87 protein-coding genes, 1 pseudogene and 1 riboswitch (1 of these 89 running past the window's edge) are annotated in these 115,343 nt (G+C 72.0%); of the genes and pseudogenes, 45 read left to right on the forward strand and 43 right to left on the reverse strand.

Annotated features, from left to right (window positions below; translation table 11 throughout):
- Positions 1–94: 94 nt before the first annotated feature.
- From MXD95_RS15160 to MXD95_RS15170, 3 genes are all read right to left on the reverse strand, one after another.
- The gene (locus MXD95_RS15160; protein WP_250641270.1) at positions 95–1,753 is read right to left on the reverse strand and encodes an ABC transporter substrate-binding protein; all 1,659 of its coding nucleotides are present in this window, start codon (positions 1,751–1,753) and stop codon (positions 95–97) included.
- A gap of 1,089 nt (positions 1,754–2,842) precedes the next feature.
- Complete coding sequence (locus MXD95_RS15165) at positions 2,843–3,520, reverse strand: TetR/AcrR family transcriptional regulator (RefSeq protein WP_250641271.1); 678 nt, start codon at positions 3,518–3,520, stop codon at positions 2,843–2,845.
- 75 nt (positions 3,521–3,595) lie between these two features.
- The gene (locus MXD95_RS15170) at positions 3,596–4,234 is read right to left on the reverse strand and encodes a TetR/AcrR family transcriptional regulator (protein WP_250641272.1); all 639 of its coding nucleotides are present in this window, start codon (positions 4,232–4,234) and stop codon (positions 3,596–3,598) included.
- 99 nt (positions 4,235–4,333) lie between these two features.
- Between MXD95_RS15170 and MXD95_RS15175 the strand changes: the two genes are divergently transcribed.
- Complete coding sequence (locus MXD95_RS15175) at positions 4,334–5,821, forward strand: MFS transporter (protein ID WP_250641273.1); 1,488 nt, start codon at positions 4,334–4,336, stop codon at positions 5,819–5,821.
- A 38-nt stretch (positions 5,822–5,859) separates the two neighbouring features.
- Here MXD95_RS15175 and MXD95_RS15180 read toward each other — a convergent pair whose 3' ends face one another.
- Positions 5,860–6,777: an alpha/beta hydrolase gene (locus MXD95_RS15180; RefSeq protein ID WP_250641274.1), complete on the reverse strand. Its 918-nt coding sequence runs from the start codon at positions 6,775–6,777 to the stop codon at positions 5,860–5,862.
- 133 nt (positions 6,778–6,910) lie between these two features.
- Here MXD95_RS15180 and MXD95_RS15185 point away from each other — a divergent pair, with 133 nt between their 5' ends.
- The gene (locus tag MXD95_RS15185) at positions 6,911–7,117 is read left to right on the forward strand and encodes a BTAD domain-containing putative transcriptional regulator (protein ID WP_308301499.1); all 207 of its coding nucleotides are present in this window, start codon (positions 6,911–6,913) and stop codon (positions 7,115–7,117) included.
- Between the two features lie 54 nt (positions 7,118–7,171).
- On the opposite strand, the gene MXD95_RS15190 is transcribed toward MXD95_RS15185, so the two are convergent.
- Positions 7,172–8,164 carry an alpha/beta hydrolase gene (locus tag MXD95_RS15190; protein WP_250641276.1) on the reverse strand — a complete coding sequence of 331 codons (993 nt, stop codon included), beginning with the start codon at positions 8,162–8,164 and terminating at the stop codon, positions 7,172–7,174.
- A 659-nt stretch (positions 8,165–8,823) separates the two neighbouring features.
- Between MXD95_RS15190 and MXD95_RS15195 the strand changes: the two genes are divergently transcribed.
- Together MXD95_RS15195 and MXD95_RS15200 are read left to right on the forward strand one after the other, a co-directional pair.
- Positions 8,824–10,167, forward strand: a complete 1,344-nt coding sequence (locus MXD95_RS15195; protein WP_250641277.1) for an NtaA/DmoA family FMN-dependent monooxygenase — start codon at positions 8,824–8,826, stop codon at positions 10,165–10,167.
- A complete protein-coding gene (locus MXD95_RS15200; protein WP_250641278.1) occupies positions 10,167–11,339 on the forward strand; it encodes an LLM class flavin-dependent oxidoreductase in 1,173 nt (390 codons plus the stop codon). Before MXD95_RS15195 ends, MXD95_RS15200 begins: the two co-directional genes overlap by 1 nt.
- A gap of 191 nt (positions 11,340–11,530) precedes the next feature.
- Here the strand turns inward: MXD95_RS15200 and MXD95_RS15205 are convergent, their stop codons facing one another.
- Both MXD95_RS15205 and MXD95_RS15210 read right to left on the reverse strand, forming a co-directional pair.
- Positions 11,531–12,379 (reverse strand): hypothetical protein, encoded by an 849-nt coding sequence (locus MXD95_RS15205; protein ID WP_250641279.1) that lies wholly within the window; start codon positions 12,377–12,379, stop codon positions 11,531–11,533.
- A 361-nt stretch (positions 12,380–12,740) separates the two neighbouring features.
- The gene (locus MXD95_RS15210; protein WP_250641280.1) at positions 12,741–13,241 is read right to left on the reverse strand and encodes a hypothetical protein; all 501 of its coding nucleotides are present in this window, start codon (positions 13,239–13,241) and stop codon (positions 12,741–12,743) included.
- Positions 13,242–14,001: 760 nt separating this feature from the next.
- Here MXD95_RS15210 and MXD95_RS15215 point away from each other — a divergent pair.
- Positions 14,002–15,252, forward strand: coding sequence for an ABC transporter substrate-binding protein (locus MXD95_RS15215; protein ID WP_250641281.1), 1,251 nt, complete (start codon positions 14,002–14,004; stop codon positions 15,250–15,252).
- Positions 15,253–15,483: 231 nt separating this feature from the next.
- Here the strand turns inward: MXD95_RS15215 and MXD95_RS15220 are convergent, their stop codons facing one another.
- The 4 genes from MXD95_RS15220 to MXD95_RS29665 all read right to left on the reverse strand — a co-directional run bounded on the left by MXD95_RS15220 (position 15,484) and on the right by MXD95_RS29665 (position 18,250).
- The gene (locus MXD95_RS15220; protein WP_250641282.1) at positions 15,484–16,338 is read right to left on the reverse strand and encodes a glycosyltransferase; all 855 of its coding nucleotides are present in this window, start codon (positions 16,336–16,338) and stop codon (positions 15,484–15,486) included.
- A 118-nt stretch (positions 16,339–16,456) separates the two neighbouring features.
- Positions 16,457–16,945 (reverse strand): SRPBCC family protein, encoded by a 489-nt coding sequence (locus tag MXD95_RS15225; RefSeq protein ID WP_250641283.1) that lies wholly within the window; start codon positions 16,943–16,945, stop codon positions 16,457–16,459.
- Positions 16,946–17,137: 192 nt separating this feature from the next.
- On the reverse strand, positions 17,138–17,389 hold the full coding sequence (locus tag MXD95_RS15230; RefSeq protein ID WP_250641284.1) for a hypothetical protein: 252 nt from the start codon (positions 17,387–17,389) through the stop codon (positions 17,138–17,140).
- A 537-nt stretch (positions 17,390–17,926) separates the two neighbouring features.
- A complete protein-coding gene (locus tag MXD95_RS29665; protein ID WP_285223647.1) occupies positions 17,927–18,250 on the reverse strand; it encodes a cytochrome P450 in 324 nt (107 codons plus the stop codon).
- 377 nt (positions 18,251–18,627) lie between these two features.
- Between MXD95_RS29665 and MXD95_RS15240 the strand changes: the two genes are divergently transcribed.
- Positions 18,628–21,348: a HelD family protein gene (locus MXD95_RS15240; protein WP_374122039.1), complete on the forward strand. Its 2,721-nt coding sequence runs from the start codon at positions 18,628–18,630 to the stop codon at positions 21,346–21,348.
- 47 nt (positions 21,349–21,395) lie between these two features.
- On the opposite strand, the gene MXD95_RS15245 is transcribed toward MXD95_RS15240, so the two are convergent.
- The gene (locus tag MXD95_RS15245; RefSeq protein WP_518455748.1) at positions 21,396–24,200 is read right to left on the reverse strand and encodes a SulP family inorganic anion transporter; all 2,805 of its coding nucleotides are present in this window, start codon (positions 24,198–24,200) and stop codon (positions 21,396–21,398) included.
- Here MXD95_RS15245 and MXD95_RS15250 point away from each other — a divergent pair.
- Both MXD95_RS15250 and MXD95_RS15255 read left to right on the forward strand, forming a co-directional pair.
- Positions 24,178–24,462: a hypothetical protein gene (locus MXD95_RS15250; RefSeq protein WP_250641287.1), complete on the forward strand. Its 285-nt coding sequence runs from the start codon at positions 24,178–24,180 to the stop codon at positions 24,460–24,462. The two genes, MXD95_RS15245 and MXD95_RS15250, sit on opposite strands and share 23 nt — an antisense overlap.
- A gap of 583 nt (positions 24,463–25,045) precedes the next feature.
- Positions 25,046–26,953: a DUF2142 domain-containing protein gene (locus MXD95_RS15255; RefSeq protein WP_250641288.1), complete on the forward strand. Its 1,908-nt coding sequence runs from the start codon at positions 25,046–25,048 to the stop codon at positions 26,951–26,953.
- On the opposite strand, the gene MXD95_RS15260 is transcribed toward MXD95_RS15255, so the two are convergent.
- The 5 genes from MXD95_RS15260 to MXD95_RS15280 form a co-directional block, all read right to left on the reverse strand.
- Positions 26,874–27,590 carry a DUF1003 domain-containing protein gene (locus MXD95_RS15260; protein WP_250641289.1) on the reverse strand — a complete coding sequence of 239 codons (717 nt, stop codon included), beginning with the start codon at positions 27,588–27,590 and terminating at the stop codon, positions 26,874–26,876. The two genes, MXD95_RS15255 and MXD95_RS15260, sit on opposite strands and share 80 nt — an antisense overlap.
- Positions 27,591–27,690: 100 nt before the next feature.
- Entirely contained in the window at positions 27,691–28,458 is a 768-nt protein-coding gene (locus tag MXD95_RS15265) for an SDR family NAD(P)-dependent oxidoreductase (protein ID WP_250641290.1), read from the reverse strand.
- Between the two features lie 149 nt (positions 28,459–28,607).
- On the reverse strand, positions 28,608–28,841 hold the full coding sequence (locus MXD95_RS15270; protein WP_250641291.1) for a hypothetical protein: 234 nt from the start codon (positions 28,839–28,841) through the stop codon (positions 28,608–28,610).
- Between the two features lie 394 nt (positions 28,842–29,235).
- Positions 29,236–30,024, reverse strand: coding sequence for a class I SAM-dependent methyltransferase (locus MXD95_RS15275; protein ID WP_250641292.1), 789 nt, complete (start codon positions 30,022–30,024; stop codon positions 29,236–29,238).
- A 142-nt stretch (positions 30,025–30,166) separates the two neighbouring features.
- Positions 30,167–31,051, reverse strand: a complete 885-nt coding sequence (locus tag MXD95_RS15280) for a TIGR03621 family F420-dependent LLM class oxidoreductase (protein WP_250641293.1) — start codon at positions 31,049–31,051, stop codon at positions 30,167–30,169.
- Positions 31,052–31,296: 245 nt separating this feature from the next.
- On the opposite strand from MXD95_RS15280, the gene MXD95_RS15285 reads away from it, so the two are divergent.
- On the forward strand, positions 31,297–32,145 hold the full coding sequence (locus MXD95_RS15285) for a YdcF family protein (protein ID WP_250641294.1): 849 nt from the start codon (positions 31,297–31,299) through the stop codon (positions 32,143–32,145).
- A gap of 232 nt (positions 32,146–32,377) precedes the next feature.
- Complete coding sequence (gene hslR, locus MXD95_RS29670) at positions 32,378–33,112, forward strand: Hsp15 family ribosome-associated heat shock protein (protein WP_480024070.1); 735 nt, start codon at positions 32,378–32,380, stop codon at positions 33,110–33,112.
- Here hslR and MXD95_RS15295 read toward each other — a convergent pair.
- On the reverse strand, positions 33,029–33,745 hold the full coding sequence (locus MXD95_RS15295; protein ID WP_250641295.1) for a TetR/AcrR family transcriptional regulator: 717 nt from the start codon (positions 33,743–33,745) through the stop codon (positions 33,029–33,031). The genes hslR and MXD95_RS15295 overlap by 84 nt on opposite strands.
- Before the next feature lie 328 nt (positions 33,746–34,073).
- Between MXD95_RS15295 and MXD95_RS15300 the strand changes: the two genes are divergently transcribed.
- The 4 genes from MXD95_RS15300 (at position 34,074) to MXD95_RS15315 (ending at position 40,155) form a co-directional block, all read left to right on the forward strand.
- Positions 34,074–35,738 carry an MFS transporter gene (locus MXD95_RS15300; protein WP_250641296.1) on the forward strand — a complete coding sequence of 555 codons (1,665 nt, stop codon included), beginning with the start codon at positions 34,074–34,076 and terminating at the stop codon, positions 35,736–35,738.
- Positions 35,735–36,286, forward strand: coding sequence for a nucleoside/nucleotide kinase family protein (locus MXD95_RS15305; protein WP_250641297.1), 552 nt, complete (start codon positions 35,735–35,737; stop codon positions 36,284–36,286). The genes MXD95_RS15300 and MXD95_RS15305 overlap by 4 nt, the downstream gene beginning before the upstream one ends.
- A 266-nt stretch (positions 36,287–36,552) precedes the next feature.
- The gene (locus MXD95_RS15310; RefSeq protein WP_250641381.1) at positions 36,553–38,292 is read left to right on the forward strand and encodes a GAF domain-containing sensor histidine kinase; all 1,740 of its coding nucleotides are present in this window, start codon (positions 36,553–36,555) and stop codon (positions 38,290–38,292) included.
- 216 nt (positions 38,293–38,508) lie between these two features.
- Positions 38,509–40,155, forward strand: coding sequence for an LCP family protein (locus MXD95_RS15315; RefSeq protein WP_250641298.1), 1,647 nt, complete (start codon positions 38,509–38,511; stop codon positions 40,153–40,155).
- 94 nt (positions 40,156–40,249) lie between these two features.
- On the opposite strand, the gene MXD95_RS15320 is transcribed toward MXD95_RS15315, so the two are convergent.
- The gene (locus MXD95_RS15320) at positions 40,250–40,996 is read right to left on the reverse strand and encodes a hypothetical protein (protein WP_250641299.1); all 747 of its coding nucleotides are present in this window, start codon (positions 40,994–40,996) and stop codon (positions 40,250–40,252) included.
- An 862-nt stretch (positions 40,997–41,858) separates the two neighbouring features.
- Here MXD95_RS15320 and MXD95_RS15325 point away from each other — a divergent pair.
- Entirely contained in the window at positions 41,859–42,533 is a 675-nt protein-coding gene (locus MXD95_RS15325; protein WP_250641300.1) for an ester cyclase, read from the forward strand.
- A 94-nt stretch (positions 42,534–42,627) separates the two neighbouring features.
- Here MXD95_RS15325 and MXD95_RS15330 read toward each other — a convergent pair whose 3' ends face one another.
- Positions 42,628–43,059: a MerR family transcriptional regulator gene (locus MXD95_RS15330; RefSeq protein WP_250641301.1), complete on the reverse strand. Its 432-nt coding sequence runs from the start codon at positions 43,057–43,059 to the stop codon at positions 42,628–42,630.
- 374 nt (positions 43,060–43,433) lie between these two features.
- Complete coding sequence (locus tag MXD95_RS15335; RefSeq protein ID WP_250641302.1) at positions 43,434–45,302, reverse strand: MFS transporter; 1,869 nt, start codon at positions 45,300–45,302, stop codon at positions 43,434–43,436.
- Positions 45,303–45,600: 298 nt separating this feature from the next.
- Here MXD95_RS15335 and MXD95_RS15340 point away from each other — a divergent pair, with 298 nt between their 5' ends.
- From MXD95_RS15340 to MXD95_RS15385, 10 genes and pseudogenes are all read left to right on the forward strand, one after another.
- Complete coding sequence (locus MXD95_RS15340; RefSeq protein WP_250641303.1) at positions 45,601–46,698, forward strand: ABC transporter ATP-binding protein; 1,098 nt, start codon at positions 45,601–45,603, stop codon at positions 46,696–46,698.
- A complete protein-coding gene (locus MXD95_RS15345) occupies positions 46,695–47,507 on the forward strand; it encodes an ABC transporter permease (protein ID WP_250641304.1) in 813 nt (270 codons plus the stop codon). The genes MXD95_RS15340 and MXD95_RS15345 overlap by 4 nt, the downstream gene beginning before the upstream one ends.
- Complete coding sequence (locus MXD95_RS15350; RefSeq protein ID WP_250641305.1) at positions 47,504–49,009, forward strand: sensor histidine kinase; 1,506 nt, start codon at positions 47,504–47,506, stop codon at positions 49,007–49,009. Before MXD95_RS15345 ends, MXD95_RS15350 begins: the two co-directional genes overlap by 4 nt.
- On the forward strand, positions 49,006–49,611 hold the full coding sequence (locus MXD95_RS15355; protein ID WP_250641306.1) for a response regulator transcription factor: 606 nt from the start codon (positions 49,006–49,008) through the stop codon (positions 49,609–49,611). The genes MXD95_RS15350 and MXD95_RS15355 overlap by 4 nt, the downstream gene beginning before the upstream one ends.
- A 115-nt stretch (positions 49,612–49,726) precedes the next feature.
- Positions 49,727–50,389 carry a GOLPH3/VPS74 family protein gene (locus MXD95_RS15360; protein ID WP_250641307.1) on the forward strand — a complete coding sequence of 221 codons (663 nt, stop codon included), beginning with the start codon at positions 49,727–49,729 and terminating at the stop codon, positions 50,387–50,389.
- A gap of 120 nt (positions 50,390–50,509) precedes the next feature.
- The gene (locus MXD95_RS15365; RefSeq protein ID WP_250641308.1) at positions 50,510–51,010 is read left to right on the forward strand and encodes a DUF3311 domain-containing protein; all 501 of its coding nucleotides are present in this window, start codon (positions 50,510–50,512) and stop codon (positions 51,008–51,010) included.
- Positions 51,007–52,893, forward strand: a complete 1,887-nt coding sequence (gene mctP, locus MXD95_RS15370; protein WP_250641309.1) for a monocarboxylate uptake permease MctP — start codon at positions 51,007–51,009, stop codon at positions 52,891–52,893. The genes MXD95_RS15365 and mctP overlap by 4 nt, the downstream gene beginning before the upstream one ends.
- An 85-nt stretch (positions 52,894–52,978) precedes the next feature.
- A pseudogene (locus MXD95_RS15375) lies at positions 52,979–53,138 on the forward strand (IS5/IS1182 family transposase); the annotation flags it as partial.
- Positions 53,139–53,257: 119 nt separating this feature from the next.
- On the forward strand, positions 53,258–54,637 hold the full coding sequence (locus MXD95_RS15380; RefSeq protein WP_250641310.1) for a M20 metallopeptidase family protein: 1,380 nt from the start codon (positions 53,258–53,260) through the stop codon (positions 54,635–54,637).
- A gap of 149 nt (positions 54,638–54,786) precedes the next feature.
- Complete coding sequence (locus MXD95_RS15385; RefSeq protein ID WP_250641311.1) at positions 54,787–55,332, forward strand: NUDIX hydrolase; 546 nt, start codon at positions 54,787–54,789, stop codon at positions 55,330–55,332.
- Between the two features lie 16 nt (positions 55,333–55,348).
- Here the strand turns inward: MXD95_RS15385 and MXD95_RS15390 are convergent, their stop codons facing one another.
- Complete coding sequence (locus MXD95_RS15390; protein WP_250641312.1) at positions 55,349–56,209, reverse strand: NAD(P)H-binding protein; 861 nt, start codon at positions 56,207–56,209, stop codon at positions 55,349–55,351.
- 146 nt (positions 56,210–56,355) lie between these two features.
- On the opposite strand from MXD95_RS15390, the gene MXD95_RS15395 reads away from it, so the two are divergent.
- The 3 genes from MXD95_RS15395 to MXD95_RS15405 all read left to right on the forward strand — a co-directional run bounded on the left by MXD95_RS15395 (position 56,356) and on the right by MXD95_RS15405 (position 59,901).
- The gene (locus tag MXD95_RS15395; protein WP_374122036.1) at positions 56,356–57,117 is read left to right on the forward strand and encodes a GNAT family N-acetyltransferase; all 762 of its coding nucleotides are present in this window, start codon (positions 56,356–56,358) and stop codon (positions 57,115–57,117) included.
- Between the two features lie 237 nt (positions 57,118–57,354).
- The gene (locus MXD95_RS15400) at positions 57,355–57,849 is read left to right on the forward strand and encodes a pyridoxamine 5'-phosphate oxidase family protein (RefSeq protein ID WP_250641314.1); all 495 of its coding nucleotides are present in this window, start codon (positions 57,355–57,357) and stop codon (positions 57,847–57,849) included.
- Between the two features lie 1,584 nt (positions 57,850–59,433).
- Positions 59,434–59,901, forward strand: a complete 468-nt coding sequence (locus tag MXD95_RS15405) for a helix-turn-helix transcriptional regulator (protein WP_250641315.1) — start codon at positions 59,434–59,436, stop codon at positions 59,899–59,901.
- A gap of 255 nt (positions 59,902–60,156) precedes the next feature.
- Here the strand turns inward: MXD95_RS15405 and MXD95_RS15410 are convergent, their stop codons facing one another.
- The gene (locus MXD95_RS15410; RefSeq protein ID WP_250641316.1) at positions 60,157–61,548 is read right to left on the reverse strand and encodes an NtaA/DmoA family FMN-dependent monooxygenase; all 1,392 of its coding nucleotides are present in this window, start codon (positions 61,546–61,548) and stop codon (positions 60,157–60,159) included.
- A 1,176-nt stretch (positions 61,549–62,724) separates the two neighbouring features.
- Between MXD95_RS15410 and MXD95_RS15415 the strand changes: the two genes are divergently transcribed.
- Entirely contained in the window at positions 62,725–63,216 is a 492-nt protein-coding gene (locus MXD95_RS15415; RefSeq protein WP_250641382.1) for a beta-class carbonic anhydrase, read from the forward strand.
- A gap of 95 nt (positions 63,217–63,311) precedes the next feature.
- Complete coding sequence (locus MXD95_RS15420; RefSeq protein WP_250641317.1) at positions 63,312–64,001, forward strand: class I SAM-dependent methyltransferase; 690 nt, start codon at positions 63,312–63,314, stop codon at positions 63,999–64,001.
- A gap of 36 nt (positions 64,002–64,037) precedes the next feature.
- Here the strand turns inward: MXD95_RS15420 and MXD95_RS28965 are convergent, their stop codons facing one another.
- From MXD95_RS28965 to MXD95_RS15440, 4 genes are all read right to left on the reverse strand, one after another.
- Positions 64,038–65,072 (reverse strand): N-acetylmuramoyl-L-alanine amidase, encoded by a 1,035-nt coding sequence (locus MXD95_RS28965; protein ID WP_250641318.1) that lies wholly within the window; start codon positions 65,070–65,072, stop codon positions 64,038–64,040.
- 55 nt (positions 65,073–65,127) lie between these two features.
- On the reverse strand, positions 65,128–68,406 hold the full coding sequence (locus tag MXD95_RS15430) for an MMPL family transporter (protein WP_250641319.1): 3,279 nt from the start codon (positions 68,404–68,406) through the stop codon (positions 65,128–65,130).
- Positions 68,407–69,797: 1,391 nt separating this feature from the next.
- Positions 69,798–70,697 (reverse strand): LuxR C-terminal-related transcriptional regulator, encoded by a 900-nt coding sequence (locus tag MXD95_RS15435; RefSeq protein WP_250641320.1) that lies wholly within the window; start codon positions 70,695–70,697, stop codon positions 69,798–69,800.
- Between the two features lie 153 nt (positions 70,698–70,850).
- Positions 70,851–75,056, reverse strand: coding sequence for a TM0106 family RecB-like putative nuclease (locus MXD95_RS15440; protein ID WP_250641321.1), 4,206 nt, complete (start codon positions 75,054–75,056; stop codon positions 70,851–70,853).
- Between the two features lie 427 nt (positions 75,057–75,483).
- Between MXD95_RS15440 and MXD95_RS15445 the strand changes: the two genes are divergently transcribed.
- The 3 genes from MXD95_RS15445 (at position 75,484) to nhaA (ending at position 80,115) form a co-directional block, all read left to right on the forward strand.
- Positions 75,484–77,622: an acetate--CoA ligase family protein gene (locus MXD95_RS15445; protein WP_250641322.1), complete on the forward strand. Its 2,139-nt coding sequence runs from the start codon at positions 75,484–75,486 to the stop codon at positions 77,620–77,622.
- 169 nt (positions 77,623–77,791) lie between these two features.
- On the forward strand, positions 77,792–78,727 hold the full coding sequence (locus MXD95_RS15450; protein WP_250641323.1) for a prephenate dehydratase: 936 nt from the start codon (positions 77,792–77,794) through the stop codon (positions 78,725–78,727).
- Positions 78,724–80,115 (forward strand): Na+/H+ antiporter NhaA, encoded by a 1,392-nt coding sequence (gene nhaA / locus MXD95_RS15455; protein ID WP_250641324.1) that lies wholly within the window; start codon positions 78,724–78,726, stop codon positions 80,113–80,115. Before MXD95_RS15450 ends, nhaA begins: the two co-directional genes overlap by 4 nt.
- A gap of 82 nt (positions 80,116–80,197) precedes the next feature.
- Here nhaA and MXD95_RS15460 read toward each other — a convergent pair whose 3' ends face one another.
- Positions 80,198–81,103 (reverse strand): DsbA family protein, encoded by a 906-nt coding sequence (locus MXD95_RS15460; protein ID WP_250641325.1) that lies wholly within the window; start codon positions 81,101–81,103, stop codon positions 80,198–80,200.
- A 446-nt stretch (positions 81,104–81,549) separates the two neighbouring features.
- Here MXD95_RS15460 and MXD95_RS15465 point away from each other — a divergent pair, with 446 nt between their 5' ends.
- The gene (locus MXD95_RS15465) at positions 81,550–82,338 is read left to right on the forward strand and encodes a LamB/YcsF family protein (RefSeq protein ID WP_250641326.1); all 789 of its coding nucleotides are present in this window, start codon (positions 81,550–81,552) and stop codon (positions 82,336–82,338) included.
- Complete coding sequence (locus MXD95_RS15470; RefSeq protein ID WP_250641327.1) at positions 82,242–84,074, forward strand: 5-oxoprolinase subunit B/C family protein; 1,833 nt, start codon at positions 82,242–82,244, stop codon at positions 84,072–84,074. The genes MXD95_RS15465 and MXD95_RS15470 overlap by 97 nt, the downstream gene beginning before the upstream one ends.
- Positions 84,075–84,081: 7 nt before the next feature.
- Here the strand turns inward: MXD95_RS15470 and MXD95_RS15475 are convergent, their stop codons facing one another.
- Entirely contained in the window at positions 84,082–84,849 is a 768-nt protein-coding gene (locus tag MXD95_RS15475; protein ID WP_250641328.1) for a hypothetical protein, read from the reverse strand.
- A 398-nt stretch (positions 84,850–85,247) separates the two neighbouring features.
- Between MXD95_RS15475 and MXD95_RS15480 the strand changes: the two genes are divergently transcribed.
- Positions 85,248–86,063 (forward strand): FadR/GntR family transcriptional regulator, encoded by an 816-nt coding sequence (locus MXD95_RS15480; protein ID WP_250641329.1) that lies wholly within the window; start codon positions 85,248–85,250, stop codon positions 86,061–86,063.
- A gap of 79 nt (positions 86,064–86,142) precedes the next feature.
- On the opposite strand, the gene cbiE is transcribed toward MXD95_RS15480, so the two are convergent.
- Positions 86,143–87,642 (reverse strand): precorrin-6y C5,15-methyltransferase (decarboxylating) subunit CbiE, encoded by a 1,500-nt coding sequence (gene cbiE / locus MXD95_RS15485; protein WP_250641330.1) that lies wholly within the window; start codon positions 87,640–87,642, stop codon positions 86,143–86,145.
- A gap of 71 nt (positions 87,643–87,713) precedes the next feature.
- On the opposite strand from cbiE, the gene MXD95_RS15490 reads away from it, so the two are divergent.
- On the forward strand, positions 87,714–89,264 hold the full coding sequence (locus MXD95_RS15490; protein ID WP_250641331.1) for an acyl-CoA synthetase: 1,551 nt from the start codon (positions 87,714–87,716) through the stop codon (positions 89,262–89,264).
- Positions 89,265–89,268: 4 nt separating this feature from the next.
- On the opposite strand, the gene MXD95_RS15495 is transcribed toward MXD95_RS15490, so the two are convergent.
- From MXD95_RS15495 to MXD95_RS15525, 7 genes are all read right to left on the reverse strand, one after another.
- Positions 89,269–91,131 (reverse strand): ABC transporter ATP-binding protein, encoded by a 1,863-nt coding sequence (locus MXD95_RS15495; RefSeq protein WP_250641332.1) that lies wholly within the window; start codon positions 91,129–91,131, stop codon positions 89,269–89,271.
- Positions 91,131–91,610: a lasso peptide biosynthesis B2 protein gene (locus MXD95_RS15500; protein WP_250641333.1), complete on the reverse strand. Its 480-nt coding sequence runs from the start codon at positions 91,608–91,610 to the stop codon at positions 91,131–91,133. The genes MXD95_RS15495 and MXD95_RS15500 overlap by 1 nt, the downstream gene beginning before the upstream one ends.
- Positions 91,607–92,068, reverse strand: a complete 462-nt coding sequence (locus MXD95_RS15505; protein ID WP_250641334.1) for a lasso peptide biosynthesis PqqD family chaperone — start codon at positions 92,066–92,068, stop codon at positions 91,607–91,609. The genes MXD95_RS15500 and MXD95_RS15505 overlap by 4 nt, the downstream gene beginning before the upstream one ends.
- A gap of 122 nt (positions 92,069–92,190) precedes the next feature.
- On the reverse strand, positions 92,191–94,122 hold the full coding sequence (locus MXD95_RS15510; protein ID WP_250641335.1) for an asparagine synthase-related protein: 1,932 nt from the start codon (positions 94,120–94,122) through the stop codon (positions 92,191–92,193).
- A 17-nt stretch (positions 94,123–94,139) separates the two neighbouring features.
- Positions 94,140–94,346, reverse strand: a complete 207-nt coding sequence (locus MXD95_RS15515) for a lasso RiPP family leader peptide-containing protein (RefSeq protein WP_250641336.1) — start codon at positions 94,344–94,346, stop codon at positions 94,140–94,142.
- 63 nt (positions 94,347–94,409) lie between these two features.
- The gene (locus MXD95_RS15520) at positions 94,410–95,354 is read right to left on the reverse strand and encodes an AfsR/SARP family transcriptional regulator (RefSeq protein ID WP_250641337.1); all 945 of its coding nucleotides are present in this window, start codon (positions 95,352–95,354) and stop codon (positions 94,410–94,412) included.
- A gap of 267 nt (positions 95,355–95,621) precedes the next feature.
- Positions 95,622–96,398: a peptidoglycan-binding protein gene (locus tag MXD95_RS15525; protein WP_250641338.1), complete on the reverse strand. Its 777-nt coding sequence runs from the start codon at positions 96,396–96,398 to the stop codon at positions 95,622–95,624.
- Positions 96,399–97,006: 608 nt separating this feature from the next.
- A riboswitch (cyclic di-AMP (ydaO/yuaA leader) is annotated at positions 97,007–97,184 on the reverse strand.
- 356 nt (positions 97,185–97,540) lie between these two features.
- On the opposite strand from MXD95_RS15525, the gene MXD95_RS15530 reads away from it, so the two are divergent.
- Positions 97,541–97,747 (forward strand): putative quinol monooxygenase, encoded by a 207-nt coding sequence (locus MXD95_RS15530; RefSeq protein ID WP_250641339.1) that lies wholly within the window; start codon positions 97,541–97,543, stop codon positions 97,745–97,747.
- Positions 97,748–97,862: 115 nt separating this feature from the next.
- On the opposite strand, the gene MXD95_RS15535 is transcribed toward MXD95_RS15530, so the two are convergent.
- On the reverse strand, positions 97,863–98,219 hold the full coding sequence (locus MXD95_RS15535; protein ID WP_250641340.1) for a four-helix bundle copper-binding protein: 357 nt from the start codon (positions 98,217–98,219) through the stop codon (positions 97,863–97,865).
- A gap of 141 nt (positions 98,220–98,360) precedes the next feature.
- Positions 98,361–99,848 (reverse strand): amidohydrolase family protein, encoded by a 1,488-nt coding sequence (locus MXD95_RS15540; RefSeq protein WP_250641341.1) that lies wholly within the window; start codon positions 99,846–99,848, stop codon positions 98,361–98,363.
- Between the two features lie 499 nt (positions 99,849–100,347).
- Between MXD95_RS15540 and MXD95_RS15545 the strand changes: the two genes are divergently transcribed.
- Complete coding sequence (locus tag MXD95_RS15545) at positions 100,348–100,884, forward strand: DUF309 domain-containing protein (protein WP_250641342.1); 537 nt, start codon at positions 100,348–100,350, stop codon at positions 100,882–100,884.
- A gap of 134 nt (positions 100,885–101,018) precedes the next feature.
- The gene (locus tag MXD95_RS15550) at positions 101,019–102,212 is read left to right on the forward strand and encodes a thiolase family protein (protein ID WP_250641343.1); all 1,194 of its coding nucleotides are present in this window, start codon (positions 101,019–101,021) and stop codon (positions 102,210–102,212) included.
- 39 nt (positions 102,213–102,251) lie between these two features.
- On the opposite strand, the gene MXD95_RS15555 is transcribed toward MXD95_RS15550, so the two are convergent.
- Complete coding sequence (locus MXD95_RS15555) at positions 102,252–102,650, reverse strand: DUF4232 domain-containing protein (RefSeq protein WP_250641383.1); 399 nt, start codon at positions 102,648–102,650, stop codon at positions 102,252–102,254.
- Here MXD95_RS15555 and MXD95_RS15560 point away from each other — a divergent pair.
- The 4 genes from MXD95_RS15560 to MXD95_RS15575 all read left to right on the forward strand — a co-directional run bounded on the left by MXD95_RS15560 (position 102,637) and on the right by MXD95_RS15575 (position 109,110).
- On the forward strand, positions 102,637–103,092 hold the full coding sequence (locus MXD95_RS15560) for a hypothetical protein (protein WP_250641389.1): 456 nt from the start codon (positions 102,637–102,639) through the stop codon (positions 103,090–103,092). The two genes, MXD95_RS15555 and MXD95_RS15560, sit on opposite strands and share 14 nt — an antisense overlap.
- 535 nt (positions 103,093–103,627) lie before the next feature.
- Entirely contained in the window at positions 103,628–104,983 is a 1,356-nt protein-coding gene (locus MXD95_RS15565) for a hemolysin family protein (RefSeq protein ID WP_250641344.1), read from the forward strand.
- Positions 104,980–106,047 (forward strand): hemolysin family protein, encoded by a 1,068-nt coding sequence (locus tag MXD95_RS15570; protein WP_250641345.1) that lies wholly within the window; start codon positions 104,980–104,982, stop codon positions 106,045–106,047. The genes MXD95_RS15565 and MXD95_RS15570 overlap by 4 nt, the downstream gene beginning before the upstream one ends.
- 267 nt (positions 106,048–106,314) lie before the next feature.
- Positions 106,315–109,110 (forward strand): WD40 repeat domain-containing serine/threonine protein kinase, encoded by a 2,796-nt coding sequence (locus tag MXD95_RS15575; protein ID WP_250641346.1) that lies wholly within the window; start codon positions 106,315–106,317, stop codon positions 109,108–109,110.
- A 200-nt stretch (positions 109,111–109,310) separates the two neighbouring features.
- Here the strand turns inward: MXD95_RS15575 and MXD95_RS15580 are convergent, their stop codons facing one another.
- Positions 109,311–111,842: an Hsp70 family protein gene (locus tag MXD95_RS15580; protein WP_250641347.1), complete on the reverse strand. Its 2,532-nt coding sequence runs from the start codon at positions 111,840–111,842 to the stop codon at positions 109,311–109,313.
- A 228-nt stretch (positions 111,843–112,070) separates the two neighbouring features.
- Between MXD95_RS15580 and MXD95_RS15585 the strand changes: the two genes are divergently transcribed.
- The gene (locus MXD95_RS15585) at positions 112,071–113,681 is read left to right on the forward strand and encodes an AlkA N-terminal domain-containing protein (protein ID WP_285223648.1); all 1,611 of its coding nucleotides are present in this window, start codon (positions 112,071–112,073) and stop codon (positions 113,679–113,681) included.
- 370 nt (positions 113,682–114,051) lie between these two features.
- On the opposite strand, the gene meaB is transcribed toward MXD95_RS15585, so the two are convergent.
- Together meaB and scpA are read right to left on the reverse strand one after the other, a co-directional pair.
- A complete protein-coding gene (gene meaB / locus MXD95_RS15590) occupies positions 114,052–115,137 on the reverse strand; it encodes a methylmalonyl Co-A mutase-associated GTPase MeaB (RefSeq protein ID WP_250641348.1) in 1,086 nt (361 codons plus the stop codon).
- 148 nt (positions 115,138–115,285) lie between these two features.
- Positions 115,286–115,343, reverse strand: partial view of a methylmalonyl-CoA mutase gene (scpA, locus tag MXD95_RS15595; RefSeq protein WP_250641349.1) — the 3' end only. It continues 2,300 nt past the right edge of the window; only the last 58 of its 2,358 coding nucleotides appear in the window; its start codon lies off the right edge, out of view; it ends in the stop codon at positions 115,286–115,288.

Here is a 115,343-nt window from a genome sequence, read left to right on the forward strand (position 1 = left end):
ACGACGCGTGAGCCATCACACCTGGCGTTTACTCAACGTAGTTGATCGTAGCCGAAAGCTACCTTCGCGCAGCCCTGGGTAGCGGGGGCACGTTTCAGCCCACCCACACATCCGCCAGACGGGGCAGGTTGTCGGCGTCGAGCGCGAAGCCCGAAACCCGGCTCCGCAGGCCGTAGGTCCGCTTACCGACGAAGGTCGGCAGAATGTACGCCTCGGCGATGACCTTGCGTTGTACCTTGCCGTAGAGCACGTTCTGCTCGGCCGTGTTCTGGCTGCGCAGGGCCTGGTCGAGCCAGCCGTCGATCTCGGTGTCCCGGATGCGGGTGGTGTTCGCGCCGCCGTCGCCGGGAAGCTTGGACGAGTAGAACAGCGTACGAAGGATCGACGCATCGGTCGCGTTTGCCGCGCCCGCGCCGAGATCGTAATCTCCCGAGGCCAGCGTCGCGATGATCTGCGCCGTGGCCAGCGGGCGCAGTACCACTTCGAGGCCGATCTGCTTGAGGGCGTCCTTCAACGCCGTGTGGTAGTTCTTCTGCTCCTCGGTCGTGTACTCCGCGGCATAGGCCAGAGTGGCCCGCAGCCGCTGGCCGTCGCGGGTGCGGTAGCCGGCGGAGTCGGTCGCGGTGTAGCCCGCCTTCGCAAGCAGGCTCAGCGCCTTGTTCTGGTCGTATTTCCAGGTGTTCTCCACCGAGCGGTCGTAGCCAGGAGTGGAAGAGCTCAGTGCTGACCACCCGTTGCTGTACGCGCCCTGGAACAGCCCTTTGGTGATGGATCGGACGTCCACGCCGGACTGGACGGCGAGCCGTACGTTCCGGTCATTGAACGGGGCCCTGGAGGTGTTCAGCGCGTAGGTGAAGGGCGCACCGATCTGATCCCGGCTGACCAGCGTGATGCCGGGCTGGCCGCGCAGCTGGGCGAGCCGGGTGGCAGGTATCTGGTCGGCGACGTCGAGCTGCCCCGAGGTCAGCGCGCCGACCCTCGCGGCGTCGTCGGTCAGAAACTGTACCGTGTACCGATCAAGATAGGCGTCACCCTGGTCCCGCACGGACTTCGGTGCCCACCGGTAGCCCTTGCGACGGGTGAACACCGCCTGCTGTCCGGGTGTCAGCTGGGTGAAGACGAACGGGCCGGTGCTGACGAGTGCCCGGCCACCCGCCGCGATCTCCGAAGCCCGGGTCCGCAGCACCGTGGGCGAGTGAAAACCCAGGTACGGCGATGCCAGGCCGCTCAGCAGCGGCGAGTACGGGGAGCTCAGCCGGATGACCACGGTGTGCTCGTCCACCACATCGGTCCCTTGATAGGGGCCGAGCAGGGTCTTGGCATTGCGGGACTTCGTCGCCGGAGCGACCACGTGGTCGAGGTTCACCTTCACCGCTTCGGCGTTGAAAGGCGTCCCGTCGTGGAATGTGACGTCGTCGCGCAGGACGAACGTGTAACTGCGCCCGTCGGCCGAGATCTTCCACGACGTGGCCAGCCACGGCTCCACGGAGCCGTCCCGCTTCTGGTGGACCAGCGAGTCGTATACCGCGCGCAGGGTGAGCGCCGAGAGGGTCGAGACCGAGACATGCAGGTCCCAGCTGTCCGGCTCGGCCGTCGTGGCCAGGATGATGCTCCCCCCGCTGTGCGGCGTACCCGTGCCGCCGGCCGCCGGCGACGAGGAATCGTCGGCGCACGCCGCCAGCCCCGCTGTCCCCAGGCCGAGCACGGCCACGGAACTCGCGGACAGGGCGAGGAAGTTTCTGCGGGTAGGCATGCGGGAGCATTCCGTTCTGTGCGGTCGCGGGGGTCGGATTCAGGGATGAGCGGAGATGAATATCCGGTTCGGTACGGTTCGAGTTTCGGGCCGACCCGGAAGCGGGCCACCCGGGATTCGCCGAGTCGCCTCACGGGCGGTACCGGTAAGCCGTGGGAAACCCGTGGATGTCGGCGGCCCTGAGGCTTCGGGGCCGCCGATTTACTCTGCAGTTGCTCCCCGTCGATGCAGCCCTGGAACGGGTATCCATCTGGTGGAAGCGAAACCGGCGCGCCGGGCTGAGTAAAGGCGCTCGGGCGGGCACGGGAGCGGGAATCGCGGGCACACCGGACGCGGGGCAGGGCGTTTCCGGGGCCGGGTCCGTCGGGCCGTAAGGCACCCGACAGACGGCCAGAGCGTGGCTCGGCGCGGGCAGAGTAGTGACAGCACAGAGCGACAAGCCGTGGTGCGCGCCACTCAGCGAGCTACGCAGAAGGGCCCATGCGGACGTCGGCGGCCACATGTCGAGGAGATTCCAGCCCTGGTCGGGCAGGTGGAGAAGGGCTCTGTTGGAACTGCGGGCTCCCGGCACCACGGTGACACGCGGCAGCAGGAAAACTGTGAGCTCGGACTATCGGCGGAGGCGATGCCCGCCGCTGGTTCCCCAGCCCAGACCCGGAGCATGGCGTGGCGACGGAATCGCAGCAGTGGAGTCAGTAGCGGACGTCGACGCCACCCGAGGCCGCGGGACGAAGATCCTCTCCCGCAGGCCGTACGACCGTGGCCGCGCTCTGGAGCGACGCCCAAGGACCGGCGGGGTGGTTCAGAGCGAGCGAGCGGGACAAGCGGGACAGGAGGCACTCACCACGGTGCCGAAGTCGACGTGCCGACGACGGAAGAAATCGACCGCCGGCGAACGGGGGCTGTCGAGGATATGGCTGGACGAGCCATTGCCGTAGGACAAAATATCGTCACCCACCGTATTGCCCCCCCGCCTGCCGGTCTGTCGCAGATCGCAGCATACCGGCGTGGTACTCCGGTTTGCAACACGGTGCGGGCAGGGTTACGGCCCTGGTTGCGAGGGTGGAGCCGCCGTCGGGCTCACGCGCCTCACAGGGCGGCCTGCTGCCCAGCCCCCGCGGGCAGGAGTGAGTCGGCGACACTCAGGGACCCGACCGGGTCACGGTGCGTGCGGCCCAGTGGCGGGCTTGCCCGCAGGCCGTCGAACATGACGGCCAGGAGCACACGCACGTGCGCGTCCCGGTCGGGCGCCTGTTCTTTCACCCAGGACAGCGCGCCGATCAGTGAGATCAGCTCGTCCGGCCGGACGTCGGCGCGGACGTCTCCGGCGTGCTGCGCCCGGCGCAACAAGGACTCGGCCGCGAGGTCGACGGCCCGGCACGAGCTGCGCAGGGCGGAGTCCTCCTCCCCTGCGGCGAGCAGCGCCGCCGAGACGCCGTGATAGGCGGCGACATGGTCGACGAGATCCGTGAGCCAGTCGAACAGCGCCGTTGCCGCGGCCACCTCGGGCGCGCCGAGCAGCCGTTCGGCCTCGGCACACAACGCCTCGGTGCGGTCGTGCAGCAATGCCTCCAGCAGCGCGTCCCGATTCGGAAAGTGGCGGAAGAGCGTGCCCGTCCCGACGCCGGCCCGACGGGCCACCTCGTTGAGGGAGATGTCCCCCTCACCGCTGGCGAAAGCGTCGCGGGCCACCGCGAGGATGCGCTCCCGGTTGCGGCGGGCATGCGACCGCATCGGCCGTTGCGCGCCGTTCGCCTGGTCGACCATGCGATCCTCCCTGACCCCCGTCCGGGTGTAGCGACCCTCGCAACGAGCCTATGTACTTCCTTCGCTCGACACGACCTACTCGTGGCGGCCAGCCGGCTGCCCCGGGTGCGGGTCCAGTGACGCTGGCGGGGGTGCCTGGCGCAGGAGGGCATCCTCAAGCAGCGCGAGCAACCGGATGCTGCCGTCCCGCCCAGGCGGGGAGGTCTCGCGTACCCAGGCCGCCGCGCTGATCAGGTCGAAGAGCTCAACCGGGTCAAGATCGGCGCGCACCCGGCCGCCGGCCTGGGCCGCCCGGAGCAGGTCAGCGCCACATCGGAACATCGCCTCACAGGCATCGTGCAGGGCGTTCTCGTCATGTTTGCCGCGGATCACGACCTCGACCATGCCACGGTAGGTGCTGCAGTACTCGACCGCCCGCCGCAGCCAACCCAGCAGTGCCCGGTCAGGCGGGCCAAACTCGGCCGCCTGCTCGGCATACGTGACGAGCTTGGCAAGACCGTCCCTGGTCGCCGCCTCGATGAGCGCCTCCCGGCTCGGGAAGTGGCCGTACAACGTGCCGATCGCCACTCCCGCCCTGTTCGCGATGTCCTCCAGCGACGCCGCCGCGCCCCTGACCGCGAACACCTCCCGGGCCGCGGCCAGGACCGCATCGTAGTTCCGCTGGCCGTCGGCTCGCCGGGGCCGCGTGGCCAGACGACGCGCAGTACGTGTCATCGTCATCTCCTGATTGACATCCCGAGGCATCCTCATGTTACATACCGAGAACATGAGCGATCCTCGATTTACCCCCCGGCCCCCCGCGGAGGCAACCTCGTGAGTACGCACGCCAGCCCCGGCGCGGCCGGGAGCGAGACGGGCACCCCGAAAGCGTGGGGGCTCGTCCTGGCCGCGATCGTCGGCGCCGAGTACCTGCTCCAGCTCGACGGCACGATCATGAACGTGTCACTTCCCGCGATCCAGTCGCACTTCGACGTGAGCATCACGACCGGGTCCTGGATCCTCAACGGCTTCTATCTCGCCTTCGGGTCACTGCTGTTGGTCACCGGCCGCATCGGTGACATGTTCGGCTACCGGCGGGTCTTCATCGCCGGCATCGGCCTCGTCGTCGTAGCGTCACTGCTCGCCGGGCTCGCCCCGAACGTGGCCGTGCTGCTGGTCGGCCGAGTACTGCAGGGAGTCGGCGCCGCCATCGCCGGCCCGACCGCCCTGGCATTGCTCACCACCCTGTCCGACGGGGAGCGCCGGCAGCGGGCCTTCGCCCTCTACTCAACGATCACCGCGCTCGGCTCGGCCTCGGGCATGGTGCTCGGTGGCGCGCTGACCTCCGCCGGCAGCTGGCGATACAGCCTGCTGGTGAACGTCCCGATCGGCCTGGTCATCTTCGTCGTCGCGCTGCGGGTGCTCGGCGTGCGCGACGACGTGCGGACCGAGCGCTCCCTGGGCACCTCCAGCGCCGCCCTGGTGACCGCGGCCCTGACCGCCGCTGTCTACGGCCTGGTGCACGCGGCCGATGCCGGGTGGAGCGACACCTGGACGATCGTTCCCCTGGCGGCCGCCGCGATCCTGTTCGCAGTGCTGCCAGCCGTGGACTCCCGGTCGTCCGAGCCGCTGCTGCCCGGGCGCGTCTTCGCGCACCGCAACCGGCTGGGCGGCATCGTGAATCTCCTGCTGCTCGCCACCGTGCTGGGCAGTTTCCTGTTCTTCCTGTCCCAGTATCTGCACACCGCCCATCACCTCAGCCCGATCGAGACCGGCCTTGCCCTGGTTCCCTTCGCGGCGGCCATCCTGGTCAGCGCCCAGTTCATCACCAAGTACCTGGCAAAAGTCGATCTTCGGGTCCGTGGTGTCATCGGTCTCGTCCTGATCTTCATCGGGATGATCTGGCTGAGCCGCCTCGACGACAGCAGCAGCTACGCCACGGGCGTCCTGCCCCAGATCGTCATCATCGGGCTCGGGGTGGGGCTGTCCGTCGTCCCGTTCAACATCATCGTTCTGTCCAGTGCGGCGCCGGAGGACACGGGGATCACGGCCGGGATCGTACAGACCTCGATCAGCGTCGGCGGCCTCATCGGCATCGCCATCTTCCTGCTGCCCTTCACCCAGGATTCCGGGTCCACGACCGACGCCTTCTCCCGGGTGTTCACCTGGATCTCCGCCACCGCCGTGCTCGGCATCCTGACCTCGCTCGCGTTCTGGTTCGGCCCGCGCCGCAGGCCGGCCCCCGCGGCGGCGCCACCGGCCCAGCCGGACGGCAGCGACGAAGGCCTGCCGTCCGGCCGACCCCACAGCCTGCAGTCCTGACCCTGCCCACAGGCGCCGGCAGCCCGCGCCCGTGCGGGTCACGCGTCGAAGAGCGCTTCCCGCAGGCTGGCCAGGACGGTCTCGTCGATCCGTCGGCGCAGGCCCGGGGCAACCTGTCCGGCGAGGCCGTGCGCGACGCCGGGAAAGTGATGCAGCTCGACCGGCACGCCGTCGGCGGCCAGCCGGAAGGCGAACAACAGCGCCTCGTCCCGCACGGCGTCGCGCTCGCCCACCGCGACGAAGGTGGGTGGCAGGCCAACCAGCGAGGCGGCGCGGGCGGGGGCGGCCGTCCCCGGAACCTCTCCCGTCACGGCGGCCAGATAGCCGTCCCAGGACTCCCGCACCAGCACGGGGCTCAGCTCGGTGGGTCCCCAGTCCCGGCGCCGTGATTCGGTGTCGTCCCGGTCATCGAGTGACGGTGTCACCAGGTGCAGCAGCACCACCGGGGGGCCGCCATGATCACGGATCCACAGGCAGGCCCCGGCCGCCAGCGCGCCGCCGGCGCTGACCCCGGTGAGCGCGATACGGCCGGCATCGACGCCGAGCTCCGCCGGCCGCGCCGCCACCCAGCGCAGCACGGCGAGACAGTCCTGAAGCGCGGCCGGATAGGGGTACTCGGGAGCGAGCCGATAACCGACCGAGAACACGACCGCGCCGAGATCCGCCGCGAGCCGCGCCACCCACGGGTGCAGCATGTCGATGCTGCCGATGGCCCATCCCCCGCCGTGGAGGTACAGCACCGCGGGGAGCGGCTCGTCCTGCCCCCGCGGGCCATAGCGGCGGACCGGAACCCGAAGTCCGGAGTCCGGGTCGTATGCTTCGAGGTTGCGGACGTCCAGCTCCTCCGTGCTGGGAAGCGGCGCCGGGTCAGCCAGCGGCCGGCGGCTCTCCTCTCCCCGGGCGGCGAGCAGTTCGGCGATTGTTCCCTCGACCCGGTTCGCTGTGTCGCGCGTCATCGGTTTCCTCGGTCGGAACGGGTGAACGCGGTGCCCAGGCCCGAGTCGAGAAACCCTGGAGCGATTGCGTTGACCAGGATCTCATCGCCGGCCCATCCACCATCCAGTCCCTCGACGCCAACACGATCATCGTATCGAAGCGTCGCTACGACCATTTGGCCCCGCCCCCCTACACGAGGTGTTCTACCAGCAGCTTATGTTGGCGCTGCACCGCAGCGGCCGACGGGCGGCGGCTCTGGAGGTCTACAAGTCCGCCCGGCAGACCATCACGACCGAGCTCGGCCTGGAGCCCGGTCGGGCGGTCCGAGAGCTTCACCAGGCGATACTCGTCAGCGACTGACTCGTACTCGGCAGCGACCGACATTCGCCGCCAGTACCTGGTCGGATTGCGGGATCACGTGAGTCGCACCCGTGCGTCCACCTCGACGCGGAGCCCGCGGGCCAGCGCGCGCAACCGCTCCTCGGCCGCCCGCAGGGACACGGCCGACAAGGGAGCAAAGGTCTCCGCACCGTGGAAAGCTCCGGGATACGAGTGCAGCTCGACGCTGACTCCGGCGGCAAGAAGCCGCAGAGCGAACTGGATTCCCTCGTCCCGGGCCGGATCCAGTTCCATGGTGGCGAGGTAGGTGCTGGGCAGCCCGGCAAGGTCCGCCGACCTGGCCGGGGCCGCGAAGGGCGAGACGTCCGGGTCACCGGGGCGCTGATCTGGCGGCAGGTAGGCCGTCCAGGCCGCGAGCGCGCCGGCCCGGGTGAAGCCCGGGGTATCCACGAATCGGGTCATGGAACCACTCGTCAGCCTGTCGTCGAGGAGTGGGACGTCAAGCAGCTGAAATGCCAGCGGGATCCCTCCGTCGTCGCGCGCCCACAGTGCGCTGGCAGCTGCCAGCGCGGCGCCGGAACTCGCGCCGCCGATCGCGATCCGCCGGTCGTCCAGACCAAGGTGATCCGCGCGGTCGTACACGTGACGGAGTGCGGCGCAGCAGTCGTCGAACGGACCGGGAAAGGGAGTCGTGGGGGCGAGCCGGTACTCGACGTTCGCCACGGCGATGTCCAGGCGCGCCGCGATCTGTGCGCAGAACGGGTCGAGCGCCGCCGCGCTGCCGGCTCTGAACCCGCCCCCGTGTATCCAGACGAGGACCGGCAGTCTGGAAGGGCGCCGGCGCGGACGGAACAGCCGTACAGGAACCGGGAAATCCGCAGGGGCCATCAGGTCGACCGCGTCGACCGGCGGCAGCTCGTCCAGGGGCAGCCGCGCGGCGAGCTGCTCCTGGGCCTGTTCCCGGGTTCGGGCGAGGGCGTCAGGACGCCCGCTGCGCAGAACCTCGGCCACAGTGACAAGCTCCGGGTCGAGAGTAGACGGACGGTGACTGGCGGGAGTACTGACCATCCTCAGTCCACCAGCGCCGACAGGGCCGACGACGAGGCCGGGAGCGGTGGAGCCACATCCGGGCTGTGCCACCTGCGGACAAAGGGGAACCGGCCCACCAGAAAGGCATCCACCGGCCGATTCTGTCAGATCGTCGGCCATCTGACGGTCGGCCAGGGACGCAGCGGCGGTGCGGCTCTCGGCTCGCGCCGAGTACGGCTTCGCGCGGCCGGCTCCATTAGCTGAGCTCCAACGCCCGCGTCAGGACGGCGGGAACCGGCTCCCCTCGAGGTCACCTACCCTGTTGCAAACCGGAGCACCACGCCGTTATGCTGCGTCCACGGTTGACCGGTCAGCTGGCAAGCGCAGGACGTCCAGGGGCGTCCCGGGGGGTGGTGAGCCGGCCGCACATGGTGTCTGGACCCGGCCTTCGCCGCGGCCGTTCGTCGTTCCATCGAAACGGGCACCCGAGCCTACGTGGCCTCCGCCGTCCACAGCTGGCCGGGCAATCCGAGACGTGACGCCTCACCATCGCGGCCCGTACTCCCCTGTCCTGTCCGTGGGCCCTGTCCTGTCCGTGGGCGCCGTGTCGCGCGTGGGCGGAAACGCATGGCCCGCCGCGTCGGGATTCCCGGCCACCGACATTCCCTACGACCATCGAGATCCCAAGGAGCCACCTGGTGTCGTCATCGGATCTGCATGGGCGCGAGCTGCACCTGAGCGTGCATCCGGTGGCCGCCGGCCATCATCCGGGGGCCTGGCGATGGCCTGGAGCCGATCCGCTGGCGTTCGCCCGGATCGAGGGGTACCTCGAGGTCGCGAAGGTGGCCGAGCGCGGACGACTCGACTCGATCTTCCTCGCGGACGTCCCGGGACTGCACGCCGACATCGATGACTACCCGCTGCTCAACGGCCTCGAGCCGACGCTGATCCTCACCGCGATGGCCGTCGTCACCGAGCGGATCGGGCTGGTCGGAACCGCGTCGACCACGTTCAACGAGCCGTTCAACATCGCCCGCCGGTTCCGGGCCCTGGACCTGATCAGCCACGGCAGGGCCGGCTGGAACGCCGTCACCACCTCGGGCCCGCGCGTCTCGGGCAACTTCGTCGCCGACGAGCCGAGCGCCGAGCAGCGGTACGCGCGGGCCGAGGAGTTCGTCGCCGTGGTGCTCGACCTCTGGCGCAGCTGGGCGCCGGACGCCCTGACCGCCGACGTGGAGGCCGGCCGCTACGCCGACATGGGCCTGATCCGCCCCATCGATCACCACGGGGAGTTCTTCAGCGTACGGGGACCACTCAGCCTGCCCCCGTCCGAGCAGGGCTACCCGGTGATCTACCACGCCGGCGTGTCCGACGACGTGCGCACCCTCACCGCCCGGACCGGCGAGGCTATGTTCACCGCCGTGGTCGACCCCGACACGGCCCGCGCCGAGCTGGACATCGTCCGCACCCGGGCCGCCCGCTTCGGCCGCCCCCGAGACGCGGTGCGTTTCCTGCCCGGTCTCGTCACCTCGGTCGGCGGCACCGAACAGGAGGCGCTCGCCCGGCGTCAGCGCCTCGACGAGCTGGCCGGTCCGCAGAGCGCGCTGCGAGCCGTCGCCGCGCAGCTCGGCCTGCCCGCCGGCGCGCTCGACCTCGACCGCCCCGTCCCCGACGTCCTGCGCGGGAGCCTGGTCCACGTCCGCGGGCACGCCCGTCCCTACGCCCGCCTCGCCGCGCGGGGACACACCGTGCGGGACATCATCCGCCGCGGCGGCGGTGGCGGGCACATCGTCGCGGCGGGTGCCCCGGAACAGGTCGCCGACGTGATCGAGACCTGGTTCACCACCGGGTTGGTCGACGGGTTCACGCTCATGCCGGACGTCACCGTCGACGGGCTGCCCGCCTTCGTCGACCACGTGGTGCCGATCCTCACCCGGCGTGGAGTCTTCCGCTCGGAGTATCGAGGAACGACGCTGCGAGAGCACTATGGTCTCCCGATCCCGGACGTCGCCACCCGCCGGCCGCTGGCGCGGAGCCTCTGATGGTCGCGCTCTCCTTCGTCGACCAGGGTCCCACCTCCGCTGAGACCCCTGGAGCGCGGAGTCTGCGGCACTCGGTCGCGCTCGCCCAGCTCGCCGACGAACTCGGTTACACCCGTTACTGGGTCGCCGAGCACCACGGTGTGCGCAACATGACGATCGCCGCTCCGGAGATCCTCATCGCGCACATCGCCGAGCGGACGAGCCGGCTGCGGGTGGGCTCGGGCGGCATCATGCTGCCCAACCACTCCCCCCTGCACGTCGCCGAGCAGTTCCGCACCCTCGAGGCGTTGTACCCGGGACGGATCGACCTGGGGATCGGTCGCTCCACCGGGACGGGCGACGACCCCACCCGCGACGCGCTGCTGCGCACCCCCGACGGCCTGGACCGGTTCGACGAACACCTGCGCCAGCTGCTCGCCGTCGGCGGGCGGGGGGACCTGCCCGCCGACGACCCGTACCGCGGTCTCATCGCGTCACCGGCGGCCGTGCCACTGCCACCGGTCTTCCTGCTCGGCGCCAGTGTGCGCAGTGCGAGGCTCGCGGGTCAGGCGGGCCTCGGATACGGATTCCTCGGCGTCTACCAGGACCCGGCGGTCGCGATCGAGGCGCTGCGCGCCTACCGCGCGTCCTTCGTGCCCCGTGTCGGTGCGCTCCGTGTCGATGCCCCCGACGCCGACGTCCCCGGCGCTGACGTCCCCGGTGCCAAGGCGGACCGGCCGACGGCGATCCTCGCGGTGCGGGTCTGGGTCGGCGAGGACGACGAGCACGCCGCGGCACTCGCCGCCCCCGAGCGACTCGCCGTACTCGACTACCTCACCGGCAATCCAAGCCCCCTGGAGTCCGTCGAGCGGGCGCTCGCCCGCCGGCTCACCGACGCCCAGCTGGCCAAGCGGGAGACGCTCGACGCGCGCGGCGACGTCACCGGTGGCGTCGAGCGGGTGGCCGCCCGGCTCGCGGAGCTCGCCGACGCCAGCGGCGCCGACGAGATCATGGCGATCTCCAACATCCATGACCCCGAGGATCGCCGCGACTCGCTGCGGCGTCTGGCGCTGGCCGCCGGCCTGCGCCCGGCGCCCGCGGCCCCGATTCCGCATCCCGGGTCCGTTCCCGACCCCGCGGCGGTGCCGCGGGAGGCGGCGTCGGCGTCCGCGTCGCCTGACCGGTCCGCCTGAACTCCAGCGCCGCGCGGCAGGAATCGTGGTGTTCCTCGGTTCCCCTGCCGCGCGACTTCGAGCCAGAGCCGCTGAAACGGACCGGGATGCCACCCAGTCTGGCGATCTCGTCGTCCGGAGACGGCGTCCGGAGGTCGGGGTCACCTCCGCCATGCTCCAAGCGGCGCTGTCGGTCGGCGGGCCGCGCCGGATCAGGAGTAGCTGTGGATGGTGACGTTACTCAGGGTCGCGTCGCCGGCCTTTGCTGCCGCTTTGCAGATGTTCACCTGTACGACCCGGCTCGTGCCGTCAACGACGTTGAAGCAGTAGATGGATGCCGTCGCGTCGCCACCGCGGACGGTGACGTTGATCCCGCGGCGGGTCGACGTGGTGCCGTCCGCGTTGTGGGTGAGCACGTCGACGTTACGCAGGCTCCACGCCCCGCCGGTACCGCTACCGTCGCAGTCGTCCTCCTGCCGGTCGGGATCCGCGTTGACGTTGCGGCAGGCGGCACCCGCGGTGCCCCGCGCCGGCAGCGCGGCGGCGAGGTTGGCGATACGGCGACTGGTGGTGCTCCCGTCGGCGCGGTGACTGACCAGCGTGACGTTGTCGAGTCGCGGCTGCCCACCATGCCCGCTCGACGAGCACTCGTTGCGCTGGCGAGCGCCGGACGAGCCGGCAGGCCGGTGGCGAGCGCATGTGTCGGCGGCGGAGGCCGAGGTCCCGCCGCCGGCCAGCCTGGCCAGGGCGTCGTCGTCGCCGCCTCCACCGCTGCTGGGCAGGGTGATCTCGACGTCCCGCAGCGCCACGTCGCCGCCGGCCGCGTTCGCGTTGCACCGGCTGCGCTGGAGGGTGATGCGCCGCTGCGCGGCCAGGGCCTGGGCCTCGGCGACGTTGCCGCAGACCACGGCGCTGGTGGCCGTGCCGCCGACGATGTTGATATCCGCGTCCGCAGCGGAGCTGGGGACCGCTGTCGCTCCGGCGAACGCGACGCTCAGCAGCGGGGTGATGGCCGCGGCGGTCATCACCACACGCAGCCGAGTGAGCGCACTGGCGCCCATGTCGTTCCTCTCCGAGGCCGCCGCCGGCGGGGCCGCCACCGATGACGTCGTCGGGTCGTCAACGCCGACCGGATGCTCCGGCAGCGACGAACCCGTTCGTCCCCGGCCGGAAATCCGCCGACGCGGTCTCACCACGGTAGGTGTGAAAAGTCCGGAACTGCCCGCGGAGCGCGCTCCGTGCCCCCCCGGTCCGCCGGCAGGCATTCCGACTTCTCGAAACGGTAAGGTCGTGGTCTGCCGTTCTCGCGGATCACGGCATTTCAGATCCGAGAAATGAGACCACACACGGCGTCGGGCGGATGCGGGAACCAGTCACCCCACCCGCCCGAAGCCGAACTCGATTACTCAGTCAATCCGTTGCTCAGGTGTTCGTCTGCACGAGGGTCAGGTCGACGTTGTCCAGAGTGACGTTGCCACCGTTGGACGTCGCGCTGTTGCGGCAGGTGTTGGCCTGGGCCTCGGACGCGGTGCCCTGCACGTAGTTCACGCAGGCCGCGATGGCGGTCGAATCGCCCCCGCTGATGTTGACCGACGCGTTGTTGTACGACCGGCCAGGCCCGCCGTCGTTCTCCTGGTCGACGAACAGGCTGACGTTCTTCAGGTGGACAGTTCCACCGGAGGCATCCGCGACGTTGCGGCAGTAGTTCGACCGCGGCCGCACGTGGTTACGGGCCGACCCGCGGGCGTAGTTCAGGCAGCCCGTGAGGGACGCCCCGCTACCGCCCTGAATGTTGATCTTGGCGTCGTTGAACTGGGTCGCGGACCCCGCCGCGAACGCCGGCGTGGCACCCATGACCGCGAACGCGGCCGCGAAAGCAACAGCCGTTCCCCGCGCCGTGCGCCCAAAACCCGAGATATTCATGAAAGGATTCCCCTTCAGTCAAGTGCCGCTGACACATCGTCTCCACAGGGCAGCGACGCCATAATTTCCGAACACGTCGCCGGACAGGTTTCCTCGCAGTTCCCCCTGGCAGGCGTGGCCCAACGTAGCCAATGGAAAACGCGCCGTCAAAGCACCGGCCGCCCCGCGTGGCGTGCGGACACGCGACCACTCTGTCAGATACCTGACCGCGCCCCTCCGTGCAATGTGCAGCCCTTGCCACTAGCGCCGATCAAATCGAGTGCGCACAATGAGGCAACGAAGCCAGCCGGTCGATGCACCCGCTCTCCTTCCGACCCGGCCACCGACCCGGGCCGCCCGCCGGAACGGCGGTCCAGATGCGGCGATATCCTCGTATTTCTTTCCGCCGCCCGGCCGGCAGAACAATCCAGCGAATACGAATACTGCTTACCGAGAACCATCCCGTGGCCGGGGCGGACCGTGGTGGTGACCACGTGCCAGTCCGCGTGCGGACTGGCACGTGTGTCGGTCAACCGACACACGACCCGGCGCCGATGCCGACGCGGTTCATGGCCAGCCGCGTCCGGTGGGGCCGACCAGGTGCACGGGAACCGGGGCGCCCCGAGTCGTCCGCGCCCGCCACGCCCCGCACCCCACAGGGCCGAGCTCCTACCGCGCGAGGCCGGCAGAGCGGCCCGATTGTGGAAAATTCGTGCATATATTGTGACTCGACCGCAGTGGTCGGCGCTAAGTTGAGCTTCTCGGACGAGGGGGCTCTGCTGTGACAACCCGGGCGCTGTCGGCAGTTTCTGCTTTATTTTTATTCCTGTGCCTCGCTTCGCTCGCGGCCTGTCGTAGCGGCGCGGCAACATCGCAATCCGCTGCCTGCGCCAGCGCGCCTGGAGTCACGCCGAACGAGGTCAGAACGGGCTACATCTATCCGGAGACCGGGTCGCTGGCGGAGACCTTCGCCTCCGTGCGCGCCGGCCTGGATGCCCGGATCGATCTCGCGAACGCATCAGGCGGGGTGTTCGGACGTCAGATCAGATATGACTGGGAGGACGACCGGGGCCTACTGGACACCAACCGCGTCGTCAGCCAGCGTCTGGTGGAGAACCGCAACGACTTCGGCATCGTCGAGGTGTCCACGGCCGCGAGCGGCGGTGCCGCCTATCTGGCGAGCAAGGGCGTTCCGGTGGTCGGCATCGCGATCGAGTCCGTGTGGGCACAGTACCGGAACATGTTCTCGTTCTCCTACTCCCAGATCCCCACCAGCTCGGACGAGACCGTGACCACGCTCGGGCAGTACGCCAAGGCGCACGGCGGATCACGGGTCCTCGCCATCACCAATCCCGCCGGCCTCAGTCTCATGGACAGCATTGCCGGACAGGTGCGCGACAGCTACGAGTCCGCCGGGATCTCCGTGTACTCCGCGGCCGCGGACGAGGTGCCAAGCCAGGATCAGATCAACGGCATCATCCGTCAGATCGCCGCCAACCACACGGACATCCTCCAGATCATGGTGTCCACGCACGCCGCCGCGCCGATCGTCGCCGCGCTCCGGCAGCGGGGGGTCAACCCCGGGATCATCCTTGCCTCCGGCGAGGCACCCGACGCCCAGCTGATGGACCAGTACGGCTCGCTGCTGGCGGGCCTGACGATTTACAACGGGCCCACCTTGGACCTGAGCCAGCCGGCAGCCAAGACCTACCTCTCCGCCCTCGCGCGCTTCGCCCCCGAGCTGCAGGACACCAGCCAGTCCACCGCACTGACCGGCTACATCATCGGGGACATGCTGGTGCGCGGCCTACAGGCCGCCGGGCCATGCCCGACCCGGCAGAGCTTCATCAACGGCCTGCGCGCCGTCAGGAACTACACAGCCGGCGGCCTGACCGCGGAGATCAACTTTGACGCGGACTTCGGCAAGTCGCCCACCTGTTACACCTTCCTCTCGGTGAACGCCACCGGTACCGGCCTGACGACCACCGCGCGCGACTACTGTGGAAGCCGCGTCCCCAAGCGGGGGAACTGACCGGCTGCCGGATGTACCCGGGCCGCTCCCGCCCTGGTCACCCCAGGTCCATCGTCGCGGCGGATCAGGCCAGGCCGGAGGCCGTGCGGCGCGATTTCGGGCCGACGGCCCGCGGCGAGGAACCCGCGTCGGGCAGGGCCTCCTCATCCCGGATAACCCGATCGACGACCCCCTGCACCACGTCCACCGCATCGATCGCCCGCCTCGGACCTCACCGCATCGGTAGGCGGCTCAGCGCTTCGTGAGCAGGTGCGGGGGCGGAGGGCCGAAACGCCCGCGCAGGAAGTCAGCGAGACCCCGGACGCGTCCCCCGGGGTGCCAGTAGGGGCCGCGGTGGGTGGGTGCGACGGCGCCGACTCCAAGCTCCACCAGGGCGATGCAGAAGCGGATGAACGTGTGGTAGCGGCCTGAGTGCTCCCGAACGAGCAGGAGAGTGTTGCGCAGCTGGAGGTAGTCGATGGCCGCCGACGGCGAGCTGATGTGCGGGTTCTTCACCATCGCGCCGCGCACCAGGCCGCATTCCCAGCCGGCGTCGCGGGCGCGCAGCGCGAGGTCCGCCTCCTCGCAGTAGGCGAAGTAGCGCTCGTCGAAGATCCCGACCTGGTCCAGGCAGGCACGGTGGGCGAACATCAGCGTGCCGTGCGGGTGTCCGGCCGGCTCCCAGCCCTCGTCGACCCGGGCGGGGACGAGGATACCGCCGAGGTACGGGTCGACGACCGGTGTCGCGGCGTCCCCGAAGTCGGCGCACGCGAGCCCCGCCCGAGGCCGGTCCGCGAGCACGCTCAGCATGTGGCTCAGGCAGGTCGGTTCGGGCAGGGCGTCGTGCGGCGCGAGCACCACCCAGTCGCCGGCGTCGGCGTCGGCCAGGAACCGGCGGTAGCCGATGTTGGCGGCCGCGCCGAAGCCCAGGTTCGCTCCGGCGCGCACGACCGTGACGTCGACGGCCTCGACCGGCGGCACGCTCACGGATCCGTTGTCGACAATCGTGATCACGACGGGAACGTCCTGGGCCCGGAACGCGTCGATCGTGTCGACGAGTCGCTCGGGCTGGTCGCGGTGAACGAGGACGACCGAAAGAGGCTGCACGACCTCAGTGCTACCTCAACGGACCCCTGAGGAGCGCGGGAGCGGTGGTGATGCCGCCCATCTCATGCGTTCACCGTCGCCACCGCGTCCGCGCCCAGCACCAGCCGGGGCGCGGACGTCAGCGGGATGGGGAGGAGATCGGCTGTTCCACGGTGCGGGCAAGGATGCCGAGGGTCGCCCGCAGGCCGGCCTCCGGAATCACCGGGAAGATGCCCTTGCCGCGGTAGTCGTCGCCGATCTGGCTCCAGTCGTAGTACGAGGTGACGAGCGTGCCGGACTCGGCGGGCTCGAGCTGGTACCCGTACAGGTGGTTGATCGCCGGGGTGAAATTGCCGCCGATGGTCCACTCGATGAGGGCGTCCGGCTCGAACCTGGTGATCTCGACCGTGACGTCGTACTTTCCGAGCGGAAAGTCGTTGAGGGACTCCCGGTCCATATGGACCACGAAAGTGTCGCCAACCTGACCGACCGGCTTCCCCTCGGCGGACTGAAGCATTCCCGAGCTGTCGATCGCCACGTGCCCGGCAGGATCAGTCAGTACCGCAAACACCGCTGCGGGCGAGGCAGCGATCGTTCGCTGCACCTCGAACCGTTCGACTGTCGTCATGCCGGGCATCCTCCCATCCGAGGAAGCCCGAACGCCAACCCCGCGCGGCGGCGCGAAGGCGCCCCCGCACAGGGCCAGCGGGGCGGGACACGGGGCCCCGCGGGCCGACGCCGCCGCCCGCCCGGCGGCATCGCAGCGGGCTCGGCACAGCGGACCGGTCAGCCGGTCAGCCGGGACCGGCTCGCCTCCCGGTCAGCGGGAGACCGCGGCCCCGGTGACGGCGCGGGAGCGGCGCACGGCCGCCGTGCGCTGCACGGGAACGGAGACCGCCCCGTCCTGCGCACCCTGGGCGCGGAAGATGATCACGGTCATCTCCTGGCGGGCGGCGGGCGACAGGTCGGGGTTGTCGAGCAGCCTGACAAGCTCACGCTGCTCGGCACGCTCGGCGAGGTACGAGGCGAACGTCCTCCGCAGCGAGGAAACGGAATTGTGGTGGACGCGCATGAGAACTCCTTGAGTTTAAAACCGGGGAGGACGGGCCACTGTCATCTCCCACCATCATTGTGCCCCCGGAGCGAGCACTTCGGGGTGAACGGACAACGTGACGTGGACTGCAGTCCGCATCATTCGTCGACCTATATGAGCTGGCCCACAGTAATGGCGCTCACAATGCCGGCCCAGTCAGTAACCGGGGTCACAGTAGGTTCATCCGGAATTCGGATTCCGCGTAGCGGCGGTCACATTCACCCGTTAACCGGAGCGTCCACTGCCGTTCTACCCACTGCCTCACACTCCACGACCGCCCGATACCTGGCACCCGGGGCGCTCACCTCATCCGCAGGCAGACCCCTCGACCAGGGCCGCCCGGAGCCGGCCCGGGAAGCCTCGAGTGACGCCGGCCACCAGAACACGGGCGAAATCGGGACACTTCCCCCAGCTCGGCCAGCGGCATCCACGAAGAGACCGTCCGAGCTGGTTCCGGTCGCGCGGAAAACGGAATAACACGGCCCGCGCCACCTCGCTTCCGGGCCGATCTCACCGTCAGAACGTCACCGGAAGGGCGCGCAACCCGTACACCACCGTGTTCGTCCGGAACTCCACCGCGCCGAAGGGCACCGCGAGGGCAAGCCCGGGAAAGCGGCGCAGCAGTGCGGGCAGGCCGATGCGCAGCTCCAGGCGGGCCAGCGGAGCGCCGAGGCAGTGATGCCGCCCGAAGCCGAAGGCGACATGGCCCACGGCTCGGTCGCCACCAGATCCACCGGCCGACCCCGCCCGCTCGACGTCCCCCAGGGCCTGCTCGACGATCTCGGACACCCGGGCGGCAAGACGCCGCATCCGGGCGCCGGTGAACTCGGAGGTGAGCATCCGGCTTCACCACGGTTCGACCTCGACGCGTTCACCGGTGGAGGCGGAGTACGCACATCAGGGAAAGGGAGACCGGTGCTATTCGGCGGCACCACATCGTGCATCCGAACCCAAATACCAGACCGGATTCGAGTCCGCACGCGCCCGACGGCGAGGCTTCGAGCCAGGCCCGCGCCGATTAAGGCATACCGCAAAGGCAAGGCAGGGCGAATTCCGGACCGACATCACGTGATTTGCTCGAAGCACTTCGCGGCGCCAGCACACAGGCACCCGAGAAGACCCTGGAGTAGCCGACTATACTTCCCGGAAGGCAGGAACACAGAGGATTCAAGCGCCGTCACAATAGCAGCGGGGTGGCCGATTTGTCAATCGAGGACATGGATTCCGAGCAGGCGTACATCTCGGCTCTCTACGATCGACTTGACGATCTGCGCCGGCGTACTTCGGTCCGACTGCGTGGAGTGCTCGCGCGGTCGGAGAGCCTGCCGCGGGCCCGGTTCGAACGGGAGGTCGCCAGTGCGGACTGCGCCGCCACGCTGGCCCGGCTGCGGGCAGCCGAGATCGGACTCTGCTTCGGCCGGCTGGACTTCGACGGCGGCGAGCAGCGCTACGTCGGCCGGATGGGAATCTTCGACGAGGCCGACGACTACGCGCCCCTGCTGATCGACTGGCGCACTCCAGCCGCTCGGCCGTTCTACGCGGCGACCGGAGCCGAGCGGCTCGGGGTGCGGCGGCGGCGACACATCGCCACCCGCCAGCGCGAGGTCACCGGCCTGGAGGACGACATCTTCGAGATGGCGGACCCCCACGGCAGTGCGGCTCCCGACGGCGCGACCTCCGACGGCGCCGTGTCCGATGGCGCGGTGTCCGACAGCGCAGGCCTCGAAGGTGCCACCCCGCTCATCGGCGAGCCAGGGTTGTTCGCCACGCTCAATGCGGCCCGCACCGGCCGGATGAGCGACATCGTCGCGACCATCCAGACCGAGCAGGACCGGATTATTCGATCTGATCACCGCGGCGTCCTCGTCGTGCAGGGCAGCCCCGGTACGGGAAAGACCGCGGTGGCTCTGCACCGAGCGGCCTATCTGCTTTACACCCACCGCGAGCGGCTCGCCCGCAGCGGAGTTCTCGTTCTGGGGCCGCATCCGGCGTTCCTGCGCTATATCGAGAACGTGTTGCCGTCCCTCGGCGAGACCAGCGTTGTCAGCGCGACGGTCGACGCGCTCTACCCCGGGGTGACGGTGCGCCGTGTCGACGAGCCGGCGGTGAGTGAACTCAAGGGGCGGGCGGACCTTGCCGAGGTCATCGCCGCCGCCGTACGCCACCGCCAACGTCTGCCCCGCGCGAACACTCTGGAGATCCACACCGACGAGCGACTGCTCCTGCTGGAACGTTCCACCTGTGAACGCGCACGGTCGCTTGCCCGGGAATCCGGCGAGCTGCACAACGACGCCCGGCCCATCTTCGTCCGGGCGGTGATCGAGGCGCTGGCTCGTCAGGTCGCGGACGGGTACGCGGCCGAGACGATCACGGCACAGGTGCTGGAAGCCGACCCGGAGGCGCTCGACCTGCTCGCCCCGGCCGGTTCGGGTGGCTCGAGCCTGCTCGACGATGACGACGTCGCCCAGCTGCGTCGCGAGCTGCGCGCGGATCCCGCGGTGCAGGCCACCCTCGAGGAGCTGTGGCCGACGCTGACTCCCGAACTTCTCGTCGCCGAGCTGTACGCCGACCCCGGCACGCTCGCCGCGGTCGCGCCGCAGTTGTCCGCCGCCGAGCGGCACCTGTTGCACCGTCCGCTCACCGAGGACGACGCCGACGACGAGGACTGGCTGCGCGAGCTGCGGGCGGTGACCGACACGGCAACCGACACGGCAACCGACACAGCGACCAGCGCGCCGACCGACACCGCGTCGGCGCCCGCCGGGCCGGCGCTGGCCCCCACCGCACCCGACGGCCGCGACCTCGGCGACGAGGACGGACAGGCATCGCCGGGCGGCCCGGCGCGACCGCGACCGGTCGGCGGCTGGAGCGCGGCGGACATCCCGCTACTCGACGAGGCCGCGGAGCTCCTGGGCGATGACGATCAGGCCGCGAAGGCCGCGGCGCTGCGCGAACGGCTCGCCCGGGTCGCCTACGCCCAGGGCGTGCTCGACATTCTCTCCCGCGACATCGAGGACGACCCGGAAATCATGATGGCCGTCGACCTCATCGACGCCAGCCGGCTGGCCGAACGGCATGAGGACTCCGATCCCCGCACGATCGCGCAGCGCGCCTTGGCCGACCGGACCTGGGTATTCGGCCATGTCGTCGTCGACGAGGCGCAGGAACTGTCGGAGATGGCCTGGCGGATGGTGATGCGCCGGTGCCCGACCCGCTCGATGACCATCGTCGGTGACGTCGCGCAGACCGGCGACCCGGCCGGCACCACCTCGTGGGAGCGGGTCCTCGCCCCCTATCCGGCCGCCGGTTTGCCGGCGCGGTGGGAGACGCTGACGGTGAACTACCGCACGCCGGCGGAGATCATGGAGGTCGCCGCCGACGTGCTGGCGACGCTGTCCCCGCCCCAGCAGCCTCCCCGTTCGGTGCGCACGGTCGGGCACCGCCCATGGCGGCAGTGGGTCGACGGCCAGGATCTCGGCCCATGCTCAGCCCGGTTCGTCCTGACCGAGCTGGCACGGCTCGCCGCCGCGGGGAGGTCGGCCTACGGCGATCCCGCCTCGGCGAGGTCCAACGGAACCGCTTCGACGGGGCGAGGCGCCGAGCCGGCCTCAGCAGGCGGGGCCGGGCGGCTGGCCGTCCTCGTCCCTGCCTCCCGGATCGCCGAGGTGACGGCCGCGGTGCGGTCTGTCGTGCCCGACGCGGACGCCGGGCCCGGCGCGCTGCTGACGTCCTCGGTCGTGGTGCTCGAGGTTCGCCAGGCCAAAGGGCTGGAGTTCGACTCGGTCCTGCTGGTCGACCCGGACGCCGTGCTCGCCGAGTCGCCGCGCGGCGCACACGATCTGTACGTCGCGCTCACCCGGGCGACGGACCGCCTCGGGGTTCTGCACACCGGCGAGATCGCGCCGATGCTCGCCCGTCTCGCCCCCGCGCAGGGGTGACGAGACGGGCGAGAAACCTGGATCGGGGCCGGCCCAGCCGCGGCGGGCTATCCCAGGGCCGGCAGCCGCGGCGGTGTGGCTGGAGCCAGGGTCGCCGCCGGGTCGACGAAACCGCCAGTCGCCTCGTCCAGGATGGAGATCCGCGCCTCGGCGATGTCGAAGTACATGCCGACCAGGCGCAGCGCGCCCGCGTCGACGGCGCGGCGCACCGTCGGCTGCTCGCGCAGGTTCTCCAGCTGCTGGGCGACGTTCGCGCGGCCGAGCCGCTCGACGGGTGGCAGGTGCTCCGCACCGGGCGGCACGGCGCGGGTGAGCGACGCCGCGGCGTGGGCCAGCCAGCCGGCGAGCGCGGAGTCGCGTGGGCCGTTACCGGACCCGGCGAGCAGCGCCTTCATAGCGCCACAGGCCGAGTGCCCGCAGACGACGATCGCGGGCACCCGCAGCACCTCGACGGCGTAGTCCACCGCGGCGGTGACCGACAGTTCGCTGGAGAAGGGCACCCCGGGGAGGGGTTCGGCCGCGGCGCCGATGCCGACCCCGGCCGCCATGCCAAGGCCGCGGGCCATGCCCGTCCCGTGGCCGGCCGGCGAGCCGGCGAGCAGCGGGTTCATCCCACCGGACGCGGGCGACGCGCCGGGCGGTCGAGGCACGATGTTGCCGACGTTACGCACGGTGAACAGGTCGCCGGGACCGCTGCTGGTGAGGATGTTCGGCACGATCCGCGAGTCGGCGCAGGTCAGGAACAGGGCGCCCGGCTCCTGCCCGGCAGCGAGACCGTCGAAGGTGTCCCGCAGCAGGGGTGCGGCACGGCGGTGGAACTCCCGCACCCCAACCATGATCGTCCCGACATGGTCGAGGTCGGCCTGGGCCCGGGTCTGCGGCTGCGGTGCCGATGGGTGGGTCGGCACCGCCGAGGGCTCGGCCAGCGAACCCCCCGCTCCCCAGGCGAGGCCGGACGGCGAGGCAACTCCCGGCGTCCGGCCCGCCCACGACGCCGGACCGGTCGCCTCCTCCGACGCGTGGCCCGGTGACGACATCAGCTCCGGGAACGACAGCTGTTCCGGGTACGACGGCTGTTCCGGGGTCGACATGTGCTCCGGGGACGGCGTCTGATCCGGGGACGGCGTCTGATCCACGGGCGACGCATGGTCCGGGGACGGTTGGAAGGCGAGCGCGGAACCGGCATCCCGGACCCGCGGCCCGGCCGCCGCGGTGGTGGTGGTGGTGGTGGTGCCGTCCAGCGTCGGCGTGCCGTCCTGCCACTGCGACCAGGGGGCGAACCAGCGTGGCAGATGCGGAACGACCGTCCGGCGACGTTGCGACAGGTCGGTTCGGCGCAGCCAGACACGGCCGATCTCGTCGATGTCGACGGATCCTCCCGACGCCTCGTGGGCCGCGCACCAGCCCCGCAGATGGTCGTAGACGGCATGGTCGAGGTAGTCGACGATGAGCTCGATCGACACGGGTACGCCAGCGGGAATCCGCCCGAGCACGCGGGCCAGGCGGGGCAGCGCGAGGAAGCTCAGGGTCCCCTCTACCTCCACCTGCCACAGCTCGCCGTCGCGCTGCAGGTGCACGCTGGACCACAGCACCCGGCGCAGCACCAGCACGAGCGCGGTGAGCAGGCCCAAGCCCACCCCCTTGAGCAGGTCCAACCCGACGACGCCGGCCAGCGTCACGACGTAGACCGGCAGCTCACCGTGCCTGCGGACGTGGCGCAGGTGGGAGATGTCGACCAGGCGCAGCCCGACGACGACCAGCAGCCCGGCCAGCGCCGCCAGCGGGATCCACTCGACGGCGAAGCCGAGGAACAGCGCGAATCCGAGCATCCAGACGCCGTGCAGGATCGCCGAGGCGCGGGTACGCCCGCCGGAGGCGACGTTCGTCGAGCTACGCACGATGACGCCGGTGATGGGCAGGCCACCGATGATGCCGGACAGCAGGTTGGCCGAGCCCTGACCGATCAGCTCCCGGTCGAGGTCGAGCCGGGGGCCGCGCCAGCCGCGGGAGGTCGCGAGCTGCTCGACGGCGACCGCGGACAGCAGTGACTCCACGCTGGCCACGATCGCGACCGTCACCACGCCGAGGATGATCCCTGACCAGTCGCCGTCCGGCAGAGAGGGGAGCTCGACCGCGTCGAACAGCGAGGCGGGCAGCTCGACCCTGGGCACGTCGAAACCGGCGCCGGCCGCGAACGCGGTACCGGTGACGACGGCGACGAGATAGGCCGGGATACGGCGGATCACCGTGGGTATGGCCTCGGGCAGCCGCGGCCAGAGCAGGATCACGGCGATCGTCACCAGGCCGACCGTCGTCGCCCCGCTGTGCGGGTCGACGACCGCCCCCGGGATCGCCTTGATGTTGTCCCAGGCGTGGCTGTCGGCTGAACCGCCGAGCACCACATGGATCTGGCCGAGGACGATGGTCAGACCGATACCACCGAGCATGCCGTGCACGATGGCCGGCGACACCGCCAGGGAGGCGCGCGCGATCCGGCCCAGACCCAGCAGAATCTGCAGCAGGCCGGCCGCCGCGGTGATCAGACAGGTGACCCGCCAGCCATACGTGTTGACCAGGTTGGCCACGATGACGGTGAGGCCAGCGGCCGGGCCGCTGACCTGCAACGGGGCGCCACCCAGCGCGCCGGCGACGATACCGCCGATGACGGCGGCCAGCAGCCCCGCGGCCACGGGAGCGCCCGAGGCCACCGCGATGCCGAGCGAGAGCGGCAGGGCGACGACGAACACGACCAGCGATGCCTGCAGGTCGGGACGCCAGGACGCCCGCGGCGCGGCATCCGCGCCTGGCGGCGCGCCAGGACCGCTATCGATGCCGGTCGTGGAACTGGCGATGGCGCGGGAGGCCTGCGCGTCGCTGGCAGCGCCCGGGACGGCGCCGCCAGCCGGCGAGACGGCTCGGCCTGCTCGCCGACGCCGGCGCGAGCCCGGCGGTGAATGGCTGTGCCGGCTTGGGGCCGCGGGGGGCGAGGCCGACGACGAAGCCGACGCCGAGGCCGAGAACGAGGTGCTGCTTGACGACGACGGGGATGGGTCTCCTGACGGCGTCGCCGGTGGAATGGGTGGGCTCACGTCATCTCCTCGGGAACGGGGCTAGAGGAAGCGCCTGGTGGGGAGGCCTGAAACGGCAATGGTCCAGCGGCCACACCGCTGATCGTCACCAAGGCACCCGTTTCGTCCCCACCTGTCCGCTGCCTGCGGTGACGGATGTCGTACCCGGTTGAACGATCCGGGTCGCCTGAAAGTTTCGGTGCGTGAGGAATCGATCATCGCCGCGTGACCATTCGACCGCATCGGGCGTGTCCATCCCAGGATCTCAATGGCCCGCAATAACGGATAAAACCGACCATATGCGCCCCGGCCAAGGTCCCCTGAGCCGAGGGCCGCCCGGCCGTGGCCGCGCGATCCTCAACCCGTTTCGAGGTAGGCCCGGCAGGCGTGGGCCATGCCATGGACGATCTCTCCCCGACGACCTCTGATGATGGCCACGTCGGCCAGGAGCCACCGCCCGGCCAGGGCGCTCGGCGGGCGAAGGGGTCTGGAGCAGGCCGGCTGAACCGCCCTTCGCAGCCGATCCGCGACTGTTCGTCGCCGGACATTCACCGTATCCTCGCCAGGTGTCCTACTTTGGGTGGGCATCGTCCTTCCACGGGGGCTGGCCGGCAGTGGTACGGACCCTGGTGGTACGGACCCTGGTGATGGCCGGGTTCGCTCTGCTGCTCGCTGCCTGGGTGGGGACCAACGCTCCGGGGTTCGGGCCCGACGAGCCGGCGAACTTCATCAAGGAGGTGGGTGCCGGCACCGGTCAGTGGACGGGTGTCCCGGGCCGGCTGGCCCATCCGGCCTTCGGCAACCAGCCCGGAGCCCCCGAGCGCATCGCCTGGATCAACCGCGACAGCCGGGTGTTCCGCCTGCCGGCCGGGCTTGACCCCGGCGCCGCCCACTTCCCGTGCGACCTGTTCCGCAACGGGAAGTCCGTGCGCTGCCTCGACCGGCCGCATACCCGCCCCGCGGCCACGCGGGCGCTGAGTTATGTCGGCACCTACGAGCCGTACGTGTATGCCGTGCCCGGCGCGGCCATGGCGCGTACGCACACCGCGCTCGGCGCGCTCTACACCGGCCGGGCGGTGACCGCCGGGCTGGTCTCGGTGCTGCTGGCCCTCGCACTCGCCGCCGGATGGGACAGTCGCGCCGACGCCGTGTCCATGGCCGGCGTGCTGCTGGCGGCCTCACCGATGGTGCTGTTCCTCGGCTCGGTGCTCGGCACGAACGGCATAGAGATCGCCGGTGTGCTCGCCCTGTACGCGACGGTACTGCGGATGGGTCGACCGGGCCGGACGCCCGCCTGGACCTGGCCGGCGGCGGGCATCGTCGGCGCGCTGGTGGCACTCTCACGGCCCACCGGTCCGGCCTGGGTGCTCCTCGCCCCGGTCATCGGCTGGCTGCTCGCCGCGCGCCGAACCGACCAGCCGACCCACGCCGCCGACCACCCCGCCGCCCCGTTCCCGGCCGTCGCCTTCCCCGCTACGCACCCACCCGGCTCCGCGCCCGGCTCGCCGGACGACCACGGCACCAACCGTCGGCGCGTCTGGCGGATTCTGTGGCTGCTCCCGGCGGCGGGCGGCGTCACCGCCACCCTGTTGTGGGAGCGTGCCGTGCAGCCCCATCCGGGAATCCACCGCGCGGTGGTCGCCGAGGGACTGCGCCGGCTGGACGTCGACGCCCAGGCGTGGACCCGGCAGTGGGTGGGGGTGTTCGGCTGGGCGAGCCTGCCGATGCCGTCGTTCACCTACCGTCTGTGGTGGGCCGCGGTGGTCGTGCTCGTCGTGGTCGCGCTCGTGCTCGGCTCGGCGCGGACCCGGCTGGGGTTCGTCGTCGTGCTGCTCGGCGCCGCGTCCCTCGCCGTCGGGCTGGACGTGCTGGTGCTGCGCCAGACCCGCTTCCCGGTCTACGGTCGCTATCTGCTGCCACTGGCCGTGCTGGTGCCGCTGTGCGCCGGTGAGCTGGTCACCCGGCAGGCACACCGGCTGCCCATGGCTCTACGGCGGATCACGCAGGCCGCGGTGCTCCTGCTGGTCACCGCGGTGCATCTGGCAGGCCTGTGGGCCGACGGACGGCGCTACGCGGTCGGCGACCACGGCCCGGCCTGGTTCCTCGACGACGCGCAGTGGACGCCGCGCGGCGGCTGGGCGCTGTGGGGCGCCGTGGCCCTCGCCGGCGGCGCCTGCCTGCTCGGTGCCGCCCTCGCGGGCCTGGTCACCGGTGAGCACTCAGCCGCGACGGCACCCGGGGCGCCCGACGGTCCTCCCTCCCGGCGCCGCCCAGGCCGCCCGCTCGACGGCCGCCCGCTCCGGGGCCGTGCTCTCGATGGCCTGGCTGTCCAGGCCGGCCGGGCCGACGGCGACGACCTCGACGACCCTGACCTCGACGGCCGCGCACTCGACGATCGTGCCCTCCATCGGCCTCCCAGCGCTGCCACCGCCGCACGGGAGGCGCACGCCGACGCCGTCATCCCCGGGTGTGGGGATCAGGAGCGCCGGGCGCCCCCGCCGAACCGCCTGCGGCGATCTCCGCGCGGGCCCGGGTGACCTCCTCGCGCACCTTCCGCTCCACCTCATGCGGGTCGATGCCGAGCGCGCGACCGATCTGCGCCGCCCACACCACGGAGCGCAGGTTCGTCTCGAAGTCGAGTTCGGCGCGCACGTCCTGCCGGGCCGACTCCCGGTTCTGGCTGATCATCACGAAGGTCGACAGGAAGATCGCCTCCAGGCTGACGATCATGGTGAGCAGCCCGAACGGGAACCGGTCGAACACCACGGCGTCGCCGAGCACCCCCTCGTTGACGAGGATCCACCCGGCGAACCACACGGCATGCAGGTAGACGAACACCAGCGACCCGGCGAACCGGGTGATCGCGTCCGCCGCCCGGTCCTGCCCCGATCGGGTCCGGGAAAGCACCGCCCGCTCGTCGCGGATCCGCAACCAGGCATGACCCCGGCCGTCCCCCGGATGCGCCCGCCCCCGCGGCACCGTCACGGACGGTCCGCCCACCGAAGGTCCGTCAGCAGCCGTTCCGTCGCCCGGCGGCCCGCTGTTGCTCCGCCCGCTGTTGCTCTGCCCGCTGGTGCCCGGCCCGCCGGTGCCCGGCCCCCCGCCCGACGATGGCGTGCCGGGCATCGGGGCACCGAACGGGGACGGGGCGGACGACGAACACATACCGCCCATGGTCGCAGCCCCACTCCCCGAACCAAACTCCCCGTGCCATGACCGCCAGCCAGAACCGCCACAGGTGCGGCGCCCGAGCTCCCAGCGTCCGCTCGGCGGTTCAGCGCAGTTGCGCGGTGGGGCGGATCAGCAGCTCGTTGACCGCCACCCGGCGCGGACGGGTCACGATGTAGGCGATGCCATCGGCGATGTCCTCGGCCAGGAGCCTCTCCTCCTGATCCACCAGGCTGGCGAGAATCTGCTCCCGGACCTCCGGGCGCACCTGGTCCACCAGTTCGGTGATCACCGCGCCCGGCTCGACGACGCTGACCCGCACGTACCGCTCGGTGATCTCCTGGCGCAGGGACTCGGTGAAGGCGTTCACCCCGAACTTCGTCAGGTTGTACACACCGCTCATCGGCTGGGCCCGCCGGCCCGCCACCGAGCTGATGTTGACCAGGTCGGCGACCTCGCGGGGGCCGGAGCCGGCGGCGGTGACCAGGTGCGGCAGCGCCGCGTGCGACACGTAGAGCAGCCCCTGCAGGTTCAGGGAGATCATCCGGTCCCACTCCTCGGTGGGCGCGCCGAGGACCGGCCCGAGCAGCATGACCCCCGCGTTGTTGACGACGGTGTCCAGGCGACCGAGCTCGGCCACGGTCCGCTCGACCGCGTCGATCGCCTGGTTCTGCTCGGTGATGTCGGCGGCGATCGCCACCGCCCGCCCGCTCTCGGCCTGGATCTCGGCGGCGAGCTCGTCGAGCCGCTCCTTGCGCCGGGCGACGAGCGCGACCGCCGCCCCCTGACGGGCCAGCTCCCGCCCGGTGGCGGCCCCGATCCCGCTGCTCGCCCCCGTCACCAGTGCCACGGTCCCGCTCAGCGTCTGCGTCATGATGCTCCCTTCGTTCGGCACGGAAGCCGTGTGGTGGCGGTGGAGCAGATGGCCCGCCGCACCGCCCAGCCACCCGGCGGACGCTATGCCTTCGAGCGCACGCAAGGTCAAAACCACCCGCCCCGCCGACGGAGATCCCCAGCCCAGCCCTACACCGCGGGCCCCGTGCCACCCGTCGTCGCGCCGTCCGCGGACCCCTGCCACTCGCGGAGGTTCTGCACCACCTCCTCGTAGAACCGCTCCAGGGTCTCGACGACCGAGCCCGAGTCGCCATCCAGCCTGGCCGCCAGCGGGACACGCTCCACGCTGTTCGGAACATCGTCCGCCGACTGCCGCCATCTCCCCGGCACCCGGTGGGCAGTCGCCAGCGTAGGCGCGGTCACCAGAGACCGCCTCTCCCACATACGATCGCCGCCGACGCGGCAAGCCAGCGCTCGTGGTCCTTATCCGGGTTTCGGAGAGCCTCGAGAGAGGGCCTCGGCGGCCTGAAGTCACCCTCCGCGATGGAGCTACGGAGGCCGAGATCCAAAGAGGTCGGCGTGGGGGGGTCTGTGTCCGGTTTGCCCCCTACGGCGACCCGGGTAGGCGGATCTTGCCGGGCGAACGACTGCACGGCGCGGCGATCATGGGATTCGGGCGGCGTTCTCGTGCGGAGGAGACCAGAGGATCGGCAGAGGCGCCAGAGATCCCTCCCGGCCACGGTTGTCACCCTCCTCGGCCGGGCGAATCGGTGCATTGCCCGAAATACGGCCGCCAGGATCGTGGCCGGTCGCGCTGTCAGCGGGGGCGACGGGCCTCGATGAGGAAACGGGTGGTGCGGGCGGTGAACGGGCCCGTGTCGCGGATCTGGCGGTGCAGGTCGGCGAGACGCTCGCGGTGGCGGTCGGCGGTGAAGCCGGGGACGATCCAGATGACCTTGCGCAGGAAGTAGACGACCGCGCCGACGTCCCGGAACTCGGTGTGCAGCGTCTCGGCCCGCAGGTCCACGACGTCGAGACCGGCCGCCTGTGCGGCAGCGCGGGCCGCGTCGGGATCGCGCCGCGCGCGGACCTCGGCGGGCTGGGGGCCGAGGAAGTGCTCGGTCAGCTCGAACACGCTGGCCGGGCCGACCTGCTGGGAGAGGTAGTGCCCGCCGGGACGCAGCACCCGGGCGATCTGCGGCCAGCAGGTGACCACCGGGTGGCGGCTGACCACGAGGCCGAAGGTGGCGTCCGCGAACGGCAGAGTGCGGTCGCTGTCGGCGGCCACCATCGAGACCCCGCGTGGGCGCAGCAGTGCGGATGCCTGGACGAGGTTGGGCGGCCAGGACTCGACCGCGACGGTGCGCCGCGCGAGCTGTGGGACGCCGGCCAGCACCTCCCCGCCGCCGGTCTGTATGTCGAGCGCCGTGTCGGCGCGGGCCATCCGCTCGCTCATGAGCCGCGCGTATCCCCAGGAGGGCCGCTGTTCGCTGGCCCGACCCTCCAGCCAGGAGAAGTCCCAGCCGTCGACCGGTACGGCCGTGGCCTGTGCCACCAGCTCGTCGAACCCGGCCTCCGGCGAGGCCACCGGGTCTGCCTGCGCCATGGTCGCATCGTCCCAGCTCCCCGAACGGATTCCCAACGGTTATCCGACCGCCGCCTCGGCCCGATCATGAGGGGCCAGCGGCTCCGAAGGCCGACGGACCGCCAGCGCCGACCGCCCGGGCGGGAAGCGCCCCGGGGCCGGGTCAGGCGGCGCGCAGGGCGGCGATGACCGGCGCGAACTGCTCCAGCGCGGGGTGCAGGACGGTGAGGTAACTGATGCCGAGACGGGCCCGCAGCGCACGCAGCTGGGTGGCCATCTGTTCCACCGTGCCGACGAGCAGGGTGGGCGCGGCGTCGAGCTGGGCGGGAGTCAGGTACGGCAGCTGGTCGGCCTTGGCGGCCAGCCGGGCCGCACGGTCGTCGGTGGGCGCCACCACCTGCAGCAGCAGGTTGCGCTCGATCTCGGCGGCACGCGCGCCGGCAGCACGCTCGAAGAAGGCGACCCGTTCCGCGAACGCCTCCGCGGTCAGGAGCCGGAACGCGCTCGGGTCCGCCGGGTCCGGCGCCGCGGCGGTGAAGGCCACGATGTCAGCTCGCCGCGCGGCGAGCGCGAGAAGCCGGTCGCCGTTGCCGCCGATCAGCAGTGGCACCCGGGACTGGACCGGCCGGGGCACGGCGGCCGGGTCGGCGAGGTGCTCGTCGAGTTGGTCGACGACCTGGACCAGGCGATCCACCCGGTCACCGGCCGAGCCGAAGGGGAGGCCGGCCATGGCGAACTCGTCCGCGACGTATCCGGTGCCGATGCCGAGCTCGAGTCGCCCGCCGGTCAGCACATCCGTGGACGCCACCTCCCGGGCCAGGAGCGCCGGATTGTGGAAGGCGGCGTTGAGAACGAACGTACCGACCCGCAGGTCCGCCGCGGCACCCACGGCGACCAGGGTGGGAAACGGCGCGGGCAGGCCCAGGTGGTCCGGCACGAGCAGAACGTCGTAGCCAAGCTCGGCGGCACGCCGGGCGAGCGCCGCCACCTCGAGCGGCCCCGGAAGATCGAGGATGTTCACTCCGAACCGGAACGGCCGCTCGGTCATCGTCTCCCTCTCGGATCACGGGCGGCGCACGCGCCAACGGCGGCGTGGCTTCCCTCGACACCCGGACCGTCGCCACCGCCGACCGCCGACCGCGGGGCTCGCCAATCCGTTCGTTCGTCGGTCCGAGCGTCCGGTTGTGTCGTCATGACCCTACTGTCCGGCGCAGCGCTCTCGACAACGAGGAGGGACACCGCCCGCTCTCCCAAAGCCTGCCAAATCGGTCAGCCTCGGTGTTGGATGGGAGGATGCCCGCGCCTACCTCCGATCGTCGGCAGTCAGGACGTCGTCTGCTGCGCGGAGTGGCCGGGACCGTCGCCGTCGCCGTCACGACGGTCGGACTGGCCGACCTGCTGCACGGGCTCGCGTCCCGTCGCCGACTCGGCACTGGGCCGTCCCCGTCGGCCGAGGCCCAGCGGACCGCGGCACAGCGGACCGCGGCACAGCGGACCGGGGCACAGCGGACCGGGGCACAGCGGACCGGGGCACAGCGGACCGGGGCACAGGCGGATGGGACGCGAGCGGACGGGGCACAGGCGGACTCGGGCGCCGGGGTGGGCGTGGGCGCCGGGGTGGGTTCGGGCCCGGAGGCAGACCGGCGGGCGCAGGTCGTGCTGGTCCTTGGTTTCCCGGCGAACCGCCGGGGCAGTCTGCGGCCACTGCAGCGGTGGCGCACCGAGATCGGGGTGCGTTCACTCGAACCCGGCGGAGACAGCCTGCTGATCTTCAGCGGCGGCGGCCCGGCGGGGGCGCCGACCGAGGCCGAGACGATGGCCGCCTATGCCCGCGACGTCCTTGGGGTGCCCGCGCACCGGATCCGGCTGGAGACCTCGGCCAAGAGCACCTGGGAGAACATCGCGTTCTCGTTGCCGTGGCTGGAGCCCGCGCGGACCATCGCGATCGCCTCCGACCCGCTGCACGCCGCCCGCGGACGGCTCTACCTGCACCGCCAGCGGCCGGATCTGGCCACCCGGCTGGTGCCGGCCGACGACTACCGCCCGTTCGACCATTGGCGGCTCAAGGTGCCGACCGCCGTCTACGCGGTCACCAGGCCGCCGATGCGCCGGCTGCGCGCGCGGCTGTACCCGCCGGCCTGACCTCGGCCAGTTCTCCGGGTCGGCCGCCCATCTGCTGGCCGACCCGAGCTCACCGCTCTGGACGGCGGACGAAGTGCTCAGAGTGGTCGGTGGATCTGAGGTCGCTGGATCCAGGCCGCATGAGCCTGGATCCACGTGAGCCGGGGCGAGTGGGGCAAGGGGAGGCACGCCGATCCGGCGCGCCCTGGCCGGGCGGTGCGCGTCCGGGCGGTCCGGTTCGTAGAGTCAGATCATGGCTCCACCGCAGGACTCCGCCCGGGTCGACACGTGGATCTGGTGCGTACGGCTGGTGAAGACCCGTTCCCAGGCGACGGACGCGTGTCGCGCCGGCCACGTACGGGTCAACGGGGAGCGGGTGAAGCCGGCCCACGCGGTCCGTCCCGGGGACGAGATCCGGGTGCGTCTGGCCGGGCGGGAACGTGTCGTCGTGATCACCCGGGTGGTGCGCAGTCGGGTCGGTGCGCCCGTCGCCGCCGAGTGCTACACCGACCACAGCCCGCCGGTCGAACGGCAGCCGGCACCGCTGGTCGCCGCCCGCGACCGCGGCGCGGGGCGCCCCACCAAACGCGATCGCCGCGCCCTGGAACGCCTGCGGGGCAGTGTCTCGCGGGGCAGTGTCTCGCCGGGCGGAGTCCCGCAGGACAGCTCACCCCCCCTGGCTCCCGCCGCAGGACACCCTGGAGCCCTAGGGACCGCCCTCCTCGCCGCTGCGCGTGACGACGGATCGGCCCCCGCAACTCTCCATGTCGCTTCTACAGGGTTACGAAGGGGCAAATCGGACGAAAAACCCGGTAGAAGCGACATCCCCGCCCATCAGCAGCGCGCAACGGTCGCATGGCGCGACGGTGGGGTCAGGCGACGGTGGGGTCAGGCGACGGTGGGGTCAGGCGACGGTGGCACCAGGCAGTGCGGCGACCCCGGAAGGTGCGGGCGCGCCGGCCGGCATCGAGACCCCGGCGGGCACTGAAACGCCGGTGGACACTGAGGCCCCGGCCGGCGCTGAAACGCCGGTGGCGCCGCGCAGGAGGTGCTGGGCAGCGTCGACGAGCCGTTCATCGCTGACGCTGTCCGCACCATGCCGCAGGGCGCGGACGAAGGCATGCAGGGCGGTGAGGAACAACAGCGCGGTTGCCTCGACGTCGTCGATCCGGTAGGCGCCGGCGGCGACCCCGGCGCGCAGCAGGCCACCGATCGCCTCGACCAGGTGCTGGTGAGCGGCCCGGTGGCCGGAGGACGCGGGACTGCGTGGGTCGGCGGGCTCCTCCGGCAGGCCCCGGAACAGAGCTGCGCCCGCCGAGTCGCAGCCGGCGAAATGCTCGAAGCAGACAAGCACGACGGCATCAAGTTTGCCCGCCCAGTCGGCCCGGGCGGCCGCGGCGGCCCTGAGCCGGGCCGCGAACTCCAGGGAGGCCTTGTCCTGCAGGGCGAACACCAGCTCCTCCTTGGAGGGGAAGTACTGGTAAAACAGGCCCTTCGACACGCCGGCCCGGCGGGTGATGTCCTCGAGCGTGGTGGCCGAGTATCCCTTGGCCGCGAACAGCTCCCCGCCGGCGGTCATCAGCTGTGCGCGTCGCTCGTCGGCCGACCGGTACCTGGACACGCCACCTCCCAGCCGCTCCACAACACCTGGGGAAAGCTTCCCTTCCCCAGGATCCGTGTGCCCTGTCTACCTCACTGCGCCGTTCACGCTTACCGCGCCGTTCACGTCGCCGCACCGTGCTGGCGCCAGCTTACCGCGCGGGACCGACTCCCGGTCAATCCACTGACCGGAAGTCAGTGGATTGACCGACGGTCATTCCCTCCGTAGTCTGACCGCGTCCGGCAGGTGGCGCACCGTTCGCCGCGCCGTCACCCGGGCACGCCACCACCACGACCCGCCGCGATGGCATGCCATGCCGGACAGCGGCCACAGGGCCCCGGGGAGAACCATGGATCGGAAATGGTGGACGCTGCTGGTCGTCTGCGGCGCCACGTTCATGCTGCTGCTCGACGTCACGATCGTGATCGTCGCGCTGCCCGAGATTCAGACCGGTCTGGACGCCGGATTCGCCGACGTGCAGTGGGTCATCGACGCCTACGCCCTGACCCTCGCCTCGCTGCTGCTGACCGCCGGCTCGCTCGCCGACCTGTACGGACGGCGGCTGCTGTTCGTCATCGGCTTCGCCGTGTTCACCGTCGGCTCGCTGCTGTGCGGCCTCGCCCAGTCGGCGCTGATGCTGATCGTCTCCCGTGGTGTACAGGGAGTCGGCGGCGCGATCCTGTTCGCGACGTCGCTGGCGTTGCTCGCCCACAGTTTCCGTGGTCGCGACCGGGGTGTCGCCTTCGGCATATGGGGCGCGGTCGTCGGCATCGCCACGTCGCTCGGGCCGATCCTCGGCGGGCTGATCACCACCGGGATCAGCTGGCGGGGCATCTTCCTGGTCAACGTGCCGATCGGCGTCGCCGCCGTCGTGCTGACGCTGCGGAAGGTCGAGGAGTCCCGCCCTCCGGTGGCGAACCGGCCGGACTGGGCCGGCTTCGCCAGCCTCACCTCGGGGCTCGTCGCCCTGGTCTACGGGCTGATCCGCGCGGGCGAGCACGGCTGGACCGAGACCGCCGTGCTGGCCTGCATCGTGGGTGGCGCGGTCATGGTCGTCGTGTTCGCCCTGGTGGAGTCGCGGGTCGCCCATCCGATGTTCGACCTGTCGTTGCTACGCACACCGACCTTCCTCGGTGGCTCGCTCGCGGCGATGACGATGAACGGCTCGCTGTACGCGATGTTCGTCTACCTGGTGCTGTTCCTGCAGAACGACCTGGGCTACTCCGCGCTCGGCACCGGTCTGCGGATGCTGCTGGTCAGCATGACGGCATTGATCGCCTCGACCGCGGCCGGCCGGTTGTCCAGCACGGTACCGACCCGCTTCCTGGTCGGCCCGGGCCTGCTGCTGACCGGGGTGGGTCTGCTGCTCATGACCGGGCTGGACGCCGGCAGCGACTGGACGCACCTGATCCCGGGCTTCCTCGTCGCGGGCTTCGGCAGCGGGATGGTCAACCCGCCGCTGGCCTCCACCGCCGTGGGTGTGGTCCCGCCCGCCCGCTCGGGCATGGCTTCCGGCGCGAACACGACGTTCCGCCAGATCGGCATGGCGATCAGCATCGCGGCCCTGGGGTCGATCTTCTCGTCGAAGCTGGCGAGCGGCATCAACGGCGCGCTCGACACCGTCCCGGCGCTGCAGGGCCAGGGCGACCGGATCGCCGACGCACTGCGCCAGGGCGATGCCGACCAGATCTTCTCGGCCACCGCTCCGAACACCCGCCCGATGCTGGGCACCGCGATCCGTTCCGGGTTCGCCGGGGCGATCAACGACCTGCTCGTGGTGGCTGCCGTCGTCGCGCTCGTCGGCGGGGTGTTCGCCCTGGCGCTCATCCGGCGCAAGGACTTCATCGGCAACGCTCCCGCGCCGGCCCCGCCGGCCCCGGCGGACGCGGTGGACGCGGTGGACGCGGTGGACGCGGTGGACGCAGCCGGCACGCCAACCCAGCCCGGCACGCCAACCCAGCCCGGGGCGCCCGACCCGGCCACGGCAACCACCGCGACGCCGCGGCACGCGTGACTGACGCGCAGGTGGCCCGGATCGCGGCGGCGTTGCGGTCCGCGCCGCCGGGAGCGGGCGGCGTGCGGGTACTCGGCCTCGACGGATGCTCGGGCGCGGGCAAGAGCACGCTCGCTGCCCGGCTGTGTGCCGCTCTGCCCGCACCATGCGTGAACCTGGAGGATCTCTACGGCGGCTGGGACGGCCTGGCCGCCGGGGTCGGGCGGCTGGTCGCCGACGTGCTCGCCCCGCTCGCCGCCGGACGCAATCCACGGGTACCGCGCTACGACTGGACGGCCGGGGTCTGGCGGGACCCCCGCCCGCTGGACGTGCGAGGCGGGCTCCTCGTCGTCGAGGGAGTCGGTGCCGGCGCCCAGGCGGTGGCACCGTACCTGAGTCTGCTGGTCTGGCTGGAGGCGCCGCGGGCGCTACGGCGCGAGCGCGCCCTCGCCCGCGACGGCGACGGCTACGCCGGCCACTGGGACGCCTGGGCCGAGCAGGAGGCCACGCTGCTCGCCCAGGACGATCCGCGCGCCCGCGCCGACATCGTGCTGCACACCGGACCTTGACCGGCGGCGCGACTACCCCACGCGGGCCGGCCCGGTCGGGGACGTCGGTCGCAACGGCTCTGGGCTGCGGGCCGTAGGTCCCTGGGCAGCATGGCGGCCCGCGGCACAGGATCACAGGGGACGATCGCGCAGGGACAGGATTGCCATGCCGGGCTGCCGCAGGGGCGGTCACCGTGAGGGGTGGACGGGAGGGCTACGCGATGCCCACGACGGACGACTGGCCGTCACGTCACCCGGAGGCCGACCAGGGCTCGATAGACGGATCGATGGACGGCTCGGTAGGTCACCAGGGAGGTAGCGGTGTCGTTCCGGCGGCGCCGGGTGATCTGATCTTCCCGGCGGTCGCCCGGCTCGAGCTCGACGAGCTGCTCGCCCAGCTGGTCGACCGGGCCCAGGACGTGCTGGCCACCCAGGGCCGTCTGCGCGGCCTGCTGCGCGCCAACCGCGTGATCACCGCCGATCTCAGCCTGGACGTCGTGCTGCGTCGCATCGTGGAGTCGGCATGCGAGCTGGTCGACGCCCGGTACGGCGCCCTCGGGGTGATCGCCCGCGACGGCCATCTCGAGCAGTTCATCCATGTCGGCATGGACCCGGGGATCGTCGAGGCGATCGGACGCACTCCCCGCGGCGACGGGGTGCTCGGGGTGCTTACCGCGGAGCCGGCCGCGGTCCGCCTCGACGACATCGCCCATCATCCCCAGGCGGTCGGATTTCCGGCCGGTCACCCGCCGATGGAGGGCTTCCTCGGCGTGCCGATCCGGGTGCGCAACGAGATCTTCGGCAACCTCTACCTGACCGAGAAGCGCGGCGGGCGGCTGTTCACCGCCGAGGACGAGGAGCTCGTCCAGGCCTTGGCCGCCAACGCGGGCGTCGCCATCGACAACGCCCGGCTGTTCGGCGAGGCGCAGCACCGCCAGCTGTGGTCGCAGGCCTCCGCGGACATCACCCGGCATCTGCTCGCCGACGGCGCCGACACGCTGGAACTGATCGTGCTGCGGGCCGGCGACGTCGCCCGCGCGGACACCACCGCACTCGCCCTGTGCGACCCGGCGGCGGGGGCACTGGCCTACGACGTCGCCGAGGGACACGATGCCGACCTGCTGCGGGCCCGGCGGGTGCCGATGGACGACTCCCTGGCTGGCCAGGCCGTGCGCAACCGGGCACCGCTGGTCGTCGCGGACGTGCGTGCCCTCGGCGGCTCGGAGGTCGATGGGCTCGACGTCGGCCCGATCATGATCGTGCCGCTGATCGCCTCACAGGTCACCTCCGGCGCGCTGGTGCTGGGCCGTCGTCGCGGCAGCGGCACGTTCTCCGATGAGGACCTGGAGCTTGCCGCCGCGTTCGCCGCCCATGTCGCGCTCGCCCTGGAGCTTGCCCGCTCCCGGGCCGCGCGCGGGCGGCTGTCGCTGCTCGAGGATCGCGACCGCATCGCCCGCGATCTGCATGACCACGTGATGCAACGGCTGTTCGCCGTGGCGATGGGCCTGCAGGGCCTGGCGGCGAGCGAGGAACGGCCCGAACGCGCCGAGCGGATGAACACCTACGTGGAGGACCTCGACGAGACCGTCCGCGAGATCCGCCAGACCATCTTCGAGCTGCGGGGACGCTCCACCCCGGCCACCGGCAGCGGCCTGCGGGCCAAGATCCTCGGGATCATCGACGACATGGCGGACGCGTTCGGGTTCACTCCTCGCCTGCATCTGGACGGCCCGGTTGACAGCGCGATCGACGCGACCGTCGGTGATCATCTGACCGCGGTGGTGCGCGAGACACTGTCCAACGCGGCCCGGCATGCCGATGCCCACGCCGTCGAGGTCACGGTGCGGGCCGCCGACGGTCAGGTCACCGTCGACGTCGTCGACGACGGCGTGGGGCTGGGACCAACCACCCGGCGCAGCGGGCTGGCGAACCTGCGCAGTCGGGCTGAGGGCCTCGGCGGCACCTTCCGCCTCGAGTCCGCGCCCGGCGGCGGCACCCGGGTCCACTGGTCCGTCCCCACCGGCTGACCCCGTCCCGCCGCCCGCCCCAGCCAAGGGAGGCCTGGCCAGGCGGGCTTTCCCCGGCCTGGACGCAACCGCCGGAGAGTATCGGCCGCAGGCGGAGCGCCGTGTCTGTTACGTGGAAACAATCCACCACCCCCAATGAGAGCCTTCCGCCGATACGTGTTACTTTCCGCACTACGTCGGACCCTGCCCGCAGGGTTCCTCGAAGAAAGGCGGGATGTGACCGCATCGCAGCTGCAGCGCGACACGCGAGTACTTCCACCCCGGCTCGATCCGCGGGGTTCCGGGCCCGGTCGTACCGGTCGTCCCGCCCCCGGCGGGGGGCGCCCACCGCGGCGTCGGCGCGGACTGCTGGCGGTCCTGTCCTTCGTGTCCAGCTGCATCCTGATCGTCACGGTCGGCGGGTGGGCCACCTATTCGTTCATCAACGGCAAGGTCAGCCGGATCGACCTCGGTCTGGGCTCGGGCAGCAGCTCGGGCGTCGGCAAGGCGAACTACCTGATCGTGGGTACCGACAGCCGGCCGGGTCTCGATGGGCAGCGCTCCGACACGACGATCCTCGCGCACCTGGACGAGAACGGCAGCACCACCATGATCTCGTTTCCGCGCGACATGTACGTCACGATTCCCGAATACACCGACTCCGCCGGCAAGCACCATTCCGCGCACAAGGACAAGTTCAACTCGGCGATCTCCTCGGGCGGTGAGCCCCTGCTGGTGCAGACCGTGCAGAGCCTGACCGGCATGCAGGTCAACCACTACATCTCGATGGATCTCCAGGGCTTCAAGAAGATCACCAACGCGATCGGTGGCGTGCAGGTGTGCATCAAGCCGTATGACGGTCCGGCACAGCGGTACGACGACGACAACGGCCGGCTGCGGTCGAGCACAAACACCAATGATCCCATGAGCGGATTCAAAGGCGGTCCGGGCGTGATCCAGATCGACGGCGATCAGGCCCTCGCCTTCGTCCGGCAGCGCCACGGCCTGCCCGCCGGTGACACCGACCGCATCGCCCGCCAGCAGCAGTTCATCGGCGCCATGTTCCACAAAATCATGAGCGGGGACACCCTCACCAACCCGATCAAGATCGAGAAGCTCACGTTGGCCGCCGCGGGCGCGCTCACCCTCGACAACAACACCGAGCTGAACGACCTGCGGTCACTGGCCACCCGCATTCACGGGCTGAGTACCGGCGGCATCAGGATGCAGACCGTACCCACGCACGCGCCGACCCGCGCCGAGGGGGCCATCGACGATATCGGCGACGTCTCCATGCACGGGGTGCGCGCCTCGGTGCAGTTCTACCAGCCCGACGATCTCGCCCGGATGGTCGTTCCCCTCGGCGGCCACGTCGAGGGCGCCACATTCAGCGGCGACGCCGGGGCGGCGACCGGCCCGGCACTGCGCCCCGGTGCCACCGCCGCGCCGTCGCAGGTGCGGGTCTCGGTCTACAACGGGTCCTCGCGGGCCGGGCTCGCCGCGAAGGTCACCAGCCAACTGACCGCCAAGGGCTTCCACGCCCGCAACGCCGGCAACGCCTCCGTGCTCACCCACGAGTCGTCCCGGGTCAGCTACGGTCCCGGCCAGGAGGCCGAGGCCCGCACCGTCGCCGCGGCCGTGCCCGGGTCGAGCACCATCGCCGACTCGTCGATCACCGGAGTCCAGCTGGTACTCGGCTCCGAGTTCACCTCCGTCGTGACGCCGACCCTCACCCCGAGCCCCGCCGGCGCCTCGGCCGGCACGGGCTCGGGCAGCTCGGCCGCGGGCGGCACCGGCACCGCGAACACCGCGGGGAGCCCCGCGCCGCAGGCCGGTGGCGGCGCCACCGCCGCAGCCTCGGACACCCCGTCCTGCACCTACTAGACGACATCCCCATAACCGCCCCGCAGGGACCAGCCAGCGCGACGTCGACCGGCCCCCAGGTGCTCGCTGCCGCCCGGCGAGGCGACGATGCGGTTCACTGATGGCTCACAGCGCTGTGGCCGACCCCACTGTGAGCCACAGCGGAATGGCCGGCGGTGGTGTGCGGGACCTCGGACGGGGTGAACACCCGGCCCCGTTCAACAGCGGCGTGCAGGGTGAGCACGCCGTCGTGCCACACCGGTCGGACGTGGTTGCGGGTGCGCAGCAGGTCCGAGTGGCGGGGCGCGGCCTGACCGACGGGCACGACCACCCGGCCGACCGCGGTCTGGCCAAGGACCGTCTCGACCGACACGGTCCCCCGAAGCCGACCGACCCCCGGGTACACGACGGCGCGGCCTGCCTGCCGGCCCGAATGGTCAACAACGGCTTGGGCGGCGCTGTCCGCCAGCTCCGGCGGCCCGACGGCCTCTGCCCCGGCAGCCACTCCGACCGGACCGGCGATCAGGGCCTCGGCCTCGATGAACCCACTCAGGGCAAGGTCAGTCACCGCCGTCGCGGACCCGTAGCCGAGCCCCGCGGCGGCGCGGCGGGCAGCGGTCAGCTCGGCAGCGGCCAGGTCCCCGGCAAGGTAGGCCACCCGGCGCCAGCTTGCCCGGTCCCACCAGGATGCGGGCAGGGCGAACGAGAGCGCGACATGCCCTGCGCCCACGCCGACATCGTGGGTGCAGGCCACCGTGTCCGCGGGCAGGGCAAGTAGTTCGACCAACCGGTGCACGAGCAGGTCGGCATCGCGCAGGGTGGTGCAGCCGGCGTCGACGCCGACGATCAGCGGTCCGCTCATCGCACTCGCGCCCGTACCCGCACCCACGGCTGGTCCTGCTCGCCCATCTCGCTCCCTCCCGCTGCGTCCCGCCGGGCCCGACCGCCCGACGCGCCGAGCCGAGGGTGGCAGCGCGGGGTGAACGTCCGGTCAACATGTGCGGGCCAGTTAGTTGTAGCCAGCCCAGTTATAGTCAGAAGTGGCTGGGCTGCCGACTGAAGCTAGCCCTTTTCGGTGATGCCGCACCCCCATTCGGTTATCGGCAGGTCACGCGATCGTTGCGTCGAAGTATGCGGACACCCGCCGTGCGGCCCAGGCTCGCATCAGCGACCCCCGCAGGCCAGGACCTCGGCAGGCCAGCCCGCCATCCTGCCCAACGCCGCCGCACGATGCACGTTCTCCTCCCCCGGCGCCACCATCCCCGCACACCGCACATCCCCCCACAGGGCTCGCCCACCCATGGCATATGCCCCGGCCACCACACGTACCCAGGGGCGGAGTTACTCCAGCCAGCGCGGACGCGCCGAGCGGATATCTCTCCCAGCCGGCCCGGCAGGAAAAGCGACAGTACACCGCCCCGCGCTGTCCCCCAACAGAGGTGAGCTCGACGGCCGGTCGGTCGAGGCTCGAAAGGACCATACTGGCCCGATCCGGGGGCGACGGCATTGTGCCATGGCGGACTGCGAGATAGAGCGGCCAATCCGGCTGTCAGGACCGGACTTAGGGCCCTGCCGACGGCACGGGCAGATGGGGACAATCTTAAGTGACATTGCCCGACGACCGGTCCGAGCCCCCCGTCCACATTTCCAGGACTGTTTCCTGGGGTGAATAATGCCTGCGTGTGGACGGTGACCTCGATTTGCGACCAGGGGAGAACACACACGTGACCGACACCGCGACACCCGACCAGCCGCTGCACGCGCAGGGCCGCGAGGCAGTCATCGCCGCCTCGCCCGACGCGGCCTGGCGGGACGGCGAGCCGCCCGACTACCACCTGTCCCATCAGGACATGCCGGCGCAACGCGTCTCACGGCATGCCCCGGGTTCACTCGCGGACATCGTGGAGCGAGTCGTGCAGGTGTTCGAGATGGAGCTGTCCCACAAGAAGAACCCCGCCGACTGGCTCAGCATGGTCGCCGATCAGGTCCAGGTCAGCGTCAACGGCGGGCAGCCGGTGGGCAGCGCGGAGCTGGCCGAGCGGGGCAGCTACAACGTCCTCATCGGGGAGAACCCGTACTACTCGGCCGGCCAGGAGACGTTCGAATCGTCGCACGACGTGTTTCACAAGGCTTTTCCGGGAGGTTTCTTCTGGGAGGTGCTGGAGGTCTACTCGCCGCCGCCCGTCATCACCTTCAAGTGGCGGCACTGGGGTACCTTCAGTGGGCCCTACAAGGGTGTGGAGCCGACCGGTGAGCGCATTGAGATGTTCGGCATCACCGTCGCCAGGGTGACGGATGACCTGCGCATCACCGACGCACAGCACTATTACGACAACACCGATTTCCTCGGGCAGCTCGCCCGCGGCCAGCTGGCGCCGAATCCCGCCGCCCACGGCTGAGGCTCCGCCTCCGCCTCGACCCCACCGCCGCTCCGTCGTCGGCGACGCCCGGTCGACGCCCACAGGCCGGGCCGGGCTCGCCCACCGTCACCGCCTAGGCGGTGACGACAGCGCCGCGGACACGTTCGGTGCTGGCAAGCCGCGCGTCAAGCTCGTCCCGGAACGCCACCAGTCGCGTGATCTTGTCGCTGACCTCGTCGCGCAGCCGCTGGTTGACCTGCTGTGCCTCGATCAGCAGGCGCATCCGGTCACCGTCGTCGGACGAGGCACGGTACTCGGCCCGGACCTGCGCGAGCCGGTCCTCGCTGCTGAGAATCACCCGGATCTCGTCCAGGTTGAAGCCGAGCAGCGTCTGGAGCTCACGGATGCGACGGACACGGTCCAGATCCTGTTCGGCATAGAGCCGGTTGCCGCCCGAGGTCCGCCCGGACGGGGTGATCAGGCCCATCTCCTGGTAGTACCGCAGGGCCCGGATCGAGACGCCGAGTTCCTGCGCCGCCTGACCAATCCCACGAAGATCCCGCACCGATTTCCCGGGCTGCGTCACCTTCCCAGGCCGCGGCGCCTTCCCCAGCGGCGGCGCTTCCCCGTGCTGTGTCGTCTCGGGCGACGACCCGGACGCCCCGGGCTGTTCCGAGGACGCGGCGGGCCTCGGAGCCTGGCGTGGCTCCGAGGATGTCGACCCTGACGTCGGGACTGCGCTACCCACTCTCTGATTGTTCCGCACATCCTCACCAAAGGACGCGGCGGCGATCTCGTGGGGCGCGTCTGTTGCCGCGCCGCCGGGCATGGTCCGCGCCGCGCCGCCGGACGGTGTTTCCACGGGGCGGTCGGGCACGGGGAGCTGGACGACCGGGCCGGGCTTGGAGCGCCCTGCGGCGCCGGCGGTCACGTGATGTCCTACTCGCCTGCTGGTCGGCTCCGCACAGCGTGCGCGGATTCGTCCGTGCCGGCCGCGGGCAGCATCTCGCCGGCGCCGCTCTCCAGCGCGGCGAGGTCGCCCACCTCGGCCAGGGCCACCCCGATGCCCTCGTGCGGGGCGCGCCGGGACGTGCGGCGGTCGCGTTCGGAGCCACGCAGCCAGGACAGCACCGCGGCGATCACGCAGGCGCCGGCGGCGAAGGCGAAGGCGAGGTGCAGGCCGTCCCCGAACGGGCCGGAGATGAGGTTCGGGAAGAACGCGTGGCCGGTGAGGAAGTCGACCTTGGCCTGGGGAAGGGAGTGCAGCGTGTCGGCCCCGAGCAGCTGCTGGGCGGGGTTGTAGCCGAGGAAGGCGGCGAACAGACTTCCGATCGGCGGCAGGTTGGCGATCTCGTGGGCCTTCGCCGGGGAGACGCCCTGGCCGATGAGCCCGGTGTACATCGAGTGGGGCAGCGAGGAGGCCAGTCCCAGCACGACGATCGTGAAGAACACGCCGATGGACAGCACACCCGCCGCGTTCTGGAAGGTGTTGAGCATGCCGGCGCCAGCGCCGCGCCCGTCCGGCGGCAGGCTGTTCATCACGGAACTGGTGTTCGGCGCGGCGTACAGGCCCATGGACAGGCCCATCAGGAACAGCACGGCCGCGAACGCCAGGTAGTTGAAGTCGATCGGCAGCACGTCGAACAGCAGGAACGCGACCGCGGTGAGGCCCAGGCCGAGGGTGGCGAAGGGGCGCGCGCCGTAGCGGTCGGCCAGGCTTCCGGCAAGCGGCCCGGCGACCAGGAAGCCGATGGTCAGCGGGATCATGTAGATGCCCGCCCACAGCGGGGTCTTCTCGAAGCTGTAACCGTGCAGCGGCAGCCAGATGCCCTGCAGCCAGATGATCAGCATGAACTGGAGGCCGCCGCGGGCGAGCGAGGCGATCAACGCGGTGAGGCTGCCCATCAGGAAGGCCCGGCGGCGGAACAGGTTCAGGCGGAACATGGGGTCCGTCGTGTTCAGCTCGATCACCGCGAACCCGATCAGCACGGCCAGCCCGCCGAACAGGCAGACCAGCACGAACGGCTTGGTCCAGCCCATCGTGTGCCCGCCATAGGGCTGCAGGCCGTAGATGATCCCGGTGAGGATCGCGATCAGCCCGACGGCAAAGCTGATGTTGCCGGCCCAGTCGATGCGGGCCGGGTGGCGCACGCCGTTGTCCTGGAGCTTCAGGTAGGCCCAGATCGTCCCGAACACGCCGAACGGCACCGACACCAGGAATACCAGGTGCCATTCGACCGGACCGAGCAGGCCGCCGATGAGCAGGCCGAGGAACGACCCGCCGATCGTCGCGACGCCGTTGACGCCGAGGGCGAAGCCGCGTTCGTTCTCCGGGAACGCGTCGGTGATGATCGCGCTCGAGTTGGCGAACAGGAACGCGCCGCCGACGCCCTGGCCGACCCGCATGATGATGATCCACAGGGCGGCGGCCGTGCCGTGCATCCAGGTGACCGCCAGCAGGATCGAGAACACCGTGAAGACCGCGAAACCGAGGTTGTACATCCGCACCCGGCCGAACATGTCGCCGACCCGGCCGAGGCTGACCACCAGCACCGCGGTGACCAGCATGAACCCCATCAGGATCCACAGGAAGTAGGACGTGTTCCCCGGCGACAACGGGTCGAGCCTGATCCCCCGGAAGATGTCCGGCAGCGCGATGAGCAGGATCGACGAGTTGATCGTCGCCATCAGGATGCCGATGGTCGTGTTCGACAGCGCGATCCACTTGTAGGTGCCGCCCCCTGCCGGGGCACGGCCGGAACCGGCTCCCCGCGGGGCGGACGCTGCGGTGGTGTCGGGGGTCGTCACGGCAGGGAACGTTAGCTTCTCCATCTCACGTCAGCGGTAGATGTGACAGGATTCATAAGAGGTTCCCGCGGCGAGAGGCACCTTGGTGCACCCTCTGCTACCCCCAAGTGGAGTGGCCGCGACGCGCGCCGCGTGCCGTGCGCCTTCCTGCGCCTGAAGGGGAACCGCCGACGGCACCGGACGGCGCGGAGTGGAGTCCACGACCGACGCGTCATGACACGCGTCATGACAACTGTCATGGTCGACCGGTGACGGTCATGACTGGGGAACGTGACCGTCGATCGCGATCCTTGGAGCCATGACCACTGACGCCTACCCGGCGGACGGGTGGGCAGCCGGCCCCGAGAACTCCCTCGTCACGGCCGCCAGCCCCACCGCCCTGTCGTCCGCTCCCCCGCCGAGCGTGTCCCTGATCGGTCTGCGCAAGCGCTACGGCAGCGTGCGGGCCATCGACGGCGTGGATCTCACGATCACCGCCGGCGAGATCGTCGCGCTACTCGGCCCGAACGGCGCCGGCAAGTCGACAACCATCGACGTAATGCTGGGCCTGAGTCGTCCGGACTCCGGCGAGGTGCGCCTGTTCGGCCGCAGCCCACGCCAGGCGTGCGTGGCCGGGCGGGTCGGCGCGATGCTGCAGAACGGCGGCCTGCTCACGGAGATCACCGTCGGGCGGATGCTCGAGTCCGTCCGCAACCTCTACCCGAGGGCGCTGACCGTGGACGAGGTGCTCGCCCGCGCCGGGGTCTCCGAGCTGATCGGCGCGCGCACCAACCGACTCTCCGGCGGCCAGCGCCAGCGGGTCCGCTTCGCCCTCGCCCTGCTGCCCGACCCCGACCTGATCGTCCTCGACGAGCCGACGGCCGCGATGGACGTGGAGAGCCGCCGGGCGTTCTGGGCGGCGATGCGGGCCTGGGCCGCCACCGGGCGCACCGTCCTGTTCGCCACCCATTACCTGGAGGAGGCCGACGACTTCGCCGACCGCATCGTGCTGCTGCGCCGCGGGCGCATCATCGCCGACGGCCCGACCACCGAGGTCAAAGCACTGGTCGGCGGACGGACCATCCGGGCGACCCTGCGCGGCCGGAACGGGTCGGCGCCGGATGCCGCGACCCTCGCGGCGCTCTCCCGGCTGCCCGGCGTCGGCCGGGTCGAGCATCGCGGCGAGTCGATCGCCCTGACCTGCCCGGACAGTGACACGGCCCTCCGCGCTCTGCTCGCCGACTTCCCCTGGGTTGAGGACATCGAGGTGGCCGGAGCAGGCCTTGAGGACGCCTTTGTCGCCCTGACCACGGACCCCACCGGCCCCACCAACCCGGCGGACCCCGCCGACCCGGGCCGGTCCAGCGACCCGGCCAGCCCGGCCAGCCCGGCCAGCCAGAAGGAGGTCCTCCGATGATCGTCGACACCGCCGAGACCAAGGCCACCCTGGGCGGACGTGACCACGAACGCGATCGGATCGCGCTGGCTGCGGTCACCTACCTGCGTTTCGTCCGTACCGAGGTCAAGCGGGCCTGGCGCAATCCCCGGGTCCTGCTGTTCATGCTGGTGCTGCCGGTCATCCTGTTCGGTGCGTTCAGCTCCGCGGACCCGGGCGACCAGCTCGGCAGCCTCACCGTCGCCCCCTACATCATGATCAGCATGGCGACGTTCGGCGCCATGAACGCGATCCTCGGCACGGCCGGACGGATCTCGCTCGAACGTTCCCTCGGCTGGAACCGGCAACTGCGGCTGACGGCGCTGTCCGGCCCGCAGTACGTCCTCGGCAAGCTCGGCGTGGGCTTCAGCCTCGCGGTCCTGCCGATCGTCGGCGTCTACATCGCCGGCGACGCGATGCGCGGCGTCCATCTTTCGGCTGGCACCTACGTCGGCTCGGCCGCGTCGATCCTGCTCGCCATGGTGCCGATCGGGGCGTTCGGGATCTGGCTGAGCTATGTGATCCGCCCGGAGAACATGCAGGCCGTCATGGGCGGTCTGTTCAGCCTGCTGGCGCTGGCCGGCGGGATCTGGGTTCCGGTGGAGAACTTTCCCGACTGGCTGGCCGATATCGTGAAGCTGCTCCCGATGTACTGGTCGGCGCAGGCCGGCCGGGCGGTGCTTGAGGGCGGCTGGATCGGCCCGCGTGGCCTCGTGACACTGGTGGTGTGGACAGCCGTGCTGGGCGCGGCGGCAGGTCGGGCCTACGTCCACGACCAGCTGCGCACGTGAGCCTCGCGGTGCCGGCCGAGCGCGCACGCGTGGGCGAGGAGGCGGCACGGACCATGCTCGACGGGCTGCGGCGTTGGCTGCTCGCACCGGTTCCGGAGCGCCGCCCCGGTGATCGGGGCATGGACTCCTGGCGCTGGCGCCGGGTCGGCGGGGTCTTCCTCATCTACCTCGGCTACGCCGTGTCGGACATGACCAGGCTGCACGACGGTGCCGCGACCATCGCCTTCGGCTGCGTCCTGCTGGTCGCGTTCAGCGTCGTCTACCTGTGGGTCCTGCCGCTGGCCGTGTTCGAGGGGCGCTCGCGGTACCGCTACCCGCTGCTCGCCGGGATGGCGGCCTGCATCCTCGTCTACCTGCCGACGGTCGGCGGGGGTGGGCTGGTCATGACGGTCTACCTGACCGTCGCCGTGACCCTGGTGCTGCGGCCGATCGCCTCGATCCCACTCACCCTGGCGATCGCCGCCGTCGACACCTGGCTGCCCGGGCACATCGACTGGTGGCAGACCTACGGCCCGCAGTGGTCGACGTCCGCGCCGGTGCTGTTCGCCGCGCTCACCATGCACTGCATCCGGGCCGGCGCCCGCAACCAGGCCGAGCTGCACCGCGCGAACCAGGAGATAGAACGGCTCGCCAAGGAGCAGGAACGGCTGCGGATCGCCCGCGACCTGCACGACCTGCTCGGCCACGCGCTCACCACCATCACGGTGAAGGCGGAGCTGGCCTCGAAGCTCGCCGGACGCGACCCGGCTCGCGCCGCCGACGAGATGGCCCAGGTCGCCGTCCTCGGCCGGCAGGGCCTTGCCGATGTGCGGGCCACCGTCGCCGGCTACCGGGAGGTCAGTCTGGTCACCGAACTCGCCGCTGCCCGGCAGGTGCTGGCCGCCGCCGGCATCCGGGCCGAGCTGCCGGCCTCCGGCGAGGGCGTGCCCGACCATCTGCGGGAGCTGTTCGGCTGGGTGGTCCGCGAGGGTGTGACCAACGCGGTCCGCCACTCCGGCGCCGGGCAGCTGCAGGTCGCCGTGGGCGACACCTTCATCGAGATCGTCGACGACGGCCGCGGCCGGGCCGCGCCTGCCCCCGTCGCGGCCCGCGGTCCCAGCACCGACCCCGTCCTCCCGTCCGGCGGCAGCGTTCGCCCAGGTACGGGGCTTGCCGGCCTGTCCGAGCGGGTCCAGGCCGCTAGTGGGCGGCTGCACACCGGTCCGGCGCGGCCGGATACTCCCCGTCCCGGCTTCCGCCTACGCGTCGATCTCGGCCCCACCCCGTCCGTCTCCGTCCCTGTCCCTGCCTCCGCCTCGGCGCGTCCCAGCAGCCCTTCACCGCCCACGCCGGTGGCGGCGGAACACGAGACCGACCTGGCAGGATCACTCACCGCCGAGCCGAGAACCGCAGCCATCCCGGCTGGCCCCGGGGCGACGACCTCTGCCACGGACCCTGCCGCGCGGCGGCCACGCGCCACGGGCGTCGTTCCCGCGGCTCCCGGGTCGGGAGGCAGCCGATGATCAAGGTGTTGCTGGCGGATGACCAGCACCTGGTCCGGGGCGCGCTCGCGGCCCTGCTGGCGCTGGAGGACGACATCGAGGTCGTCGGGCAGGTGGGGCGCGGCGACGAGGTGGTCGCGCAGGTCACGGCCCTGCACCCGGATGTCGTCCTGATGGACGTCGAGATGCCGGGCATCGACGGGCTCGCCGCCGCCGCGGCCGTGCGCACCACCACCGCGCACACCCAGGTGCTCATGGTGACCACGTTTGGCCGCACCGGTTACCTGCGCCGCGCGATGGAGGCCGGCGCGCTCGGCTTCGTCGTCAAGGACGCGCCGGCCGAGGCACTCGCCGACGCCATCCGCCGGGTGGCCCGCGGAGAACGGGTCGTCGACCCGACCCTGGCCGCGGCGACCCTCGCCGGAGGCGCGAGTCCGCTGACCGGACGGGAACGCGACGTCCTCGTCGCCGCCCGCGACGGCGCGACCGTCGCCGACATCGCCGGCCGGCTGTTTCTGTCCGAGGGCACCGTGCGCAACTACCTGTCCGCGGTGATCGCCAAGACCGGCACCCGCAACCGCATGGAAGCCCTGCGCGTCGCCGAGGACGCCGGCTGGCTCTGAGCACTGTCCGGCAGGCGACGGGGGGTTGCCAGGGCGGCCACCCGGGCATGATCATTGCACTCCGGGCCCGAGTTCGTGTCGCGGCACCGGGTCGTGCGGACACGGAGGGGACGTCATGCTGCTCGCCGAGGAACTTCTGCTGCTCGCGCTCGATCCGGATTCCGGCACTCCGGTGAACAGCTCCCGCTCGCCGTTGGGCGTCGCGCTCAGCGGCGCGCTGGTCGCGGAGTTGGGGCTGGCCGAGCTCGTCGCCGAGGACGGCCGTCGCCTCGCCCCGGTCGGCCCGGCCCCGAGCCATCCGCTGCTCGCCGACGCCCATACCCTGCTCGGCACGCTGCGCGGACGGCGGGCCGCCGACCAGCTGCGCCGGATGGACCGGGCGCTCGGCGGCGGGTGGTCGCGGGTGGTCGACGGTCTCGTGCAGGACGGCGTGCTCGGGCGGCGGCGCGACCGGGTGCTGTTCGTGCCGGTCACGCATCACCCGGTGCTGTACCCCAAGGCGCGCGACGAGGTGCTCGCCCGGATGCGGGAAGCCGCAACCGGTGACGGTCCGCTGGACCCGCGCACGGCGACGGTGCTTGCGCTCGCTGGGCCGTCCCGTTTGCTGGAGGTCGTCGCGCCCGCGCGCGCCGACCGCGGGCACGCCAAGATGCGCATCAGGCTCGCCGCCGAGCAGACGCCGGTTGCCCCGATCGTCCGCAAGGTCATCCAGGAGGCGCAGAACGCGGCCGCCGCCGCGGCCACCATTGCCGCCACGTCCGCAGCGACCTCCAGCTGATCGGCGAGACCACGATCGTGCTACCGCGAATCGCACAGGACGTCGGCGGGGCACCAGACTGATCCCCTAGAGTGACGGGCTGAACGCGGCACGAAACAGCCCACTGTGGGGAGACACCGCATGACCTCCGCGCGCCGCGTGGCTGCGGCTCAGCCCGGCCCGGATGGGCACGCGATCGCCACACCACCGCCTCCTGGTGCGGGGCGCGGTGGTGTGGCGGCCCGGATCGTCGCCGCTGCCGTCCTCGGCGTCCAGATCGTGGCGATGCTGCTGGTCGGGACGTACGCCCGGCGTGGGCCACAGCTGTGGGGCCTGCCGTTCTTCTACTGGTACTCCCTTGTGTGGCTGCCGGTGGGCGCGGTGTCGATGGCGGGCTGCGTCTGGCTGCTCGGACGCTTCCCGGACCGGACCGCCCCGCTCTCCCGGCTCGGGCCCCCCGTCCCGGCCGCCCGTTCCACCCAGGACACCCGCGTCTCCCGCCGGGTGTATCGGCTGGGCGAGCATCCCCATCATGACCGAGCCGTACAGCACGGCCCGACCGGCCCGACCGGCCCGAACGGCGAAACCATCCGGCCCACCCGGATCGAACGGCCGGCCTCGCGCGGAGGGTCGGACCAGTGATCGGCCCGGTCGGCGGGTCGGTGGGTTCGCGAGTGCTCGCGGTGCAGGCGGAGCCCGGGACGACGTTTCACGGTGAACAGTTCGCGGTGTTCGCGGCGCTGTTCGTCGTGGTCGCGGTGGTCGGCTTCTCGGCGTCCCGGTGGCGGCGCGCCGACGCGCCCGGCTCGGGCGAGCGCAACGCGCTGGACGAGTGGGGGCTGGGCGGGCGACGGTTCGGCGGGTTCGTCGCGTGGTTTCTCATCGGCGGTGACGTCTTCACCGCATACACATTCGTCGCCGTGCCCGGCGCGATGTACGCGGCCGGCGCGGTCTCCGGCTGGTACGCCGTCGCCTACACCACGATCATGTGGCCGATCTTCTTCGTCATCATGCCCCGGATGTGGGACATCGCCCGGCGCAACGGCTATGTGACCCCGGCCGATCTCGTCCGCGGCCGGTACGGATCGCAGACCCTGGCGCTGGCCATCGCCGTCACCGGCGTGCTCGCCACCATGCCGTACATCGCGTTGCAGCTCGTCGGGATGCAGGCGGTGCTGGAGGTGATGGGCGTCGGGGCGGGGGCGTCCAACGGGTTCGTCCGGGACCTGCCGGTGATCGTCGCCTTCGGCGTACTGGCCGTGTGCACGTATACGGCGGGACTGCGGGCACCGGCGCTGCTCGCGTTCGTCAAGGACTTCCTGATCTACCTGGTCGTCGCGGTCGCCGTCGTGGTGCTTCCGCACCGGTTCGGCGGGTTCGGGCACATCTTCGACGCGGCCGGCCAGAAGTTCGACACGGCGAACGCCGCCGCCGTCGCCGCCGGGCGCACACCCACCGCCACGCTCATCCCCGGGTCGAAGGACCTCGTCGCCTACGCGACACTCGCGCTCGGCTCGGCGATGGCGCTGTTCCTCTACCCGCACTCGATCACCGGGGTGCTCTCGACCCGTTCCCGGGATGTTATCCGCCGCAACACGGCCGTTCTGCCGCTGTACACGGTGCTGCTGGCGTTCATCGCCCTGCTCGGCTATGTCGCGATCGCGGCCGGGGTGCACACCACCAACCCACGCCTGGCCATCCCGCTGCTGTTCGACCACGAGTTCCCGGCCTGGTTCGCCGGGGTCGCGTTCGCCGCGATCGGCATCGGCGCGCTGGTGCCGGCGGCCATCATGTCGATCGCCGCGGCGAACCTGTTCACCCGGACCGTCTACGTCAGCTACCTGCGCCAGGACGCGGATGCCGCCGAGCAGACCCGGGTATCGAAGATCGCCTCGCTGGTGGTGAAGCTCGGTGCGCTGGCGTTCGTCCTCGGCCTCGACACACAGAACTCGATCAACCTGCAGCTGCTCGGCGGAGTGTGGATCCTGCAGACGTTCCCCGCCGTGGTGTTCGGTCTGTGGCGCCGCCCTCGCCTGCACCGCCTCGCGCTTCTCGCCGGCTGGGCCGTCGGCATGGTCTACGGCACCGCGGCAGCCTACCACCAGCACAGCATGGTTGCCCGCCACTTCGGCGGGGCGCTCGCCGAGGTCCCCGGCCTTGGCCGCGCCGGCTACATCGCGCTGACCGCCTTCGCCGTCAATCTCGCCATCGCCATCCTCGGCACCCTCCTGCTGCGCGCCCTGCGCGTTCCGGGCGGCGTGGACACCACCCGGGACGACCCACGCACCGCCGGCGCCGACTCGGACGCGACCGCCGTCCCCGTGGCCGCGGCCAGCGCCGTCATCGCCGCACCCCGGACGGCCGCATCCCGGACAACCGCACCCGGTCCACGCGCGTCCAGGATTACCATTCCCTCCGCCGCCAGAGTCTCCACCGCCACGGCAGACCGCGAGGCCACCCCGACCGCCGAAATCCCCGCACCAGCCACGTCCGACGGCAATGCCGACACCGGCTTCCACGGGTGACACCTGGAGCAGTCCCGGGTGGCAAGCTCGGCACGCGAGCCCGCCACCCGGGGCTGACGACGGGGCGGATGGATTGTGGGATGGGATCCACAACGCGCTGCGCCGCCGTCGGTGAACGGGGGAACGCGCCGCTCAAGGGTACTTTCGGTGTCCTGCGCACCGTCACGATCGATCCCTGGAAGATCGGATCCGTGGTGAGAGCATGCCTCGCGCTGCTCCACCTGGAGCACCAGCGCACCACGTAGAGATCAACCTGTGTGCACAGCGTTGTTGCTACCAAAGGTGACGAAAGGTTACCGGGAAAGGTTCACTGGGTGCGAGGGCCGACCTCGTCGGCCGGCGACCATTCGGGGAGGACTGCGCGATGGCTGCGGTGGACGGCAGGGCGGTGCCCGACGACCCGACGTTGGACGGGGGGCTGCTCGGCGATGCGCGGGCGATGGCGGACGAGCTCGTCGCGCTGCGCCGACGGGTGCACCGGGAGCCGGAGATCGGCCTGGCGCTGCCTCGCACGCAGGAGAAGGTGCTCGCCGCGCTCGACGGGCTCCCCCTGGAGATCACTCTCGGCCGTGGTCTGACCTCGGTGACCGCCGTCCTGCGCGGCGGCGCGGTCCGGCCGGACGGCACGGATCTCCCGGACGTCGCGGTTGCGCGGAACCGTCCGCTGCCCCGGGACGACGGCGCCGCGGCGGGCAGCGGGCCACTGGACAGCGACCAGCACTCGCCTGACGAGGCGCCGGTGGTGCTGCTGCGGGCAGACATGGACGCGCTGCCGCTGCGGGAGGCGACGGGGCTGGCGCACGCGTCGACCGTGGACGGGGTGATGCATGCCTGTGGGCATGATCTGCACACGGCGATGTTGGTGGGGGCGGCGCGGTTGCTGAGCTCGCGGCGCGAGCGGCTTGCCGGGGACGTGGTGTTCATGTTCCAGCCGGGCGAGGAGGGGTTCGAGGGCGCCCAGCACATGATCGACGAGGGGGTGCTGAGCGCGGCGGGACGGCCGGTGTCGGCCGCCTACGCGCTACACGTGTTCTCGGGGCTGCTGCCGGGGGGCAGTTTCGGGGTGCGGGCGGGGGCGATCACGTCGGAGTCCGCGATGCTGCGGGTGACCGTGCGCGGCGAGGGCGGGCACGGGTCGATGCCCCATCTGGCCGCCGATCCGGTGACAGCGGCGGCCGAGATGGTGCTGGGGCTGCAGACGATGGTGACCCGGCAGTTCGACGTCTTCGACCCGGTCGTGATCACCGTCGGAGTGCTGCGGGCGGGGACGCGGCGCACGGTCATCCCGGACGAGGCCCTGTTCGAGGCGACCGTGCGGACTTTCTCGGCGGCGACCGCTGAGCGGGTCGAGCGGGCCGCGCGGCGGCTGCTGGCCGGGATCGCCGCGGGGCATGGCGTCGAGGCGGAAGTGGAGTTCGTGCCCGAGCGGCCGGCGACCGTCAACGACGCGGCGCGCGCGGCGGTCGCGGGCCGCGCGGTCATCGAGATGTTCGGCGTCCGGCGCCACGTCGAACTCGCCCATCCGCTGGCCTGCTCGGAGGACTTCTCCCGCGTACTCACCCACGTGCCGGGCAGCCTCATCGCGCTCGGCGCCACCCCGGCGGGTACCGATGCGCGCACCGCGCCGATGAACCACAGCTCCCGGGTGCACTTCGACGAGGCGATCCTTCCCGACGGCGCCGCGTTGTATGCCGCGCTCGCCACCCGGACCCTCACCGCCGGAACCGGCCTGTCGGTGAGTTAGGGCGCGGGAGTGACGCGGAGCCGGGAGGCTACGTGCCGGCGCGCCGCGGAAATGGCGATCGTCATGCCATCATGAGACGGCGGTCCCGGTCGGGTCCGCGGGCCGGCGGAAACGTGGACGACGAACAGTGGACGAATGAGGAAGAGAGATTGAACGATCGGGTGATCTCCCTGGTCCGGGACTATCTGGTCGCCTATCCCACGGAGGCCGAGGTACTGGCGCCGCTGCTCACGCTTGCGGCCACCGACGTGCCGGTCACCTCCCGCGGCACCCTGCCGGGCCATGTGACCTGCGGCGCCATCGCGGTCGACACGACGTACCGGGTGCTGCAGATCCACCATCGCGCCCTGGACCGCTGGCTGTTCCCCGGCGGGCACGTCGAGGCCGACGACGACAGCCTGGAGGCTGCGGCCCTGCGGGAGCTCGCCGAGGAGACCGGGGTGCAGCCGACCGCGGTCCGGTCACTGCGCGAGCTCCCGATGGACATTGACGTCCATGTCATTCCGGAGAATCCGGCCCGGGCCGAACCAGAACATGTTCATTACGATTTCCAGTTCGTTTTCCAGATCCTGCGGTCGACCGGTCCGGGCACGGTGGATCTGCGCCTCGACGAGGTCACCGACCACCGCTGGATTCCCGTGTCCGACCTGCACGGCCCGGCCAGCAGGCGGATCACCGCCCTGCTGGCCGGGTGACCGCCCGCCGCGGAGCTCAGGCCGCGGTGAAGTCCGCCGCATGCTCGGCGGTCCAGGCCGCGAACGTCAGGGACGGACGGCCGAGGATCTTCGGCACCGCGTCGTACACCGGGGCGGGGATGCCGTCGTTCGCCGCCTGGTAGCCCAACAACGTGTCGACGAGGCCGGGCCAGACATGCTCGCCCATCGCCGCGATCATCCGCTCCCGGGCTTCCGCCGGCGACTCCACCTCGATCCGCACGGGCCGGCCGGTCGCCTCGGCGATGAGCTCGAGCTGCCGGCGCCGGGTGATCGACTCGGGACCGGTCATCGGGTAGGTGGCGCCGTCATGGCCCGGCCGCAGCAGCGCGGCCGCCGCCACCGCGGCGATGTCGCGCTCGTGTACCGGCGCCAGCTGCGACTCCGGGTAGGCCTCCCACACCGGCTCGCCCGCCCGGATCGCCGGCGCCCAGGACAGCGCGTTCGTCGCGAAGCTGCCGGGCCGCACGAACGTCCAGGCGAGACCGCTCGCCGCGATCGCCTCCTCCACCGCGGTGTGCTGACGCGCGATGACGTTCGGCTCGTCCGCTTCGGCCTCATGCTCGGACGCCAGCGAGGACAACAGCACGATCCGCTCCACCTTCGCCACGCGGGCCGCGTCCAGGAACCCCTCGATGCCGGCCGGCTCCGCGTAGAGGAAAACCGTGCGCACTCCGTCGAGCGCGCCCGGCAGCGTCTCGGGCCGGGCCAGGTCGAGCGGCACGACCGGCGCGCCGCCCGGCGCCGTCACCTTCCCCGGGTCACGGCTCGCGATCCGAACCGCGGCGCCCGCGTCGAGCAGTTCACCCACGAGGGCGCGGGCCACGCCGCCCCGCCCGCCAGTCACCAGAATCGTCATGGCGCTCAGTCTCCCACCGACCTCTGACAGTCCTTCCCGGTCCATGCCGTCCGGTCCGAGCCTTCCGGCCCACGCACTGCGTCCACCCGTGGGCGAGCGGTACATCAGCCGGAACATTCGGCGCATGCGGCGGACGATCGGAGAGGATGGGGCCTGTGCCGCATCTGTTGGACAATCCCGTCCGGGCCGCGCTGCTGGGGCCGCACGCGCACTTCGCCGAGGGTCACGGCGCGGTCCTGCGCTATCCCACCGACGTGTGTCCCTTCGTCGCTCTGCCCGACGAGCCGGACCTCGCCGCCTGGCAGGATGCCGCGGCGCTGCTCGGCCCGGGTGCCGTGCTGGCCTACACCGTCGACGCGACGCCGCCGCCGGGCTGGACGATCGATGGGTTCGGGGCCGGTGTGCAGATGATCGATGTCGGGGTGGACCCGGCGCCCGACCCCGAGGCCGTGCGGCTCACCCTGGCCGACGTCCCGGAGATGCTGGACCTGGTGGCCCGCACCAAACCCGGCCCGTATCTCGCGCGCACCGTCACGATGGGCACCTATCTCGGGATCCGCCGCGGCGGCGCGCTCGTCGCGATGGCCGGGGAGCGGCTGCATCCACCGGGCTGGACGGAGATCAGCGCCGTGTGCACCGACCCGGCCTACCAGGGCCAGGGGCTGGCAGCCCGCCTGGTCCGCGCGGTGGCCGCCGGCATCCATGCCCGCGGCGAGCGGCCCTTCCTGCACTCAACCGCCACCAACACCCGGGCGATCGAGCTTTACACGTTCCTCGGCTTCGAGGTGCGCCGTACGGTCGACTTCCGCGCCGCCCGCATACCCATGCCCCTCTCCCAGCCCGCACCGCCATCGCAGGCCGCCCTGGTCCCCCAGCCTTCCTCGGCGCCGCCCGCAACCCAGAGCTGACGCGGGACGGATGGCCGGCTGGACGGCCCCCGACGCGGGGTGCGGACCTGTCGATGCCCGGGGGCGGATGGGCCTGCGGCCGGGTGTGACCGTGCCGGACAGCCTGCCCGCCTGGCGACGATCGGCCCCTGACCGGGCGGGCGGGCACGGCCTACGGTCGAACCGGACGTCCGCCAGCGCGGCCCGCCGGGGCGCCGCAGTGCGGACGCCCACCCGAGCGGACGAGGGGAACACACGATGACACCGACGAACGCGAGCGCAGGCGTGACCACGGTGAGCAGCGGGGTGCTCACCACCAGCGGTCGCGACGGAGCGACCGTCGCCCTCGACCACGCTGGTGGCGGGATCCTGCCCGCGGCGACCTGCCTGTGGCTGCTGTCCGGTGAGCAGGTGGGACGGGTGGCGTTCCGCAGGGACGGGGAGGTCCTCGTCCTGCCGGTCAACTACGTGCTCGATGGTGACGCCATCGCCTTCCGCACGGCGACCGGCTCGAAGCTCGCCGCCGCCCTGGACGAGGACGCCGTCGGTTTCGAGGTCGACGGCCACGACCCGGTGGCCCGCGCCGGGTGGAGCGTGCTGATCAACGGCCGGGCGGTCGCGGTCAACGACCCGGCCACCCTGGGCCGGCTCGAGGCTACGGGTCTCGCCCCCTGGGCGGACCGGATTGATCATCCGCACTGGGTGCGCATCCTGCCCGAGACGATGACCGGACGCGTCGTCGCCCACTCGTAGCGCGTCGCTTTTTTGCGCAAAACGGACGAGAGCGGACACAATTTGCCGACTACCGACGAGTCGAACTCGTCGGTAGGTTTGCCCTGTCTTTCGGCTCCGCCGCAGGCCGGCCTGGGCCGCACACGGGCTCGCCCGGCATTGGGAGATACATTGCCGCCGGCTCCACCTCGTGGTGCGCCGTAACGGCCCCGCCCGCATGGCCGACCGCATTCGTCCACCCCTATCTCTCGCGGAACCGCCGGCCGTAAGCGCGGCGGGTCTGCTGAAGCCCGCGTGGGCCGGCAGTACCGGCGGCCCGCGCGGGCCCATACCGACCTGGCAGTCAACCAGTACCCGTGGTGCCGGCAGCCTGGACACGCGGTACCGGAGGCAGGCGGGACACCGGCGGCGTGGACGGTCCGCATCGGTGACGTGGTCGGGTCGCACCCGTTCCATGGACCGATGGCGGCACCGATCACGGGGTGCGACCGGGTCGGGGCCGCGGATGTGCCGCACTCGTCCGGGCGGTTTGGCCGTTCATGCCGAACTCCATTCGCCGCCACCAGCCGATCGCGGGTACATAAGGCCAGAAAAGCAGACAGCCCGGCCTCGTCTCAGTGCGCCGCCGTGAATGTATGAACCACCGTCGCAGGACCGGCGACCGACTGTTCCGGCCAGACCGGAACAGTCACGGGAAAGAAATATTCCACGGCCGCCCGCCGCCGCGCCCGTTCGACGAACACGATGTGTTCCCGGGAAACTATGGGCACCGTTCCAGAACGCCTCGACGCACACGCGCCGACAGCTTCTTCCGCATTCGACGACGAGGTCCAGACCCACCCATCATGTTGACGGCGCAACAATACTGGGCGGCCGTCGTCCGCGGGTTCGGTCACCGCCTGGACCTGGTCGGAGCCGTCGCAGACCTCGCCGGGCCGGATGGCAGGCGGGCAGGCGGGCGGGCGGGCGGGGCCTGCGCCCGCCATCCGTGGAGTGCCGCCCGGCGCGCCAGGGCCAGCATCCATCCGGGCCCGGGTCGCTCCGGGGGCGGGCGCCAGCAACGGGGCAAGTGCAGGCTCGCAGCCAGCCGCACCGACGGATTCCCGTGCAGATGACCGTCTCATCTGCCGACTGCCAAATGAATTCGCATCCGCCGTCCTCGGATTCCTCGGGATACTTGTTTACAATCCACTTCCTCCGCGTCGGCAATCCACCGGACGACCAACCAGCCGTCCGGCCTCCCCACCCCCGCAAGCCGGCAGGGTGTCGAGGTGAGGCCCCGATCCCGCGCTTCCCTGCCGAGGGGAGTCTGTTCTCGCACATCGACCAGCCGGCCATTGACGAAACAGCCTGCCCGCGGGATAACCTTTTTGATGTAGCCGACCGCGGTGGACCGGCGAGGGATGCTCAACCCGGAAGGAGCGGGAGTGGCAGCACACCCACTTCTCCGGGAGCCGGGCCATGAGCGGTCACCCACAAAGGTGGTATACGGCTGATCTTTCGTCCGGCCCTCGGACGAATCCGCCGGCAGGGCTACGACGGTCTGCCGGTGGCAGGAGGCCGAAGGGGCCGGGCACTCCGGAGTGGAACAGGGAGAGGAGCACGATGGCCCCAGTGGTTTCGGATCCGGCAGTGATGCAGGCACGCCCGCCACGGGCGATGAGCGCCGCCGGCTTCGACCGAGCGTCGGGTCCGCTTACTGCCGACAACCTACCGACCGACGCGCGGACCCAGAAGGAACGGGTCCGACTGGCCCAGATCGAGCTGCTCGAGCTCAGCGCCCAACTCACCACGCCGCACCTGCGACGCCGGATCCTGCGCATCTACTCGCTGCTGCGCAGTGAACCGGCCGCCCCGAGCCCGGCCAAGCCTCCGCCGTTCCGTCTCACCCTGCGGGAGATGGAGGTACTGACGCTGGTGGCGACGGGCTGCTCCAACGGTGAGGCCGCCGAGCAGCTCACCATCCAGGCCGAGACCGTCAAGACGTACATGCGCAGCATCATGCGCAAGATGGGGGTCCGCAACCGGACCGCGGCGGTACACATCGCCCGCCAGATCGGCCTGCTCGACTGAGCCCGGCCGAATGCCTGAACTGGACCAACGCCTGAGCCGGGCAGCCGCCTGAATCCGGCCCGAGCACAGCACCACACCACACAGCACCACACCGGCGCACCGGTCACGGCCGCCGGGCGACTGATCCGGCACTCCCTCCAGGTCGGATCGTCCACCACTCCGGGAAGCACCAGCCCGGACCGTCTGCGTGCGGCCATCCCGCACGCAGACGGTCCGGCGCGGGCCGCGCCAGCGCCCCCCGGCCGCCGCCATCCACTAATCGAGGGGCGCGAGGCCAAGATGGTCACGCAGCGTTGAACCGACGTACTCGCTGCGGAAGACGCCCCACTCCTGCAGCAGCGGCACGACCGTGTCGGCGAACTCGTCCAGCCCACCGGGCGTGATGTGCGGGACCAGGATGAACCCGTCACTGGCCTTCGACTGGACGAAGTGGTTGATCGTCTCCGCGACCGTGCGCGCCGACCCGACGAACTGCTGACGCCCCGTCACCTCGATGACGACCTCGCGCAGGGAGAGCTTCTTGGTCTCCGCGAGCTCCCGCCACTGCTGGGCGGTCGCCACCCGGTCGGTGAACATCCGTACGCTCGCCCGCCCCTTCGCGACGGTGTTCTCGCCCGCCAGGGGGTCGATCTCCGGCACGGGACCGTCCGGGTCGTACCCGGAGAGGTCGCGGTTCCACAGCTGCTCGGCGTACATGATCGCGGTTGCGCCGCTGACCTGCTGGCGCCGGATCAGCGCGGCGCGTTCCCGGGCCTCGGCGTCGGTGTCCGCGAGCACGAACGTCGCCGCAGGCAGGACGACCAGTTCCTGCGGGAAACGGCCGTACTTCGCCAACCGGCCCTTGATGTCGGCGTAGAACGCCTGACCCGCGTCGAACGTGCTGTGCCGGCTGAAGATCGCGTCCGCGCCCGCGGCGGCGAACTCGCGCCCCGCGTCGGAGTCGCCCGCCTGGAAGATGACCGGGCGGCCCTGGGGACTGCGGGGGACGTTGAAGTGCCCCTGGATGTCGAAGAACTGGTCCCGGCGGGCAAACGCGCCGGGACCAGGCTCACGCAGGTACCGTCCGCTGCCGGCATCGGCGAGGACGTCGTCGCCCCGCCACGAGTCGAACAATTCGAGCGCCGTGGTCAGAAAGCTACGAGCCCGTTCGTAGCGGTCGGCCTCGGCGAGGTAGCCGCCACGGCGGAAGTTCTCGCCAGTGAAGGCATCCCAGGAGGTCACGACGTTCCAGGCCGCCCGCCCGGCGGACAGATGGTCAAGGCTGGCGAACTGCCGGGCCACCTCATAGGGCTCGTTGAAGGTGGAGTTGACGGTGCCGGCGAGCCCGAGCCGTTCGGTGACGCCCGCGAGCGCCGCGAGGACGGTGAACGTGTCCGGCCGGCCGACGACGTCAAGGTCGTGGATGCGCCCGTTCTGCTCGCGCAGCCGCAGCCCCTCGGCCAGGAAGAAGAAGTCGAACTTCGCGCGCTCGGCCGTCCGCGCCAGGTGCACGAACGAGCTGAACTCGATCTGGCTGCCGGCGGCGGGGTCGCTCCACACCGTCGTGTTGTTCACGCCGGGGAAGTGCGCCGCCAGGTGGATCTGCCTGCTCGGCCCGGACGGGGTCGGCCCGAATGCGCTGGGCCCGGACGGGGTCGGCCTGGTCACGAGGATCCTCCGCGGTCGGTCGTGGCTGACGTGCCGGACGGACACGGCTGGCCCAGGGGCCGGCCGGGCGGGAGACGGCGGGCACCGACGCGACAGCCGGGCCCGGACGCCGGGTCACCAACAGCGGCTGGAGGTGGCCCGGCAGAAGTCGATACAGCGGCGGCACGTCAACAGCACGGAGGTGCGCACCCCTCCGACTCTGAAAGGCCGCCCAGATGCGGTCAAGCCCACACCCTGTGAACTACGACACCGGCCCATTCCGCGCAGACACACATTGCCGAAGACGCACTGTCATGTGGCGTGCGCCACTTACCCTTCCGGTTGGCGGAGCTCGCCCGGCTGTGTTTTGGTTCACACATGCTGGCTTCGCCGCTACTCGTCCAGCGACGACACATCGACCTTCAGCTGGTCGCCGCCGCGCTGTGTCCCGGCGCTGGCGGCGGCCCACACTACGAGCAGCCACGGTAGCGGGATGCACGGTCACGGCGGTCGCTGACCCTGGGCGGGGCGACGGCGACAGCGGTCGATCTCACCGCGCCGACGATGGCACTGGGCCGGTCTACCGCCTACCCGAGCCGGATTCCGCCCATGAGGTCGCCATGACCTTGCCGACCTGTTCGGCTAGCGCCCGGGACCGGTCGGACTACTGTCCATGCGCTCATCCAGATGACCGGCCCCCGCCGAGGCCAGCGGCCACCTGATCCCACCAGAGGCGCCCAGACCCACGGATCGTCACCATCCGCACTCGACGGCAAAGCAAGATCCGGCTATCCATGTCGCTGTGGGGGGCAATTCGGACACGAACGCCCCCACAACGACCTGTTTGGATCTTCGACCGGTCCGGCTCCGCGTATTCCGTTGCGGAACGTGACTCCGGCCGTCTGGTGGCGGCACGCCGACCCCGAATCGGCCAGCGGGTCCGGGGCGGCGGCAGGACCGGCCGGCCGGCGAGCTCCGCTGCGGCCACAGACTCCACTGCGGCCACAGACTCCACTGCGGCCACAGACTCCGCTCCGGCCACAGACTCCGTTCCGGCCACAGACTGCCGCCGCAGCCACCGAACCCACTGCGGCCACGGACTCCGCGCCCACAGGTCCGGCCCGCCGTCCGCCTGGTCTCGAGGAGGTGGGCGCGGGAGCAGCACCCGACATGTTCAGCCGACCCCTGGAGGCCCAGATGACCAGCACCGACGCTCTGCTCACCAACGCCGTGCGCTACGCCCAGGCATTCACCGCCGGCGGACTTCCCCTGCCCCCGAAGCTTGGCGTCGCGGTCGTGGCCTGCATGGATGCCCGAGTCAACGTCTATGGCCTGCTCGGCCTGACCGAAGGCGACGCGCATGTGATCCGCAATGCGGGCGGCGCGGTGACGGACGACGAGATCCGCTCCCTGGCGATCAGCCAGCGGCTGCTCGGCACCCGGGAGATCATCCTGATCCACCATACGGACTGCGGCATGCTCACCTTCACCGACGAGCAGTTCAAGGCACAGATCGCCGCGGAGACCGGGATCCGCCCGCCCTGGGCGGTCGAGACGTTCACCGATCTCGAGGATGACGTCCGGCAGTCGATCGCGCGCATCACCTCCAGCCCCTTCATCCCGCACCGCGACTCGGTCCGCGGCTTCGTGTACTCGGTCGAGCGGGGCGAGCTCACCGAGGTCCAGTAACTCGCCCCCGTTACCCCCCAGCCGGCGACATGGACACATCCGCCCTTCGACGAGGTCGTCCGCCGAGGGGATACCGCATGCCCTACATTGGTCCAATGAGTGAGACAAGCATCTCATATTCTGAGACGCCTATCTGGGATCCGGCGACCTACGACGCGCAGCGGCGGCGGCTCGTACCCTCCTTCGACCTGCTCTACGGCACGGTCGGCGACCTGGTGGCGAGGACCGATGTGCCGAGTCCGACCGTGCTTGACCTCGGCTGTGGTACCGGTCTGCTGGGCGCGGCAGTGCTGAGTGCTGTGCCCGCCGCGCGGCTGCACCTGTTCGACGGCGCGGCGGCCATGCTGGAGCGCGCGCGGGCACGGCTGTCCGCCGAGAGCGTCACGGCGGCGACCGTCGCGGACCTGACCGGTGCGCTGCCGGCCGGGCCGTTCGACGCGGTCGTCTCCGGCCTGGCGATCCATCACCTCGATGATCCGGGGAAACAGGACCTGTTCGCCCGGATCGCCGGCGTACTGCGTCCAGGTGGGCTGTTCGTCAACCTCGAGCAGGTGGACGGGCCCAGCCCGACGCTGACCCGCCTCTACGCGGACATGCACGAGCGCCACGCCCGCTCGTCGGGGTCGGACGATGCCGAGTGGCAGGCGGCGCTGGGCCGGATGGCCTTCGACCGGTGCGCCTCCCTGGCCGACCAGCTCGGTTGGCTCACCGACGCCGGATTCGCCCCGGTGGACTGCATCGTGCGTGACGGTCGGTTCGCCGTCTACGCCGGCTGGCGGGCCTGACCAGGGTCCTGACCCGGGCCCGGCATGCGGGGCGCGTCACAGGACGCCCAGGATGGCGCCGACATCGCGCCGAAGGCCGGGCAGCATCGCGTACAGCGGGCCACCGGGGCAGGTGGTGGTCATCCAGTCCCGGTGACCGCTGATCGCGGGAACCCGACAGTGTGCGCCGCCGACCGGGTCCACGTACCGGACCGTGCCGGCCGGGTCGAGTCGGTGCGCGCCGATGAGTACGAGCAGTACCAGGGCGAGGGAGCGGCACGCGGCCGGCGTGGGCGCCCGGGTGGTGAAGTCGCCCATCATGGCCACGCCGAGGTTTCCGGCGTTGTGGCCGCCGACGTGCGCGCCGGTCACCACCCGGCCGTCCAGGCTGTGCGCGGGGATCTCGTCGTCGCCCGACCATCGCCCTTCGTATACGGCGCCGGCGTTGTCGATAAGCAGGTGGTAGCCGACATCCGCCCAGCCGCGGACCTTCGTATGCAGCCGGTAGACCTCGCGCACCGCCGCGGTGGGATCGGCGTCGTCCACCGGGAGGTCGGTGTGGTGAACGGTGACGGCCTGCGCGGGGTGGTAGGTCATCGGCCAAGGCCGGCCGGTCGACGGATTGATCCGCCAGGACTCGTCGGCGCCCCAGGCGGCCCTGCGCACGTAGCGCACGCCCAGCAACGGCAGCGGCTCCGCCGCCGGAGACCTCTGCCGGACGGGCACGCCGGCGATCGACTGGTCCACACCCGCGCTGCCCGCCACGCCGCTACCGGTTGCCTCGCCGCTGCCGGCCGGTACGCCCCCCGCCTGGAATCCCGCCGAACGGCCTCCCCCGGACTGGGCTCCCGCGGACCGGGCTCGGGCGGCCTGGGCCGCTCCGGTCCAGGTCCCCGCGGGCGAGAGTGGGAGCCCGCCACCGGGTGGCAGCGGCGGGCCCGGGACAGGGGACGCCCACACCCGGGTGGGCGTCAGCGTCAGGGCGCCGGCGAGCGTTCCGCCGGCACCGGCCAGGCTCAGCGCGGTCCGGCGGGTCAGAGCGGTCCGGCGGGTCAGGGCAGTCCGGGATGGACGGACAGACGGGTCGGCCACAGCGCAACCTCCGGGTCGCAGGATGGAATGTGGTTACGCTACGTCACCAGCAATCTCACCCTGTGTAATGACGCTCGGAGGTCCAGCGGTACGCCTCCGCCTCGATGATCCTGGGCGTGCCGGGGCCGGGATCCTCGATGACGAATCCCCGGGCCCCCGTCACCGCCGGCGGCGACATGCCCTCACCGTCGTCGTAGCGCTGATAGTAGTGCCACGTCGGGGGGCCGACAGGCGATGACGAACCGCCCTGCGGCGAATCCTCGTGCCGCCGCCGGTAGCTGATCTCCGTGGTCATCCGCGCGCCGCGGTCTCGGTGGCCGACCGCCATGGGGTCACCGACGGTGACATAGTGGCCGTTGGTCGAGGCCCCGCGCGGCCAGCCATCGAACACCGGCGGGCGTCCTGTCCTGCCGGCCCCGGCGGCAGATCCGGCGGCTCCGGCGATCGGCCCGGTATCCGGGCCACGGGCGGAATGCCGGCCGGTGGAGCCGCCCGTGTGCCGGGCAAGCCCACCGGCGATGCCGGCACCGATCCCCGCACCTCCGCCCCCGCCCCTGGCGCCAGCGCCACGGCTACCATCACCACCGGCGGTCGATGGGCCTATGCCTATGCCGCCGGACCGCGTCCTGCTGCTGGCGGCAAGGCCCGTGGGGGCGGCGCCGAAGCGGCGCGAGTCCATCCCGTCCGGCCCGTGGGCCGCGCCGCCAACCGCGCCGGCCGGCAGGCCGTAGGGGGCTCGCCGTCGCGCCCCGCCCCGGGCTCCCCGGCCGGTGGTGATCGGGGTGGTGACCCGATGCGGCCCGGTCATCGGCGCCTGGCCGGCGCCGGCCGGGTGGCCGCGTGGCTCGTCGGCGTCCTCGCGCAGGCCGAAGCGGTCGTGCAGGCGGCGCAACGGCCCGGGCGCCCACCAGTTGTAGTCACCGGCCAACGCCATGAACGCCGGCACGAGGATCGCCCGCACGACCGTGACGTCCAGGGTGATCGCGATGGTCAGTCCCACCCCGACTAGTTTGATCATGCTGATGTGCGACGTGGACAGGGCGACCATCACCACGACCAGGGCCAGGGCGACGCTGGTGATCAACGGGCCGGTGGCCCCGAGGCCGATCGCCACGGCCTCCGTGTTGTCCCGCGTGCGCTGGTACTCCTCGCGGATCCGAGCGAGCAGGAAGATCTCGTAGTCCATGCTCAGCCCGAACGCGATGAAGAACATCAGCACGGGACTGGTCATCTCCAGCGTCCCGGACACCTGGAAGCCGCCGACCAGGCCGCGCAGGTGCCCGTCCTGGAAGATGAACGTCAGCAGGCCGATCGTCGCCAACAGGTTCAACGAGTTCAGCAGCATCGCCTTGAGCGGGAGCAGCACGCTGCCGGTGAACAGGAACAACAGCACGAACGTGGCAACCATCACCACTGCGAACGCGCCGGGCAGGCTGTGCAGGATCGTGTGAGAGGTGTCCAGGAAGTGCGGCGCCAGACCGCCCATGAGGATCGCGAACGGCGCGGGTGTCGCCTCGATCCGCCGGACGAGCCTCTTGGCCGCCTCCGACGTCGGTGAGCTATCCGTCTGCCACACCGAGAGCCAGGCACCCCCGTGGTCGCCGACGTAGCTCTCCTTGTCGGTCGACGGCGGCACGGCCAGCCTGCCGGCCACGAATCTGCCGGTGACCGTGTCGATGGCGGCGACGCCCGGCAACGCCGAGAGCCGCGTGGCGTAGGCCGTCAGTTTCGCCGCGTTGGTCGGGTCACGGGCATCCAGGCCCGGCACCACGATCGGGATCTGGCACGGCAGGCAGGCCACGAAGTCGGTGCGCATCGCGTCGTTCACGACATGGGATTCCGCACCGGCGGGCAGGACGGTGTCGTCCGCGAGCGAGAGGTTGAGGCTGCGCAGCGGCAGCGCGCACAGCAGCAGGACGACCACCGCGGCGCCGCCGAAGACGATCGGTCTGGCAAGCACCTTGCGCCCCAGGGCCGTCCAGCCCCGGCCGGCTCCGGACATCCCCTCCGCGCCCCCGGCGTGCCGTCTGCGGGCCTGCCCACGCCGGGCGAAGCAGGAGCGGGCGATCGCCGCCCGGATGTCACCGCGATCGAGCCGGTCACCGAGCACCATCAACGCCGCCGGCAGCACCAGCAGCGCCGCGACCTCCGACGCGACGACCACGATGGCCCCGGCGAAGGCGAACGAGCGCAGGTAGTCCAACGGGAAGACGAGCGCGGCGGTCAGCGAGAGGGCGACCGTCATCCCCGAGAAGAAGACCGTGCGGCCGGCGGTCTCCAGGGTGCGCCGCAGGGCGGCTCCGGGGAACAGGCCGCGGGCCTGTTCCTCCCGGAATCTTCGCAGGATGAACAGGCTGTAGTCGACGGCGAGTCCGAAGCCGAGCGCCGTCGTCAGGTTCACCGAGAACACCGAGATGTCGGTGACGGTCGCCGTCAGCCGCAGCAGGGCGAGGCTCGACACGACGGCGACCACGCCGACGAGCACCGGCAGCAGGGCCGCCGCGACCGTGCCGAACGCGTAGAGCAGGACGAGGAACACCAGCGGCGCCGCGGCCAGCTCGCCACGTTCAAGGTCCGTCCTACTGTGTTCGGTGACATCACGCATGACGGCCGGGGCGCCACCGAACCTCACCTGCACGCCTGGCCCGCTGTGGGCGTAGGCGTCGTGCAGCTCGTTGAGCCGGTCCTGGATGTGATCCTCGGTGCCGGTCAGCCGGAACACGATGAGGGCCGAGCGGGTGTCCTTCGAGCGCAGCAGCGGGTTACCCGGGGTGGTCGCGCCCGGCCAGTAGGAGGCGACCGAGGTGACACCCGGCTCGGCGGTGATCTGCTGGGTGAGCTCCCGTCCCAGCCGGTCCGGCGTCGGGCCGGCGACGCCCTCCGACGAGGTGATGAGGATACCGATGTTCGGCGGCGCGTCCGGGAACTCCTCGTCGAGCAGCTGCTCGGCTCGGGTTGACGGATCGGACTTGGCGTAGAAGCCGCCGGTGGCCAGCTGGTGGTAGATTCCCGCGTTCCACGGGAGCAGGACGACGACGAGGAGGCAGGCGGCGGCCAGCAGGCGTCCACGGTGCAGGACGGCGAGGTCCGCCGCCATGGTGAACATGGAACGCCGAGGCGCGGGCACACCCGCCATCGACGCCATCGAGGCCATCACCCGCGGCGGTGCCGAGGCACGGTCGGCCGCGGACGGCATCGGCCGCGCGGGCCGATGTTCCGGTCGCTCGCCGTCTTCGTCGGGCTCATGCGGCAGCGCCACATACGCCTCCCGACCGGCGGCGCCCCGATCGATCCGGGGTTCGCGTTGCGGCGCCGAATCGGCGAACAACGGCATGACGCTCCCTTCGAGCTGCCCCCCGCCTCGTTGGATGTCCCGGTGGACGGTGTAATGGTGACACCGCCGAGATTGCCAGACCGACGGGCCCGCTCGGTTCGACGTGCAACATCCCGATTCGCCATTCTGACGCTAGACCTGCCCGACCAGCCCCAACCCGAAATACCCCCGTTCGGGGGTGGCGGCAGGTGGCATGGGTGGGCCCAGTGACATTCCGTACCCGGAAATCCCGCCGCGGCGGGGACGACGACCGAGGGGGATCGGGCCGTCCGGCGTACCACTGGCGGGAGGGAATACCGGCGGCCCGATCTCGAAGGTGGTACGGCAATACCTGGCGCCTGAACATCGTCTGACTGGATCGCCCGGCACCCGCGACACCGGTGCATGCGACGTCCGGCGACATGGCCGAAATGATGCCGCCGCGGCCCGCCGAACGATGGGATTTGTGCCCGCCCCGGAACGTGCAGAAAGTCAGGCTCGCATCGGGCCGACATTTCTGCGATCCAGATGTCGAAGGTCTCGTCGGAATTCCGGCAAATGGCCCGCCACATCATTCCAGAGCTCCCCTGGGAGGCTCGGGAACGCTGCCGGTCCAGGAACGCCGCGGGTTCCCGGCCGACCACAAGAACATCCCCTCGCCGGCACCGTCCGCGCGGTGCGGCATGGGGGTGACAGCGGGGCCGGTGCGGCGGAGCGGGTCGCACCGGCCCCGCGCCTGTCTCGCACCAGGCCGGACGTCCACCACCGTACGGTGCCGCTGGCCCTGTTCCGCCGCGCGAACGGCCTCACGATGCGGTCGCGTTCCGCATCAGTGATCCCGCGCATCATTGTGACCATGCCGGCAGGTCGGGTGACCCGGGGCGCCCCAGGTCACCCGACCTGCCGGCGACTGCTCGTGGTTTCCTCCCGCCCACGCTCGGCCACGGCCATGGTTGCCGGGACCGTCGCGTAGGCAACGGCACGATTGTGCGGAACCGTCCGTCGGCGAACAGGGTGAGTGAGCAGTGTGCCGGCATCCGTGAGTCACCGACCAGCAGGCCGGCGAGCACCGGATCGGCGAACATCGGGTCGGTCGATGACCTGGACTGTGCGGGCGGGTGGCCGGCGTGACTCGAACCCGCGCGTTCGGGTGTCGGACCTTGCTCGGTCCGGCACCCGAATGCGCGGGGCGCGCCCCGCCGGGCCCCACAACGCTGTGTTCCCCACGGTCCAGCACCGTCGATATCAGCAGCTGGTCAGATAGTTACTGCTCCGAGAGCGGCCTCTGCGACCACAGCCGGTCGGAAACCAACTGGTCCCTATGACGGCTGGTTCGGTGACCGCTGATCACGGTCGTGGGAGACGGATCAGCCGGATTCGGCCGATCCCGCACCGTAACGACCGGACCGCTGTCAAGGCAGCATGCCCAGCTGACGGGCCGCGTGCACGGCCGCCGTGCGGTTACGCACACCCAGCTTGCGCATGATGCTGCGCAGATAGGCCTTCACCGTCTCCGGCGAAACCGTCAACCGTCGGGCCGTCTCGACGTTGGACAGGCCGAGAGCGACCTGCGCCAACACTTCGAGCTCACGCGGCGTGAGCGCGAGCCGGCCACCGACCTTCGTATCCTGGTCGAGCAGACCGCGCAGCAGCTCCGACACGCCCCCGATCCGTCCCCGCAGCAGCGGGTCGGCTACGTGTTCGGTGACTTCCTGCAGTTCCCGGTAGGCCAGGCGCAGGCTTTCCTGCGGCTGACCGGGCGAGCGCGGCAGTGGCACCGCGCCCACTGGGTGTGCGGCGATGGGTGGACGGCGCCCTGGTGGCGCCGTCGATGACAGCGAATCCCCATGTACGGCAACCGCACCCAGCTCACGTTCCATCAGACGAGCCGTCGCAATGGCCGCCCGAACGGCGGCCTCGGTGAACGGCACTTCGGTCCGCATGGCTCCATAGAGCACGGCGACGACCGTGCCCCCCATGCTGACCGGTACCGCGAGAATCGCTCCGAACTCGCTGCCCTCGAACGGCACGGCAGTCGAGCGAAGAACCCTTCTCGTCGCCGCCGAGTCGTTGATGACGACCGGACGGCTGTGCCGCACCACCTGTCCACCGATTCCCGTACCCGGTGGAACGGAGGCGCCGAGCAGTCCACTCGGCGCTGGTCCGTCCACGTTGGTGACGGTCAATCGGCCAGAATGCGGCGCGACTATTCCACCGAATGTGAGATGGGCTCCTGATGAAGCGCGCAGCCGGGCAAGCGCCCGCGGCAGGACCGTCTGCACGCGACTTGGGGCCGACACGTCTACGGTCACGAGCGTCCCCTTCCCCGACCTGGTAAGACCGAGCGAATCGTAGCACCCGTTTTACATTAGCCACAGATAAGTGCACAAACGGCATGCCGGCGAAAGTCGGGCGAGGGTGTTCTGGAGTTCACGCGTAACGGATCCCACGGGCCCGATTTTCGATCACCGGGTGGGCGTCACGGACCCGACCTGGGAGTCGACCGAGGGCTCGGACCGGGGCTGAGCCGGGGCGGGCGGCGGCACGGGTGGCGGCACAGGTGGCGGCACGGGTGGCGGCGCGGGCGGGGCTTCGCGGACCGTCGCCATCGCGCGCAGTCGGGCAAGCCCGGCGAGCAGGCGGAGTTCGGCGATGCTGCGCGGGGCGCTGTCCAGCAGAGCCGGGGACATCACCAGGATCGCGACCACCTGGGCCCGGGAGAGTGCCACGTTGAGCCGGTTACGGGAGAGCAGGAAGTCCAGCCCGCGCGGCGCCTGCGCCGCACTGGACGTCGTGAGGGAGGTGATCACGACCGCCGCCTCCTGGCCCTGGAACCGGTCGACCGTGCCGACCCGCACGCCGACCAGCCCGGCGGCGTGCAGGGCCCGCTCGATCGCCCGGACCTGCCGGTTGTACGGGGCCACGACCAGCATGTCCGCCACGCCCAACGGCCGGCTGTGCTCGCCGTCGACGAAGGTGCGGCCCACCAGGTCGGCCAGGAGCGCACAGACCGCGTCGACCTCGGCATCGCTGCGGGTGCTGGCTCCCTCGTGCGCGACGTCGAGCAGGTGCAGCCCCGGCTCGACCCCCGCCACCGAGCGTCCGGCGGCCACCGGGTGGGCCTGCAGCCGGCCGCCGTAGGCCAGCGCCGACACCGGCGCGCAGACCGCGGGATGCAGCCGGCGGGTCCGGTCGAGGAAGTAGCCGTACGCCGGCGGGATGACCTCGCCGGCACCGGGCCGCGCCAACTGATCGGACCGGGCCAGCTGGTCGGACCGCGCCAGCTGATCGGACCGGGCCAGCGCACCGTCGCCGGCCTGGGTGCCCACACCCAGCAGATGGGTCAGTGCGGAGGCGTCGGCACCGTCCGGATGGATGCCCGCGACCACCTGCGGAAGCTGCTGCGGGTCACCGAGCAGTACCAGGTTGCGGGCGGCGCCGGCCACCGCGAGCGTGTCCGCCAGGGCGAACTGGCCGGCCTCGTCGATGATGAGCACGTCGAACGGTTCGGCCGCGAGCGCCGGGTTGGCGAACGCCCAGGCCGTGTCACCGACCAGGTGCCCGTGAGGGTGCTCGCGGCGCCAGGCGGCCAGCGCCTTCAGGTCCCGCGGGGTGTCCCAGGGCGGCGTGTCCCGCGGCGCCGCCCGGTCTGACGTCGCGGGACCGCTCGCACGCGGGCGGGAGCGGCGCGCCTTCTTCGCCGCGGGCAGCCGCCGCTCGCCCAGGGCGGCGAGCATCGCGTTCTCGATCGCCTTGTGGCTGGTCGAGCAGATCCCCACCGAGGCGCCACCGTCGACCAGATGCCGGATGAGCCGGCCGGCCAGGTATGTCTTGCCGGCACCGGGCGGCCCCTGGACGGCGAGGTAAGAACCGTCCAGGGTGCTGACCGCGGCGAGCACCGCCGCCACCTGGTCGTCGCCGTGTTCGGCCGGGTCCGGCAGGCCCGGCGCCGCGCCTGCCCGGCGCCGGGGCGGGAGGCGGCGCAGCAGGTCGATGCCCGCGTCGAGGGGCAGCGCGGGCAAGGCGGCGGCCGTCCGTTCGGCGAGGAGGCGAACCGCCGCCGGCTTCGGCTTCGGCGACACCGGCTCGCCGGGCAGCACCGCCAGCGGCAGGGCTCGGGTGGTCCGCTCGGGTGGGGTGCTCTCGGTCAGGACCAGGCTGTCCGCATCGGCCTGGTCGACGGTGGCGTCGGTGGTCGTGCCCGGGGCGCCGGGCGGGCCCGGGTAGAGCAGGCGCACCGACTCGCCGCGTTCGAAGGGATGCGGTCGGCGTGGGTCGACCCGGGCGCGCAGCTCCCGGCGGGTGTTTCGGCGCCGCCCGGACGGCTCGTCCCAGTCCTGCGCCACCTGCCAGCCGATCGGCACCGCGCAGTCGTCGGCGGACTCGAGTGTCTCCCGGTCGGCCCGCAGCGCGGCGAAGTAGGTCCACCACGCCGGCTTGTTCTCCCGCCGGTGGTAGCCGATGGCAGCGGCCAGCAGGGCCCGGGCCCGCTCGTCGTCCGACCAGGTCGCGGGATCCGCCGGCAGGCCTGTGACCAGGGCCTGCACTACCGCGTCGCCGTCGGCATCGGGGTCACCGTCGAGTGCGCTCTGTCCCGGCAGCGCCCCGCCGGCCGCGGCGCTGCCGGGACCGTCCGGGCCGACGGCGTCGCCGAGCTCGGCGCTCGGGTCCGGGACGAAGGCCGAGACGCCGGCCTCGCCGCGCAGGCCGAGCAGCCAGCGGTGCAGGCGATGGGTGGAGACGCAGTCGACCCGGTTGTAGGCGGCGATCTCGGCGAGCAGCCGGTCGGCCTGTGCCGTCTCGCCCGCGGCCCGATGTTCGAGGACGGTCTCGTAGGCCACGATGCTGTCCGCCGCGGTGGTGACCGCCGCCGTCCGCGCGCCCGGGTAGAACAACGGCTCCAGATACTTGATCGAGTAGGACGGCTGGGAGACCCGCAGGCTGCGCCGGACCACCGCGTGCAGGTCGACCAGCCGGTGCCCGCGCAGCAGGTCGTCCACCTCACGTTCCCGGGTGCCGTGACGGGCGGCGAGGCGGCGCAGCGCGTTCGGTTCGTAGGGCGCGTAGTGGTAGATGTGGGCGCGTGGATGGTCGCGCAGTCGCGCCGTCGTCCAGTCGACGAACTCCTCGAACGCCCGTCGCTCCCCGGCCCGGTCGTGGGCCCAGAAGGCGTGGAACTGCTCACCGGGCAGACCCGCCTCCTCCCCCGGCACGGCCACCTCCCCGCCCGCCGCCTGATGGGGCTCCCGCACCGCCCCGTTGGGCACCGCCATCCCGTCCGGGCGGGCCACCCCGCTCGGGCCGTCCGCGTCGCGCGGCCTGTTCGGGGGATGGGTGAGGATCACCGCTCCGAAGAGGTACTCCAGGCCGGAGGCCTCCAACGCGTACGGATCACCTTCCATGTCGAAGTAGATGTCGCCCGGATCCGGTGCCGGCATCATCGCGAGGCCGGACGCGTCCACCATCCGCACGCTCACCGTCCCGAGCGGGTCGTCCGTACTGCGCGACGCATCCTGGGCGGCCTGCAGCTCGGCCTGTAGCCGCAGGCCGGCGAACGCGGTGGCGGAGATCTCCGCCGGGCGGCGCTCGTCCGCCGCCGCGGCGAGCTCCTCGACGGTGGTGATGCCGGCGCCGCGCAGCGCGTCCCGCTGCTGCCCGCGCAGGCCCGCGACCAGGGACAGGTCCCGGGCCTGCGCGCGCTGCGAGCCGCAGTGCTCGGCGAAGGCGCAGGTCGCGCACTGGGCGCGGGGCTCGGCCCAGGTCGGCGTGGGCAGCCGCGCCGGACGGGCCAGACGGGCCTCGAGCCGGCCTCGTGTGTGCGCGACGAGCGACGCGAAGTCGTCCACGCGGAACGACCGCACCACTGCGGCCGAGGTGGCCCCAGCCGACGTGCCCCCAGCCGACAGGTCCGTCGGCGCGGGGTGCACCAGGTGCATCAGAGCCGGGACGGGCACGCCGACCGACGGCAGCGCGACGGCGTAGGCGGCCAGCTGCAGGACGGCGGCGGGCCGGGCCTGCCGGGTGAGCTTCGCGTCGACCGGCTCGTAGTGGCCGGGTCGCGCCGGGCCGAGCGCCGCGCCGGTATACGGATCCAGGTGTGCGGCGAGGAGGAAGTCGGGGCGGCCGAGAAAGGCGGGACGGCCGGCGCCCGGGCCAGCCTCGAACAACACCCCCTGGTAGACCACCGGGACGCCGCGGGCGAGCGCCTCGCGGGTGCGTGCCACCGCGGCGGCCAGGCCGTCCGCCGTGGGCGCCGGGCGCGGGATCTCCACGACGCCGTCCGCGCCGAACGTGCGGCGCAGATGCGCGAGCCAGCGCCGCTCGTGCGCCTCGCCGTGGTGCACCGCGGTGCGGTCAGGCGGGCTCAGCCGCAGCCTCGGAAGGCCGCCACGCGGGTCACCCTGACCGTCCGAAGGGACCCCGCCCTCCGATGGGACCCCGCCATCCGGGGACGGCCCACCGTCCTGCGGCACACCGCCGTCCGGGGACGCCCCAGCGCCCGGGTGCACACCGCCGATCGGGCTGCCGTCGCCCCCCGGGGGCGCCAGTTCGACGGCGGCCGCCGCCCGCCCGTCCGCCAGCGCATGGGCGAGCACCGCGCGGTGCCCGCATTCGACGACGTCCACGAGGTCGCTCGCGGAGATGACCCACCGCCCGTCGAGCCTGTACACCCGCACCATCCCGTCCGGCCGTCCGGCGCGGCCCGGGCTAGAGCCTGACACCGCCCTGTCCGGCCATCGGCGTGGAGGTCCGCGGCCGCCGCGTCGTCTGGTCCGCTATAAGTCCCGCCGCTGTGCCGGCGCCGGCACCTTGGCACTTTCGGGCCAGTCCTGGTGGGCCGGGAGGGCCTGGCGGCAGGTCATCCCATTGGGCCACCTCTATCGGGTGTTCCTGGCCTGGAAAGCCCCTTTTTCGGCCGACGGAAAAATTTGTGGTTCCGGCCACACCACCATCTCGGCTACTACCGCACGCGTCCGAAGAGTCGCGCACCGCGCAGCGGTTGTCCAGTACAACACCATTCGTCCGATACACCGTCGTCCGGTACGACTATCCGCGGTCCGGTACTACGATGCGTACCGGGATCAGGGAGGGCGCGGCGTGCGCGGCATCGACCGACTGCTGCATCCACGGGTCGTCGCCGTCGTCGGGGCGAGCCGCGAGCCGGGCACGGTCGGTCACGAGGTGTTCCGCCGGCTGCTGGCGAGTGGCTTCACCGGGACGGTCTACCCGGTCAACCCGGCAGCCAGCCACGTGGCGTCCGTCTACGCCTACCGGGATCTCGCAGACGTGCCCGCCCCCGTGGACCTCGCCGTCCTCGCGGTGCCGGCGCCGGGAGTCGCGGCCGTGCTGCGGACCTGCGTGGCCCGCGGTGTGCGCTCGGTGATCGTCGTTTCGTCCGGTTTCGCCGACGCGGGGCCGGCGGGGCTCGCGCGCCTCGCCGAGGTCGTCCAGATCGCCCGGGACGGCGGCATTCGCCTGCTCGGCCCGAACGCGATGGGAGTCATCAACACCGCGCCCACCTCCCGGCTGCACGCGACCTTCGCCGTGGGTTCCCCGCCGGTCGGGCGAGTCGGGGTGCTGACCCAGTCCGGGGCGCTGGCGGGAACGTTCCTCACCGACGCGGCGCGCCGCGCGATCGGGTTCTCGACCTTCGTCTCCACCGGCGATCGCTCCGACGTGTCGACCAACGACCTGCTCGAATACTGGCAGGACGATCCGCGGACCGAGGTCGTCCTGGTGCATCTGCAGAGTTTCGGAAATCCGCGGCGCTTCGCCAGGATCGCCCGTCGCCTTGGCCGGACGACACCGGTGGTGGCGCTCAAAAGCGGCCGGGATCTCACCGACGGTGCCGCCGACGCGCTGTTCACCGGTGCGGGGGTGATCCGGGTCGACACCCTCAACCAGCTCTTCGACACCGCGGCGCTACTGGCCCACCAGCCACTGCCGGCCGGGCGCCGGGTCGGCGTGGTGGGGACGTCCAGCGCACTCGCGGCCCTCGCCACCGACGCCTGCCACAGCTACGGTCTGCGGGTGCCGCGGCTGTCGAGCCCGACCCGCGCGGCCCTCGCCGAGATCGTCGGCCACGGCGACACCGGCAACCCCGTCGACCTCGGCCCGCTAGCCGACCCCGAACGCTTCGACGCGGCGCTACGCCGGGTGGTGGGCAGCGGTGAGGTCGACGCCCTGCTCGCCCTGGTCACCCCGCACGCCCAGGTCGACCGGCTCGGCGCCGCCGTGCGCGCGGTCGCCCTCGAACACGGACTGCCGGTGCTCGCCTCCTACCTGGGGCACGACGGGATGCCGGCGGCCCTCGCCGTCCCCGACGACGAGGGCTCCCCCGGCCGGGGTTCGGTGCCGTCCTACTCCTCGCCGGAGTCCGCGGCGCTCGCGCTGTCCCGCGCCGCCGATCACGCCGCCTGGCGGGCCCGGGAGCAGGGCCGGGTGCCGGAGCTCACCGACATCGACGCCGAGCACGCCCGCGCGCTCGCCGACCATGCCGCCACCGACCATGCCGCCACCGGCCACATCGCCACCGGCCAGGAAGGAGCTACCGGTTCCGGGCCAGCCGCCGCGGGTGCCCGCCCGGTCAGCCACGTCGGCGACTGGTTGGCGGAGCCGGTGGCGCATGCCCTGCTCGCCGATGTCGGCCTGCGCGCGTGGCCAAGCGCCCGGGTGGCCACGCGCGACGCCGCTCTGGCCGCCGCGCACGACCTCGGCTGGCCCGTCGCGCTCAAGATCGCCGACGAACGGTTCCGCAGCCGGCTCGACGTCGGTGCCGTCCAGCTCGGCGTGGGTGACGCGAGCGAGCTCGCCGCCGCCTGGCAGACGGTGCGCGCCGCGGTGGGCCCCGGCGACATGCTCGTCCAGCCGATGGCACCGGGCGGGGTGTCCACGGTCGTGCGGATGCACCAGGATCCCGCCGTCGGACCGCTGGTCTCGCTGCGTCTGGGCGGCGCCGTCGGGGACCTGCTCGCCGACCCCGTCGCCCGCATCCTGCCGCTGACCGACCGGGACGCGACCGATCTCATCGCCACCGTCCGCGGCAGCGTGCTGCTGCTCGGCGGCTCCGGCGCCCCCGCCGCCGACACCAGCGCCCTCGCCGACCTGCTGCACCGCGTGGCCCGCCTGGCCGAGGAGGTGCCGGCGATCGCCGAGATCCTGCTCGATCCGGTGCTCGTCGGCCGCCGCGGCGTGGTGCTCCTGCACGCCGGCATCCGACTGGGAAACCCGGACTAGCAGACTCAGCGGCGCGCCGACGGCCTGTGCCGCACGCTCGCGGCCGGCCTTGACGGGAAGATCTCAAGCGCCCGTTTCCGGAGAGCGCGGGGAGCGGCGCCGCCGTGTCACGGCGGTGACGGCCCAGCGACGACCCACGGCCGTCAGCCAGCCCGGTACGTTCGTCATCATGACGGCACGCCAGCGGATCGCGTTCCAGGGCGAGCGGGGCGCCAACTCGCACATCGCCTGCCGGGACGTGTACCCCGACTTCGACGCGGTCCCCTACCCGACCTTCGACGAGTGCTTCTCCGCGCTCGAGGACGGGACGGTGGATCTCGCGATGATCCCGGTGGAGAACTCCACCGCCGGCCGGGTCGCCGACATCCACCTGCTGCTGCTACGCCCCGCTGTGCACATCATCGGGGAGTACTTCCTGCCGGTCAGCCACCAGTTGCTCGGTCTCGCCGGCGCCACTCTGGACGACGTCAAGACGGTGCACAGCCATCCGCAGGCGCTCGCCCAGTGCCGGCTGGGCCTGCGCGCGCTCGGCCTGGTCGCGGTGGCCGCCGCCGACACCGCCGGTGCCGCCCGGGAGATCGCCGAGGCCGGTGACCCGAGCCGGGCCGCGATCGCCTCCCGGCTCGCCGCGGAGGCGTACGGGCTCGAGGTCCTGCGCGCCGATCTTGAGGACGAGGCGCACAACACCACCCGGTTCCTCATCCTGTCCACCGAGAACCTGCGCGCGGCCGCCGGGATCGGCCCGCTGGTCACGACGTTCGTGTTCAAGGTGCACAACCGGCCGGCCGCGCTCTACAAGGCGCTCGGCGGGTTCGCCACCAGCGGCGTCAACATGACGAAGCTGGAGAGCTACATGGTGGGCGGGCGCTTCGTCGCCACCCAGTTCCTCGCCGACGTCGAGGGCAGCCCGGAGGACCCGGCGGTGGCGACGGCCTTCGAGGAGCTGTCGTTCTATGCCGACCACCGCATCCTCGGCGTCTACCGGGCCAGCCGCTACCGCGAGCGGGAACGTCTGTCCGCCCTCGAGCCCGCCGCCGCGAACCAGACGACCACCGTTGCCCGTGCCACCACGAACCATTCCGCCACGAACCATTCCGCCCGGTGACGGCGCCGGCCGCGCCGCCCCGGCCCGGGCCCGCGCTGCGCATCCGGCTGCCGCAGGTCGCGCCCTCCATGCGGGAGTTCCTCGCCACCGAGGCCGGCGGGGCGGTGCTGCTCCTGGTCGCCGCGGTCACCGCCCTGGCCTGGGCGAACTCTCCCTGGTCGCACGGCTATGACTCGCTGTGGGCGACGACCGCGCAGCTGCGCCTCGGTGACGCCGATCTCACCCTGAGCCTGCACCACTGGGTCAACGACGGGGCGATGGCACTGTTCTTCACCGTCGTCGGGCTGGAGATCAGCCGTGAGTTCACCGCGGGTGAGCTGCGCGACCGGCGCATCGCCGCCGTCCCCGCGCTCGGCGCCATCGGCGGGCTGGCCCTGCCCGCCCTCGTCTACCTGCTGCTCACTCCGTCCGGGGCGGCGGGACACGGCTGGGGCATCCCGATGTCCACCGACACGGCTTTCGTCATCGGCATCCTCGCGCTGTTCGGGCCGGCCTGCCCCGACCGGCTGCGGCTGTTCCTGCTGACCCTCGCCATCGTCGACGACATCGGCGCGATCACCGTGGTCGGGGTCTTCTACACCGACCACGTCCGCTTCGGCGCCCTCGCGCTCGCCGCCGGCCTGGTGCTCGTCATGCTGGCGCTACGCTGGATGAGGGTATGGCGGCTGTTGCCGTACGCTCTCGTCGCCGTCGTGCTCTGGGGGGCGATCCACGCCTCCGGGGTGCACGCGACGCTGGCCGGGGTGATCACGGGGTTGCTCATCCCGGCCGTCCCGCCGCGGCGGGAGCAGGCGGCGCAGGTCCCGGTGTACGTGCGGGCGCTCGCCGAGGAGTCGAATGCCACCCGGGCCGCGCTCGCGGTCGTCGCGGCGAAGGCCACGGTCTCGGCGAACGAGCGGCTGCAACGGGTGTTGCACCCGTTCAGCGCCTTCGTGGTCGTCCCCCTGTTCGGCCTGGCCAACGCCGGGGTGCATCTGGACGGCGCGACGCTGCGGGCGGCGTCGACCTCGGCTGTCACCTACGGGGTCGGGATCGGCCTGATCGCCGGCAACGCGATCGGGATCACCTTCGCGAGTCTGGGGGCGATGCGCACAGGCCTTGGCCAGCTGCCCGGGCAGGTCCGCTACGGCCATCTGATCGGTGCGGCGACGCTCGCCGGGATCGGCTTCACGATCTCGCTGTTCATCACCGAGCTCGCGTTCACCGACGACAGCCTGCGCGACCAGGCGAAGATCGGCATCCTGGTCGGGTCGTTCGCCGCCGCCATCCTCGGCACCGTCATCCTGCGAGTGTTCGGCGAGCGCATGCCGCTGTGCTCGCCGCTGACCGACGAGCCGGTCCCCCGCCTGCCCCCGCGCCCCTGGCGCGCACCTGTGCCGGCGAAATGACGGCCGACGAAATGACGGCCGACGATACGACGCCGACGAAATGACAGCCGGCGGAATGACAGCCGGCGGCATAGGCCCGTCGTCACCGCTCGCGCCGTCGTCCTCTCCCCCGTGGGCCCTGACGTTGGGAAAGGGACACCGCCTTGCGCAAGGGCGCGATCTCCAGACGCCCCCGATACGGCGTGCCGTCGACGAACAGGCTCGGCGTTCCGCGCACGCCCTGCTCGATCGCCCCGGCATAGTCGGCCTCGACGGCGTCGCCAAAGGGCTGCGCCGCGTCGCCGACGACCAGCTCACCGTCGAGGCCCAGGGCCCCCGCGTAGTACCGCAGGAACTTGTCGGCGAGCCGGTCCTGGCTGGCGAACAGCCGGTCGTGCATCTCCCAGAACCGGCCCCGCGCGCCAGCCGCCTCCGCGGCGAGGGCCGCCGTGAGCGCGAACGGATGGATGTCGTACACCGGGAAGTGCCGGAAGACCAGCCGCACCTGCCCATCGGAGGTGTCGACCAGCTCGCGCAGCACCGGCGCCGTGCGCGCGCAGTACGGGCACTCGAAGTCGCCGTACTCCACCACGACGATCCGCGCGTCGGCCGGCCCGTAGACGTGCCGCTCGGGCGAGGTATCGACCACGAGCGCCGTCGGCGGGCCAACCGCCGTGGGCCGGGCCGGCCCGATCACCTCGCCGCCCGCGATGGCCGCGGCGATACTGCCGACCACGACCACCCGACCATCCGCTGTCTGCTCGTCCACCGACCCGCTCGCGTCCACCGACCCGTTCCCGGCGCCGCGCACGGCCGCGTCACTCAACGCGACGCCGTTGTACCCGGCACCGCGGTACTCAGCGCCGAGGGACGGGACACGACACATGGCGCCATTGCCGTTCGCCGCGACATGATCATCTCCCGCCGCGACGCCGACCTCGGTGGCACCCGTCTGCTCGACGCCGTCCGGCTCCACATCCTCGATTATGCCGCCCCCGTCCAGGTGCATCCGGCCGAAGCCCGCCGAGGCGGTCCAGCGAGGACGGCCGCCATGCTGGCTACACCCGGACACGCCGCCACACCAGACCAGGAACCAAGGGGACATCAGCGGCACTGGCCATGCACACCGGGCGGCAACTCGGCCGTCATCAGAGCAGGTCTCGAGCCCACCGCGTGGGGCCGGGGCCGCGGCTGGCACCTGGGCGACGCCGACGACGGAGGCCGCCGAGCCGCCCTACAGGTGTGTGCGCAACCCAGGGGTGGCACCGATCGTTCTGACCCACGCTCGCGCGCCAATGATCTCGGGATCATGACTGATCAGGACGGGCTACTAGCTGGTCATGCCATCGCGGCGCAGCAGGAGAGTCCGCTCGGACGCGCCGCGATCCGTCCGCCTACAGCAACGCCATCGCCACAGCCTGCCCGGCGCGCCCAGGGTGAGGAAGAATCGGTTGCGTGGCCACTGTGGACTCCGTCGCCGAGGGACAGCCCTCATGGGATCTCAACGCTGATCTCGGTGAGGGGTTCGGGGTGTGGCGGCTGACCGAGGATGACGCGCTGCTGGGGTTGGTGACCAGCGCGAACGTGGCCTGCGGGTTCCATGCCGGGGATCCCTCGACGATGCGGCGGGTCTGCGAGCGGGCCGTGGAGCGCGGGGTGCGCATCGGCGCGCAGGTCAGCTACCGCGACCTGGCCGGGTTCGGGCGCCGCGCCATCGACATGGACCCGGACGAGCTGCGCGACGACCTCACCTACCAGATCGGGGCGCTCGACGCGTTCGCTCACAATGCCGGCGACCGGGTGCGCTACGTCAAACCGCACGGCGCGCTGTACAACCGGGTCGTGGCCGACGAGGCGCAGGCCGCGGCGGTTGTCGAGGCGGTTCGCCGGTACGACCCGGCCCTGCCGGTGCTCGGGCTTCCCGGGTCGGCGGTGCTGCGCCAGGCCAGGGCGGCGGGGCTGATCCCCGTCGGCGAGGCGTTCGCGGACCGCGCCTACACCGATGCCGGCACCCTCGTGTCCCGGCGCGAACCCGGCGCCGTCCTGCACGACCCCGAGGTGGTGATCAGCCGGACGCTGCGGCTGATGGCCACCGGGGTGCTCGACTCCATGCTCGGCACGCCGGTGCGGGTGCCGGCCCGGTCGGTGTGCGTGCACGGCGACACCCCAGGCGCCGTCGACCTGATCCGGCGGCTGCGGACGGCGCTGGCGGACGCCGGGGTTCAGGTGCTGCCGTTCTGCTGAGCCAGCCAGGCGCGCATCTCCCAGCCGCGGGCGGGCCACGGATCCTGACCTGCGGCGCCGAGGCGCTGCTCGTCGAGGTCGCCGACCTGGATGCGGCGGGCCGCCTGTATGCCCGGCTGCGCCGCTCGACTCCACCGGGAGTCGTCGCACTCGTCCCCGCCGCGCGCACCGTCCTGGTCCGCTTCGACCCGGCCCGCACCGATCCCTCGACGCTACGCCGTCATCTCGCCGACCCACGGTTCGCCGATGTCAATGGCAATGGCGGCGTCGATGGCGGCTCAGAGGCGGCATCCGACCCGCACGGGTCAGCCGGCCCGGACAAGTCAGCCGGCCTACCTTCGGTCACCGTCCCCGTCCGCTACGACGGACCGGATCTCGCCGAGGTCGCGCGCCGCATCGGGCTGACTCCCGCGCAGGTCGTCGAGCGGCATGTCCGCGGCCCGCATCAGGTGGCGTTCTGCGGATTCGCGCCCGGGTTCGCCTACATCTCAGGCCTCGACCCCGCGCTGCGGCTGCCTCGCCGGGACTCGCCACGTACCCGCGTCCCCCTCGGCTCGGTCGCCCTCGCCGACCAGTTCACCGGTGTCTACCCGCGAGCCTCGCCGGGCGGCTGGCACCTGATCGGACGCACCGCCCTCCCCGTGTTCGACCTCGGCCGGGACCCGCCGGCGCTACTCGCCCCCGGCACCCCCGTCCGCTTCGCCGCGGTGGACGCACGCACCCCCGCAGGCGCCAGCACTGCCGGAATCGAAACAAGGGAGCACGAGGGTCGCGCGGAACACCTCGCGGCCTCCGTGCCCAGCGGCACGTCCTCGGGACGGTCACAGCCAGGGCGGTCACGACTGGAGATCGTCTCGCCCGGGCCGTTCGCCACCGTCCAGGACCTGGGCCGGCCGGGATGGGCTCACCTGGGCATCACCGGCGCGGGCGCGCTCGACCGGCGCAGCCTGCGCCTGGCCAATCGGCTGGTCGGCAACCGGGAGTCGGCGGCCGGCCTCGAACTCACCTATGGCGGGCTGGTCGCCGAGTTCGACGCGCCCGGGTTGATCGCCGTCACCGGTGCGCCCTGCCCGCTGGAACTCGCCGGCCGCTCGATCGGTATGAACAGCCCCGTCGAGGTCCCGGCCGGCGCACGGCTGCGCGTCGGCTTCCCGAGCGGCCCGCAGGCCCTGGGCCAGGACGGACCGGCCGTTGCGGGACAGGGTCTGCGTACCTACCTGGCCGTGCGTGGCGGGGTGGAGGTGCCGTCGGTGCTCGGCTCACGCTCGCGGGACACTCTCGCCGAGCTCGGGCCGGCACCGCTCACGGCCGGTGACGTGCTCCCGATCGGCCGTCCGCATGCCAGGCCACCGGTGGTCGACCTCGCCCCGCAGGCCCGCTTTGCCGCCCGGCCAGTGCTCCGGGTAATTCCCGGCCCGCGCGACGACTGGTTCCCCCCGGACGCCCTCGCCACGCTGTGGACCGCCGACTACGAGGTCAGCGCGGACAGCGACCGCATCGGCATGCGGCTGCGCGGGGCCGCCCTGCGCCGACGCATCATGGGCGAGCTACCGTCCGAGGGAATGGTCGCTGGCGGCATCCAGATCCCACCGGACGGCCAGCCAGTGATCTTCCTCGCCGACCATCCGGTCACCGGCGGCTACCCGGTCGTGGGTGTCCTCACCCCGGACGACCTGGCCGTCGCCGCCCAGTGCCGCCCCGGCCAGCGCGTGCGCCTGAGCCGGTATCAGCCCTGAGCCGGTGTCAGTGCGACGCGCGATGGCGGCGGTGACGCCCGAAGACACCTGTGTGCTCAGCCGGCGGTGCCGCACCGTCAGCCGGCGGTGCGGCACCGGCATCGGGTGCCGTCCCGGGCGCCGCCGCGGCGGGCCGGTCGCTCGGGTAGACCTGAGCCTCATAGTCCTGAGCCCCATATCCCTGCGCCCCGTGGCCAGCAGTGCCGTAGTCCACCGGGCCGGCCCGGCGCGGATCGCCGCGTCCGTCGCGCAGCTTGCGCAGTTCGCGGTGGCGGCGAGCGGCGGCCACGTCCCGGACACCGCGCACGCTCAGCCGCCCCCAGGCGGTCGCGCCCAAAAAGATGATCACAGCGCCGAGGCCGTAGAAGAAGCTCAGCCACTCGAGGCTCTGGCGCGCCGAGCCGCCGCGTGGGGCTCCCGTTGCGCCCAGATGCCACGGGCCGGCCAGGGTCGGACCGAAGATGAACCAGGCTCCGGCCGCGATCGCGAGCCACGCGCCGAGCGTCGCCGTGGCGCGGTTGGCGCTCAGCACCAACACCAGACCACCGACGAACGCCGCGATGCCCGGCAGCACCTCCAGCCAGAATCGCGCCGCACTCCACGTCCAGGAACTGTCGGAGGTGAAAGCGAAGTCGAAAGCGGGCCCAATGAAGGGGATCAGCGCGCCCCACACCCCGAGGAGCATCAGCAGCAGTCCACTGAGCACCCCGCGGGTACGCGGGATCCGCCAGGCACCCAGGCCTCGGATGTCCGTGTCGGCGACCGGTGCTGCCATGACCCGCTCCCTCCGCCTCTGGGACGGCGTCCCCCGACCCGCGCCCGCCCCGTGGCCGGCGCGCACTGTCCTGCGATGGGAGAGACGTGCCCCGTTCGGCCGCGACAAACCTCCTGGTCGGGTGCTGACAGGCCGACAGGGGGCGACGAACGCCCAGGTCACGGCGCGGGCGTATTCGTCACGGCATTGCCGCGCTCCAGGCCGCACCACCGGAGCCACATGGGTCAATCTGGGCGAAATCCGTCTGTTAACATAAGTAGCCCACAGAGTCCACCGATCTGGCGATCTTCGCTCGATGATCGCCGCGCGTTGTCGCAGGAGGACCGCTCATGGCTCGGCCAGCTGCTTCCGCGGCACCTCGCCCAGGTACGCCATCGGGCGCCACGTCATCCACTGCCGTGTCCTCCAGTGCTGCGACATCCACTGCACTGCCGTCCTTCGCCCTGCCGGCGCTACCGCTGCCGGTGGGGTCCTCGCCGGTGGGCCGGCAGGTCCGCGTGCCGAAGACGGCGGAGCTCGTGGCGGGCCAGCTCCGCCGCCGCATCATCCGTGGAGAGCTGGCCGAAGGCGACGCCCTGCCGCCCGAGCCGACGCTCATGGCCCAGTTCGGCGTGTCCCGACCGACGCTGCGGGAGGCGTTCCGGGTCCTCGAAGCGGAGGCGCTGATCTCCGTACGCCGCGGCGCGCACGGCGGCGCACGGGTGCACACCCCGAGCCCGGCCGTCGCGGCCCGTTACGCCGGCCTCGTCCTCGAGCACCGGGGCGCCACGCTGGGCGACATCCACCAGGCCAGCGCTCTCCTCGAGCCGCCCTGCGCCGCGCGGCTCGCCGAGCGTCGCAACCCGGCGGATGCGGCCGAGCTGCGCCGCTGCCTCGCCCAGGGCGACGCGGCCGGAGACGACGTCGGTGCTCTGGCCGCCGCCCAGACGACCTTCCATCTCACGATGGTCCAGCTCACGGGCAATCGGTCCCTGGCCCTGGTCACGGACATGCTGCACCACCTGGTCGACGCCGCCGGCGCGCAGCAGACTCGTTCGCTCGTCCTCGGCTCGGACGCCGACGCCACCCGGGCGACGCACGCCCGGCTCATCGATCTCATCGAGGCAGGTGACGCCACCGCCGCAGCCGAGCACTGGAGCCGGCATCTCGCCGCGCCCGGCCACGCCATGGCCGGTGGCCCCGCGGACACCTGCGTGCTGGACCTCCTCGGCTGATCCCCGCCCTCTCCGGCCTTTACCCCCACCCCTACCCAGTACGGTCTCGGGACGAGTGGGGCCCGGGACCGGGACCCCGTCAGTCGGCGCGGCGAGCGTGGGCGGGCCACACCGTCCACTGGGTCACCGGCATCGCCGGTCGCCAGCCGGTGAATCCCCCGACCGCGGACGCGCGGCTCACCGCCAGACGGACCAGATCTCCCCCACCCCGGGCGTACCACCCGGCGAGAACCGCCTCGGACTCCAGCGTCACCGCATTGACGACGAGTCGCCCCCGTTCCCGCGCCCGGCCCTCGCCGTGCAGGGCCGCCCAGCAGGCGTCGAGCACACCGGGCACGCTCACGCCCCCACCGACGAAAATCGCGTCCGGAACGGGCAGGCCGCGCAGGTCCTGCGGGGCGCGTCCCTGCACCACCCGCAGGTGTGGCACGCCGAGGCGGGCCGCGTTGCGACGGATGCGCTCCGCCCGGTCGGCCCGAGGTTCGAGCGCGACGGCCCGGGCGGACTCGTGGGCGCGCAGCCATTCGATCGCGACACTTCCGCTGCCCGCCCCCACATCCCACAGCAGCTCACCGGGTGCCGGGGCCAGACGCGCCAGCGTCAGCGCCCGGATCTCCCGCTTGGTGATCTGACCGTCATGCTCGAACGCGTCATCCGGCAACCCCGGGGTTCGCGGTCGGTACGCGACGTCCGCCTCGGGCCGCGCCCGGACGGCGACGATGTTGAGATCCGCCACGTCCGCGAGGTCCGCCGCAGCGGCCGACCACCGTCGCGCGTCCGCCGCCTGACGCGTCTCGTCCGACGCCCCGAGCCGGGACAGAACAGTCATCGGGCTGGCGCCGTACCCGCTGTCGACCAGCAGCGACGCGAGGGCGCCCGGTGTCGACCGATCCGCGCTGAGCACCAGCAGCCGTCGCCCCGGAGCCAGCAGGAGCCGGACCCGGTCCAGAGGCCGGCCCACCGCGCTGACGACGTCGACGTCCTGCACCGCCCAGCCCAGGCGCGCGCACGCCAGGCTCACCGACGACGGATGCGGCACCACCCGCACCCGCCGCGCCCCCAGCAGACGCACCAGCGTCACCCCGATGCCGTAGAACATCGGGTCCCCGCTCGCCAACACGCACACCCCACCACCCGAGCCGCCCCCGCCGTCCACACCCGCATCGCCCACCCCATCCGCGGCCACACCATCCGCCGCCACACCACCCGCCGCCACACCACCCGCGTTCCCGTCCGCCGCGGTCGGCCCGCCCTCCTCTGCCAGGGAAACGCCGTGTTCAGCCAGCAGACGCGGCAACGCCGCCAGTAACGGCGAGGGCCATTCCACCCGCCGAACGCCAGGCGCGAGGCGGCTACCGGACTCCGCGCCATCCCCGGAGCCCTCGCTGCCCGGTGCCTCGTCATCGCCGGGCCCGGGGCCGTCGCCGGGGCCGGGCAGCTCGGCAAGCTGGCGACGGGAACCGAAGATGACCGAGGCCGCGCGCACCGCCGCGCGCGCGGCAGGCGACAGTCCGGCCCACCCCTCGGCCCCGATGCCGACGACCGTGACCGGGACGCGCGGATCCTCCAGATGCGACACAGCCAGCCAGCGTAGTCGGGCCGCCTGGCCGAACGTGGGCCACGGCGGCGGACTTCCGAGAGGATGCCTTGGTGAGCCTGAGCCTCTTCCCCCCACTCGACATCGATCATGATGCCCCATCGGTCCAGGTCGGCGACGTCGTGCTGTCGCGGACGGAGCTGTTCGGCGCAGCCCACGCCGTCGCACGCCGCGTCGCCGGAGCGCAGGCCGCCGCCGTGTACGCGGACGCCTCGGCCACCACGATCGTCGCGATCCTCGGCTGCCTGCTGGCCGAGGTGCCGGCGGTTCCCGTGCCGCCGGACTCGGGGCCACGGGAACGCGCGCACATCCTGCGGGACAGCGGAGCCAGCCTGCTGCTGGGAAGCCCACCCTGGGATGATCTTCCGATCCCGGTGATCCCCGTGGACCCGCGCGCCCATGCCGACGCCGCGACGGGGCAGGCACCCACGGCATCATCCGCGCCACGACCAGCATCCGTACCCACCGCGACGCCGGCTGGAGGTGACACGCCGTCGGCCCTGATCCTCTACACCTCGGGGACGACGGGCGCGCCCAAGGGAGTGGTCGTGCCGGCGGCGGCCATCGCCACCGATCTCGAGGTGCTCGCGGAGGCGTGGGCCTGGACACCGGACGACACGCTTGTGCACGGACTGCCGATCTTTCACGTGCATGGCCTGGTACTCGGCGTGCTCGGGGCGCTGCGGGTCGGCAGCCGGCTCATCCACACCGTTCGCCCGACGCCGACGGCGTACGCGGCGGCGGGCGGCAGCCTGTACTTCGGCGTGCCGACCGTGTGGTCGCGGATCTGTGACGACCCGACGAGCGCGCGGGCGCTGCGCGGCGCCCGGCTGCTCGTCTCGGGCAGCGCGCCACTGCCGGTGCCGGTGATCAGCCGGATGCGGGAACTCACCGGCGCACCGCCCGTCGAGCGGTACGGCATGACCGAGACGCTGATCACGACGAGCGCCCGGGTGCAGGGCGAGCGCCGCGCGGGATGGGTCGGTCCCGCTCTGCCGGGCGTGCGCACCAGGCTGGTCGACGACGAGTCCGGGCAGACGCTGCCGCCCGACGGTGAGACCATCGGCGAACTGCAGGTCCAGAGCCCGACCCTGTTCACCGGCTACCTGGGCCGGCCCGAGGCCACCGCCGCGTCGTTCACGGCCGACGGCTGGTTCCGCACCGGGGATGCCGCGGTGATCGACGCGGACGGGAACCACCGGATCGTCGGGCGGCGCTCCACCGATCTGATCAAGTCCGGTGGCTACCGGATCGGTGCCGGTGAGGTCGAGGCCGCGCTGCTCGCCCATCCGGCCGTACGGGAGGCGGCCGTGATCGGCCTGCCCGACGAGGACCTCGGCCAGCGCATCGCCGCCTTCGTCGTCGCCCCGGACCTCGCGCCCGGCGGATCTCAGGCAGCCGGCGGTGCTGCCAGCGCCGGCGCTGACGCTGGGACAGTGGATTCTGGAATCGCCGACAGGAGCCGCGCCGAGCTGGTCGACTACGTCGCACGGGAGTTGTCCGTCCACAAGCGGCCGCGAGAGATCTACTTCGTCGCGGAGCTCCCCCGCAACGCGATCGGCAAGATCCGCAAGGCGGCCCTGAAACCACCCTCCACCGAGTGAGCGCTCAGCCCGGGCCCGACGCCGTGGCGGGACCGGGCCACCCGGATGTGACCGGGCTGGACGGTGCGGAACCGGGCCGGGCAGAGCCGGCCACGGTAGGTCCGGGTGCGGTAGGGCTCGGTGCGGCGAGGCGGCGGTAGAACGCGCTGGTCGCCATCAGCTCGTCATGGGTGCCCTGGGCCCGGACCTGGCCGGCGTCGAGAACGATAATGTGGTCGGCAGCCCGGATGGTGGAGATCCGGTGGGCGATGACCAGCAGGGCCCGTTCGGCCGCGATCCGGCGCATCACCCGGGTCAGGGCCCGCTCGTTCACCGCGTCGAGCTGCGAGGTCGGCTCGTCCAGCAGCAGCACGGCGGGGCACGGCAGCAGCGCCCGGGCGATCGCCACCCGCTGGCGCTCCCCGCCGGAGAGCAGCACACCGTGATCACCCACGGGGGTGTACAGGCCGTCGGGCAATCGGTCGACCAGGTCACGCAGCCCCGCGGCGGTGACGACCTCCTCGACGTCGGCCTCGACGGCGTCCGGGACGGCGTAGACGATGTTGTCCCACAGGGTTCCGTGCAACACCGGGGTGCCCTGCTCGACGAGGTTCACCGCGCCCCGGGCGCGATGCCGCGAGATCGACCGGACGTCCTGCCCGTCGACGAGCAGCTGGCCGCCGTCTGGCTCGTAGAACCGTTCGACGAGTTCCAGGATCGTCGACTTGCCGGCACCCGACGGCCCGACCAGCGCCACCTGCCCGCTGCGTGGAACCTGGAACGACACCCCGCGCAGCACCGGCTGCGTGCCATAGGCGAACCACACGTCGCGCAGCTCCAGCGCTGGCTCATCCGGAGGGGCACCTTCGCGACCAGAGACAGCCCGAACCCGACCAGGTGCGTCCTGGACGTCGTCGGTCTCCCGCGGCAGAGTGTCGGTCTCCCGCGGCAGAGTGAAGACCGCGTTCACCCGGCCGAGGGCACCCAGGCCCCGCTGGATCGTCGCGGCGGACTCGACCAGCTGGCCCAGCGGCATGACCAGGTACGTGGCATAGAGCAGGAAGGCGACCAGGCTACCCAGCGTCGCCTGGCCCTGGGCCACCAGCACACCGCCGACCAGCAGGACTACGAGCACACTGCCCTGCACCGCGAGCTGCATCGCCGGCGCGATGATCGAGTCGAGGGTGGCCATCCGCAGGCCGGCCCGGTAGGCGGACTTCGCGTGCGTGCCGATCCGCTCGGCCTCGCGGGCCTCGGCCCGGTTCGCCCGGACGGTGCGAATGGCAGTCAGGGCGCGTTCCAGATCGGCGGTCATCGCACCGACGCTTGCCTGCCCCCGCTCGGAGACCGACCGGATCCGCGACAGGGCGCCGAGCACGACGGTCCCGGCGACCAGAACCACCGCGAGAACGAGCAGGAACAGCAGCGGGTTGAGCCAGATCATCAGGGCGATCGCGCCGACCACCCCGATCAGGCTGGTGACGAGCGCGGTGAAGCTGTAGGCGACAGCCTCCCGCACCACGGTCGTGTCGGTGTTCGCCCGGGAGATCAGATCCCCCATCCGCCGGGTGTCGAGCACCGCGATCCGCAACCGCAGCACATGGCCGATCAGACGCTGCCGCAACCCCAGCAGAACAGACTGGCCGGAGCGTTCCAGCAGGTAGTGCCCGACCGTGTCGACCAGCGCCTGCCCGACGAACAGTCCGAGCAGCGCCCCGACGATCCACAGCGGGATCCCGCCCGCCTGCGCGTCGTCGATCACCCGCATCACCAACAGCGGCTGCAACACGCCGATGCCGGTGCCGACGATGGTCAACCCGGTGGCGATGGCCACTGGACGGCGATGCCCGCGCAGGAGCGTCCAGAGCTCCCCCAGTCCGCGGCGCATCAGGCAGCTCCGACCGCGGCATCGTCCGCGGAGCCGTCCGCGCCCAGGCCGTCATCACCGCCGGCGGTGACGCGCAGCAACGTGCGCAGGTAGCCGGGCGGCACCGACTCGCCGACCATCACCCCGTCGGCCTCGACCCAGGCATGCGCGGCGAACGGCGCGAGGGCGCGCACGCCCACACACCAGGTCGGCACAGCGCCGGACGGCCGGCACAGCAGCATCGTGGCGATCGAACGGGGCACGCAGCCGCGGGCTCCCCGGCAGGTCAGGCTCACTGCCATCACCGCCTGCCGAGCGGACAGGGCATGGTCGAAGTCCGCGGGTCGGGCACCACGGGCCAGACGAGCCAGCACGTGACGGATGCGGGCGGGCTGCTGGGTGGCGAGCAGCCGCGCCGCGCCGACAGCCAGGCACGCACAGAACCGCCGTCCCAGGCCCAGGCTGATCTCCGGCGCCTCGATGGCCATCGGTGTACTCATCGACGCCGCCTCAGCTTCGACCGCAGCCCCGTCCTCGTCTCCTCCTGCGGGCCGGGCCGGGGCCACGACCGGTGGGAGGCATCCCGTGCCGGCCGGCCCGTCGCACCCCGTGGTGACCCGACGGGTCGATGGCGTGCCCCCCGGCCAGGTCGGTGGCCCGGCCCTGGGGCAACGTCCGGCGGCCGGGCGCCGGACGCGTCGCCGGTCGGATCGATCAGGCCCACGTCGCGGAGCTGCGCGAGCAGGCCCTCCACGTCACGGCGGGCGGTTTCCGGGTCGACGGCACCGGTGGCGCACAGCTGTCGGGTCGCCGCCGTCACGTCACCGCCGGCCAGCATCACCCGCAGGACGAGGTCGCCGGAGGGGTTGAGCGTCCAGTACTGCCCGTTGTCGGTGTGCAGCAGCACCGCGCCGTACTCGGTCGGCGCCCGCACGACGTCGGATCGAAGCGTCACCATCGTCACTCCCGCTGTTCCCGTCCCGCTGGTCCCGTCGCTCGGTCACTGCCTTTCCCGGTCACTGCCTTTCCCGGTCGCCGACTTTCCCGGTCGCCGACTCTCCCGGTCGCCGACTCTCCCGGTCACTGCCGCCGGCCCGTCACTGCCGCTGGTTGTTCGCCGGTGCCGGTGCCGGTCACGGCGCGCAGCCAGGCGTCGGCGGCGATGGTGGGTTGCAGCGCTTCGGCGCGATGGTCGGGCGCGATGCCCTGTCGGCAGGCCTGGCGCAGCAGATCCGGATCGATCAACCCGAGCTCGGCCAGTGGTGACTCGTCGCATAGCTTCACCAACACCTCACGGTTGGCCCGCAGCCCCAGATCCTCCTCCGCGGACGCGTCGGCCTTGGTGCGCCGGTGCAGGCACTCCGCCGGCACCACCGGGCGCATCGCCTCCTTGAGCAGCGGCTTGTACTCCCAGGGAGTGGACCGCTGCTCGGGACGCACGGCCAGCGCCGCACGCACGACCCGCTCGTCGTAGAACGGCGCGGACAGCGGCGGACCGACCGGACCCGCGATCTGGTCGAACAGCCGGAACGCCGAGGCGCCCGCCCGCAGCGTGAACAGGTCGGCATGCGCGGCCCTGGACTCGGCGAGCGGCAGGGCCCGGTCGGCCGCCGTGGTGAAGGCCTCCGTGACCAGGTCCAGGGCAGCATCGGTGAGCCAGCCGGGAACGATCGGCGGCAGCGTCCAGTCCAGCGCCGTGAGGTACCGCTGGGCGGACCGTCGCGGCCAGGGGCCCTGCGGCGTGGCGTGCGCGCCCGGACCGCCGGAGCCGCCGTGACGCGCGGCGCCACGGGCGCGGGCGGCCTGCGCCGCGCCGAGGGTGCGGGCCATGTCGCGCAGACAGTCCTGATAGTCCCGGGACCGCATCATACGCAGGCTCGCCGCCCAGGGCCAGCCCTGCTGGGCCCGGTAACCGCGCAGATGCCGCAGCGCCGTCCACGGACGGTGCCGGATGAGCGCCGCCAGGTGATTCGGGTTGCCGCCGACGAGCTCGTCGCCGCCGAATCCGGTCAGATGCAGGCGCGGGCCGTACAGCGCGAGGCGGTCGAGACCAGCCAGGAGTTTCGCCCGGTCGACGATGCCGACGAACGGACGGTCCGTCGGACCGTCCGGCTCGTCGATGCGGTCGTAGACCAGCGGCAGCTCGGCTGCCGGCAGGGTCTCCCGGGCGAGGTTCGGCAGCGATGCGGCGAGCCGCCCGGCCCAGTACGGGTCGTCGTCGCCGGGGTCCCGGGCCATTCCGGTGAAGGCGACGACGTCGGCCGGCCCCCGGGTGGCCAGGCAGCACACCACACTCGAGTCCAGACCGCCGGAGAGGTCGGTGCTGACGGTCCGGCCCGCCGCGACCCGCACGGCCACCGCCTCGGCAAGCGCCGCCCGCAGCAGCGGGGCGCCCTGCACCCGGCTGCGCACCGCCGCCGGTGCCCGCCACCAGCGCACCGTGCGGGCCCGGTCGTCCCGGCCCACGCACAGATAGTGGTCGGGCGGCACCGCGTCGACGGACGTGAACGGAACCAGGTCGTCGAGCGGGTACGGCGGCGACGGGTCGAGCAGCGCGAGGGCCAGTGCCGTCCGATCCAGATGGGCGCCGCACATAGCGGCGAGGATGTCGGCGCGGTCCGCGGCCAGCAGGTGGGGGCCCATCCGAGCGGTGAAGATCCGCCGGGTGCCGCTCGCGGTGCCCTGGATCCGCTGCTGCCCCTCGATCTCGGCGATCACGTGGTAGTCGCCGGCGACCTCTCTGGCCAGGTCGAGCGCGTGCACGTCGCGGGCCGCGACCAGCAGTTCCAGCAGCCGGCTCGGCCGGACGGCGGCACAGCCAACCAGAGCTATCCGGCGGCGCCCGGCCGTCACACTGACGATGGCATCGTCAGGCCAGGCGCCGACGATCCAGGGCCGGCTCGAGTGGTGACGCACCGCCCGGTGCGCCCCGGCAGGCACCACCACCTGGTCACGGTCGGGCAGGACGACGAACCAGCAGCCCGGCAGGCCCAACCGCGCGGGTGTCCTCACCTCGCTGCCCGCCGCGCTCAGAAGAAGAACCCGCCGGCGACGAAGCCCCCGCCGCCGACTCCGGCGCCGCCGAATCCGCCTCCACCCCCGCAGCCACCGTCGCAGCCGTAGTCATAGCCGAACCGGCGGTAGAAGTAGTCGTGCCCCCAGCCCCAGCGGCCCCGGGTGACGTCACTGAAACTGCCGGCGGTGGACAGCTGCGGGCGTTCGTAGGTCGCAGTCATGTCTGGGCCCCTCTCGGTCGGGTATCCACTGATGTCACACCCCAAGGGATTCCCCGAACGGGTTCAGCGCCGGTTCACCGGGCGCCCTCGCCCGGCGGCTCCCGAGACCACCGACGATCCGGGCGCACTCGACCCGCCCGACCCGCCTGACGGGCCCGCGGCGCCGGACGGCGTCGGCCGCAGGGACGCCCGGGCAGCCGGGGTGGAATCCAGCACCTGCCGGTGGACGCGGCGCAGCTCCGCCCCGGGTTCGATGCCGAGGTCGGCGACCAGCCGTCGGTACAGCGCGCTGTACTCGTCGAGCGCCTCAGCGCGCCGGCCGCTGCGTTCCAGCGCGGTCAGCAGCTGCGCCCACAGGCGTTCCCGGTTCGGGAACTCGATGGTCAGCGCGCGCAGTAGCGGCAGCACCTCGTCCGTCTCCCCGAGCGCGAGACGCGTGTCGATGAGCTCCTCCCGGGCGGCGAAGCGCGCCTCCTCCAGGCGTTGGACTTGCGCCGCGCCGATCTCGGCCGGCAACTCGTCGAAGGCGTCGCCCCGCCACCAGCCCAGCGCCTCCTCGAACAGTTCGGCGGCCGGCTGCCACCGCGCATCCCGCACCGCCTGGCGGGCGCGAGTGAGGATGTTCTCGAACCGCAGCACGTCGAACTCGTCCGGGTCCACGAGCAGCCGGTACTCTCCCGGCCGGCTCTCGATGCGGCCAGGCCCCACCGACCGGCGCAGGACCGAGGCCCGCGGGCCGACCACCATGACCGCGTCCCGCGGGCCCGGTGCGCCCGTGGGCCCAGGCAGCGTGTGCCGCAGCTCCGACAGGTAGGTCTTGATGTTGCCGAGCGCCGAGCGCGGCGGCACGTCCTGCCACAGGGCGAGACGCAGTTCCTCCACGGCCGTCCACCGGCCCGGGCGCAGCAGAAGGGTGAGCAGCAGCACCCGCTTCTTGCGCTGGTCGATGCGGATCTGTTCACCGGGCGCCCGCCACACCTCCAGCGGTCCGAGCGCGGCGAACAACATCCCGGACCCAGCGCCCGAACCGCCTCTGGGCGCCGGACTGTTCCCCGGCGCCGGACTGTTCCCCGGCGCCGACCTGCCACCGTCGACCATGATGATCCTCGTCGGTCGGGGACCGTCCGCACACGGGCGATCCTCACCAGACGGACCCCGAATGTCGCGCCACCGCCCGGGGACCGGCGACCCGTCTGGGCCGCTGCTGGAAGTACCCCACCCCGACTGGGGTAGTCCCTTCCACGCGTCGGACACGCAGATACGCAGCGGATTCGCTCAGATCCCCAGCCGGGCGCGCGTCCGCGGACCGACCGCGCCGTCCGCGATCAGGCCGTGCTTGAGCTGGTAGTCCTTGACCATGTGGTTGGTCTGGTATCCGAACTTGCCGTCGACGGCGATCGGGTACCCGAGGTTCGCCAACCGCTGCTGGACCTTCTGGACATCCGAACGCCAGCCGAGCCCACTGGCAAGCGAGGGGTAGGCACTCGTCGTCGACGACGACGACGAGGACGAGGCCGAGGGCGAGGACGAGGACGGCGCGCTCGCAGGCGCGTACGAGACCGAGCGCACACTCAGGCCGCCGGACACCGCCACCGCGGCCGCGGCACCCCGCGTCTGGTACCGGGCGTACATGCCATTGGTGTAGGTGCTCCAGGCCCGCACGCCCTGACTCGCGCAGACCTGCCGGGCCGCCCACGCGTTGGTCGCCGGGTCGTACAGGTTGCGCCCGCCCACCCAGCCGCCGTGCGCCCGCATGTTGATCTGCCACAGTCCACGGGAGTCCTCACCGACCGTGGCGTGGGCGTAGGTGTTGCCGCCCGACTCCGCCAGGGCCATCGCGACCCAGGTCGACAGCGACGCTCCCCCGCACCCGGCGAGACCCGCGTTCGCCGCGACCCGGGCGATCTGGGAGTCCGGGATCCTGCTGCCGGTCGCGGCGCTGGCCGGATTCGCGGTGGCGAACATGCTGGCGCCCACGCCGAGCACGCCGAGCGCGGCGACGGTGGCGCCTCGACGCTGGGTCGAAGGCTTCCGATGCTTTCCCTTGGCCATTCTCTGACATCTCGTTTCGGTGTCGTGGAGCACGGTCACAGAATTACTGCTGACAGCCACAAGGAGCCCGGCTGAATCTTTTTTTTAAATGGGCAGCACGGATTACTTATTTGTGAAAACCCACACGCGGGCAGGATGTAACCACCGCCCGAGATCATTTATTCGAGCGGCATGGAGAATCTGTGCTCAGCGGGATGGACCGCGAGTGGGCGCGTGCGGCAGCCGCCGTCGGCGTTCAGGCCCGACGGACGCCCGGGCCGCTCGGGCGACCGAGCCAGTCAGGTGCAGGCCGCGCGAGCGACCGGGCCGCCGAACGGACGGGTCACCCGAACCATCAGGCCAGGCAGGCAACGCGGCCCTCAGGCCGCGCGGGATGCCGCGCAACCCAGCGCGAGGTCCCCGATCAGCGTGGCGGGTCCATACAGAGCGATCGGGCCGCGCTGGACCTCGGGCCGAGAAGAAAGGCCGGAACCGTGCGGCACGGCCGGAGAAGGCGACTGGTGGCGGGCGACTCGGACAGAACGCGAGACAGTATCGTGACCGATCTCGCGGGAGTCGGCACGGCAGCCGAAGCGGCCGGGCATTCCCGAAATGCAGGCAACGTCTGGTCCTTCCCGTACGCCTGCGAGGTTAGCTGTCGGGTGCGGACCGGGAAGTCCGGCCATCCGTATACGGACGGCTTAACCCCGAGAGCAGCCCATCACGCGGCTGCTCAGAGGAACCTGGTTCCCCCGCTTCTGCCCAACTGACATGGAGGGGACCTCGAGCCGTGGGCAGAACTCGGCGTCGGCTCGAAGCGTCGATGCCAGGCAACCGTAGCGAACTACTCAGGGTAGTGACAAGTACTAGTTCAGTACGAATCCAGCCACCCATCCGTGACGATGCGTGCCTAGAGCTGTGGCGCAGGTACTATCTGACATCATCTTCCGCCTCGGCGACGCATCGCATCGACCTCGCCACCCGGACGGGAGAAGCGGTGGCCCCGGCGCCTTGGGCCTGATCGAGCGCCCGCACGCGACTCGCGAGACGATCGGAGCGTGAGCGCGCCGGCGTCGTACTCACGGTCTGCGCATCGCCCGGTCGGCCGACGCGCCCGTCCACCCGCAACCCCGGTTCCGCCGAACCGGACCGAAAGAGCAGCCATGCCCGTCGTCGTCGCGACCATGGTGCCCAGGCCGGACCAGGTCGACGAGGTCCGCGCGATCCTGCTCGCGGCCATCCCCCAGGTTCACCAGGAAGCGGGTTGCCTGCTCTACGTGCCGCACGAGGCCCCCGGGAGGTTCGTGTTCGTCGAGGAAGGGGCGGATGACGCGGCGCTGGCCGCGTCTAATGGCACTGTGAGCTGCTAGAACAGCCGGCGGCGGCCTGCGGGACAACATCGTCCACAGACCGCCGCCGGTACACTAGGAATAGCCAGTCAGAACTGCAGGTGACCAGAACTGCAGAGGCTGGGGAACGCGCGGATCAGGCTGCGGCCCCGGCCATCGCAGTGCAGCTTTCCATGCACGTCCGGCAGGCCTTGGCAAGCCGGGAAAGCTGCGCGTCGCGCGGCATCTTCTCGCACATCTCGGCGGTGGTCCCGCAGATGCGCGCGCACATCGCGCACATGTCGGCGCGCAGCGGGGACATGCGGCACATCATTTCGGCGCAGGTCCGGGTAATGGCGGCGCAGTCCATCATCAGGCGCATGTCAGCCGCGTCAATCATCGCGCCGGGCATGTCCATACAGTACGAGATGGTCTCCTCGCACAACACCGAACAGGACATGCATTCGTCGATGGCCTTACGCGTGGACTCGCGCATTTTTTCTGTGTGCTGCATGGGACACCTCCGGTGTGCGGGCGGCGGCGTTGGCGCCGCCCCGGAACCCGCCTGCGGCGGGTGTTCGGGCATCCCTGACGATAGCTTTGGTCAACGAATCTGCATCCCGACAGTCTAACGTCTCCGACGTTTCCTGAAACGTCACGACAGGGCCGGGAGATCCGTGGTCTGGGGAACGTGCCGTCCGCTCTGGCCCGGCGCGAGCGCCGGGGGAAGACGCGGATGGGCGAGCACTGCCCGTCCGGCGGTGAAAACCCCACGCACCGCGTTCCGGTGCTCGAACACACTCAGATCACCCGGGTCGGAGTCCAACAGGATCGCGTCGAACACGTAGCCAGGGGCGAGGCGACCACGCTGCTGGCCTGGCGCGCACAGGGCGGCGCCGTTCGCGGTCGCGGCGAGCAGAGCCTCCGGTGGGGTGAGCCCGGCGCGGCGCAGGTGACTGATCTCGGCAAGGTTGCCGCCATGGCGGTTGCGGTGCCGGGCATCGCTGCCGACAGCGATGCGGACCCCGGCCGCGCGGGCCACCGCGATGGTGTCGGCGAGCGCGGCGGCGGTCGCCTCGGCGCGTTCGACCGCCCAGCCGGGCAGGACACCGGTGCCAGCGAGCGCAGCGAGATCCAGGTAGGACGACAGGGTCGGCACCAGGGTCACCCCACGTGCCGCCATCGCGGCGGCGGCCCGTTCATCGAGGCCGATCCCGTGCTCGATCGAACGCGCCCCGGCGCCGGCCGCCGCCTCGACCGCCCGGGAGCCCAGGGCATGCATCATCACCGGCCGGCGGAACCGGGCGGCCTCGACGACGGCGGCGGCCAGTTCGGCCGGGGGAAACAGCAGGTCGGCATGCCCGGGGCGGGTGGACATCACCCCGCCACTGGCATAGATCATCACCCAGTCGGCGCCGGCCCGCAGCACACCGCGCACGGCCGTGGGCAGATCACCGGCCGTATCCGTCGAGTGCGCCGGCCGGCCCGGGTAGTCCGGGCCGAGCACGTCCTCGGCGGACTCGAGGCCGGGTCCGAGGATGGCGCCGTCGCCGTGCCGGCCCGTACGGCTCAACGCCACCACCGACACGACGAGCCGCGGTCCCGGCACCACCCCGGCCGCGAGGGCATCGCGCACCCCCGCATCGGCGCCGCCGGCGTCACGCAACCCGGTGACCCCGGCCAGCACGGTGGCCCGCAGCGCCTCGGCGGCCTGCAGGAACCGGGTCGACAGCGGCGCGGTGACCAGCTCGAACGGGTCATACGTGGCCTGGGTGACGTGGGCATGGCAGTCGATCACCCCCGGCATCACGAACAGACCGCGCGCGTCGACGTCGAACGCGTCCGGCTCAAGCGGCAGGCCCACGCCGACGGCCTGAACCACTCCGTCACGCACCGCGACGTCACAGGGCTCACCAAACCGCCCGCTCTCGTCGAGCAGGTGGCACTCACGCAGCGTGAAGTCGCGAGCCGCCCGTTCCGCGCGCCGCGCTGACGAAGCGTCGGCGGCGTTGGCTGGAACCGCGGAGTCAGCTGGAACCGCGGCGTTGGCGGGGACAGCCGCGTCGGGCCCGCCGGAGGCATCCGATGGAGCCGTCGGGCGGGACGGTTTGGGCGAGGGCGAGGATGCCCGGAATTCAGACAAGGCGCCACTTCCTGCTGGGTGGGGTGGACGGCCTCTGACACCGACGGCGACGGCACCGTGACCGAACCGCGGCCACGGTGCCGTCGCCGGGAACCGGCGACCACGATGAGTGCCGTGCCCGACAGGCCGGTCAGATCGGGCGGTCAGGAAGCCCGGAAGTCCGCAGACGTCAGCGGGGACAGGCCGTCGCGCAGACGCGGCAGGTGTCGATGTGGCGGCGATGGGTGAGTGCGTCGGCCCGCGCGCCGCGCAGCCGCGGTGTCACCGCAGCCACCCTCGTGCGCCCGCTCACCGTGCCTCCCACCATCGATCGCTGCGGCCCGCGCGCGCCGCCGGGTCCGCCCGCCCGCGAATCCGACGACCGCAGGCTCGCCTACCCTCACGCCAAGGTAACCAACACACTTCTCTGACGCAATGCGTCAGGTGGGGATCCCCGCTCCGACGGGATCTCGATCACTGGGGATGACAGCGGCTCACACACCTGGTCACACTTGTCCCGATGAGCACATCACCGCATCCTCGGCGCCAGCCCGAGCGGCCACGCGACGCGCTGGGCCGCCCGCTGACACCGGGTGCCACCGGGGTCATGCCACTCGACCTGCCCGCCGCACTGCCGCCCGCGGCGACGCTTGCCGCCGCTCAGCACCTGTTCGACACCGGCCACCCGTTCCAGGCGCACGAGGTGCTCGAGGCCGCCTGGAAGGCCGCCGGTGACGATGATCGGGCGCTGTGGCGGTCACTGACGCAGCTGGCCGTCGGCCTCACCCATCTGGCTCGGGGAAACGTCCCGGGTGGGGTCACGGTGCTCGCGCGGGCGGCCGAGGGCCTCGGCCCCTATGTCGGGCGCGGCCCACATGGCGTGGATGCGGACGGCCTGGTCCGCTGGTGCGAACAGACTGCCCGCGCCGCCGTGGACGGCAGTCTGGCGGCCGCCACCCGCGACGGAGGCGCCGGATCCGGCGACCGACCCTCGGCCACGGAGATCGACTCGTCCGCGGCGACAGTTGCACTGCGTCCACCTCGTCTGGTGCGATGATGCGATAAAGTCACTGCGGCTTGCTGAGTCCCGTCAATGGACTCACCGGAATGCTCACACACCGGCACTTGTTACTCCGGCAAGAGGGGGAAGGTGGACGGGTGACCGGCCACTGAAGTGGACGAGGAGATCCGATGGAAGACGCAGTGATTGTCGACGCGGTCCGCACGGCGTCGGGCCGGGGCAAGCCGGGCGGAGCGCTCTCGGCCGTCCACCCGGTGCAGCTGTTGGCGACCGTACTGAACGCGCTGGTCAGCCGGAACGATCTTGACCCGGCGCTCGTCGACGACGTGATCGCCGGGTGTGTGACCCAGATCGGCGAGCAGTCGGCGAACATCGCGCGTACCGCCCTGCTGTCCGCGGGTTTCCCCGAGTCGGTGCCCGCCACCACCGTCGACCGCCAGTGCGGCTCGAGCCAGCAGGCCGCCCACTTCGCCGCCCAGGGCGTGATCGCCGGCGCCTACGACATCGTCATCGCCTGCGGGGTGGAGTCGATGAGCCGGGTGCCGATGGGCTCCCAGACCGCCGGTCAGGACCCCTTCGGCCCCGGAATACATGCCCGCTACCCCGAGGGCCTGGCGTCTCAGGGCATCGGGGCGGAGCTCATCGCGGCCCGGTGGAAGCTTGACCGCGACGCGCTCGACGCGTTCTCGGCCCGCTCCCACCAGCTTGCCGCCGCCGCGGCCGCCGCCGGGGACTTCGCCGCCGAGATCGTCCCGGTCCCGATCGTCCGGCCTGACGGCACGAGCACGACCCATCTCGTGGACGAGACGGTGCGCCCCGGCACCACCGTGGAGAAGCTGGGGACGCTGCGGCCGGCCTTCCACACGCCGGCGTGGGCCCAGCGGTTCCCCGAGATCGGCTGGAACGTCACCCCGGGCAACTCGTCTCCGTTGACCGACGGTGCCTCCGCCGTGCTCATCATGAGCGCGTCGAAGGCGCGGGAGCTCGGCCTGCGGCCCCGGGCCCGCTTCCACGCCTTCGCCGTCGTCGGCGACGACCCGCTGCTGATGCTCACCGCGCCCATCCCCGCCACCCGCAAGATCCTCACCCGGGCCGGCCTGTCCATCGACGACATCGACGCCTACGAGGTCAACGAGGCGTTCGCGCCGGTCCCGCTGGCCTGGGCGCACGACACCGGCGCGGACCCGGCGAAGCTCAACCCGCGCGGCGGCGCGATCGCGCTCGGCCACGCTCTCGGCGGCTCGGGCACCCGCCTGCTCACCACCCTGGTCAACCACCTGGAGGCCACCGGCGGGCGCTACGGCCTGCAGACGATGTGCGAGGGCGGCGGCATGGCCAACGCGACCATCATCGAACGCCTCTGACCGGCTTCGGGACCGGTGCCGGTCAGCGGCGCCGGTCCGTCAGCGGGTGAGGGCGGTGACGGACAGCTGCTGGACGGACGCGGAGGTGCAGGCGGTCTCGTCCGACAGCGTCCGCCGCAGAGCCGTGCGCGACCCCGGCGGGTAGACCCGAAGCGCTGTCACGACGGTCGTCTGGCCGGGCTGGTCGCACCCTTCCTGGATGCCGGGATGCACGATGCGCAGGGTGGCCGAGGCCGTCCCGCCCGGGGCCAGGGTGAGCGGCGCGGCGGCCGGCCCGGTCCGGGTGGCTGCCGCGCCGACCTGGTGTCCCGCGGAGTTCAGATAGGACACCCCGGGGAAGCCGAGCAGCGTGCAGGTCACCCGGCTGGTGTTGGTCAGCACCAGCCGCTCGTAGGTGCTGCCGGCAGCCCCTTCGGGATCGGCGATGCTCAGTGACAGCGCTGTGGCCGGGCACCGCGCGGACGACCCGGCACCGGCACCGCTGCCCGACCGGGCCGGCTGGGAGTGTGCTCCCGAAGCTCCCGAAGCCGGGGCGCTTCCCGAGGTCCGAGAGGTGCCCGCGGACGCCGTGCCGCCCCGGGCCGCGGTCACGCTCGGCGACGGCGGGCCCGGGGCGGGTGTCACCGTCCCCGACCCGTTCCGCGCGCTCGAGGCCGGCGGGCCGCCGGCAGTCGCGATCGTCGCCGAGCTCCCCCCGTTGTCCGAGGCGCATCCGGCCGCGCCGACGACCACGAGCGCGGTGGCGGCGACCAGCCATGCCGCCCGCGCCCGCGGACGCCTCCCCCCGGACATCGGCCAACGACTCCCCCCGGGCACCGGACCCCCGCTCCCGGGGACCACCGATGGGTACACCCGTCGGGACGACTTGCCATACCGGTGATACCTGCGCATGGCGACCTCCCCCAGTCCGGCGCCCGGTCGGGCGCGGCGCCGGAGTGCTCGTGCGGCACCCCTTCGGATCATCACCGATGTCCGAGCCGGCGCGGCCGGCACCATCCTTCATCCTCGTCGCCACCCATCATTCCCACTGTCACGGTGCGTGACACCAGGCATTCGGGCTGGCCCGCCGGAGGCGCCCCGACCTCACCCGCGCCGGGTCGCGGCAGTACCAGACGGCCAGCGGCACTACCAGACGGCCGGGTGAGCGGGCCGGACGCGCGCCAGGCCGGAGGCGGCCGATCGCTGGACGAGGGCGCCATGGCGTGATCTTTTACGGATGGCCGCCGCAGGGTCTGGACCGTCCGGCGACCACGGGTCATCGTGAAAACGAACGGGCTTCCCGACGCGTCGAAACCCGGATAAGGGGTAAGGCATCGTCAGGTCGACCCGCACCGACCGGAAGGGATCATGACCGACTCCGCCGACGCCGGATGTAGTTCCGGCCGACCCACGCACGCGCCGACGGGGGTCGACCGTTGATCGAGGCGCTTCTGTTGATACTCGGGCTCGCGCTCGTCGCGGCCTGTGGCGTGTTCGTGGCCGCCGAGTTCGCCCTCATCACCGCCGACCGGCCCTCCGTGGAGCGGGCGGCGCAGCGCGGGGAGCGCGGGGCCCGCGGGGTTCTGGCCGCGCTGCGTACGCTGTCCACCCAGCTTTCGGGCGCGCAGCTCGGCATCACGATAACGAACCTGGCCATCGGTTTCCTCACCGAGCCGGCCATCGCCGACCTGCTGCGCGGGCCGCTGCGTGCGGCCGGCATCTCCGGCGGCGCCGTCGACGCGCTGTCGGTGACGATCGCGATGGTGCTGGCCACCGCGGTCACCATGGTGTTCGGCGAGCTGGTGCCGAAGAACCTCGCCCTGTCCAACCCGCTGCCCACCGCCAAGGTGGTGCAGGGGCCGCAGCGGGCGTTCACCCGGGCGGCGGGTCTGCTCATCCGCACCCTCAACGCGACCGCGAACGGGCTGCTGCACCGCATCGGGATCTCCCCGCAGGAGGAACTGGCCTCGGCCCGCTCGGCGCAGGAGCTGTTCTCCCTGGTGGGGCGTTCCGCCGAGCACGGCACGCTGTCGCAGGAGACCGCGACGCTCGTCCAGCGCTCCCTGCTGTTCGGTGATCGCACCGCCGAGGACGTGATGACGCCCCGGATGCGGATGCGGACCGTCCACGCCGACGAGCCCATCAGCGAGGTGATCACCCTTACCCGGCGCACCGGGCATTCCCGCTTCCCCGTGCTCGGCGCCGACAGTGACGACGTCGTCGGCGTCATCCACATCAAGAACGCCGTCGGCGTCCTGGAGGAGGATCGCGAGCACACGCCGGTACGGGAGGTCATGGTCGCGCCGGTGACCGTCCCGTCCACGTTGCTGCTCGAGCCGCTGCTGGAGACTCTGCGCGCCGGCGGGCTGCAGATGGCCATCGTCGTCGACGAGTTCGGCGGCACGGACGGCCTGGTCACCGCCGAGGACCTCATCGAGGAGATCGTCGGTGACGTCGTGGACGAACACGACCGGGTCTCCCCCCGCGCCCTGCGCCGCCGCGACGGCACCTGGCTGCTGTCCGGACTGCTGCGCCCCGAGGAGGCCGGCAACATCACCGGGATCGCCGTCCCCACCGATGACACCTACCAGACTCTCGGCGGGCTCATGGCCCGCGCGCTAGGGCGCATTCCGCGAGCCGGGGACACGTCCCTGCTGGACGGGGTGCGCTACACCGTCGAACGGATGGATGGTCGCCGGGTCGATCGGATCCGGCTCGACCCGCTCACCGCCGCGAGAGGCGCAGGAGCCGGCGCCGGCTCCTTGCGGGAGCAGGAGACGAGCATCCGATGAGCCCCCTGCTCGCGGTCTCGGCGACGATCGCCCTGCTCGTTCTCAACGCCCTGTTCGTCGGCGCCGAGTTCGCCCTGATCTCGGCCCGCCGCACGAACATCGAGCCGATGGCGGAGTCCGGCAACCGAATGGCCCGGATCACTCTGGGCGCGATGGAGCACGTGTCGCTGATGCTCGCCGGTGCGCAGCTCGGCGTCACCGTCTGCACCCTGGGCCTGGGTGCTCTCGGCGAACCAGCGGTCGCCCACCTGCTGCACGGTCCGTTCGAGGCCATCGGCCTGCCCTCGGCACTGCTGCATCCGGTGTCGTTCGCCCTCGCCCTCGCCCTGGTCACCTTCCTGCATGTCGTGGTCGGTGAAATGGTCCCGAAGAACATCGCCCTGGCCATGCCGGACCGGGCCGTCCTGCTACTCGCGCCGATGCTCGTCGGCTTCGTCCGGATCGGAAAGCCGCTGATCATCGTGCTGAACAAGGTCGCGAACCTGTCGCTGCGCGCCCTCGGCGTCGAGCCGAAGGACGAGATCGCCAGCACCTTCACCCGCGACGAGGTGGCCGGACTCGTCGAGGAGTCACACCGGGAGGGTCTGCTCGCGCAGGACGAGCACGAGCTGCTCACCGGCGCGCTCTCCTTCGAGGAACGCACCGCTCGCAGCGTTCTGCTCGCGCCCGGCGGCCTGGTCACGGTCCCGCCGACGATCACACCCCGGGAGGTCGAGCAGCTGGCCGCCCGCACCGGCTACACCCGCTTCCCCGTTCTCGACGAGGCCGGCCAGCTCACCGGCTATCTGCATCTCAAGGACGTGCTGGAGACCCGCTCGGCCCGGCGGGCGAGCCCGGTGGCCGCCAAGTGGATCCGTCCGCTGGCCCATGTCGGCAAGGACGACAGCCTGCGTACGGCGCTCGCGACCATGCAGCATTCCGGTGCCCATCTCGCCCGGGTCACCGACGACGCGGGCGAGGTCCTCGGCCTGGTTGCCCTCGAGGACATCCTCGAGGAGCTGGTCGGGGAGATCCGCGACGACGCCGTCCGCAACCGCACCCGCCAGGAGCCCCAGCCCGCCTGACGGGGGCTCCGCGCACCAGCCCAACCCGCGTCGACTCGGATCGAGGGGCATACTGTTCGGATCGAGGGGCCTACTGTCACGAGATCACTGCTGGTAGGAGCATTTGCGCGGCCGCCGAGCGCGATGTCGCCGTTCCGACAAACCCCGGGACGGCGCCGCTATACCACGTACTGATATGAAAAGGTGGACGGACTGACGCCAGCCACGAGGGGGGCGTCGTCGTAGCTGGGGGTATGCGGAGCGTAGGCGCCGCAGGAGTGGGGCACGGTGACGGGGTCGGCACTACCGCCGCTGACCGGGGGCACCGCGCGACCGTTGCAGCCTGACGATCCCCGAAGCCTCGGGGCCTACCAGGTTGTCGGCCGGCTCGGGCAGGGCGGGATGGGCACGGTGTTCCTCGGCCGGGCACCCGACGGCAGCGCCGTCGCGATCAAGGTGATTCGCCCGGAGCTCGCCCAGCGGCCCGAATTCCGGGCCCGGTTCGCCCGCGAGGCGCAGAGCGCGCGGCGGGTCCGCCGGTTCACCACCGCCGCCGTGCTCGACGCCGACTCCCACGGCCCCCAGCCCTATCTGGTGACCGAGTTCGTCGAGGGACCGACGCTGTCCCGGCACGTGTCGATCCGCGGACCGCTGCGCCCCGCCGACCTGGAGCAGCTCGCGGTCAGCACGACCACCGCGCTGGCCGCCATCCACGCCGCCGGCATCGTGCACCGCGACCTGACCCCCGGCAACGTCCTGCTGTCCCCGGTCGGACCGAAGGTGATCGACTTCGGCCTGGCCCGTGAGTTCGACGCGGACACGGAGCTGTCCCGTAATGTCCGCCAGGCCATCGGCACCCCCGGCTACATGTCGCCGGAGCAGATCCTCGGCACCCCGATCACCTCGGCCGTGGATGTCTTCTCCTGGGGCGCGGTGATGATCTTCGCCGCCACGGGCCAACCGCCGTTCGGCACCGGCCGGACGGAGGCGATCCTCTACCGGATCGTCAACGAGCCGCCCAAGCTCGACGCCGTGAACCCCGAGCTGCGCGGTCTTGTCGAGGTCGCGATGGCCAAGGATGCCGCCGCCCGCCCGAGCGCGGAGGAGCTGCGGGCCGCGCTGATCGCCGGCGGAACCCCGCAGATCCGCCCGGCTGGCACCGCCGGAACCGTCGGCGGCGCGGTCTCCAGTCCGGGTGCGGCACCGGCCGCGAGCGCATCGGCCGCCGAATCCGACCCGTCGTCCTCGCCGCATCGACGCCGATGGGGGCGGCGTGGACGCGGCAGCACCGGCGGCACGAATCCGCGGATGCCCTCGGGCCTGACTGGTGAGTCCGCGGTCTCACCACCAGCGATGTCGGGCTCGTCACCCGCTTGCGTGGACCCGGTGGCCTACAGCCGGTCACCCTCGTCGTCCGGCGCCCCGTCGCCCACCGGCTGGTCGGCGACGCCAGCCACCCCGGCCGGCCCGGGACACCCGGTGAGCTCGACCATGCCGCAGACCCAGCTCTCCCCGCCGCCGGTGGCCTCACCACCACCCGCGATCGTGCGCACGTCCTCGACGCCGCCAGTCCCGCCCACGCAGCCGCCGTCCTCAGTCGCGTCGCTGCCGTCCTCGGGTTCCGCCGCGGCGACGGATGTCTCGGCGACGGCGGGGTCCTCGGCCACGGCGGGGTCCTCGGCGACGGCGGGGTCCTCGGCGACGGCGGGGTCCTTGGCAACGGCGGGGTCCTTGGCGGCAGCGGGGGCGAGCAGACGCCGCGGACGGCGGATCGTGCTGCTCGGTGGCGGCCTGGCGGTGCTGCTCGCGGCCGCGGTGGCCGTCCCGCTCGCACTGCGCGGCGGGGGATCGTCACCACCGAGCGCCGCCGAGCGCACGAGGGTGTCGACGGAGCTGGCCGCCCAGGCAGGCTCCGCGCGGCCCCGGGATCCGCGCCTCGCGGCCCAGCTGAGCCTCGCGGCCTACACGGTCGCCCCGACCGCCGCGGCCCGGGACGCACTCATCGCCTCGTTCGCCGCGTCGACGGCGACTCGGCTGGCGCCCACCGGCACCATCTATTCTGATCTTGCGCTGAGCCCGGACGGCACCGTGCTGGCCGCCACCGACAGCGCCGGACGCCTGCGTCTGTGGCGGCTCGCCGACGGGCAGCCCCCCACAGTGACTGCCCGGGGCTCCGGCGGCGATCACGCCAGCGGCGTCGTGTTCGCCGCCGACGGCCGGACCCTGGCGACCGGCGGCGCGACCGACGCCGGTCAGCTGTGGGATGTCACCGACCCGACCCATCCGCGTACGCTCGGCCAGCTCGGTGCGCAGGCCACCGCGGTGCGCCGACTGGCGCTGTCGTCCCCGGCCCATCTGCTGGCCACCGCCGGCGTCGACTGGTCGGTGGGGCTCTGGGACATCAGTGACCCGAGCGGTCCGCGTCCGCTGAATCCGCTCATCGGCCGAGCGGGGCCGGTGACCGGCGTGGCGCTGCGCCCGGACGGTGCCCTGCTCGCCGTCGCCGGCGTCAACGGAACCGTGCAGCTGTGGAACGTGCGCGACCCGGCGTCGCCGAGCCAGGTCGGGATGGTGCCCGGCCACAGTGGTGCGGTGAACACCGCGACGTTCAGCCCCGACGGGCACCTGCTCGCGACCGGCGGCGACGATCGGAGCGTGCAGATCTCCGACGTCAGCGACCCGGCGCAGCCACGGGTCGTGCGGCGGCTGAGCAGCCACGGGTCCGCGGTGACGGCCGTGGCATTCACCGGCGCCGGTCAGGTGGTCAGCGCCGACACCGCCGGCACGATCGCCTACGAGAACCTCGACGGCTCCGCCTCCAGCTCCGGCTCCGGCGGTACCGAGGGTTCGACCAGTGGGGCGGTCACCCGGCTCAGCTCCTTGGGCCGGGCGGTTCAAGCGCTCAGCTCCACCCAGGGCGGCACCGTCGCGGCGACCACCGACGACGGCGCGATCGTCGTCGCCACCGTCGACCCGACGCGGTTGCGTCGGCTGGCCTGCGTGAATTCGGCGGTGGCCCCGAACCGCGCGCGGTGGGACAGCCTCGTGCCCGGCATCCCCTTCACCGACGCCTGCGCCCGCTGAGTTCCGTCCGCGCCCGCCGGGCTCCGTTGGACGCCCGCGCCCATCGAGCTTCTTGCCCGGAGGCCGCCATGGATCGGCCGGAGGCTGATCGGGCTCAGGGACTCAGGTCACGGACGGCACCCCGCACGTCGACCTCATCACGTCCGTCGCCTGGGCCTCAGGCCGTCCATCACGGGTCGGGCGGTGCCCCGGCCCCGACCTCAGGCGGGTACCGGGGCAACGCCCTGGGTGAGGGACGTCAGCCTGGCCACGTTCTCGTTCACCGTCTCGTCCGTACGCGGCACATAGTGCGCGTCGAACGCGATCTTCCGACCGTTCTGCAGGTAGTACCGCAGGAACGCGGCCGTCGCCGGCCTGCGCAACGACTCGGGCAGCGCGTAGACGTACAGCGGCTTGCACAGCGGCAGGTAGAGCCCGGTGCCCACGGCGACGGCGGTGGGGGCGACGCATCCGTCACCCTCGCCGTTGTCGATCTCCACGCCGCGCAGTCGGCCGCCGAACGTCTCGTAGGTCGGATAGTCGAGGAACCCGATGGACAGGCGGTCGCCGGCCACGTCGTTGGCGACACCGCTGAGATCGGTCTGCTGCTGGTAGGACCGTGACCTGTCACTCGCGTCGCTGATCGTCGCGTTGAACACCTGCGCCTGCACCGAAGTACGCGTCGGTCCGACAAAACTGATCGGCTCGTCCGGGAACGAGGCATCGATCTGGTTCCACCGGGTGACGGAGGAACTCGCGCCCCAGACCTGCCGGACCTGCTTGAGGGTCAGGCAGTGCAGCCAGGTGTTCTGCGGGTTGACCACGATCGGCAGCGTGTGGTGGGCCACTTCGAATCCCACCAGCCGCTTGGCGCAGGACGGGTCCTTCAGTGACCCCGGGTTCGGCTCGAAGGAGGCATCGGCCAGCTCCACCTTGCCGCTGCACAGGGCGTCGAAGCCATCCTCGGTGCTGCTCGACTCGACGCTCACGGTCACGTTGCGCTGGGACTGGCGGAACTCGTTGTACGCCGTCTCCGAGATCGGCGCGACCTCGGACGACCCGGCGACGCGCACCAGGTGCGCGGCCGGGGCCGGCTCCGGCGACGGGCTGGCCGTCTCCGGGATCGGGTCGGTGGTGGGGAATGGCCCGGCCGAGGCCACCGCGGCGGGCTCGGAGCCGGAGTCCCGGTTGACCAGCACCACACCCGCCGTCGCACCGGCGGCGACGAACAGGACCGCGGCGACCAGCGCGGCGATCATCGTCCGACGCGAGCCGAAGATCCCGCCACCGCCAGCCGGGCCACCGGCCGGCGCATGCCCGCCCACCGGGCCAGCACCACCACCACCACCAGCACCGGCCACGCCCGCCAGGGTCGGCCCGGCCGCACCCGTGGCGGACTCGGCCGTCACCCTCGTGATCTCGTCGGCGGACGTCGTCCCGGCGCTGCCGGCCGCGACGACTCCGGACGTGCCTGGGCCGGACGCGTTTGGGGCCCCGGCACCGGCATCGGCGGAGGCCTGGGCACGATCCGGGGACCAGCCGAGCGGGGTCGTGCCGCCACTGGACTGGAACGGGGGCAACGAGCCGAGGCTCGCCGCGTCCGGCGGACGGATCACCGCCGTCACGTCGTACGGCTCCTCGGCAGGCGCCGCGGCGAACACCCCGCTGCCCGCCCGGGCCGCCCGGTCGGCGAAGTCGGCGGCGAGCAACGCGGCACCCATCGCGAGGTCCGCGTCGGACCGATGCTCGATCCGGCCGAGCTGCGGAAACGCCTCGCGTAGCCGCTGGGAGACCAACGGGAGGTAGGCAACTCCACCGGACAGCAGAATCCGCGACAGGTCGGCGGGCCCCGCCGGCACCGAACGCAGCGCCCGGCGCAGCGCGCCCACTGTGTCGTCGACCGTTGGACCGGCAAGTGCCTCGAGTTCCTCGCGGGTGAGCGTCACCGAGGTGTTGACTCCGGGCAGCGCGAGGGTCAGCTCAACCTCGCCCTCCTCGGCGAGGACCTCCTTGGCCTGCGCGGCGTCCCGGCTCAGCTGGGCGAGCGCCAGCCGGGTCGCCGGGTCGGACCGGTCAACCTGCTGCGGCCCGATTCCGGCGCGGGTCAGCGCATGGTCGACCAGCAGGGCATCGAGGTCGATTCCGATGCCATGGCGCATGCCCGCCGCCGAGCCCACAAGCTGGAAGCCGAATGGGGAGAACGACAGCACCGCGGTGTCGAGGAAACCGGCGCCGAGGTCGTACCAGCCGACGAGGTCGACGGTCTGCGTGACCGAGGCACGGGCAAGCAGCGTGCCCATGGCGTCGGCGGCCGCGACCGCCGTCACCGGCATCTCCAGCCCCGAGCGCTGCCCGACCGCCTCGGCGAAGGCCTCGCGCCGCGCGGGCGGCCAGAACGTCGGGTAGGTGACGACCACATGGTCCGGAGGGCCGCCGATCTGCTCGGCCGCGGTCGCCACGAGGTGCGCGACCAGCCGGCCGAGCAGACTCTCCCGGCTGTAGGCCGCGCCGCCGAGCACGATCTGGCCGTCGTCCCCGAGACGGCGCAGCAGGTCGGTGGCGGAACGGTCCGGATCGGTGCGCGCCCGACGAGCGGCGGCCCGGGCGAACAACAGGCCGCCGCCCGGCGGGGCGTACACCACCGACGGTAGCCGCCGCTGCCCGCCGAGTTCGAGCACCCGCGGCCAGCCGCCGTCGGCGATCCCCACAATCGTGTGTACGGATCCGACGTCGATGCCGAGCTGATATCCCACCGCGACTCCTGAGCCACCCGTTCGCCAGGCCCGCCCCTCCCAGGAACAACGCGCCCGACCAGCGGCGATTCTTCCCACCGCTGGTCCGATCATCGTAGACGCAAGGTCCGACAATCCGACATGTCCGCTGGTGGACATAAATTTTCAGGATCATTCTGAACCGTGATCACCGCCGGGCGGATGAGGCAGACGTCGCATTCCTGCCAGAACTTGTCGGAGCCGACACCGATGCTGGACGACATGTACGACGACACCGAGCGCTGCGCGCGGGCCGTGCGGTCCAGGGACCCCCGCTTCGACGGCTGGTTCTTCGCGGCCGTGCGCAGCACCGGGATCTACTGCCGCCCGAGCTGCCCGGCTGTCGTTCCCCGGCCCGAGAACCTTCGCTTCTACCCCAGCGCCGCGGCCGCCCAGCAGGCCGGCTTCCGGGCCTGCAAACGGTGCCGGCCGGATGCGAGCCCCGGCTCGCCGCTGTGGGACGTCCGCGCCGACGTCGTGGCCCGCGCGATGCGCCTGATCGCCGACGGTGTGGTCGACCGCGACGGCGTTCCCGGCCTCGCCACCCAGCTCGGCTACAGCACTCGGCAGGTCCAGCGGCAGCTGCTCGCCGAACTCGGTGCCGGCCCGCTGGCGCTCGCCCGGGCGCAGCGGGCGCAGACCGCGCGGATTTTGATCGAGACCAGTGACCTGCCCATGGGCGATGTCGCCTTCGCCGCCGGGTTCACCAGCGTTCGGGCGTTCAACGACACTGTCCGGGAGATCTTCGCGCTCTCCCCCACCGAGCTGCGCCACCGCGCCCGCCATCCGGGCGCCCAGTCCGGGAGAACATCGCGGCCGGCGGTGTCCGCCCGGCTCGGCAGCCCGCCCGGGCCAGCAGGGATCGGGCCAGCAGGGATACTGTCGCTGCGACTGCCGTTTCGCGCGCCGCTGTGTCCGGACAACCTGTTCGGACATCTGGTCGCCACCGCCGTTCCCGGGGTGGAGGAGTGGCGCGAGGGCGCGTTCCGTCGAACCCTGCGCCTGCCGCACGGGCCCGCCGCGGTGGCTCTGCGTCCGCGGCCCGACCACGTCGCCTGCGAGCTCACCCTCGCCGACCTGCGCGACCTGTCCACCGCGATCAGCCGCTGCCGCCGCCTGCTCGACCTCGACGCCGACCCGATCGCCGTCGACGCCCATCTCGCCGAGGACCCGACCCTCGCCGCGCCGATCCACGCCGCGCCCGGCCGCCGGGTTCCGCGCACGGTCGACCCGGCCGAGTTCGCCGTGCGCGCGGTCCTCGGCCAGCAGGTGTCCACCGCCGCGGCCCGCACCCACGCCCGCCGCCTGGTCGAGGCACTCGGCGAACGCGTGGAGGGCCTCGCGGGCGGCCTGACCCACCTGTTCCCCGCCCCACCAGCCCTTGCCGGCGGGCTGGCCACGCTCAGCGACACCGAGCTCGCTCTCCCCCGTGCCCGCCGGGCCGCGCTCACCGGGCTCGCCCGGGCACTCGCCGACGGCGCGATCGACCTCGGCACCGGCGCCGACTGGCGCCAGACCCGCGCCGCGCTTGCCGCCCTACCCGGCCTGGGCCCATGGACCGTCGAGTCGATCGCCATGCGCGCCCTGGGCGACCCAGACGCGTTCCTGCCCACCGACCTCGGCGTCCAGCGCGCCGCCGCGCGCCTCGGCCTGCCGACCACCCCACGCGCACTCGCCGCCCATTCGGCGGCCTGGCGCCCCTGGCGCAGCTACGCCGTCCAGTATCTGTGGGCGACCGGCGACCACCCGATCAACCGCCTGCCTCCCCATCGTGCGCAGAGCGAGGCCCCTGGGACGGCGATGAAGGCGGCCACCCTCTGACCGCTCCCGCCCAGGATGGCGGGCAGGGGCCGAAAAGGGCCCGCCGACCGACCGACCCGCTAGCCCATCCGCTCATCAGGCTCGGCAGACGGCCCGCGGCAGCCAACGGCCCACGGCAGCCAGAAGTCACCCTCCGCGACGTCACCTCGGAGGCCAAGATCCAAGTAGGTCGCCGTGGGGGTATTCGTGTCCGATTTGCCCCCCACGACGACCTGCGTAGGCGGATCTTTCCCGGCGACCGGTCGCGCGGTGTGTCGATCATGAGGTGCGGGCTGGCCTTCGGCGGATCAGGGGGCGTCTCTGTGCGGATCCACGGGCCTCCGCCGAGACGGTGCCTAGACGGTGTGATGGCGCTTTCGGCGGGCGCCAGCTACTCCGAACGTTCCATGAACTCCGAGGATGGCGTGGCCGGTCGGGCGGAGGCGGTGGGCTCGGCGAAGGCGGTGAGGATGGCGTCGGCGGCCAGTGCCGGGGTGAGGGTGCCGTCGCGGACGCGTCGCTCCAGGTCGGGGGTCAGCGCGCGGACCTGCGGGTGGGCGTGCAGGTCGGCGAGCAGACGGTCGCGGACCATCGCCCAGGTCCAGTCGACCTGCTGGCGGCGGCGGCGGGCGGCGAGTTCGCCGGAGGCGTCGAGGGTGTCCTGATGCTTGACGATCTGCGCCCAGACCGTGTCGACGCCGGTGCGTTGTTCGGCGCTGCAGGTCAGCACGGGGGTGTTCCAGTCTCGCGGGCCCGAGGCACCCTGCAGCATCCGCAGGGCACCGGCGAGTTCGCGGGCGGCGCGGCGGGCGTCGAGTTCGTGCGGGCCGTCGGCCTTGTTCACCGCAATGACATCCGCGAGCTCGAGCACACCCTTCTTGATGCCCTGCAGCTGGTCGCCGGTACGGGCCAGGGTAAGGAACAGGAACGTGTCGACCATGTCGGCGACCGTCGTTTCCGACTGGCCGACGCCGACCGTCTCGACGATGACCACGTCGTAGCCCGCGGCCTCCATGATGACCATCGCCTCGCGGGTGGCCTTGGCAACCCCGCCGAGGGTGCCCGCCGTGGGCGACGGACGGATGAACGCCGCCGGGTCGACCGAGAGCGCCGCCATCCGGGTCTTGTCGCCGAGGATGCTGCCGCCGGTGCGGGTCGAGGACGGGTCTACGGCGAGCACCGCCACCTGGTGGCCGCGGCCGGTGAGCGAGGTGCCGAGCGCGTCGATGAAGGTCGACTTGCCGACCCCGGGCACGCCGGTGATACCCACCCGGCGTGCCTTGCCCGCATGCGGCAGCAGCGCCACCAGCAGCTGCTGCGCGAGCGCGCGGTGGTCGGGCCGGCTGGACTCGACCAGCGTGATCGCCCGCGCGATCCAGGTACGCGACGCGGCGAGCACGCCGTCCGCGTACACACCCAGGTCGATCGGCGGCCGACTCACGATGCGGGGAACGGCCGCAGGACCTGCGATGCCCATGCCCATGCCCATGCCAATGGCGACGGCGACGGCGACGGCGACGGCGACACCGACGGCGATCGCGGTGGCGATGCCGTCACCCGTGCGACCAGGAGCAACGGTGACGGTTCCAGTCCCGGGGACAGCTCGCTCACGGCGGCGCCCACGCTCAGGTGGCGGTGTGGCCGAGCTGCGCGGACAGGGCGGTCAGCAGGTCCAGTGCGGCG

The organism is Frankia sp. AiPa1 (genome assembly GCF_023243075.1).
Taxonomy (GTDB): Bacteria; Actinomycetota; Actinomycetes; order Frankiales; family Frankiaceae; genus Frankia.

What these genes read in the sequence shown, in the direction of transcription:
- MXD95_RS15285 (WP_250641294.1), top strand. Translation starts at nt 31,297, where the DNA reads ATGCCCGCGCCTACCTCCGATCGTCGGCAGTCAGGACGTCGTCTGCTG.
- MXD95_RS15520 (WP_250641337.1), bottom strand. Translation starts at nt 95,354, where the DNA reads ATGTTGTTCGCCGCGCTCGGACCGCTGGAGGTGTGGCGGGCGCCCGGT.
- MXD95_RS15380 (WP_250641310.1), top strand. Translation starts at nt 53,258, where the DNA reads ATGGCTGCGGTGGACGGCAGGGCGGTGCCCGACGACCCGACGTTGGAC.
- MXD95_RS15530 (WP_250641339.1), top strand. Translation starts at nt 97,541, where the DNA reads ATGCCCGTCGTCGTCGCGACCATGGTGCCCAGGCCGGACCAGGTCGAC.
- MXD95_RS29665 (WP_285223647.1), bottom strand. Translation starts at nt 18,250, where the DNA reads ATGCTCACCTCCGAGTTCACCGGCGCCCGGATGCGGCGTCTTGCCGCC.
- MXD95_RS15160 (WP_250641270.1), bottom strand. Translation starts at nt 1,753, where the DNA reads ATGCCTACCCGCAGAAACTTCCTCGCCCTGTCCGCGAGTTCCGTGGCC.
- MXD95_RS15355 (WP_250641306.1), top strand. Translation starts at nt 49,006, where the DNA reads ATGATCAAGGTGTTGCTGGCGGATGACCAGCACCTGGTCCGGGGCGCG.
- MXD95_RS15340 (WP_250641303.1), top strand. Translation starts at nt 45,601, where the DNA reads ATGACCACTGACGCCTACCCGGCGGACGGGTGGGCAGCCGGCCCCGAG.
- MXD95_RS15550 (WP_250641343.1), top strand. Translation starts at nt 101,019, where the DNA reads ATGGAAGACGCAGTGATTGTCGACGCGGTCCGCACGGCGTCGGGCCGG.
- MXD95_RS15450 (WP_250641323.1), top strand. Translation starts at nt 77,792, where the DNA reads ATGACGGCACGCCAGCGGATCGCGTTCCAGGGCGAGCGGGGCGCCAAC.
- MXD95_RS15260 (WP_250641289.1), bottom strand. Translation starts at nt 27,590, where the DNA reads ATGGGCGGTATGTGTTCGTCGTCCGCCCCGTCCCCGTTCGGTGCCCCG.
- MXD95_RS15560 (WP_250641389.1), top strand. Translation starts at nt 102,637, where the DNA reads ATGCTCAGTGACAGCGCTGTGGCCGGGCACCGCGCGGACGACCCGGCA.
- MXD95_RS15240 (WP_374122039.1), top strand. Translation starts at nt 18,628, where the DNA reads ATGGATTCCGAGCAGGCGTACATCTCGGCTCTCTACGATCGACTTGAC.
- MXD95_RS15360 (WP_250641307.1), top strand. Translation starts at nt 49,727, where the DNA reads ATGCTGCTCGCCGAGGAACTTCTGCTGCTCGCGCTCGATCCGGATTCC.
- MXD95_RS15495 (WP_250641332.1), bottom strand. Translation starts at nt 91,131, where the DNA reads ATGCGCCGCGGACTGGGGGAGCTCTGGACGCTCCTGCGCGGGCATCGC.
- MXD95_RS15570 (WP_250641345.1), top strand. Translation starts at nt 104,980, where the DNA reads ATGAGCCCCCTGCTCGCGGTCTCGGCGACGATCGCCCTGCTCGTTCTC.
- meaB (WP_250641348.1), bottom strand. Translation starts at nt 115,137, where the DNA reads ATGGGCATCGCAGGTCCTGCGGCCGTTCCCCGCATCGTGAGTCGGCCG.
- MXD95_RS15180 (WP_250641274.1), bottom strand. Translation starts at nt 6,777, where the DNA reads ATGACGCGCGACACAGCGAACCGGGTCGAGGGAACAATCGCCGAACTG.
- MXD95_RS15460 (WP_250641325.1), bottom strand. Translation starts at nt 81,103, where the DNA reads ATGCACCTGGACGGGGGCGGCATAATCGAGGATGTGGAGCCGGACGGC.
- MXD95_RS15165 (WP_250641271.1), bottom strand. Translation starts at nt 3,520, where the DNA reads ATGGTCGACCAGGCGAACGGCGCGCAACGGCCGATGCGGTCGCATGCC.
- hslR (WP_480024070.1), top strand. Translation starts at nt 32,378, where the DNA reads ATGGCTCCACCGCAGGACTCCGCCCGGGTCGACACGTGGATCTGGTGC.
- MXD95_RS15300 (WP_250641296.1), top strand. Translation starts at nt 34,074, where the DNA reads ATGGATCGGAAATGGTGGACGCTGCTGGTCGTCTGCGGCGCCACGTTC.
- MXD95_RS15205 (WP_250641279.1), bottom strand. Translation starts at nt 12,379, where the DNA reads ATGGGCGCCAGTGCGCTCACTCGGCTGCGTGTGGTGATGACCGCCGCG.
- MXD95_RS15430 (WP_250641319.1), bottom strand. Translation starts at nt 68,406, where the DNA reads ATGCCGTTGTTCGCCGATTCGGCGCCGCAACGCGAACCCCGGATCGAT.
- MXD95_RS15265 (WP_250641290.1), bottom strand. Translation starts at nt 28,458, where the DNA reads ATGACGCAGACGCTGAGCGGGACCGTGGCACTGGTGACGGGGGCGAGC.
- MXD95_RS15280 (WP_250641293.1), bottom strand. Translation starts at nt 31,051, where the DNA reads ATGACCGAGCGGCCGTTCCGGTTCGGAGTGAACATCCTCGATCTTCCG.
- MXD95_RS15170 (WP_250641272.1), bottom strand. Translation starts at nt 4,234, where the DNA reads ATGACACGTACTGCGCGTCGTCTGGCCACGCGGCCCCGGCGAGCCGAC.
- MXD95_RS15525 (WP_250641338.1), bottom strand. Translation starts at nt 96,398, where the DNA reads ATGGCCAAGGGAAAGCATCGGAAGCCTTCGACCCAGCGTCGAGGCGCC.
- MXD95_RS15275 (WP_250641292.1), bottom strand. Translation starts at nt 30,024, where the DNA reads ATGGCGCAGGCAGACCCGGTGGCCTCGCCGGAGGCCGGGTTCGACGAG.
- MXD95_RS15310 (WP_250641381.1), top strand. Translation starts at nt 36,553, where the DNA reads ATGGACGGCTCGGTAGGTCACCAGGGAGGTAGCGGTGTCGTTCCGGCG.
- MXD95_RS15190 (WP_250641276.1), bottom strand. Translation starts at nt 8,164, where the DNA reads ATGGTCAGTACTCCCGCCAGTCACCGTCCGTCTACTCTCGACCCGGAG.
- MXD95_RS15505 (WP_250641334.1), bottom strand. Translation starts at nt 92,068, where the DNA reads ATGGTGACGCTTCGATCCGACGTCGTGCGGGCGCCGACCGAGTACGGC.
- MXD95_RS15320 (WP_250641299.1), bottom strand. Translation starts at nt 40,996, where the DNA reads ATGAGCGGACCGCTGATCGTCGGCGTCGACGCCGGCTGCACCACCCTG.
- MXD95_RS15345 (WP_250641304.1), top strand. Translation starts at nt 46,695, where the DNA reads ATGATCGTCGACACCGCCGAGACCAAGGCCACCCTGGGCGGACGTGAC.
- MXD95_RS15230 (WP_250641284.1), bottom strand. Translation starts at nt 17,389, where the DNA reads ATGCGCGTCCACCACAATTCCGTTTCCTCGCTGCGGAGGACGTTCGCC.
- MXD95_RS15515 (WP_250641336.1), bottom strand. Translation starts at nt 94,346, where the DNA reads ATGACTGCGACCTACGAACGCCCGCAGCTGTCCACCGCCGGCAGTTTC.
- MXD95_RS15415 (WP_250641382.1), top strand. Translation starts at nt 62,725, where the DNA reads ATGACCAGCACCGACGCTCTGCTCACCAACGCCGTGCGCTACGCCCAG.
- MXD95_RS15250 (WP_250641287.1), top strand. Translation starts at nt 24,178, where the DNA reads ATGCCGGTCGTGGAACTGGCGATGGCGCGGGAGGCCTGCGCGTCGCTG.
- MXD95_RS15545 (WP_250641342.1), top strand. Translation starts at nt 100,348, where the DNA reads ATGAGCACATCACCGCATCCTCGGCGCCAGCCCGAGCGGCCACGCGAC.
- MXD95_RS15405 (WP_250641315.1), top strand. Translation starts at nt 59,434, where the DNA reads ATGGCCCCAGTGGTTTCGGATCCGGCAGTGATGCAGGCACGCCCGCCA.
- MXD95_RS15475 (WP_250641328.1), bottom strand. Translation starts at nt 84,849, where the DNA reads ATGGCAGCACCGGTCGCCGACACGGACATCCGAGGCCTGGGTGCCTGG.
- MXD95_RS15535 (WP_250641340.1), bottom strand. Translation starts at nt 98,219, where the DNA reads ATGCAGCACACAGAAAAAATGCGCGAGTCCACGCGTAAGGCCATCGAC.
- MXD95_RS15365 (WP_250641308.1), top strand. Translation starts at nt 50,510, where the DNA reads ATGACCTCCGCGCGCCGCGTGGCTGCGGCTCAGCCCGGCCCGGATGGG.
- MXD95_RS15225 (WP_250641283.1), bottom strand. Translation starts at nt 16,945, where the DNA reads ATGACGACAGTCGAACGGTTCGAGGTGCAGCGAACGATCGCTGCCTCG.
- MXD95_RS15585 (WP_285223648.1), top strand. Translation starts at nt 112,071, where the DNA reads ATGCTGGACGACATGTACGACGACACCGAGCGCTGCGCGCGGGCCGTG.
- MXD95_RS15420 (WP_250641317.1), top strand. Translation starts at nt 63,312, where the DNA reads ATGAGTGAGACAAGCATCTCATATTCTGAGACGCCTATCTGGGATCCG.
- MXD95_RS15400 (WP_250641314.1), top strand. Translation starts at nt 57,355, where the DNA reads ATGACACCGACGAACGCGAGCGCAGGCGTGACCACGGTGAGCAGCGGG.
- MXD95_RS15500 (WP_250641333.1), bottom strand. Translation starts at nt 91,610, where the DNA reads ATGAGTACACCGATGGCCATCGAGGCGCCGGAGATCAGCCTGGGCCTG.
- MXD95_RS15390 (WP_250641312.1), bottom strand. Translation starts at nt 56,209, where the DNA reads ATGACGATTCTGGTGACTGGCGGGCGGGGCGGCGTGGCCCGCGCCCTC.
- MXD95_RS15395 (WP_374122036.1), top strand. Translation starts at nt 56,356, where the DNA reads ATGGGGCCTGTGCCGCATCTGTTGGACAATCCCGTCCGGGCCGCGCTG.
- MXD95_RS15210 (WP_250641280.1), bottom strand. Translation starts at nt 13,241, where the DNA reads ATGAATATCTCGGGTTTTGGGCGCACGGCGCGGGGAACGGCTGTTGCT.
- MXD95_RS15200 (WP_250641278.1), top strand. Translation starts at nt 10,167, where the DNA reads ATGGTCGCGCTCTCCTTCGTCGACCAGGGTCCCACCTCCGCTGAGACC.